Source organism: Sphingomonas degradans, from assembly GCF_053502645.1.
Genome location: NZ_CP177172.1, coordinates 3,787,944 through 3,901,814, shown reverse-complemented (window position 1 = coordinate 3,901,814; position 113,871 = coordinate 3,787,944). Strand labels below are relative to the sequence as shown.

Annotated in this window: 105 protein-coding genes and 3 pseudogenes (2 of these 108 running past the window's edge); 47 read left to right on the top strand and 61 right to left on the bottom strand. The window is 64.9% G+C overall.

The genetic code is table 11. The features are described from left to right. From ACG3SL_RS18000 to ACG3SL_RS17965, 8 genes are all read left to right on the top strand, one after another. Positions 1-651, top strand: the 3' portion of a protein-coding gene (locus ACG3SL_RS18000) for a helix-turn-helix transcriptional regulator (RefSeq protein ID WP_448662539.1). It extends 51 nt beyond the left edge of the window; 651 of the gene's 702 nt are visible here — the last part of the coding sequence; its start codon lies beyond the left edge, outside the window; it ends in the stop codon at positions 649-651. Positions 652-736: 85 nt separating this feature from the next. Further along, positions 737-1,363, top strand: coding sequence for an acyl-homoserine-lactone synthase (locus ACG3SL_RS17995; protein WP_448665163.1), 627 nt, complete (start codon positions 737-739; stop codon positions 1,361-1,363). 9 nt (positions 1,364-1,372) lie between these two features. After that, positions 1,373-2,254, top strand: a complete 882-nt coding sequence (locus tag ACG3SL_RS17990) for a phytanoyl-CoA dioxygenase family protein (protein WP_448662538.1) — start codon at positions 1,373-1,375, stop codon at positions 2,252-2,254. Next, positions 2,251-2,835, top strand: coding sequence for a GntR family transcriptional regulator (locus ACG3SL_RS17985; protein WP_448662537.1), 585 nt, complete (start codon positions 2,251-2,253; stop codon positions 2,833-2,835). The genes ACG3SL_RS17990 and ACG3SL_RS17985 overlap by 4 nt, the downstream gene beginning before the upstream one ends. Before the next feature lie 88 nt (positions 2,836-2,923). Further along, positions 2,924-3,055: a benenodin family lasso peptide gene (locus ACG3SL_RS17980; protein WP_448662536.1), complete on the top strand. Its 132-nt coding sequence runs from the start codon at positions 2,924-2,926 to the stop codon at positions 3,053-3,055. A gap of 301 nt (positions 3,056-3,356) precedes the next feature. Next, entirely contained in the window at positions 3,357-3,488 is a 132-nt protein-coding gene (locus tag ACG3SL_RS17975; RefSeq protein WP_448662535.1) for a benenodin family lasso peptide, read from the top strand. A gap of 64 nt (positions 3,489-3,552) precedes the next feature. Then, positions 3,553-4,203 (top strand): lasso peptide biosynthesis B2 protein, encoded by a 651-nt coding sequence (locus ACG3SL_RS17970; protein ID WP_448662534.1) that lies wholly within the window; start codon positions 3,553-3,555, stop codon positions 4,201-4,203. After that, positions 4,200-5,954: an asparagine synthase-related protein gene (locus ACG3SL_RS17965; protein WP_448662533.1), complete on the top strand. Its 1,755-nt coding sequence runs from the start codon at positions 4,200-4,202 to the stop codon at positions 5,952-5,954. The genes ACG3SL_RS17970 and ACG3SL_RS17965 overlap by 4 nt, the downstream gene beginning before the upstream one ends. Before the next feature lie 181 nt (positions 5,955-6,135). Here ACG3SL_RS17965 and ACG3SL_RS17960 read toward each other — a convergent pair whose 3' ends face one another. Continuing rightward, positions 6,136-6,711, bottom strand: coding sequence for an FMN-dependent NADH-azoreductase (locus tag ACG3SL_RS17960; protein ID WP_448662532.1), 576 nt, complete (start codon positions 6,709-6,711; stop codon positions 6,136-6,138). Positions 6,712-6,803: 92 nt separating this feature from the next. Here ACG3SL_RS17960 and ACG3SL_RS17955 point away from each other — a divergent pair, with 92 nt between their 5' ends. Then, the gene (locus tag ACG3SL_RS17955; protein ID WP_448662531.1) at positions 6,804-7,178 is read left to right on the top strand and encodes a winged helix-turn-helix transcriptional regulator; all 375 of its coding nucleotides are present in this window, start codon (positions 6,804-6,806) and stop codon (positions 7,176-7,178) included. Between the two features lie 46 nt (positions 7,179-7,224). On the opposite strand, the gene ACG3SL_RS17950 is transcribed toward ACG3SL_RS17955, so the two are convergent. Together ACG3SL_RS17950 and ACG3SL_RS17945 are read right to left on the bottom strand one after the other, a co-directional pair. Next, entirely contained in the window at positions 7,225-8,130 is a 906-nt protein-coding gene (locus tag ACG3SL_RS17950) for an endonuclease/exonuclease/phosphatase family protein (RefSeq protein WP_448662530.1), read from the bottom strand. A gap of 702 nt (positions 8,131-8,832) precedes the next feature. Then, positions 8,833-9,795 carry a hypothetical protein gene (locus ACG3SL_RS17945; RefSeq protein WP_448662529.1) on the bottom strand — a complete coding sequence of 321 codons (963 nt, stop codon included), beginning with the start codon at positions 9,793-9,795 and terminating at the stop codon, positions 8,833-8,835. A 298-nt stretch (positions 9,796-10,093) separates the two neighbouring features. On the opposite strand from ACG3SL_RS17945, the gene ACG3SL_RS17940 reads away from it, so the two are divergent. Genes ACG3SL_RS17940 through ACG3SL_RS17925 form a run of 4 tightly spaced genes read left to right on the top strand, consistent with a single transcriptional unit; the run spans position 10,094 to position 15,585 of the window. Then, entirely contained in the window at positions 10,094-11,167 is a 1,074-nt protein-coding gene (locus ACG3SL_RS17940; protein WP_448662528.1) for a ferritin-like domain-containing protein, read from the top strand. Beyond that, positions 11,164-13,032, top strand: a complete 1,869-nt coding sequence (locus ACG3SL_RS17935; RefSeq protein ID WP_448662527.1) for a hypothetical protein — start codon at positions 11,164-11,166, stop codon at positions 13,030-13,032. Before ACG3SL_RS17940 ends, ACG3SL_RS17935 begins: the two co-directional genes overlap by 4 nt. Before the next feature lie 3 nt (positions 13,033-13,035). Further along, positions 13,036-14,886: a TonB-dependent receptor plug domain-containing protein gene (locus ACG3SL_RS17930; RefSeq protein WP_448662526.1), complete on the top strand. Its 1,851-nt coding sequence runs from the start codon at positions 13,036-13,038 to the stop codon at positions 14,884-14,886. A gap of 33 nt (positions 14,887-14,919) precedes the next feature. Continuing rightward, complete coding sequence (locus tag ACG3SL_RS17925; protein ID WP_448662525.1) at positions 14,920-15,585, top strand: hypothetical protein; 666 nt, start codon at positions 14,920-14,922, stop codon at positions 15,583-15,585. A gap of 366 nt (positions 15,586-15,951) precedes the next feature. On the opposite strand, the gene ACG3SL_RS17920 is transcribed toward ACG3SL_RS17925, so the two are convergent. Together ACG3SL_RS17920 and ACG3SL_RS17915 are read right to left on the bottom strand one after the other, a co-directional pair. Then, on the bottom strand, positions 15,952-16,938 hold the full coding sequence (locus ACG3SL_RS17920) for a DNA/RNA non-specific endonuclease (protein ID WP_448662524.1): 987 nt from the start codon (positions 16,936-16,938) through the stop codon (positions 15,952-15,954). After that, positions 16,913-17,143: a DUF3761 domain-containing protein gene (locus ACG3SL_RS17915; protein ID WP_448665162.1), complete on the bottom strand. Its 231-nt coding sequence runs from the start codon at positions 17,141-17,143 to the stop codon at positions 16,913-16,915. Before ACG3SL_RS17915 ends, ACG3SL_RS17920 begins: the two co-directional genes overlap by 26 nt. Before the next feature lie 421 nt (positions 17,144-17,564). On the opposite strand from ACG3SL_RS17915, the gene ACG3SL_RS17910 reads away from it, so the two are divergent. Continuing rightward, positions 17,565-17,741 carry a hypothetical protein gene (locus ACG3SL_RS17910; protein ID WP_448662523.1) on the top strand — a complete coding sequence of 59 codons (177 nt, stop codon included), beginning with the start codon at positions 17,565-17,567 and terminating at the stop codon, positions 17,739-17,741. Here ACG3SL_RS17910 and ACG3SL_RS17905 read toward each other — a convergent pair. The 3 genes from ACG3SL_RS17905 to ACG3SL_RS17895 form a co-directional block, all read right to left on the bottom strand. Next, on the bottom strand, positions 17,728-18,114 hold the full coding sequence (locus ACG3SL_RS17905) for a DUF4440 domain-containing protein (RefSeq protein ID WP_448662522.1): 387 nt from the start codon (positions 18,112-18,114) through the stop codon (positions 17,728-17,730). The genes ACG3SL_RS17910 and ACG3SL_RS17905 overlap by 14 nt on opposite strands. 134 nt (positions 18,115-18,248) lie before the next feature. Continuing rightward, entirely contained in the window at positions 18,249-18,728 is a 480-nt protein-coding gene (locus ACG3SL_RS17900) for a carboxymuconolactone decarboxylase family protein (protein WP_448662521.1), read from the bottom strand. 29 nt (positions 18,729-18,757) lie between these two features. Continuing rightward, positions 18,758-19,213, bottom strand: a complete 456-nt coding sequence (locus ACG3SL_RS17895; RefSeq protein ID WP_448662520.1) for a carboxymuconolactone decarboxylase family protein — start codon at positions 19,211-19,213, stop codon at positions 18,758-18,760. Between the two features lie 160 nt (positions 19,214-19,373). Here ACG3SL_RS17895 and ACG3SL_RS17890 point away from each other — a divergent pair, with 160 nt between their 5' ends. Together ACG3SL_RS17890 and ACG3SL_RS17885 are read left to right on the top strand one after the other, a co-directional pair. Then, positions 19,374-20,315 carry a sigma-70 family RNA polymerase sigma factor gene (locus tag ACG3SL_RS17890; protein WP_448662519.1) on the top strand — a complete coding sequence of 314 codons (942 nt, stop codon included), beginning with the start codon at positions 19,374-19,376 and terminating at the stop codon, positions 20,313-20,315. Between the two features lie 133 nt (positions 20,316-20,448). After that, a complete protein-coding gene (locus tag ACG3SL_RS17885; protein ID WP_448662518.1) occupies positions 20,449-21,093 on the top strand; it encodes an SOS response-associated peptidase in 645 nt (214 codons plus the stop codon). Positions 21,094-21,562: 469 nt separating this feature from the next. On the opposite strand, the gene ACG3SL_RS17880 is transcribed toward ACG3SL_RS17885, so the two are convergent. The 11 genes from ACG3SL_RS17880 to ACG3SL_RS17830 form a co-directional block, all read right to left on the bottom strand. Beyond that, positions 21,563-21,943: a hypothetical protein gene (locus ACG3SL_RS17880; RefSeq protein ID WP_448662517.1), complete on the bottom strand. Its 381-nt coding sequence runs from the start codon at positions 21,941-21,943 to the stop codon at positions 21,563-21,565. Positions 21,944-22,027: 84 nt separating this feature from the next. Beyond that, complete coding sequence (locus ACG3SL_RS17875; protein WP_448662516.1) at positions 22,028-22,240, bottom strand: hypothetical protein; 213 nt, start codon at positions 22,238-22,240, stop codon at positions 22,028-22,030. A gap of 135 nt (positions 22,241-22,375) precedes the next feature. Continuing rightward, positions 22,376-24,487, bottom strand: coding sequence for an Atxe2 family lasso peptide isopeptidase (locus ACG3SL_RS17870; protein ID WP_448662515.1), 2,112 nt, complete (start codon positions 24,485-24,487; stop codon positions 22,376-22,378). Further along, entirely contained in the window at positions 24,481-27,273 is a 2,793-nt protein-coding gene (locus tag ACG3SL_RS17865; RefSeq protein ID WP_448662514.1) for a TonB-dependent receptor, read from the bottom strand. Before ACG3SL_RS17865 ends, ACG3SL_RS17870 begins: the two co-directional genes overlap by 7 nt. Positions 27,274-27,514: 241 nt before the next feature. Beyond that, a complete protein-coding gene (locus ACG3SL_RS17860) occupies positions 27,515-28,510 on the bottom strand; it encodes a FecR family protein (protein ID WP_448662513.1) in 996 nt (331 codons plus the stop codon). Then, positions 28,510-29,070, bottom strand: coding sequence for an RNA polymerase sigma factor (locus tag ACG3SL_RS17855; RefSeq protein WP_448662512.1), 561 nt, complete (start codon positions 29,068-29,070; stop codon positions 28,510-28,512). The genes ACG3SL_RS17860 and ACG3SL_RS17855 overlap by 1 nt, the downstream gene beginning before the upstream one ends. 729 nt (positions 29,071-29,799) lie before the next feature. After that, positions 29,800-30,315, bottom strand: coding sequence for a MarR family transcriptional regulator (locus tag ACG3SL_RS17850; RefSeq protein ID WP_448662511.1), 516 nt, complete (start codon positions 30,313-30,315; stop codon positions 29,800-29,802). Beyond that, positions 30,312-30,803 carry a JAB domain-containing protein gene (locus ACG3SL_RS17845; protein ID WP_448662510.1) on the bottom strand — a complete coding sequence of 164 codons (492 nt, stop codon included), beginning with the start codon at positions 30,801-30,803 and terminating at the stop codon, positions 30,312-30,314. The genes ACG3SL_RS17850 and ACG3SL_RS17845 overlap by 4 nt, the downstream gene beginning before the upstream one ends. 71 nt (positions 30,804-30,874) lie before the next feature. Continuing rightward, positions 30,875-31,432, bottom strand: a complete 558-nt coding sequence (locus tag ACG3SL_RS17840) for a hypothetical protein (RefSeq protein WP_448662509.1) — start codon at positions 31,430-31,432, stop codon at positions 30,875-30,877. A gap of 43 nt (positions 31,433-31,475) precedes the next feature. Continuing rightward, positions 31,476-31,832, bottom strand: coding sequence for a hypothetical protein (locus ACG3SL_RS17835; RefSeq protein ID WP_448662508.1), 357 nt, complete (start codon positions 31,830-31,832; stop codon positions 31,476-31,478). Positions 31,833-31,867: 35 nt separating this feature from the next. Next, a complete protein-coding gene (locus ACG3SL_RS17830; RefSeq protein ID WP_448662507.1) occupies positions 31,868-32,425 on the bottom strand; it encodes a LuxR C-terminal-related transcriptional regulator in 558 nt (185 codons plus the stop codon). A 265-nt stretch (positions 32,426-32,690) separates the two neighbouring features. Between ACG3SL_RS17830 and ACG3SL_RS17825 the strand changes: the two genes are divergently transcribed. Continuing rightward, a complete protein-coding gene (locus tag ACG3SL_RS17825) occupies positions 32,691-33,593 on the top strand; it encodes a LysR family transcriptional regulator (RefSeq protein WP_448662506.1) in 903 nt (300 codons plus the stop codon). A 107-nt stretch (positions 33,594-33,700) separates the two neighbouring features. Here ACG3SL_RS17825 and ACG3SL_RS17820 read toward each other — a convergent pair whose 3' ends face one another. The 31 genes from ACG3SL_RS17820 to ACG3SL_RS17670 form a co-directional block, all read right to left on the bottom strand. After that, positions 33,701-33,937 carry a DUF2274 domain-containing protein gene (locus ACG3SL_RS17820; RefSeq protein WP_448662505.1) on the bottom strand — a complete coding sequence of 79 codons (237 nt, stop codon included), beginning with the start codon at positions 33,935-33,937 and terminating at the stop codon, positions 33,701-33,703. Next, positions 33,937-35,118 (bottom strand): TrbI/VirB10 family protein, encoded by a 1,182-nt coding sequence (locus tag ACG3SL_RS17815; protein WP_448662504.1) that lies wholly within the window; start codon positions 35,116-35,118, stop codon positions 33,937-33,939. The genes ACG3SL_RS17820 and ACG3SL_RS17815 overlap by 1 nt, the downstream gene beginning before the upstream one ends. Further along, positions 35,115-36,089, bottom strand: coding sequence for a P-type conjugative transfer protein TrbG (gene trbG, locus ACG3SL_RS17810; RefSeq protein WP_448662503.1), 975 nt, complete (start codon positions 36,087-36,089; stop codon positions 35,115-35,117). Before trbG ends, ACG3SL_RS17815 begins: the two co-directional genes overlap by 4 nt. After that, positions 36,086-36,769 (bottom strand): conjugal transfer protein TrbF, encoded by a 684-nt coding sequence (gene trbF / locus ACG3SL_RS17805; protein WP_448662502.1) that lies wholly within the window; start codon positions 36,767-36,769, stop codon positions 36,086-36,088. The genes trbG and trbF overlap by 4 nt, the downstream gene beginning before the upstream one ends. Before the next feature lie 4 nt (positions 36,770-36,773). Next, positions 36,774-38,177, bottom strand: a complete 1,404-nt coding sequence (gene trbL / locus ACG3SL_RS17800) for a P-type conjugative transfer protein TrbL (protein ID WP_448662501.1) — start codon at positions 38,175-38,177, stop codon at positions 36,774-36,776. A gap of 1 nt (position 38,178) precedes the next feature. Continuing rightward, positions 38,179-38,454 carry a putative entry exclusion protein TrbK-alt gene (trbK-alt, locus tag ACG3SL_RS17795; RefSeq protein ID WP_448662500.1) on the bottom strand — a complete coding sequence of 92 codons (276 nt, stop codon included), beginning with the start codon at positions 38,452-38,454 and terminating at the stop codon, positions 38,179-38,181. Positions 38,455-38,463: 9 nt separating this feature from the next. Next, on the bottom strand, positions 38,464-39,210 hold the full coding sequence (gene trbJ / locus ACG3SL_RS17790) for a P-type conjugative transfer protein TrbJ (RefSeq protein WP_448662499.1): 747 nt from the start codon (positions 39,208-39,210) through the stop codon (positions 38,464-38,466). Positions 39,211-39,215: 5 nt separating this feature from the next. Next, positions 39,216-41,642, bottom strand: a complete 2,427-nt coding sequence (gene trbE / locus ACG3SL_RS17785; protein WP_448662498.1) for a conjugal transfer protein TrbE — start codon at positions 41,640-41,642, stop codon at positions 39,216-39,218. Between the two features lie 7 nt (positions 41,643-41,649). After that, positions 41,650-41,928, bottom strand: a complete 279-nt coding sequence (locus ACG3SL_RS17780) for a VirB3 family type IV secretion system protein (protein ID WP_448662497.1) — start codon at positions 41,926-41,928, stop codon at positions 41,650-41,652. Further along, entirely contained in the window at positions 41,928-42,254 is a 327-nt protein-coding gene (locus ACG3SL_RS17775; protein WP_448662496.1) for a TrbC/VirB2 family protein, read from the bottom strand. Before ACG3SL_RS17775 ends, ACG3SL_RS17780 begins: the two co-directional genes overlap by 1 nt. Further along, a complete protein-coding gene (gene trbB / locus ACG3SL_RS17770) occupies positions 42,251-43,225 on the bottom strand; it encodes a P-type conjugative transfer ATPase TrbB (protein WP_448662495.1) in 975 nt (324 codons plus the stop codon). Before trbB ends, ACG3SL_RS17775 begins: the two co-directional genes overlap by 4 nt. 271 nt (positions 43,226-43,496) lie before the next feature. After that, complete coding sequence (locus tag ACG3SL_RS17765) at positions 43,497-43,907, bottom strand: CopG family transcriptional regulator (RefSeq protein ID WP_448662494.1); 411 nt, start codon at positions 43,905-43,907, stop codon at positions 43,497-43,499. Beyond that, positions 43,904-45,877, bottom strand: a complete 1,974-nt coding sequence (locus tag ACG3SL_RS17760) for a conjugal transfer protein TraG (RefSeq protein WP_448662493.1) — start codon at positions 45,875-45,877, stop codon at positions 43,904-43,906. The genes ACG3SL_RS17765 and ACG3SL_RS17760 overlap by 4 nt, the downstream gene beginning before the upstream one ends. 10 nt (positions 45,878-45,887) lie before the next feature. Continuing rightward, complete coding sequence (locus tag ACG3SL_RS17755) at positions 45,888-47,615, bottom strand: relaxase/mobilization nuclease domain-containing protein (RefSeq protein WP_448662492.1); 1,728 nt, start codon at positions 47,613-47,615, stop codon at positions 45,888-45,890. Continuing rightward, entirely contained in the window at positions 47,612-47,866 is a 255-nt protein-coding gene (locus tag ACG3SL_RS17750) for a hypothetical protein (protein ID WP_448662491.1), read from the bottom strand. Before ACG3SL_RS17750 ends, ACG3SL_RS17755 begins: the two co-directional genes overlap by 4 nt. Then, positions 47,863-48,570: a lytic transglycosylase domain-containing protein gene (locus ACG3SL_RS17745; RefSeq protein ID WP_448662490.1), complete on the bottom strand. Its 708-nt coding sequence runs from the start codon at positions 48,568-48,570 to the stop codon at positions 47,863-47,865. Before ACG3SL_RS17745 ends, ACG3SL_RS17750 begins: the two co-directional genes overlap by 4 nt. Continuing rightward, positions 48,570-48,914, bottom strand: coding sequence for a DUF736 domain-containing protein (locus ACG3SL_RS17740; RefSeq protein WP_448662489.1), 345 nt, complete (start codon positions 48,912-48,914; stop codon positions 48,570-48,572). The genes ACG3SL_RS17745 and ACG3SL_RS17740 overlap by 1 nt, the downstream gene beginning before the upstream one ends. Further along, the gene (locus ACG3SL_RS17735) at positions 48,911-49,495 is read right to left on the bottom strand and encodes a S26 family signal peptidase (RefSeq protein WP_448662488.1); all 585 of its coding nucleotides are present in this window, start codon (positions 49,493-49,495) and stop codon (positions 48,911-48,913) included. The genes ACG3SL_RS17740 and ACG3SL_RS17735 overlap by 4 nt, the downstream gene beginning before the upstream one ends. Beyond that, positions 49,492-50,022, bottom strand: a complete 531-nt coding sequence (locus tag ACG3SL_RS17730; protein ID WP_448662487.1) for a DUF2840 domain-containing protein — start codon at positions 50,020-50,022, stop codon at positions 49,492-49,494. Before ACG3SL_RS17730 ends, ACG3SL_RS17735 begins: the two co-directional genes overlap by 4 nt. Further along, complete coding sequence (locus tag ACG3SL_RS17725) at positions 50,019-50,294, bottom strand: helix-turn-helix transcriptional regulator (RefSeq protein WP_448662486.1); 276 nt, start codon at positions 50,292-50,294, stop codon at positions 50,019-50,021. Before ACG3SL_RS17725 ends, ACG3SL_RS17730 begins: the two co-directional genes overlap by 4 nt. A gap of 121 nt (positions 50,295-50,415) precedes the next feature. Then, positions 50,416-51,159 carry a DNA -binding domain-containing protein gene (locus ACG3SL_RS17720; RefSeq protein ID WP_448662485.1) on the bottom strand — a complete coding sequence of 248 codons (744 nt, stop codon included), beginning with the start codon at positions 51,157-51,159 and terminating at the stop codon, positions 50,416-50,418. A gap of 191 nt (positions 51,160-51,350) precedes the next feature. Next, complete coding sequence (locus ACG3SL_RS17715; protein ID WP_448662484.1) at positions 51,351-51,674, bottom strand: DUF736 domain-containing protein; 324 nt, start codon at positions 51,672-51,674, stop codon at positions 51,351-51,353. 769 nt (positions 51,675-52,443) lie between these two features. Next, positions 52,444-52,611 carry a hypothetical protein gene (locus ACG3SL_RS17710; RefSeq protein ID WP_448662483.1) on the bottom strand — a complete coding sequence of 56 codons (168 nt, stop codon included), beginning with the start codon at positions 52,609-52,611 and terminating at the stop codon, positions 52,444-52,446. Positions 52,612-54,223: 1,612 nt separating this feature from the next. Next, on the bottom strand, positions 54,224-56,116 hold the full coding sequence (locus ACG3SL_RS17705; RefSeq protein ID WP_448662482.1) for a hypothetical protein: 1,893 nt from the start codon (positions 56,114-56,116) through the stop codon (positions 54,224-54,226). A gap of 7 nt (positions 56,117-56,123) precedes the next feature. Continuing rightward, the gene (locus tag ACG3SL_RS17700; protein WP_448662481.1) at positions 56,124-56,639 is read right to left on the bottom strand and encodes an ABC-three component system middle component 5; all 516 of its coding nucleotides are present in this window, start codon (positions 56,637-56,639) and stop codon (positions 56,124-56,126) included. A 1-nt stretch (position 56,640) separates the two neighbouring features. Then, positions 56,641-57,417 carry an ABC-three component system protein gene (locus ACG3SL_RS17695; protein WP_448662480.1) on the bottom strand — a complete coding sequence of 259 codons (777 nt, stop codon included), beginning with the start codon at positions 57,415-57,417 and terminating at the stop codon, positions 56,641-56,643. After that, complete coding sequence (locus ACG3SL_RS17690) at positions 57,414-57,614, bottom strand: hypothetical protein (RefSeq protein WP_448662479.1); 201 nt, start codon at positions 57,612-57,614, stop codon at positions 57,414-57,416. Before ACG3SL_RS17690 ends, ACG3SL_RS17695 begins: the two co-directional genes overlap by 4 nt. Positions 57,615-58,076: 462 nt before the next feature. Further along, a complete protein-coding gene (locus ACG3SL_RS17685; RefSeq protein ID WP_448662478.1) occupies positions 58,077-59,564 on the bottom strand; it encodes a serine hydrolase in 1,488 nt (495 codons plus the stop codon). A 43-nt stretch (positions 59,565-59,607) separates the two neighbouring features. Then, entirely contained in the window at positions 59,608-60,849 is a 1,242-nt protein-coding gene (locus ACG3SL_RS17680; RefSeq protein ID WP_448662477.1) for a M56 family metallopeptidase, read from the bottom strand. Then, positions 60,846-61,514, bottom strand: coding sequence for a BlaI/MecI/CopY family transcriptional regulator (locus ACG3SL_RS17675; RefSeq protein WP_448662476.1), 669 nt, complete (start codon positions 61,512-61,514; stop codon positions 60,846-60,848). Before ACG3SL_RS17675 ends, ACG3SL_RS17680 begins: the two co-directional genes overlap by 4 nt. Before the next feature lie 288 nt (positions 61,515-61,802). Continuing rightward, positions 61,803-62,663: a LytTR family DNA-binding domain-containing protein gene (locus ACG3SL_RS17670; RefSeq protein ID WP_448662475.1), complete on the bottom strand. Its 861-nt coding sequence runs from the start codon at positions 62,661-62,663 to the stop codon at positions 61,803-61,805. A gap of 136 nt (positions 62,664-62,799) precedes the next feature. Between ACG3SL_RS17670 and ACG3SL_RS17665 the strand changes: the two genes are divergently transcribed. After that, positions 62,800-64,725, top strand: a complete 1,926-nt coding sequence (locus tag ACG3SL_RS17665; RefSeq protein WP_448662474.1) for a TonB-dependent siderophore receptor — start codon at positions 62,800-62,802, stop codon at positions 64,723-64,725. 253 nt (positions 64,726-64,978) lie between these two features. Here ACG3SL_RS17665 and ACG3SL_RS17660 read toward each other — a convergent pair whose 3' ends face one another. Next, positions 64,979-65,662, bottom strand: a complete 684-nt coding sequence (locus tag ACG3SL_RS17660; RefSeq protein ID WP_448662473.1) for a TetR family transcriptional regulator — start codon at positions 65,660-65,662, stop codon at positions 64,979-64,981. Positions 65,663-65,758: 96 nt separating this feature from the next. Here ACG3SL_RS17660 and ACG3SL_RS17655 point away from each other — a divergent pair, with 96 nt between their 5' ends. The 5 genes from ACG3SL_RS17655 to ACG3SL_RS17635 all read left to right on the top strand — a co-directional run bounded on the left by ACG3SL_RS17655 (position 65,759) and on the right by ACG3SL_RS17635 (position 70,477). Further along, positions 65,759-66,421 (top strand): O-methyltransferase, encoded by a 663-nt coding sequence (locus ACG3SL_RS17655; RefSeq protein WP_448662472.1) that lies wholly within the window; start codon positions 65,759-65,761, stop codon positions 66,419-66,421. Next, positions 66,396-67,316 (top strand): NAD(P)H-binding protein, encoded by a 921-nt coding sequence (locus ACG3SL_RS17650; RefSeq protein WP_448662471.1) that lies wholly within the window; start codon positions 66,396-66,398, stop codon positions 67,314-67,316. The genes ACG3SL_RS17655 and ACG3SL_RS17650 overlap by 26 nt, the downstream gene beginning before the upstream one ends. 184 nt (positions 67,317-67,500) lie before the next feature. Continuing rightward, positions 67,501-68,133, top strand: a complete 633-nt coding sequence (locus ACG3SL_RS17645) for a tyrosine-type recombinase/integrase (protein ID WP_448662470.1) — start codon at positions 67,501-67,503, stop codon at positions 68,131-68,133. A 236-nt stretch (positions 68,134-68,369) separates the two neighbouring features. Then, the gene (locus tag ACG3SL_RS17640; RefSeq protein ID WP_448662469.1) at positions 68,370-69,278 is read left to right on the top strand and encodes a tyrosine-type recombinase/integrase; all 909 of its coding nucleotides are present in this window, start codon (positions 68,370-68,372) and stop codon (positions 69,276-69,278) included. Between the two features lie 5 nt (positions 69,279-69,283). Continuing rightward, the gene (locus ACG3SL_RS17635) at positions 69,284-70,477 is read left to right on the top strand and encodes an IS91 family transposase (protein ID WP_448662468.1); all 1,194 of its coding nucleotides are present in this window, start codon (positions 69,284-69,286) and stop codon (positions 70,475-70,477) included. Positions 70,478-70,981: 504 nt separating this feature from the next. Here ACG3SL_RS17635 and ACG3SL_RS17630 read toward each other — a convergent pair. The 8 genes from ACG3SL_RS17630 to ACG3SL_RS17595 all read right to left on the bottom strand — a co-directional run bounded on the left by ACG3SL_RS17630 (position 70,982) and on the right by ACG3SL_RS17595 (position 82,788). Next, positions 70,982-74,710 carry a hypothetical protein gene (locus tag ACG3SL_RS17630; protein WP_448662467.1) on the bottom strand — a complete coding sequence of 1,243 codons (3,729 nt, stop codon included), beginning with the start codon at positions 74,708-74,710 and terminating at the stop codon, positions 70,982-70,984. A 730-nt stretch (positions 74,711-75,440) separates the two neighbouring features. Beyond that, positions 75,441-76,346, bottom strand: coding sequence for a HEPN domain-containing protein (locus tag ACG3SL_RS17625; RefSeq protein ID WP_448662466.1), 906 nt, complete (start codon positions 76,344-76,346; stop codon positions 75,441-75,443). Positions 76,347-76,377: 31 nt separating this feature from the next. Next, the gene (locus ACG3SL_RS17620) at positions 76,378-76,584 is read right to left on the bottom strand and encodes a sigma factor-like helix-turn-helix DNA-binding protein (protein ID WP_448662465.1); all 207 of its coding nucleotides are present in this window, start codon (positions 76,582-76,584) and stop codon (positions 76,378-76,380) included. Positions 76,585-76,786: 202 nt separating this feature from the next. Beyond that, positions 76,787-77,710: a DUF2493 domain-containing protein gene (locus tag ACG3SL_RS17615; RefSeq protein WP_448662464.1), complete on the bottom strand. Its 924-nt coding sequence runs from the start codon at positions 77,708-77,710 to the stop codon at positions 76,787-76,789. A gap of 316 nt (positions 77,711-78,026) precedes the next feature. After that, on the bottom strand, positions 78,027-79,052 hold the full coding sequence (locus tag ACG3SL_RS17610; RefSeq protein WP_448662463.1) for a DUF7146 domain-containing protein: 1,026 nt from the start codon (positions 79,050-79,052) through the stop codon (positions 78,027-78,029). A gap of 13 nt (positions 79,053-79,065) precedes the next feature. Next, on the bottom strand, positions 79,066-79,290 hold the full coding sequence (locus tag ACG3SL_RS17605; RefSeq protein WP_448662462.1) for a DUF6117 family protein: 225 nt from the start codon (positions 79,288-79,290) through the stop codon (positions 79,066-79,068). A gap of 65 nt (positions 79,291-79,355) precedes the next feature. Further along, a complete protein-coding gene (locus ACG3SL_RS17600; protein WP_448662461.1) occupies positions 79,356-81,473 on the bottom strand; it encodes a ParB/RepB/Spo0J family partition protein in 2,118 nt (705 codons plus the stop codon). Positions 81,474-81,591: 118 nt separating this feature from the next. Then, a complete protein-coding gene (locus ACG3SL_RS17595) occupies positions 81,592-82,788 on the bottom strand; it encodes a DUF932 domain-containing protein (RefSeq protein WP_448662460.1) in 1,197 nt (398 codons plus the stop codon). 460 nt (positions 82,789-83,248) lie between these two features. On the opposite strand from ACG3SL_RS17595, the gene ACG3SL_RS17590 reads away from it, so the two are divergent. From ACG3SL_RS17590 to ACG3SL_RS17565, 6 genes are all read left to right on the top strand, one after another. Next, complete coding sequence (locus ACG3SL_RS17590) at positions 83,249-83,446, top strand: DUF6961 family protein (protein ID WP_448662459.1); 198 nt, start codon at positions 83,249-83,251, stop codon at positions 83,444-83,446. 471 nt (positions 83,447-83,917) lie between these two features. Next, positions 83,918-85,162 carry an HlyD family secretion protein gene (locus tag ACG3SL_RS17585; RefSeq protein ID WP_448662458.1) on the top strand — a complete coding sequence of 415 codons (1,245 nt, stop codon included), beginning with the start codon at positions 83,918-83,920 and terminating at the stop codon, positions 85,160-85,162. Then, positions 85,159-87,315, top strand: a complete 2,157-nt coding sequence (locus ACG3SL_RS17580; RefSeq protein ID WP_448662457.1) for a peptidase domain-containing ABC transporter — start codon at positions 85,159-85,161, stop codon at positions 87,313-87,315. The genes ACG3SL_RS17585 and ACG3SL_RS17580 overlap by 4 nt, the downstream gene beginning before the upstream one ends. Next, positions 87,312-88,118 carry a Fic family protein gene (locus ACG3SL_RS17575; RefSeq protein WP_448662456.1) on the top strand — a complete coding sequence of 269 codons (807 nt, stop codon included), beginning with the start codon at positions 87,312-87,314 and terminating at the stop codon, positions 88,116-88,118. Before ACG3SL_RS17580 ends, ACG3SL_RS17575 begins: the two co-directional genes overlap by 4 nt. Before the next feature lie 42 nt (positions 88,119-88,160). After that, complete coding sequence (locus ACG3SL_RS17570; protein ID WP_448662455.1) at positions 88,161-88,952, top strand: hypothetical protein; 792 nt, start codon at positions 88,161-88,163, stop codon at positions 88,950-88,952. Beyond that, the gene (locus ACG3SL_RS17565; RefSeq protein WP_448662454.1) at positions 88,940-89,419 is read left to right on the top strand and encodes a hypothetical protein; all 480 of its coding nucleotides are present in this window, start codon (positions 88,940-88,942) and stop codon (positions 89,417-89,419) included. The genes ACG3SL_RS17570 and ACG3SL_RS17565 overlap by 13 nt, the downstream gene beginning before the upstream one ends. Positions 89,420-89,509: 90 nt before the next feature. Here ACG3SL_RS17565 and ACG3SL_RS17560 read toward each other — a convergent pair. Further along, positions 89,510-90,364, bottom strand: a pseudogene (locus ACG3SL_RS17560) (IS3 family transposase). A gap of 138 nt (positions 90,365-90,502) precedes the next feature. Between ACG3SL_RS17560 and ACG3SL_RS17555 the strand changes: the two are divergent. Both ACG3SL_RS17555 and ACG3SL_RS17550 read left to right on the top strand, forming a co-directional pair. Beyond that, positions 90,503-91,351, top strand: coding sequence for a hypothetical protein (locus tag ACG3SL_RS17555; RefSeq protein WP_448662453.1), 849 nt, complete (start codon positions 90,503-90,505; stop codon positions 91,349-91,351). An 18-nt stretch (positions 91,352-91,369) separates the two neighbouring features. After that, positions 91,370-91,804 carry a hypothetical protein gene (locus ACG3SL_RS17550; protein WP_448662452.1) on the top strand — a complete coding sequence of 145 codons (435 nt, stop codon included), beginning with the start codon at positions 91,370-91,372 and terminating at the stop codon, positions 91,802-91,804. 231 nt (positions 91,805-92,035) lie between these two features. Here the strand turns inward: ACG3SL_RS17550 and ACG3SL_RS17545 are convergent. Next, positions 92,036-92,250: pseudogene (locus ACG3SL_RS17545) on the bottom strand (integrase core domain-containing protein); the annotation flags it as partial. Positions 92,251-92,744: 494 nt separating this feature from the next. On the opposite strand from ACG3SL_RS17545, the gene ACG3SL_RS17540 reads away from it, so the two are divergent. The 16 genes and pseudogenes from ACG3SL_RS17540 to ACG3SL_RS17465 form a co-directional block, all read left to right on the top strand. After that, positions 92,745-92,948: a hypothetical protein gene (locus ACG3SL_RS17540; protein WP_448662451.1), complete on the top strand. Its 204-nt coding sequence runs from the start codon at positions 92,745-92,747 to the stop codon at positions 92,946-92,948. Positions 92,949-93,105: 157 nt separating this feature from the next. After that, entirely contained in the window at positions 93,106-94,752 is a 1,647-nt protein-coding gene (locus ACG3SL_RS17535; RefSeq protein ID WP_448662450.1) for a recombinase family protein, read from the top strand. 681 nt (positions 94,753-95,433) lie between these two features. Next, positions 95,434-96,498, top strand: coding sequence for a sensor histidine kinase (locus ACG3SL_RS17530; RefSeq protein WP_448662449.1), 1,065 nt, complete (start codon positions 95,434-95,436; stop codon positions 96,496-96,498). Next, positions 96,495-97,214 carry a LytR/AlgR family response regulator transcription factor gene (locus ACG3SL_RS17525; protein WP_448662448.1) on the top strand — a complete coding sequence of 240 codons (720 nt, stop codon included), beginning with the start codon at positions 96,495-96,497 and terminating at the stop codon, positions 97,212-97,214. Before ACG3SL_RS17530 ends, ACG3SL_RS17525 begins: the two co-directional genes overlap by 4 nt. Before the next feature lie 81 nt (positions 97,215-97,295). Continuing rightward, on the top strand, positions 97,296-99,218 hold the full coding sequence (locus ACG3SL_RS17520) for an alpha/beta hydrolase-fold protein (protein WP_448662447.1): 1,923 nt from the start codon (positions 97,296-97,298) through the stop codon (positions 99,216-99,218). 548 nt (positions 99,219-99,766) lie between these two features. Continuing rightward, the gene (locus ACG3SL_RS17515; RefSeq protein WP_448662446.1) at positions 99,767-100,351 is read left to right on the top strand and encodes an ANTAR domain-containing response regulator; all 585 of its coding nucleotides are present in this window, start codon (positions 99,767-99,769) and stop codon (positions 100,349-100,351) included. Continuing rightward, positions 100,348-101,562 (top strand): CmpA/NrtA family ABC transporter substrate-binding protein, encoded by a 1,215-nt coding sequence (locus ACG3SL_RS17510; protein ID WP_448662445.1) that lies wholly within the window; start codon positions 100,348-100,350, stop codon positions 101,560-101,562. The genes ACG3SL_RS17515 and ACG3SL_RS17510 overlap by 4 nt, the downstream gene beginning before the upstream one ends. A gap of 228 nt (positions 101,563-101,790) precedes the next feature. Beyond that, complete coding sequence (locus tag ACG3SL_RS17505; protein WP_448662444.1) at positions 101,791-103,038, top strand: nitrate/nitrite transporter; 1,248 nt, start codon at positions 101,791-101,793, stop codon at positions 103,036-103,038. A 55-nt stretch (positions 103,039-103,093) separates the two neighbouring features. Next, entirely contained in the window at positions 103,094-104,299 is a 1,206-nt protein-coding gene (locus tag ACG3SL_RS17500) for a hypothetical protein (protein WP_448662443.1), read from the top strand. A gap of 225 nt (positions 104,300-104,524) precedes the next feature. Further along, positions 104,525-107,023 carry a nitrite reductase large subunit NirB gene (nirB, locus tag ACG3SL_RS17495; RefSeq protein WP_448662442.1) on the top strand — a complete coding sequence of 833 codons (2,499 nt, stop codon included), beginning with the start codon at positions 104,525-104,527 and terminating at the stop codon, positions 107,021-107,023. Between the two features lie 5 nt (positions 107,024-107,028). Then, positions 107,029-107,355, top strand: a complete 327-nt coding sequence (gene nirD / locus ACG3SL_RS17490; protein WP_448662441.1) for a nitrite reductase small subunit NirD — start codon at positions 107,029-107,031, stop codon at positions 107,353-107,355. A gap of 152 nt (positions 107,356-107,507) precedes the next feature. Continuing rightward, complete coding sequence (locus ACG3SL_RS17485; protein ID WP_448662440.1) at positions 107,508-110,084, top strand: molybdopterin-dependent oxidoreductase; 2,577 nt, start codon at positions 107,508-107,510, stop codon at positions 110,082-110,084. Then, positions 110,077-110,901, top strand: coding sequence for a uroporphyrinogen-III C-methyltransferase (cobA, locus tag ACG3SL_RS17480; RefSeq protein WP_448662439.1), 825 nt, complete (start codon positions 110,077-110,079; stop codon positions 110,899-110,901). The genes ACG3SL_RS17485 and cobA overlap by 8 nt, the downstream gene beginning before the upstream one ends. A gap of 441 nt (positions 110,902-111,342) precedes the next feature. Beyond that, a pseudogene (locus ACG3SL_RS17475) lies at positions 111,343-112,124 on the top strand (IS5 family transposase). Between the two features lie 27 nt (positions 112,125-112,151). Then, positions 112,152-112,946, top strand: a complete 795-nt coding sequence (locus tag ACG3SL_RS17470; protein ID WP_448662438.1) for a glycosyltransferase family 2 protein — start codon at positions 112,152-112,154, stop codon at positions 112,944-112,946. A 266-nt stretch (positions 112,947-113,212) separates the two neighbouring features. After that, positions 113,213-113,871 carry the 5' portion of a hypothetical protein gene (locus ACG3SL_RS17465; protein WP_448662437.1) on the top strand. 163 nt of this gene lie beyond the right edge of the window, so only the first 659 of its 822 coding nucleotides appear in the window; its start codon is at positions 113,213-113,215; the stop codon falls past the right edge of the window.

The window sequence follows — 113,871 nt, the reverse complement described above, 5'->3', positions numbered from 1 at the left end:
ATGCGCGTGCCCTATTTCGCGCTGACCCATCATGTTGATTTCCGACGCGAAGCGAATGCGGGCATTCGACTGCACAACTATCCCGAATACTGGGAGGAATGGTTCGATGCGCGCGGCCTTGGACGCTCGGACCCGATCCACCGCGCCAGCCAGCGCGTGAGCATGGGCTTCGCCTGGACCAGCGTGCCAGGAATCATCGCGCTGACCCCGGAAGACCATCTGGTCCTGGAGCACGCAGCGAGAGCGGGCATCGGGGACGGTTATACGGTACCAGCCCATGTGCCCGGCGAGACGCTCGGCTCCTGCTCATTCGCAGTCGAGGTTGGGCGCGCATTTCCGGCGGAGCTCCAACTGCCCTGCCAGCTTATCGGAGGCTTCGCGTTTGAGGCCGCGCGCCGTGTAACCGACCGTCGGGGCGCGGCGTTTGCCCAGGCTCCAATCCTGACCGATCGCCAGCTGGATTGCGTTTTGTGGGCAGCACGGGGGAAGACAGACTGGGAAATCGCCGTCATCCTCGGCATCAGCCACGAGACAGTGATCCAGCACCTCAAACATGCCCGCGAGCGCTATGGTGTGCAGAAGCGTGCGCTGCTTGCCGTGCGGGCTTTGTTCGACGGCCTGATCAGCTTCACGGACATACTCAGGCGGTGACGTCCATCCCCATTTCTGGGGATATCGCGCACACGCCGGGACGCCGATGCTCAACCTCGACAACCTGTTCGAGGGAGGAGAGTCCATGCTGCTGTTACTGGATACTGCCGCCGGGCCGGTCAGCGATATTGCCCTGCGGTCGATGTTTGCGGCCCGCAAGAGCGTCTTTGTCGATCTGCTGAATTGGCAACTACCGGTGCTTGCCGGAAAATATGAGCTCGACCAGTTCGACAATGCGCAGGCGCGCTATCTCATCCTGACCGACGCGCGATACGAGCATCTGGCGTCAGCGCGTCTGCTACCCACGACGCGACCGCACATTCTGGACAGCCTGTTTCCCGCGCTCTGCGCGGACGCGCCGCCACGCGGACGGGACATCTGGGAGATCACGCGCTTCTGTCTCGATCGAACACTTCGCGCACCGGAACGCCGCGCGGCTCGCAACCGGCTCGTCACCGCGATCGTCGAGCACGCGCTTGGGAACGGCATCCGAAAATATACGGGCGTCGCGGAGATCGGCTGGCTGCAGCAGATACTGAGCTTCGGCTGGACCTGCCGCCCGCTTGGCTTGCCTGCTCCGGACGGCCGGACGATGCTCGGCGCGCTTGAGATCGAGATCGACGCCGAGACACCAGGCCTGCTCGCGGCCGGCGGGGTCTGGTGCGCGGACGTGCTTCCTCTTCCTCGCTCGCCGCAGGCGGCAGTCGCGTAGGACATTCTGATGACCGATCCTGTCACCCGGGCCGACCCCATGTCGGCACTCGCAGCGCTCGACGCCCATGGCTGGTGCGTTCTGCCGGGGCTTCTGCCCGAGGAAGCTCGCGCGCTTTCGCGCGACCTCGAACCGGCCTTTGCTGAGACGCCCTTCTGCCAGGGCGATTTCTACGGCGCTCGCACCAAGCGTTTCGGCAGTCTGCTCCGGCGATCACCGCATGCTGCAGCTTTCGCGCAGGAAGAGACCATCCTTGGCCTGTGCCAGGCAGTGCTCGGCCGCTGGTGCGACACGTTCCAGCTCAATCTCATGCAGGGGATCGCGATTCATCCGGGGGCGCCCCGACAGTTCCCGCATAGGGATCAGGATATGTGGCAGGGCGTCAAAGGCGAGGTCGAGTATCTTGTCAACGTGATGTGGCCGCTCACGCATTTTAGCGAAGCCAATGGCGCGACGATCCTTTATCCCGACAGTCACGGCGCGAATGCGCTTTTGGACCAGACTCCGGACCGATCGGTGGTCGCCGAATGCCGGCCCGGCGATGCGATCGTCTTCCTCGGCTCGACGCTGCACGGGGCGGGTGCCAACCGCAGCGGCGAGGTTCGCAAGGCGCTCGTCGTCAGCTACTGCCTGGGCTGGCTCAAGCCCTATGAGAATCAGTGGCTTACCTACCCGCCCGAGATTGCGCGCGGTTTCGACCGCGCGCTTGCAGAGCTTGTCGGCTACCGGCAGCACCGTCCCAATCTCGGCAACTATGAAGGCGTGTGCCCGTCGGTCCTGCTCGGCGACAATCTTCCCGAGCATCTAGGCGCGATCGACGCGCTTCGGCCAGAGCAGGCCGAAGCCGTGCGGCAGCATCGGCTCCTGCAAACCGAAAGAGACGTGCGATGAGCCCGATCCAGGCGCTCGAGCGCAGCTATGCCGCCTTGAAACAGCTGCTCCGCGACGGCGCCTTCGCGCCTGGGTTCAGGCTGGAAGCCAATCGCCTCGCCGACGAGATCGGGGTCAGCATCACACCGGTGCGCGATGCGCTGCACAGGCTGGTTGGTGAGCGCTTGATCGAAGCCAGCGCGGGAGAGGGATTTCACGTGCCGCGCCTGACCGAAGCAGAGCTGCGCGAGCTGTACGAATGGAACTCCGCGCTGCTGGTGATCGCCGTCCGCACGACACCGCAAGCGTCCCCGCACGCACTGCCTCCGGAGAATGCCGGGGGAGTGGCAGACTGCGCTGCCTCGCTCTTCGAGGCGATCGGATCCGCCACGCCGAATCGCGAAATCCGCGTGGCGATCGCCTCGGCGAGCGACCGTTTGCATGCCTTTCGGCGGCTGGAAGCCCATATTCTGGCGGCGACATCGCTCGAACTCGAGGAAATCGCCCAAGGCGGGGCGCACCAACTCCAGGCGATCCGTCGCTTTCATCTCCGCCGCATCCGTGCGGTTCCCGCGCTGCTGCGCGCCCGGTCGGGCGGATAGGCGCGATTATTTCCGCGTTATAAACTTCTTATACCCCGGCGCTCGAGCGAGTCTCGCATTGTCGCATCCCGCGACACGGAGACTGACCATGAACCGCGAAGACAAGGAACCGGTCGACCTGATCGACCTGGGCGTCGCCAGCGCCGAGACCAAGGGGGCGGAGGAAGGCGAGTTCGACATCGTCGGCCTGATCCCCAAGCAGGGCCTCTCGGACGACTGATCCCGTCGGTGCCGGTCCGGCTTCGGCCGGGCCGGCATCCCCAGCCCGCCTGCAGACCAGCCTTCCAGCACTGCCAGGCTATCTTCACGCCTCAGACATGATCCGGTTGCTTGCGGAGTATCCCGGCGATCGGGGATTGAATGAGCATCCTGTAGATCGAAGATACAGGCGCTATCTCCCAATAATTCTCGGATAATACGCCCAAAAAGATGGTTGCAAAATATTCCAATTATAAACTTTCTATTTCGTGCGCTGATGCAGAAATTTTCGGTGTCGCATCCCGCGACTTGGGAGAATGGAGATGGACCGCGAACCGCAAGACACACTCGACCTGCTCGATCTCGGCGCCGCCAGCGTCGAAACGCGAGGCGCCGACGAAGGCGATTTCGACGTGGTCGGAATGATTCCGCGTCAGACATTGTCGCAGGATTGACCGAACTGGCACCGGCCCGGCGACACGCCGGGCCGGCACCCTGCTTCCGAAGGGATCGTCACAGATGTTCTGGCGCATTCTTCCGCATGCCTCTGCCTGCCTGTGCGGTGGTCGGGTCACGATCCTGGACCTGCGTCAGGACCGCTACTTCCAGCTCCCGCGTGCCGCGAGCGCCGACGCCGCGTCCTGGCTCGAGCGTGGCTACAACAGCTCCCCACCTCCTTCCTTCCAGGCGATGCTGCAACGCGCGGGCATTTACCGCGACGGAGATAGAGCGCCGACAAACGGTCTAAGGGACAGCGTATCGCTGCCCGACACGCTTGCCACACCCAAGGCGCTCGCCCCGCGCACGGTCATTCCAACGGCAGCGCAGGTCCTATCATCCTGGGCAAGCCTGAAGACCCTGTCCTTTCGAACTATCCTTGAACGCCGCCAGTCGCGCGCGCCTCTCTCCTTGCCCATCGACCCCGAGCCCGCGCTGGAGATCGCCGCCGGGTTCGACCGCGCCCGTGCGCTGGTCCCGCTCGCCCGCAACTGCCTGCTCGACTCGCTCGCCCTGGACAGCATGCTGGCCACATATGGGATCGGTGCGTACCTCGTGTTCGGGGTCGCGCTGCACCCCTTCGAGGCCCATTGCTGGCTGCAAACCCGGCACGCGATCCTCAACGACAGTTACGACCATGTCTCGCGCTTCACGCCGATCCTCGCGCAGTGAACCGGTCGGCCTATCTCGCCGTCGCCGGGCACCAAGGACCGCCGCCCGAGCGGCTGCGCCCGTTGCTCGACCGTCTGCACCGGGACAATCGCGCAAGGCTCGTTGATGTCCCTGGCCTGCTGGTATTCGGCGATCCGATTGCATCGCATCTGATCCTGCCCAATGCTGGCGGGCTGATCTGGGGCCATCTCTTCGAGGGCCTGGCCAATTCGCGCGTCCTGTCTTCCCGGCACCCAGCTATCGAGGCCGACAGTACGACCTTCCTGTCGCGCCTCTGGGGCGGGTACCTGGCAATCCGGTGCCGCGAAGGCGCCGTCGAGATATTGCGCGATCCGTCGGGAACGGTGTCCTGCTATCATGCTGCGCTCGAGGGCGTTCACATTCTCACCTCCCAGCCAACGCTCCTCTTCGAGACCGGACTGCTCGCCCGGTCGATCGACTGGACGATCCTCGCGCAGACTCTGGTTTATCGCGATCTTCGCCCCGCGCGGACCGCGCTTCGCGGAATCAGCGAAGTCCTGCCTGGCACCCGCCTGATAATCCGGCGCGGCGTGGCCCAAAGCAGCTGCATCTGGTCGCCCTGGGATTTCGCCCGGGCCGATCAGCAGATTGCCGGGATGGCAATCGCGCGCGAGCGGCTGCGCGATACGATTAATGCCACGCTCGGCGCGTGGAGCGGCTGCTTCTCCCATCCATTGCTCGAAATATCGGGAGGCCTCGATTCCTCGATCGTTGCGTCAGGGTTCGCGGGCGCTTCAAGCGCACATTGCCTGACGTTCGGCCCGGGGCCCGACGATTCGGACGAGCGTCCCTGGGCGCGTGAGATCGCAAAGCATCTCGGCCTTCCGCTTACCGAACTGCGCGCCGACGAAACCCGTGTGGACATAACGCGATCGGACGCCAGCGATATTCCACGACCCTGCGCGCGCGTCCTCTCTCAGGCACTCGATCGCCCCATCCAGACCCATGCACAAACACAGCGCACGGATGCGTTCCTGGGCGGGGGCGGCGGCGACAGCATGTTCTGCCTGCTCCATTCCGCGCTCCCGGTTGTCGACCGCTACCGACACGAAGGCCTGAGCGCCGGGCTCTTTGAAACCGCCGCCGACATCGCCCAGATCACACACACCGACATCTGGAGCGTGCTGCGCGCAGCAATTCCACGTGCTCTGCGGCGTCCTTCGCAAATGCCCCGCCCGAGCACCAATCCCTTCGTAAGCGAAGATGCGAGGAACGGCCTTCCCTGGCCGGAAGGCAATCCCTGGCTCGCGGCCCCCGACGGAATTGCGCCAGGCAAGCGTCGTCATGTCTGGTCGATCCTGGCGATCTACAATCACCTCGAAGGCTATGGTCGCGAAGCCATCGCACCCTGCCTCGTCCCCCTGATGTCGCAGCCGATCTTCGAGATCTGCATGGCGATCCCGAGCTGGCTCTGGTGTCAGGGCGGTAACAATCGCGCGGTGACGCGCGAGGCCTTTCGGCAAGCGCTGCCCGCCACCATCATCGATCGGCGGACCAAGGTCTCGTTCAACGGCATCGTCCAGCGCGTCCTCGACGCGCACAAGGACACGATTCGCGAGATGGTGCTGAACGGCGCCCTCGCCAGAGAGGGCATCATCAATCGGGATGCAATCGGCAACTTTCTTGACCATCCGCTGGCCTCTGCCAGGGCTTTGCCGGAGATCATGGCTGTGGTGGACACCGAAGCCTGGCTGTCTTCCCAAACCGCCGGCTCCGGTCCGAACCGGTAAACCGCGTCAAGCGTGGCCTCAATTCGTCGGCCTGTCGATCGTCTATGCCCGGATGCAGGCGGTCGGCATCGTCAACGGCCATGACTGTTTCCGACGGGACGCTGCCGACGCCACATCGTTTACCCCGTCACGGGGGAGGATGTGGCGTCGCACAGTTCGTAGAACGACTCTGTCGTCGCGATCACGCCGGGGCGATGTCGAACTGTATCGCCGCCACCTTATCCAGCGCCGAGGCGACCGCCATCTCCCGCTGGTCTGGCCCGAAGGCGACCCCTTCGGCGATCACGAATTCGGGCTGTGTGATACCGATGAAGCCCAGCATCGCGCGCAGATGCGTTTCAGCATGCTCCATCACCGCAGTGGGGCCCTCGGCATATTGACCGCCGCGGGCCAGCGCGACGAAGACGCGCTTCGTGCCAGCCAGGCCTTCGACGCCGTTCTCGCCATAGCGAAAGGTCTTGCCCGAAACCAGAATGTGGTCGAACCAGCCCTTGAGCTGTGTCGGGATGCCGAAATTGTACATCGCGGCGCCGATCACCACGATATCGGCGGCAAGGAATGCTTCCAGCGTGGCTGTCGCCTCAGGCGTGACGAAGCCGGGCAGCGTGAGGTGGGGCAGCGGCTCTGCGCCGAGATCGCGGTAGGACAGCGCAAGCGCGCTGTGCGACCGGCGCAGCTGTTCGACAATCGCGGCGGACATGGTGCGGCTGACCGAGGCGTCGCCTTGGATCGATGAATCGAGATGAAGTAGGTGCATGGGGCCTGTTCCTGTCTTACGTGGCCTGCACCACGTAAAGTGCCCCTCCGGGGGGCCAAGAACGCATATTTTCGAGACCTAGTCACATGGATATGACTGCTTCCAGCACGCACAATCCCGCCCGTTGCCAGGAAGTGGCACGCCATCTGGGATGGATCGGGGATCGATGGACCTTGCCGGTCGTGGTCATGCTCGCCTCCGGGACGCTTCGCTTCAACGAACTGCGCCGGGCGGTGGCGGGGATATCGCAACAGATGCTCACCCGCACGCTGCGTCGACTGGAGCGCGACGGCATCGTGACCCGGACAGTGCACCCCACGGTTCCGCCGATGGTGGAATATGCGCTCACCCCGCTGGGGCATTCGCTGGCCGCGCTCGGCCAGAATCTGGGCCGGTGGGTGGTGGATCACGAACACGCGATACATGCGAGCCAGGCTGCGTTCGACGCCCGGGACACTCAGGTCTAGGGCCTCCGCGATGGACTCCCCGGACGCGCGCGCCTGTGGTTTTGCGTCACCGCGCGAGCGTCACGGTGATCGGGCAGTGGTCCGAATAGTGCGTCGGGGTCGCATAGGGCGTTTCGGCGAATGATCGCAGGTCTTTCGCGGCGCGGCGGTCAAGCACGACATGGTCGATGAAGTCGCGGTAACGCGGGTCGCATCGGGGCTGGATTCCCTGGTCGGCTAGCGTCAGGTCGGCATTGGGCGGTGTCTGGTCGTCAATCTCTGCCCAGACCGGGTCGCCGGGAGCGGCGAGACGGCGGTTCCAGTCGCCCAGCACGGCGAATCGCGTGGGGCCCGAAGCGGCGCTGTCGATCCAGGCCTCGAGCCTGGGGATCTGCTGCAGCAAGGTGCTGCAGGCCGGGCCCTGGGCGCCGGCGAAGCAGCCCGATTTGAGGTGGATGGCGAGCAGCCGCAGCGGCCGGCCGTTGGTGGGGCGGACAGTGATGTCCACGCCCGAGCGCAGATTGGGGTTGCCGAGCTGGAGGTCGGTAAGGTCGGGGCTGCGGTCGAAGGCCAGGTTCTTGCGGATGGCAAAGCCGACGGCCTGGCGGATGAACGCCTGGTCGGATTGCTTGCCGCCGCAGGTGCCGCTGGGCTGGCCGGGGCGCTCTTCCATCACGAGCGCATATTTGCCGGGATCGAATATGCGGGCCGCAGCCTGCAGGTTCTCGGCTTCCTGGAACGCGATGACATCGGCGTCGAGGCCGTCGGCGATGCTACGCATCGCCTGATAATCGGCGGCGCTGCGCGGCTGGCAACCGGCACCGTCCTTCTCGGCAAGAAATTCGAGGTTCCAGCTCGCAACGCGCAGGCCCTTGGGCACCGACTGTGTCGCGTGCAGCGCTTCAGGTGGCGCGCTCGTGCAGCTCGCCAGCAGGAGTGCGGTGGCAAGGGCGAAGGAGGGGTGGGCTTTCATTGCCGTTGACTAGGCGTTCTCGCCGGCCAGCGGCAAGGGTCAAGCGTTGGGGTGCGCCGTCGCGGACGCGACTGCGTGCCACGGCCCGATCGTCCTTTGGGGAGATGCGCCGCCGAGCCCATGCGGTCTCGCCTGGCCCTCTTGGTACCCAGTGCGCCGACGGAGCCGCTTTGCCTCTACGAGCACTGGGGCACAGGATAGCGAGCGGGCATGGTCCGTGAACGTGCGTCCGGCGCCTTGGGGGGAATAGCTGACTGCCCAGGCGCCGCGCCGTATCGTCGCGAAGCTATCGGCGGGGCTGAGCTGATCGCCAGACTGCATTCAACTGCTTTGTCGCCGCCACGCCGGCACAGGAACCCTACCGTCTGTTGGCGGTCGATCTGCCCCGCAAAGCCGGTCCCGCCCAGGCGAAACCCGGATCTGTCACGCCATCCAGGTATTGGACGGCGGGTTCGATCGGCGGCGGTTAAGCCGCAGGAGCAGGTTGAGACGCAGTCGGGGCAAAGGGCTCCCGGCAGTAACCCGATCTCGCCGTATTGCGTCTCATCCTTCCCATCCTCGCGCATGGCATCGCGTTTACCGGCCAAGGCGATTCTTCGCAGGGTCCGCATCCGATATGGAGCAATTTCTATCGACGTTGTGCGATTCGGATCTGCGTAACCTAAATCGCCTTCCGGCGAGGCTTGGCGCTCGCCACTGGTGTCAGCGCTTCCAGCGTCCGATATCTCCCCAGGTCGGCGCGTGCGCGCCGCTGCCCTCGGTGAGGAGGCCATTTGCAGGCTTGGGCGGATCGAACAGCTGGCAGGCGGGAAGCGTGTCGGGGTCGAGTCCGGCGACTTCCGCCCAAAGCTCCGGACCTGGCTGGGTTGCGCTGAACTTTCTATAATTCTGGCTGACATAGGGCGCGTTGGCCGGTGGCAGCGGATAGCCCGAGAAATAGAAGGATTGCGGCATTACCTCACCCGCTGCGTTGGCACGGAAACCATAGCCGAACAGGATGCCGCCATCCTTGGTCCGGTCGGGTGTCACGCCAACTTGCATCACCTTCCCATCCTCGGCGCTCACCCAGAAGGAATAGCCCTGGCCGCCCGGTCCGATCCGAGCGCTGTCCTGCGCGCTATAGGGCAGGTGCTTGATAAAATCGGGGCGGGGCGGGTGATTGAGCGGTGAGAACAGGCAGATTGGCGGCATCCAGCTGGGCCGCCCCTTGCCGGCTACGAAATAGGCAGTGTTGCCGAGCGAGATAAACTTGCACGAGTAGTCGTTGCGAAGCGGAAAGATGGGCAGACAGAAATTGTCATATCGCTCCATCATCGCCCCTTCGCCCGATTTTCCGCGCCAGGTCGAGTCGTAGAAGGTGGCGCCGGAAGAGGTCTGGTACGTCGCGCCCTTGGGGGGCTTGATGGCGTAGGGGGGCGGATATTTTTCATAATCCGGGCCGTAGACCCGGTACATCGTCCAGGTCGATTGCCACCATTTCGGCCATATCGGGTTCGGTGGCTCGCCTTCCTTGCGTGGATAGATGCAGTCCTGGCTCTGGCAGGGGCTGGCGCCGGGCGGGTTGTGTGCGCCGTAGGTCTGATAGACCTGTGCCGCCGCAGGGGTCGCGAAGAGGCCCCAGGATACAGCGATGGTAAAGATCTTTGCGGTCGTCGATATTGTCACGATTGCCTCCTAAGGTGGTCTTTCGTACACAATAATTTACGAGCTAGGGTATTGTATATACTCGGTCGTATGATTCACTTGTACAATGAGTACGGATGGAATCAATGGGCGAGCTTGATTCAAAAATTACAGTGCGCTATCTAATCCCATTACAAGGGATAGTTGTGTAGTATCCGTTCGCTTAGATACTGGGTGTTTTTAACTCCATATTGGAGCAAACTGCAAATTGATTGATGGTGCTGGATTATTGTTCGGAAGGTCATGTTCAGAACATTGACGCCGGGACAAGGGGGGAAGCATGGAGACGCCCGAGGGACCTGATATCGGCCAAGTGAAGCTATCCTGGATCGAACCCGCCAGCGTTCTCGGCGTGCGCAAGCTGGTACAGGGGGCGATCGACATCGAGTTCGCGACCCTGCCGCCCTATCTCTACGCGTCGATGACGATCCTGCCCGAGACGAACGCAGCGGCGAAGGCGCGGCTGCAGTCGATCCTCATGCAGGAGATGGTTCACATGTGCCTCGCCTGCAACATCATGAATGCGATCGGCGGGACGGTGCGGATCAATGCGCCCACCTATCCGGGGCACCTCCCAGGCGATGTCGGCGGCAAGCTCGTCATTCACCTCTATCCTTTCTCGCTCGCCGCGATGGCACAGGGCATGGCGATCGAGAAGCCGCTCGATCCGGTGCAGCCAAGGTTGCTCAAGTCAGGCGCCAAGTCGACCGTCACGATCGGCGAATATTATGAGCGGCTGAAGGTCGCGTTGCGCAAGCTGCCCGCCTCGGCATGGAAGCCCAACCGCAACCAAGTGAATGACGGTCAATTCTTCCAAGGTCAGGTGTTCGCGGTGAACAATTGCGATGATGCCTGCCGCGCGATCGACGAGATCGTCTCGGAGGGCGAAGGCACGCCCGTCACGCCCGAGAACAAGGGGAGCCCCCTCGATTTTCAGAACGAACTCGCCCATTTCTACCGCTTCTGGGAGATATATCGCAACCAGGTGATCGAGAAGGACGTGGCGGCGGGCCCGGATGATTCGGGTTATAAATGGGGCGGCACGCTCGGAGTCGATTACAACAAGTCCTATCCGGCAATCGCCGATCCCGAGACGTATAATTTCAAGGGTGAGTCCGCAGCGGTGCGCGCTGCGCAGGACAAGTGCAACGCCGCCTATGCGGCGATGATCGCGGCGCTCGCCGCTGCCTTTTCGGGCAAGAACGGTCAGCTCGGCGTGGGGGTGCGGGCGATGTTCGATCTGCGCATGGCCGCGATCCAGGCGCTCAACACTCCGATGAAGAATGGCAAGGTCGCCGGGCCCGCCTTTCTTCCGCCCAAGCGTACCGGCACCACCAAGGGAGCGGCTGCATGAGCATCCTTGAATTCCCGCGCATCTATTTCGGTGGCCACGTCAGTTGGGACCCGATCACAACCAACAACAACACCATGCCGACCTGGGTGGCCGCCTATGACGAGGCCAATGCCGATCCGCAGCTGGGCGGCTCCCCGGTCACCACCGCAAAGGTAGGCGCCTATCGCAAGGCGGCGGTCGCTCAGATCCCGCAGCAGAATTGGGACCCGGACGGCACCCACCGCTCGGTATTCTATAATTGTTGCGTATCGGGGGTGGACCTTGGCAACGGCCTCGACACCAAGGACCCCTTCGTCAAGGCGCCCGTCAATCTGGCAGGCATGCTCGTCGACGCCGAACCTTACGGGCCCTATTCGTCGCAGCTCTTTTTCGACGCACTGGGCCTCGGCATAGACGGCGGTTGTCGCATCCTCGGCGTGCCGGTGCGGCGCTCGAGCGACCGGTACATCAATTTCTTCGCCAATCGATCGAACAACATGATTGCCGGCGTCGCCTCGGTACTTTGGCAGAGCTGCTACCAGTGGGACGGGGGGGCGGATGCCGACCGTCCGACGCTGCGCATCGATCCCTATGACTCGCCTGTCTTGCAGGCGCTCAAAAGCCAGATGGGGAAGCCCGGGGTTAAGGGCGTAATGGTCCGCTTCGTTACCTACGACACGGTCTATTATAACGACCCGGCACTGTCCAACAGCTCACCCGACGTCGCCAAACACGCAGCCGATCTTTTGGCGAAGTTCGCAGCCGGAGGCTTCCAGCCCAACCCTGCGCGCAGCCCGATGGTGGGGACCGTGGGCATCTGGCGCGAAGATGATCCGATGCACGAGCCCGGCGACCGTGCGCTGCTCACGAGCCAAATCCCCGTGCCGGTAGGCGGCGGCGCTCCGCCCGTACCATTTGGGAGCGGCTGGGCGAGGGTCGATCTGGAGCGTAAACGTATAGCGCTCGATCTCGGCAACTGCGTCCCCTGGATCAACCGCACGCCGGACAAGGCCGATGTCGGCCAGATATATCTGGAGGCCGGGGGAAAGACGCTCGCCGCGCTGTCTCCCGCACAATACGCGCAGGTCAGCTATGACGCGACAGCGGGGATCGTCGATATTCCGATACCGCCGGCATCGCTGTCCCTGCTCGACGGCGACCTCTCGCTCGTCGCCAAGATCGATGGAAAGCCGGTGACGTTACTGAAAGAGAAGGCCCTGCGCGCGATCCCGCTCGAGCCCAATCTCTACGTCGACCAAGATGACTCCGCCACTGCCGAAGTGCAGGTCTATGATCGCGGCAGGCCGGCCGGAAAGGGCATCACCGTCACCATGTCCGAGGTCGGCTCGCTTGAGAATGATCCGCTGGTCGCAGTGACCGACGCCGATGGCATTGCGCGATTCCCGCTCAAGACAAGCGTGCCGACCGTGACTCAATTGGTGTTCCAGCCCGGGCCCGACCCGGTGCTGCCGGTCACCTCGAGCAATTTCAACCCGCAGATATTTACCTACATGTATCTGCGCGTGCTGCCGGCGGACGACGATGTCGCTGCGCTGCCGCCGACATGGGCGAACGTCCATGAGAAAGTGCTTTCCTACTGGGAGGCGCTGGCGCCGTGCATGGACAATTGGCTCCCCCTCGGTGACGAGAAGCAGGTGCGCGCCTATGCTGCTGTGTTGCGCAAACTAACCGCAACGGACTATTTCGAGCGCTTCCGCTACATGCCCGTGACGCGCGACCTGACCCGGGGGCAGCGCGCCTTGCTCTACAAATTTCTCGACACTCCGGTGGCCCCGCCGCCGCCCGACAAGGCCAAGCTGAGCACGCACGGGCCTGAAGCGGGGGACACAACAGACTTCGGCAAGCTCGCGCGCGCGATGCGCTGAACATTGCGCGCACGTCTTTCCCTGGCGGCGCTCGCCGGCGCCCTGGCCGCTGCTCCCCATGCTCGGGCCCAGGCCGCAGACGATGGCACCATTGTCGTCACGGCGTCGCGCACCGCTGCAGACTCGCAGGTAATTGTGGCGGACCGAGACGCAATCGCGCGCCGTCAGCCCACCTCGCTGCTGGAGATACTCGACACATTGCCTGGCGTCCGCGCTTTCCCAACGGGTGGCCCCGCAGGGGGCAGCTTTCTCTCGATCCGCGGCGGCGAACCCAATTTTACGGCAGTGATGCTCGACGGGGTCCGGCTCAACGACCCTACCAACAGCGCTGGCGGCGCATTCGACTTCGCGCTGCTCGATCCGCTGGTCGTCGAGCGTGTTGAGGTGTCGCGCGTCGCCGCCTCTCCCATCCACGGCTCGGACGCGCTGTCGGGAGTGGTCCAGATCGTCACCCGCGATCTCGCCCGTCCCGGCTTTCGGGTGGGCGGCCAAGGCTGGCTGGACAGCCGCTATGGCGGAGCGGTCTCGGCAAGCCTTTCGGGCGGTTGGGAAGGCGGAGGGGTGTCCGTCGCCGGCGCCGGGTATCGCAGCGGCGATGGCGACCCTGCGGGGACGCTCGATCGCACCCAGGCCTTTGCGCGTGCGCGCCAGTCGATCGGCGGTTTCCGGCTGTCCGCGCTGGGGCTGCACGCCGAGACGAGCGGCGCTGGTTTCCCCGAGGACAGCGGCGGCCCGCTGCTCGCTTCGATCCGCACCCGCGAAGCCCGCAAGGGCCGCCTCTCGCTTGCAGCGCTCTCGCTGACGCGTGAGCCGGGGGCGGCAGTCCGGCCGAGTCTGTCGCTCGCCTGGTCGCGCCAGCATGCCGACAGTAGTGCACCCGCGATCGCGCCTGGCGTGCTCGACGGCGTCCCCGCCTCCACTTCCGACACGCGGTTCACGCGGCTTGAGGCAATCGGCTCGCTCGCCGCGGATCTCGGCCCGCTTACCCTTTCCGCGGGCGGTACGGTGCTGCGCGAGGAAGGGCGGAGCCGGGGCACGCTCGATTTCGGATTTCCAATGCCCGTGGCCTTTGCGCTCAGGCGCGTGACCTATAGCGGGTTCGGTGAAGGAACACTTCGGATCGCAGGTGGCGTCACACTGACCGGCGCGGCACGCTACGACAAGCTCGACGGAGGTAGCGGCAACTGGACCGGCGGCGGGCATTTGCGATGGGAGGTGGTTCCCGGCGGGCCGCGGCTGTTCGCGCACGTCGCCAGCGGGTATAAACGCCCCAGCCTCTACGCGCTCAGCCATCCTCTGATCGGCAATCCCGCCCTTTCGTCCGAGACCGGCCGAAGCATCGATGTTGGCATCGAGCTGCCGCTTCCCGGAGGTCAGGCGAGCTTCGCCCTGTTTGATAATCGTTTCCGTAATCTGATCGATTTCGACCCCGTCCAGTTCCGCCTCGTCAACCGTGACAATGTCGGCGCGCGTGGAGTGGAAGGGGCGCTGCGCCTCGAGCTTGGCGGCGGCTGGTCGGGCGGGGGGGCGATCACATACCTGGCGCTCGACAGCGCGACGCCGCTGCGGGGGCGCCCGCGCTGGAACGGAAATTTGCAACTCGCCTGGGAGAAGGGGTCGTGGCGCGCTGAGACGGCGCTGCGGGGCAACAGCGCTTTTGACGACAGCGCGATTCCTACCGGCGCGCGGATCACTGCGGGTCATGTGGAGGCCGATGCCGGGTTGCGCTACAGGCTGCGCGACCGCCTCGCGATTCGACTGACGCTGCGTAATCTGGGAGACAATCGCAGTTGGTACGCGGTAGGCACGCTGCGGCCGGGGCGCAGTCTGCGCCTGTCATTGGTGCTCGATTGAAGGCCGGTCTGGCGGTGGCGATGCGGACCGTCGATGCCCGAAGATGCGTCCGTGCCGGCTAGACTGAAGTCCGCGCTCCGAATTGCCGCCGCCATCCTGTTTCTGGCGATGCTTGTCCTTGTGCCCTTTTTCCTGTTCGCCCCGACGATCGAGGCGCGGATGGCGGGCAACATTGGCGTGCCGGGGGTGGTAACCGCCATTGTGGGGGGCACGCTGCTCGCCCTCGACATCGTCCTGCCGGTCCCGTCGAGTCTGGTCGCCACAGCGATGGGGGCTGCGCTCGGGAGCTTGACCGGGGCGTTTGTCAACACGCTCGGACTGACGGCCGGGTGCTTGCTGGGGCTGGTGATCGGGCGCTCGGGGGCGCCGCTTGCCGCGCGTATCCTGGGGCCGGCCCTCTATCCGCAATTCGTCCTCTGGACGGAGCGAAACGGAGTGGCTGCGGTGCTGCTGTGCAGGGCGGTGCCTGTGCTCGCCGAAGCGTCGATCGTCGCTGCCGGCGCCGCGAAGGGCAGGACAGGTCCGCTGATGGCGGCCGCAGGCTTCGCCGATCTTTGCCTTGGCGTTCTCTATGCGGTCGCCGGCGCCGCCCAGGGGCCGGCGGCTGCACCCTCTGCACCGGCCTTTGCGGCGGCGGTCGGCATTCCGGCTCTCGCTGCACTTGTCTCGTTGCTGGTGATGAAGTGGCCCGGCTCGTGATCGACGGATGGTCATTGGGATTGAGGACAAGTTGAAGGTTCAACGGTTGCAGGCGTCGAATGCAAATACTTGCGCGAGCGGCTGGATATGGACGAGACCAGCGGCAGGCTGGCGGTATTCGGGTACGAACCATTGCCAGATCTTGCGTATGCAGTTGCGCAAACGGCAGGGGGCGGGGCGCGATTTTCCGAGGTGGGACGGGTCAAGCCTAGGCACTATGGGGCGGCGAACGTCCGATCTCTGCGCCAGCCTGCGAGAACTGCCAGCGTGCTTCCGGCGCAGCGCCTGCCATTGCCCTCACCCAGCTTTACCGAGGCGTGACCGCCTGGGCATTCTCTGACACGCTTGGGAAGTTTCGTGATATCGCTAAGCGCCGCTTGGCAAATTACACAGAGACCGCGGCTGGTTGCCCTCGAACGCCCAGAACGCAGAACTTTCGTTAACGTTCGCGGCGTCAGGAAAGAGGTCATATCCGGTCAGCGCCTCGAGCGTGGCGATAGTAGTGACATGGGCTCGCAAATACGCGAGCGCGTCCGGACCATTCGGATTTGCAGTCGTGTGCGGTAGCAGCACGCTTAGTGTCTCGATTCTGCCATTGGGCCTTTCGACCGCGATGATTTTGTAAAAGGCGGAAGGTATGGCCACGCGCGCCTGCTTGTTCCTGGAAAGCATGCGCGGGGCCGCTGCATCCGGATCGCGTCGACCGTCACCGTCGCGATCGAACACACTGCCGCTAAGAACATAGACCACCTTATTCTTACGGGCCCAAAGCCTAGTGATACCTTCCAAGATCTGCCAAATTCCCCTATTTAACTGGCAATTTTGCGGCGCCATGTTCGACATGACGTACGTATTGACGGCCGAGCGCACCGTTTTGTCCTGGTCGGCGTCCGGCGTCATATGCCCCTGATCGTAAATCGGTTCGTCAAAATCGCTTGGCAGCGACGCCTGTTCTGGAGGCAACCTGGGGTCCTTGCGGAAGCAGTTCACCCGGCCATCAACCTTGCCGATCTCTGAATAGGTAAGCCGCTCAGCCGACCATAATGGCACGCGCAGGCTCGTGCTGTACAAATTCACATAGTCTCGTTGCACGAGCAGGCGGTCGCCCTCGGCATTGCTGGCCGGGATTCCCCAGGGCAGATGCGACTTGATCGATAGCGCCTGGTCCTTGGCGTTCAGCCAGAGCCACCGGTCGCCATCGGCTTTCTCGACCGCGGTACAGTTCCGGTTGGCCGCTGCCGAGGGCGTGGCAATGCCGGCCGAGCAAGCGGCCAGCGCAAATACAAACCATAATGATACGCGCATAATGAGCATTCCCCCCGATGTATCAAAGCCAGTCGGCAACGCCGCCATGGCGGCTGCAGGTGCCGCGGCGGCTTTGGCTGAAGCTGTATGTTCCATCTCGGCATTTGGCGCTGGCGCCGGCGGGAGGGCGATTTGATCGGCGGGGACGCGGAACGCAGGTGCCGCGCGAACTGCGATAATAGTCGGGCCCGCAAGAGTTGAGCGATGAGTAGGCGAATGGCAATTCTGTCGATGGGAGCAAGGACGAGGACATTGTTGGAGACGAAATCAGCGCCGACAAAGCAAGCAGCGACAGAAATTTTATATTTCGCATTGTATTGAGCCCCCTCACGGCCCTGGCAGGGTTATAAGGATTGCACGCAAACTTTATTTCCGGAAAGCCGAATTGGGGCCGATGTGGATACACATGGACGCCAGCGGCTCGGTCGTTAGCCGTTCTGCGCGTACTTCTTTCCGAAAGGAGCGGCAGAGGGACCGACCGCCTTGATTGGCCGCCAGCATTGAAGGGATGAAAACGGGGGGCAAAAGCTGGGACCGGCTGGGCCAGCTTTTGCGTAGGCCCTCTCCAGACGCCACCACCGGCGCGGGCCTAGGCGGCGCTAGACGCCGGCGCAGGTCATGCCGCGCTTGATCTGGGTTGTGGTCCGGGCAAGCGCGCGGCGCTTGTCTATGGCGTGGATGCGTCGGAGACGCTGATCGCCGCTGCACGCCGCACCAACTGCACGGCAATAGCCCAGGGTCGCATGGCGCTGACCCTCGGGCGGTTCGAGATTCCGCTGCTGGATGCCAATGACGTGCATTTATGGAGCGACAAGGCGGCGGTGGTCGGTGACGGTTTCAAGATAGCGTAATGTAGATCTCGGCCTCGATGCACCAGCTGGTGCTGATATATCGCCATTTGGCTGTATAGATGCCGCCCGTTTGACGGATGCCGCTGGACGAGGTCCCGGTCCAGTCACCCTGCTCGAATGCAATCGGTTCCACCGGGGAGACAGTCACCGTTTGCGGAGTTCTAACATAGATCCAGCGATCCTGTGCAGCAAACTCCCGCTTCCAAGCCGCGAGTTGGGCGTTGCGTCCTGATAGAAGCGCGCTGTCGGTGCCGGCGACCAAGATGACGGTCGGCGAAAGGAACGGCCCAATCGCAGACAGGTCGCCGGCTGCCAGCGCCCGGTTGAAGGCGGCTCGCCGCAAACGGATTTCCAGCTCGGCTCCAGTATGCATAGGGATGAGCTACTACAGAGCCGTTAAACCGCAAGCCATCAGAGCATAGATTCCTCGGCGGTCTGGAGGAGGCGACGGAGAGTGCCCGCCGCCAGACATGCCCTCGACTGAGCAATCAGAACCGAAGTTCTCGATCAAGATAGGCCCGCTTTTTCCAGCCCGAACATATTGTCCTGGGAGCCGAGCACCGATTGGAACGCGATTGAAGCACGGTTCCAGGCGTTAATCACCATCACCATGTAGGTGAGGTAAACCAACTCGTCTTCCGAGAACTGGGCACGCACTTCCGCGTAGAGGTTTTCCGGTACACCCTCGGGCAAGATCCGGGTGAGCGCTTCGGTCCACGTCAGTGCCGCACGCTCACGATCGCTGAAGAGGGTCGATTCACGCCAGATCGCGACGTGGTGGAGGCGCAGCTCGCGCTCGCCGTGAAGCTTGGCCTGTTTGATGTGCATGTCGAGACAGAAGGCACAGCCATTCAACTGTGACGCACGTATCTCGACCAGGCTCAGGATGGCCTGCTCGACTGTCCCCTTCTTGAGTGCGAGAGTAAGCTCGGTCAGCTTCTGCGTCAGCGCCGGCACTTGGCGCATATGATTTAGTCGTTCGGTCATGGTCTGGAGATCCAATACGTCGGAGAGTGTCAAGGCTTGGCTTTGGTCGGCAGGCGGAACGGCGCGCCAAGTCGATTGAAGGCATTCATCGCCGCGATCGCGATCGTCAGGTCGACCAGGTCGCGTGGCTCGAACACTGCCGCGGCGGCGGCATAAGCCTCGTCCGAGGCGTGGGTCTCGCTAACCCGCGTAACTTCTTCGGCCCAGGCGAGCGCCGCGCGATATCGCGGATCGAACAGGTGCGGCACCTCAGGCCAGACCGGCAGCAGCACCACTTTGTCGAGCGGCATCGACTTGAGGAGATCCCGCGTATGCAAGTCGATGCAGTGCGCGCAGCCATTGATCTGCGACACGCGTAGGAACACGAGGTGGATCATCTCTTCGGGTAAATTGGTTGCTGTCGTGACGTAATGGTGCACGCCGAACAGTGCCTGGGCGCCCTTCGGCGCCACCTCATGCCACACCAGCCTCTTGATCTCGTTCATGCCGTCGTTCCTTGCAGCAACGTCCAATCGACGCTCGCTGCACTGACGAGGCGGGTTTTGACGGTGTGACATCGCCAAAGGATTTTTGGTTCTGCCGCGAGCATGTCACGTTGCGCCGGACTGGCTCGTCACATCGGAGAAACCATTGGAGCGACGCAAGATGACGAGGGGCGACAGCGTGGAGGTGCCGACAAAGGCGATCGAACCGGGCTCTCGCCTGGCTGACTTTCAGCGCGAGCGGAAGCGGCTTGTCCGCCTGGCCTATCGAATGCTCGGCTCGTTCAGCGAAGCCGAAGACGTCGTCCAGGATAGCTGGTTGAGATGGGAGCAGGTCGAAGGAGGGATCGATTCGCCTGCCGCCTATCTGACGCGCGTGGTCACACGGCTATGCCTCGATCGCCTGAAATCCGCTCGCGCGCGCCGCGAAACCTATATCGGCCCATGGCTGCCCGACCCCCTGGTGGCCGCGGCCGACCCCGACGAAATGATCGCCGACGACATCACGGTCACGCTGATGCTCGCGATGGAGCGCCTGTCCCCGCTGGAACGCGCGGCTTTCCTGCTGCACGACATATTCGACGTGGCCTTGAGCGATATTGCCGTGGCACTTGATCGCGAGCCAGCGGCGGTCCGCCAATTGGCGTCTCGGGCGCGCAAGCATGTCCAAGCGGCTCGGCCGCGTTTCAGCGTTGAGGCGGCGGAGGCAGACCGGATCACGCAGGGATTCTTCGTTGCCGCGCGCGATGGGGATATTGCTTCGCTAGCCTCGCTGCTTGCACAGGAGGTCGAGATCCATTCGGACGGCGGCGGCAAGGTCCTGGCGTTCCGCAACGTGCTTCGAGGCCTCGATCGCGCGCTGCGCCTATTCGCTGGACTGCGGCGCAAGAATGCGCCGACCTCCGAGCTGCTGCGCATGGTCGAGATCGACGGGCTGCCTGGCTATATCAGCGTCGACCGCGGCCTCGTGCAGACCACGGCGCTCGATATACGCGACGGCAAGATCGCGGCGATCTACATCGTTCGCAACCCCGACAAGTTGCAGCACCTGATAGGCGACGTGAACCGCTTCTGTTTCGCGGGCCAGTCGCTCTCGAGCGCATGATCGTCCGGCGTAAGGATGCTGCCTGGCGCGGCGGCGGCCCGCCGCCGACTTGGAGTAGGTCGGTTTGCTCTGATCCATTCGGCAGCAAGCGAGATGCGTTGCGGCTTGCTGCCCTGCGGAATAGGCTCGTACGATGTGCAACCTCTACCAGCTGCGCAAGAGCGCTGCCGAAGTGGCGGCACACTTCGGCGTTGAGAACCCGGTGGTCTCCAATGCCGGGGAGGAAGTGTATCCGGGCTACCCGGGCATGGTGGTTCGAGAACTGACGGGCACGCGCGTGCTTCAGTCGATGGTATGGGGCTTTCCGTTGCGGCTGAAGACGATGCGCCCCACCGCCAAGCCCAAACCGGTCAACAATATCGCGGATCTGCGCAAGGGGATGTGGGTCGGACTTGCGCGCAAGCCCGAATGGCGATGCCTCATCCCGCTTTCGGGTTTTGCGGAAGCGGAGGGAGCCAAGGGCGCGAAGACGCGGACGTGGTTCGGCGTCAGGGATGAGCCCCTCTTCGCCTGGGCGGGATTATGGCGAGAGAGTGCCGAGTGGGGCCCGGTTTATTCCGGCGTAACGACCGACTGCAACGAAGCGATCCGACCGGTCCACGACCGCATGCCGGTGCTGCTACACCGCAGCGAGTATGATCGATGGCTGCGCGGCAGCTTTGATGAAATTCTGGGGTTTCAGGACCGCTGTTTCCCTGATGATCTGATCGTGATGGAGCGAACGGACCAGCCGTGGGTGAAACGCAAGGGTGGGGTCGAGCAGGTTTCGCTACTCTAACCGAAAAGGGGGAGTTGCCGCGATACCCCCGATCGGCGGACGCCATGCCGATTATGGCTGTCCCGGCGATCCCACCGAGCCGTTGCATGCGAAAAGGCGCGACGGCAAGAATATGGCGGCAACCTTGTCCGGACGGGGAATTTGCAGCGCGCCCTTCACGCCCGAAACCTGCTGACTGCACGCCGCCATTCCGCGTCAGTTGGAAGCGGTAGGCTGGTGACCGTTGGCGGGTCTCGGGTGAGTTCTATTGCTGTACCGCGTCGCCCACAGCATCTGCAGCGCAGGCGCGCACCGACCTGTGCTAGCAACTCCGACCAATGCTTCCGCTGGAACAGCCACCACAGCGCGGCGGCATGAAAGCTGGCGGTATGTCCGCACCGACTGCAGGTCGCATTGACCGTTCGATGAAACGCGGCTGCCTCGAAAAGCGTCCTTGGGACCTGCCCGCCATCGCTATCATAGCGCGCCATTATCTAACCAGCCGAAGCCGGGGGCCTGCCGCGTCGGGCGCGCGCTGGAGCCCGAGCAACGGCACCTGCGCTTTTGGGACGACGCGCAGCAAGGCGCCGGGCCAGTCGGGAAACATCGCCCGGACCTTGGCGGACAGCAATGTCGCCGCCGGCTCGTCGCCCAGCACGGTCACATCGTATCCGCACCACAACTCCGGCGGGATTCGGCCGAGTCTGTATCGGCCCGCTACGACCAGAACCGCCGGCGGGTGGAGCTCACGGCGCCCCGCGACGAAGCGCGCGAGGCATATCGGTAGCTGAGCTGCCTTCCACGCCTCATAGGCTTCGCGCGAGTTTGCCTGTCCCAGCCGGTAGCCTTCGACTCTGCCGACGTGGATCAACCAGCCGCCATAGGTGTATGTCTCAAGCTTGATTGGCCATCTATGGGCCAGCCAATTGGTTCGCTCGATCGCATCCATCCGAAGTCAGGCGTGTGCCTGCTCAATAAACAGCTGCGGTTGTATCGCCCGATCGCCCAAAACCGCGCGCGCTTGCTGCGCCGCGCCGACGGCCTGTCGATAGTGGATGGTCTTGAACCGCTCCGCCTCCTCGAAGCCGACCGGTGCCCATTCCTCGCTCGGATAGCAGGCCTCATAGATCGCGCGCGCAGCCGCGCGAAGCTGGAGGTCATGCTCCATGCCCATGCTCCTCTTTTGTCGAATCACAGTATCGACGGCGGAATGGAGTTAGAACATAAAGTGAACATTGCGCAAGCCGGCTCGTGCCTCTGCGCCCATTGACTGATGCGCCGCAGCCTATGGCATGGCGTGGGTCTAGTTTCCCGCCCGATGGACCTGGCGCAACTTTGTCCATCGCTCGATCTCCCGTGCCGCCTCAGGGGCCGGCGACACCCGGTCGCGCAGCCAGAAATCGAGCCAGGCAAGATTGCGCGCGTAAATGGTAAGTCGATGCGCCGGATGCATCTTGGTGTGCCATTCGTCGGGGTAGACGAACATCTCCACGGGAACGCCGTGGCTCCTGAGCGCCGAATAGCCCTCGGCGGCCATTCGGAACTCGTTGTCGGCAAGCTGCATGAGGATCGGTACGTCCAGGCGCCCTGCATTGAGCGCCAGCGACTGCGGTCGCCAGAAAGCGCGGCCATCCTCGCCGGCGGCCGGATAGTTCCACTGCGCGACGGTTGCGCCGTAGCTCGGCCCGACGATGTAGATCGCGCTGGGATCCTCGCAGCAGCTGCTCATAATGGCGGCCTTGAATCGCGAGGAGTTGTTGAGGGCGAACTGTACCGTACTTGCCCCGTCGCTCATCCCGGTGATTGCGATCGCATCCGGCTCGATCACGCCGCGTGCTACCGCGGCGTCGATGCCGGCATCCAGTGCCTGAAAAATTCGACGTCGTCCCGCCCAATTGCGCACCTTGATTGCCTGCGCGGCCATGGCGTCGGGCGCGGCGGCTGCGGCCTCATCCTCCGAAGGCATCTGGAAGCTCAACACGGCATATCCCTGCTGGGCAAACAGCTGGATCGGATATTCGTCGCCGATCCCGCCGCGCAGAAATCCGCGGGAGAAATACTGGACGACAACCAGCGGGTGGCGCTGGCCGATTTTGTGGTCCGGAGGAAGCACCAGGTCGCCATAGGTCGACACGCCGTCACGATCGCTCCAGCGCATGCGTTCGGCACGTCCGAGGCGAAAGGAGGCGAATTCAGGATTGGGGTCGAACACAGTGGTTCGCGCGCCTGTCCGAAGGTCAATTCGTACGATCACGCGCGGGCGGACCAGCGTCTCCTGCGCGCAGTAAAGCGCTGGGCCAGCCTTTTCACATCCGAGCAGCAGGTCCTCGGTTTCGAACAACCGCACCGGCGCCGTGCGCGAGCCGGTCTGCCACCGATAAAGCGCGGTTCGCCCGCCATTTTCAGGCGTGGCCGCACGCAGAAAGAACAACGCGCCGGCATCTCCCCACCACAGTCCGGCGATCCCTTGACCGCACGCCTCGAGCGCGCAGGTCATGCGACTGTGCCCGATCTCCACGTGCAAAAGCGTGGGTCCCCTGGGGCGGTCGTCGCGCGCGTTGCCGACCCAGGCAACAGCACCTGATGCCGACCGTGCGGAGCGAACGGCGCCAGGGCGATCGGCAGGACTTTTCCGAAGCCGGGCCGCCTCTGCTGCACCGATCGCACGCACCGAGCCGGTGGACACGTCTACGAGATTGACTTCGGTTGGAATCGTCGCGCTCGGATGCGGCTGCGCATCGGCAATCGTCCAGAAGCGCTCGTCATAGAGGTACCCGCGCTTCCCCTCTTCGTCGATGGCTGCGCGGGCACGATCGACACCCTCGCGGGTCGTGACGAGCAGCGAACGACCATCGTCGGACCACGCTATCCGCAGCGGCTCGGTTTCCATCCGGGTGAGCCGCTTGGCGGGGCCGCCATCCACGGCGACGACCCACACCTGGGTAACGCCAGCGTCGCGGCGAAGAAATGCAATGGCCCTTCCGTCGGGCGACCAGGCCGGCGGCGCGGAATGAATCAGCCCACTGGGGATCGCGGCGATACCATGCACGTCGTTGCGGCTGGGAATCGCCTGGCCGCCGACGTCAAGCAGGCGCGGTCGCGATCGGCCGACGAGCGGCACGAGCACGATGCCGACACAGTAGCTGTCGGCGACGGTATCGGCGCGTCGCAGCGTCAGCGCTGCGAACCTTCCGTCGGGCGACAGAGCGAAAGGCTCGCGGCCCGCAGGGGCGGTCACCTGCCCGAAGTCGCGCAATTCGATCAGATCACGGGCCGTCAGCGGGATTTCGCCTGTTGCCGCCCGCGAGGAAGACGACAACAGGCGCTCCGAACAGGTCGCGGGCGTAGCGTGCGCACCGGCGATCCCGCTGAAGAAGAACATGGCAATCGAAGCCAAAGGGCGGACGGTCACCATGTCTTGGTGACCTGGAATGCTACGAACCGACCCAAGGGGCTCGCATTCTCGGCATCGAAGCCGGTGGTCAGCGTGCCGACGATATAGCTGACATAGGGCGGATCGCGATCGAACAGGTTGCTGGCATTAAGGCTGATCCGAGCCCCCTTGAGCACACCGCCGGCATTCGGAAACCGATAGCTGAGATTGAGGTCGAAAGTCGTCCAGGACGCGACTCTCTCGGGCGTCGCGGTGGTCCCGTTGAGGTAGCTGTCGGCGTAATTGGCAAACAGCATCGCACCGAATCCGCCGCTGCTCCAGCCGGCACGGGCGCGCACGCGAAGATCGAGCGGATTGCCCACCGTGCCGACCACATCGACCGGGACCGACGTGGCGGTTACCTGCTGCTCGATTTTTGCGATGTAGGTCGCAACCGCGCCCAGCTCGGCCCGCCCGCCGGCAAGGCCGAATGCATAGCTAAGATCGACATCAAGCCCTGCCTGATGGACGATCGACAGGTTCCGGGTGCGCGCGTCCGCGATGGCACGGATCGGCGCAGTGCGCGGGAGGCCGCCTAGATCGCTGTAGTAAGGGGAGGCGTAGAGCGCGGCGACGCGCGAGGGCGCCGGGTCGAAGGTCAGGATAGGGTCGTAAATGTCCCGCCGGACCAGAAAGCTGGTCAGGCCCGAGGCCACCGACGCGATCCGGTCGCGGTAATCGATATCGAACCAGGTGACGCTGAGACGCAAGTCGGGAACGACTGCGGGCCGGAGGTCGGCGCCGAGCGTCCAGGTCGTCGCGCGCTCGGGACGGAGTTCCGGATCGTTGCCCCGCAGGACCATCAGATTGGAGGTCCCCGTTGGCGATTGCGGGTCGGCAACCGGATAGGCGAAATAGGTGATCGCACCGGGATCCTGGCGGAGCTCGGTGAACCCCGGCGCGCGGAAGGACTTGCCGTAACTCCCGCGAACGGTCAGTCCGCCCAACGGCTCCCAGCTGACGCTGAACTTGGGGTTCGTCGTCCGCCCGAAATCGCTATAGTCCTCGGTGCGTAGCGCGGCGGACAGATCGAGACGGCGAAACAGCGGAATGCGAGCCCCCTCGCCGAATATCGGGACGAGAAGCTCGCCATAGAGTCCTTTGACGATCCGCACGCCCGGGAGCGGCGTGCCAGCATTCGCGACCGGAGCCAGTGTCGAGGTGTAAGTGAGATTGATGCCGTCGCGGTAGCGGTCCTCGCGATATTCGCCACCGAGCGCGATCCTTGCCGAACCTGCCGGAAGGGCGACAAGCGGGCCGTCGGCCCGCAGCGTCGCGGACCAGACGCTCCCCTCCCAGCCGCGCTTGGTATAGCCGCGGATCGCTTCGATCGTCGCGGGATTGGTCGAGGGGCCGTCGCCGAACAGGTTGTATGCCGTCGCGGGATTGGTATCGGCCAGCGCCAGGGCAAGCCGCGCGCTGTTGACGCGGTTCAGATAATCATATCGCTCGACCTGGCGTCCCCCGGTCGCGTGCACGTCGATCGTCCAGGGCCCGACCCGGGCTTCGAGGCCGGCGGTGGCGCCATAGGCGCGGACCTCGCCGCGATAGCGCTCGTTACCGAGGTCCCGCGAGAAGCTGTAGTTCACGCCGACCGGCTGGCGCGTGCCGATCGGATCGACATAAAAGGGATTGGTGACCGGAACGGTCCTCCTGCTGTCCGCTCCGGTCCGGACGGCCTGGTCGAACCGGCGCCAGGTCGAGAGCCCCCGCGCATAGAAGCGGAGCGTTTCACTCAATTCCTGGTCGAGCGACAGGAAAAGCGAGTGCCGCTGTTGCTCGGGAAGGATATCGACGCCTGCCCAACCGTCGCCGCGATTGGTCGCGCCGCGCGTGAGCTGGCCCGGCGTCAGCCCGACGCCGTTCTGGTTCGCCGGAATCGCGAAGTTGATGCCGCCCGCGACGATCGTGCCCGGGCTCGCATAGTTACCGCGGCGGTCGGTGCCGCCATATGCGCGAAGGTCTTCGGTGATGTATGCGCGATCGCCGGCAGCGAGGCGATCGCGCTTGTAATATTCATAGGCGGCGACCGCATGGCCGCCCTGCCAGCGCACGCCGACCAGCTGGCTGAACTGATATTCCTGGGCATCGCCGTCGGCGGTGCCGAACCGGAAGCTCGTCTCGGCGCCGCGAAAGCGATCGCGGGTGACGACGTTGACGACGCCGGCGACGGCATCGGACCCATAGATGGCGGAGGAGCCGTCGGGGACGACCTCGACACGCTCGACAATCGAAGCCGGGACGATGGACAGGTCGGCAAAGGTACCGAAAGCGCCGCCGAGCGGCGGGCGATCGCCGTTGATCAGGAGCAGTGTCGAGTTCTGCCCGAGCCCGCGCAGATTGACGCCCGAACCGCGTGCAGTATTGCCGTTCCCGGCAGCGGTAAGCAGCCCACTGGTCCCTTCATTGGCACCACCCCCATAATTTTGCGGGATCGACTGGACCAGCTGCTGGGTCGTCGCGAACCCGCCCTCTTCCATCGTCTCGCGGTCGAGCGTGATAACGCTGACGCCGACGGGCGCCTGGCCGCGTATCCGGGTCCCAGTCACGACAATCGCACCGGCGCGGTCGTCGTTCTGAACAGAATCGTCACCTGCTTTGCTGATCGGTCGAACGACCAGCGTTTCGCCGACGCGCACCCATTGAAGGCCGCTGCCGCGCAGCAGCGCGTCGACTGCCTGCTCCGGCTGATAGCTGCCCTTGAGGGGAGGCGCCTGGAGCCCTGACACGAGATCGCCGGACGCGATGATGTCACGTCCGGTTTGCAACGCGACTTGTCTCAGCGATAGGCTCAGATCCTGCGCCGGAAGGTCGAAAGACCGCCCGTCAGCAACTTGTGCGCATGCCGGCGCTACCACGGTGGTCATTGCTGTTCCCGCCAATGCGAGCGCAGCCTTCTTCCCCGAAATCATCGAATTCGTCCCCTTTGCTGGGCGCCGCTGTCGCGGCTGCGGGGGACTTGACGACGATCGCGGGCACTACCTCCCAAAAAAGTTCGGAAGACGACGATCAGCCTTTTCGGCGCAGGATCCAGCCCTCCGGCGCGCGCTCGGCGCGCAATCCGAATGCCTCCGCCAGGGCGGCAGCGAGCGCATCAACGGGAAGCGGCCGGAAGGCCCCCGTCACGGGCAGCATGGCCAGGTCTTGCGATGCGAGACGGATCTTGGTCGAGGAATAGCGATTGGTCTCGGCAATCACCTCCGCCAGCGGAACGCGATCGAAACTCAGCATGCCGGATACCCATTGCGTCGCGCCCGCCGCGAAGGGGCGGACGGAGCCCTGCGCTCCGAAACTGGTCAGGCATTGCCCCGCCATAAGCCGGACGCTCTGTCCGTTCCGGTCGGTTCCCTGCGCGCTGTCGATACGGGCGGTCCCGCGCAATATGCTTATTCGACCGCCCGGCGGAGCAAGGTTCACATCGAACGTCGTATCCGAGGCGGAGATCATGCGCCCGTCCGCCTCGACGCGAAGCGACTTCGCGGAGGACCGCACGTCGAAGCGGGCTCTGCCGCGCAAAAGGCGCAGTGTCTGCAAATCGCCGATCCGGCCGATTTCGACGGCGCTGTCGGTGTCGAGAGTTATCGCCGAGCCGTCGGAAAGCCGCACAGAGCGCATCTCCCCGACTGCGGTCGCCAGCACGGGTGCCACGCGTGCCGCAACGACGGGCTCTGCTACCGGGGCGGCAAGCAAGGTATAGGCGAGCCCTGCCACGGCAAGCGCGGCAAGTCCCGCAAGCGCAGGTCGGGCAAAGGGGATCGACAGGAGCGGTGCCCGCCGCGCGGGGAGTTGCCGGGCGCGCCCGATCTTCGTGTGGGCAAGCCCGCCCGCCCGCCGCCACATTGCTTCGACCTCTGCATAGGCGGCGGCGTGCATTGGGTCCGCGGCCCGCCAGGCCTCAAAATCCGGTCGCAGTCGTTCTCCGTCGGGCCCGCGCAACCGCGCGAACCAGGACGCCGCCTCGTCCCGTGTCTTTGCGCTTGGGGACGTTTCTTCGTACGGTGCCATCAGAGCGTTTCCGAAAGGCGCGCGAGTTGCGCAATGGCGCGGATCATCTGCTTCTCAACGCCGCTGACCGACATGCCCGTCGCCTCCGCGATCTCAGCATAACTCAGACCGTCCAGTCGGTGCGCCAAGAAAATCTCCCGCGTTTTGGGCTTCATACGCGCCAATACCGCTTCAAGCCGGGCGAGGCCATCGCGTGCCTCCAACCTTTGCATCTCGTTTGCCGCGGGAATAGCCTCCTCGTCGAGCGGTGCATGGAGGGGCTCGGAATGCCGCAACGCCGTCTTTGCGCGGTCGCGCAGCAGGTTTTTCGCGATCTGGCGGAGATAGGCCTGAGGGCGAAGCAGCCCGCGGGTCGCCGATTCGCTGCGCGCCATGCGGAGAAAGGCTTCCTGGGCGAGGTCGCTGGCATCGTCCGGATCGGCGCGGTGACGCGTAAAAAACCGGACGAGCAAATGGCGCTGGTCGCGGTACAGCATCTCCAGCGAGACGCCCGGCTCCGGCGTGGCCGCGCGGGGCAGGGTCTCGGGCTCCGCCGTTCGCTTCGGCGGGGGACCGCTCACTGTCCGGTCCCCCTCTCGGGGGCATTTCCGCGCGATGATCGTACGACCCCAGCCATGGTCCCGCCTCTTTCCGGGAGGCGGGCCAGCAGGATGCCGGGTGTTGAGAACAAACTTGTGGGTTTGCGATGACGCCTTTGGCCGCGAACGGCTTGGACATGCGCGCCAACCACCCGGCAACCAAGGCTGCCAGCATAATTCTCCACAAGGAGGTTCTCACGCCTCCGCGCTTAGTATCAAGCGCAACTAACTGTAGAATTGAAACCGGATTGAAGGCAAGCATTTAGAAATGTTCTTTAAAATCGGCGCATCCTGATTGCATCGGGCTTGCTCCTTGCGCGCTTGCGCAACGGTCGTCCGGCCAACTTGTCATTCGGAAACCCTGTGTCCATAGTCGGACTCCAACGTGGCATTTCGCCGACCAGGACAGGGGAATGGCTCAGCAAACGTGCCGCGCGAGGCGACCGGATGCGCTTCGATCGGGATTTCTTTACAGGGCCTGCACGACTGCAAGCTAAGGCCCTGTATGTTTCAAGCGGACGTTCTGCGACCATGTGCAACTCGTCGCAGTCGTCTGCCGCAGCTTCAACAACAACTCTCAATCCTTCGAGCAAGGAACGGAACCGAGTGAATGCTTCCGACCCGGGACCAGCTTCGCCTCATCAATCTTCTGGAGGATGCGCTTGAGATCGCCGACCAACTCAAAATAAACATTGCCGTCTGCCATATCGATCACGCGCTTGCCACGGTCGAAGCGCGCTGCGGCCTGGAGCGCGCGGTCACCGAAGAAAGCGAACAATCGCGGACATAGCGCTCCATCTGGTAATAGGCGTTCTCGACAAGGCTGAGCCAGGTCCTGCGGCGATCTGCGGGATCCGACTCGCGCCTTAGGATACCCTCCTGCTCGAGATGCGCGATCCAGCGAAGAGCGGTCGTCGGCGGCACATCCGCTGCAATCGCAGCACTCGAGACCGAAACGCGGCGCCCTTCGCTCCGCGCGATGTACAGATCCAGCATAAGGTCCCATGCGGGCTCGGTGAAGGCAGTTGCCACTTCGCCGAAATAGCGGCCGCGCTGCCTGCGCGCTTGATAGAGCGCCTTCGCCATCTCGACGAGATGCGGTTCGGTCCCCGTACCGGCGGGCAGCGTATTTCCCGCCCGCACAGTGTCCTTCTCACGCATCCTTACCAGCGCAAGCGCTGCCTCGAGAAGATGTGCAAGTTCCGCATCGCTCGGGGTAAGGGTCATTCGAGATCTCCGCGCGCTCTCAAGCTGGTGCAGTGGCTCCCCGCTACGATCAGATGGTCGTGCACGTGGATGCCGATGTGAGAAAAGAGACCAATCATCCGTCGCGTGAAGGCGACGTCTTGGGTGCTGGGGAGAAGTCCGCCGCCCGGATGATTGTGCGCAAAGACCAGTGCCGATGCTTCAAGCTCGAGCGCGCGATTTACGATAGCCCTTGCCGACACCAACAGCCGGCCGGGCTCACCCTCGCCGACCTGCTCGTCTGCGATCAGCCGGTTCCCGCGATCGAGATACAAAGCAAGCAGCCGCTCGGTGGGACAATCGCCAAGCGTCGCTACAAGAAAGCGTGCCAGATCCTCGCCGACCATCGCTGTTCGACCGTCTAACAGCCGGTCTCGCAGGCTGTGCGCGAGAAGCGCATGATGTGCCTCGATCAGTTGCGCGAAATCACGATCGGAAACGCGCTCAAGCTTCGCGCGATCGAGCGACATCACTGCTCCCAGCGATCCGAAACGGTCCACCAGCACCTGTGCACGACGCTGCGCTTGCCTTCCGAGCGGGGCTAGAAGCTGCTCCAGGATCGCCGCATCGCGCCGCCGGCGGTCAGACGCTGATGGACACGCGTCGCTAGGATCAGGCCGATTACGATCCCGTACGACCACATCGCCTGCATCAAACCATAGACGACCGGGTGGATGGTCAGATCCATCGCCTTGGCGAGATGCGCGGCCAGCGCCAGCAGCTGAAACGCGCTCAGCCATATCGGCCAGAACCGATTGGCGCGAAGCGCGATTGCGAAAAGGGCGATAAAGCGCGTGATGTCGATAAGCACGTGCGTCGGATCGACGGCCCAAAATCGCAGGGCAAAAGACAGGTGCAGGATCGGGTCGGCTGCCATCGTCGACAGCACAAGGATGCCCACAATGCGCTCCGGATGTCCGCCGCATCGAATCGCATAAGTACCGCCACCGAGCGCCAAGCCGATGTAGAGCGCGCTTCGAAGGATGGCGCCGTAGACATAGGTTTGCCCATAAATTGCCGTCCGGGGTGCCGTCGTCACCGCGAAGATCGCGATCGCAACGAAGAAACACAGGGTGCCGATTGCAACTGCGACGCGCATGCTCCGACAGGGCCACCATCGGAGCACACGGTCAAGTGCTGGCTCAGCCGACCAAGGTCAGCGGCTCGGTGCGACGGCGCCGGAGGCCATTTGCCTGACCTCGCACAGCATCCTCCGATAGCGGATGAATATCGTCGCTTGCCAGAACGCGATATTGGTCCTCAAGCTTGCCGTGGACGCGCAGCACCGTGCTGCCGCCTTCGATAGCCTGGCTGAGCGCGCGATGAAGCATCAGGACCGTCGGTTGCGCAGCCGCAGGCATGATGCCGGCCTGGCGACGCTTAGCGACCGCACCAGCCATCAGATTGGCGATGGCGACCACAGCGTCTTCCATTGCGACCTCAGCGGCATGGATAAGAGGCGACACTTCAGCAGCTAGTTCGTGGATATCGTTCGACATGACATTCCCCCTGCACGGCGCAGAGGGCGCCGCAGCTATTTCGAGTTTTGGTAGGCTGGAAGGACCCTGCTTGCCCATTTGCTGCCTTGCTCGCCTGCCGTGATCAGCGTGAACACGATTGCGACGATGAGAAAGGCGGCAGCGGGAATCAGCAAAGCACGAACGATCGGGCTCAAGTCATCCGGTCTACCCCAAGGAACCCGGGCTGACCCCCCGCTCAGGTCGAGACGAGGCGGAACATAGGCGGCGTGCGCCTCTGCCAACTCGAATGCGTCCTGAGGCGCTGGCCCCTCCGGCGAGAACGGGTCTGCCTCGGTTTCACGGTGTTCGGCAACGCTCGGCAATTCATATATCAATTGCTCATATGGTCCCGGCGCGAAGCGCATGACGAGTTCGGCGGCCTCTATGCGGCTCGTCACCCCCAGCCTTTGCTTGGCGCGCTCGATCTGGGCGTCGATCGCATAGGGGGTGACCCCCGCCAGCTTGGCGATCTCTTTCGATGTTTTGCGGTGGTAGGTCAGCCTCAGGCTATTCCGCTGCTTCTCGGAAAGGCTCGCGACCCGCTCGGCATCGTCTTGGCGGACTGCGCTCATATCGACCGTCCCTTTGCTGACTCCGGAATGATCTCCAACGCCTATTTGGTCCCACTCGATTCGCGCGTCCAGCCGCGTCTGGCCACCGCGCGTCCCTGGCAGTCGTCGATGCATAGCCGTCCTGCGTGTCGCTCCAGCGACATCCTCAGCTGCAGGCCCGCAGGAATATTTGCACCCGGCCCCCATTTCTCGGCATAGCGCGTGGCAGCAATGGGCACGATACGCGTCTGCGACGCCGTTTCAGATACGGCGCCGGAGAGCCGGGATGATCGAGACACCGCTTCTGCGCTACGCACTCGCTGCGGCCGACACGGGGAGCCTGAGCCAGGCTGCTGCGCGTTTCGGTCTCAAGCAGTCGACGCTCAGCAAACACATCCACCATCTCGAAGACCAGCTGGGCCTGAGGCTGTTCAACCGGTCGGCGCGAGGCGTCGAACCAACGCGGGTCGGCAAGGGCTTCCTACGCAAGGCCCGGCAGATCGTCGCGGACACCGACAGGCTCGGCGCAGAGTGCGCGGCGCTATCGGCCGAGCCTTCGCGCGCCTTCCGTTTCGGGTTTCAGGGTTCGCTTGGGTGCGGCGCACTGGCGTCGGTCTTCCGAGCGTTCCGCAGCGCGTTCCCCGATATTGCGGTGACGGCGCTCGAACGCGGACGTTTGCGCCTGCTGCGTGCGCTGGAGCGTGAGGAACTCGATCTCGCGATCATCGGCGGCGTGTGCGACACTTCAGGGCTTTCCTCCGCACCGCTCTGGTTCGATCCGGTGCTGCTGTGTGTCGAGCAAGGCCACCGCCTGACGGAGTGCGATCGGCTCTATTGGACAGATCTCGGCAAGAACCGGTTCATCACGACGGCGGAGGATCCGGGATCCGACCTTCGCGACCTCGTCCTGTCGCGCCTCTCGGCGCCTGGGCATGTGCCTGCGGTTGCTGTCCAGAAGGTGCACCGCGATAACCTCCCGGCGCTGGTCTCGAACGGGATTGTGGGACTTCTGGCCGGGCAGGCGCCATCCAATGCGACCCGGCGTCATGCCTTTCGATCCGTCCATGATGCATTCGGCCCCACGGTCCTTGAGTACCGGGCCTATTGGCGTCCCGACAATGTCGGCGCACCGCTCGCGGGATTTCTTGAACTGCTGGCCGAGCGATGCGGGACGAGCGCCATCCGCTGAGCATGAAGGGCCGCCGCGCCGGGGGCAAGCGCGGGCGGCCCTTCCCACCCCGGCGCGCCCGGAGGGCGAGGCGGCAGGGGCGGATCTGGGGAAGGGGGAGCATGGCGTCAGCCGCCAGGCGGTGTGCCGAGGCGGCTCCGTCGCAGCTTCGCAAAGCCGCGATCGGTGGCCATGAACTGAACGAGCATGGGTACGGCCAGCTTCCCCGGCGGAAATGCTGTCTGCCCTGTCGCCTCGGCATGGGCTTCGGCATAGGCGACCAGATCGCGGTAGACGTCCGCCGGCAAGTCGAGCGTGAGCCTGACCGGCTTGTCATCGGCGATGATACCGAGCTTGAGAGCCATCACCTTTCTCCTGCATCGGTTAGGATCAGGTCCCGCGTGACGATTACCCGGAACTGGAAGCCGGGGCGGATGGTGAGCGTCGGCTGGACATTCATCTGCTTCCGGACCAGATCCTGGCCTGCTCGTCCGATCGATTCAGAGCCGCCCCGGCGGACCGCGCGGAGCAGGGCGTCATCGCCTGCTCCGCCGAGCTCGGTGCCGATGCCGAGCAATGTCGAGACCAGAGCGGCGCGCAGCATCCCGCCCCAATGCTGCTCCACGCGGTCTTCGAGCCCGGCATTGCCGCCGAGGTCGCCCGCAGGCAGCCGGTCGAGCTGGAGCGAGCGTCCATCGGGGAGGATCAGGCGGTTCCAGGCGAGCAGCACCCGGCTTTGACCGAACGAAACCTGTGAATCATACTCGCCGACCAGCCTGCTGCCCTGCGGGATGAGGAGATGCCTGCCCGTTGCGCTGTCATAGACATTCTGGGTGACCTGGGCAGTGATCACGCCGGGCAGGTCCGAGCGGATGCCGGTAATCAGCGCTGCCGGGATGATGCTACCCGCCTGGAGCAGTAAGTCGGAGCCTTGTGCCTCGAGCCGGTGGCGGCTCGCGACCGGTGCTGCCGCTTTCGGGCCCAGGAAGTCCTGCTTTCCTGCATGGGCTGGCATCGACTGGCCTTCTTCCGAACCTCGGGTCAGGCGTGCGTCCGGTGGCATCGGCGGCGTGGCCGGGGCGGCGCCCGCGCGCGCCTCCCCGCCAAGGAACAGCCTGCTGGTGCGCGCGGCGTCACGCTCCTGGCTGGCGCGTGTTCTGGCGGGATCGACCGGCGCGACACGCGGCGGCGGGGTTGGCGCGGGGGAAGCGAGCGGCCGCGGCGCCGCATCGGTCCCGCGCTGCTGTGCCGACAGGATCGGCCTTCCAAGGTCGCCCGGCAGCGGCGGCCCCAGCCTGGGAACGGTCGCATAGTCCTTGGGCGCGGCGGACAGGTCGGCGGCCGTTCGCGTAGCGGGCTCGTGGAGTTCGACGGGCACCGGGTGCGCGGCGTGCCGAAGCCCATAAACAACGGCCCCGCCGGTAGCAGAGGCAAGGATCAGCCCGCCAGCCACCAAGGTCTTGCGCGACAGGCGCATCACCGGCGGCGGATCGCCGCGCAGGCGCAGGTCGACGGGGGCCGGCATAGGGTCAGCCTCCGCGCTCATTTTGCCGCCTCCTCAGCGAGGATGCGCACCCGCTTCTCCGCCTTGCCCGAGGCGAGCCGCATCTCGGCCGCCGCAAACAGCCGGTCGACGACGAGATAGCGCCCGCGCAGGCGATAGTTGACCAGCTCGCCTGCACCCTTCGCGCCCAGCACGAACAAGGGCGGCAAGTCTCCCTGACCAACGCTGGGCGGGAGCTCGACAAACACCTGGCGGCCGTCGTCGAAGGCGCGCACCGGGCGCCAGGACGCGCGGTCGCCCTCGATCCGGTAGCGGAAGTTGAGTGCATCGATGTCGATGCCCGGTACGGCCTCGGCGGGGGCCGCAGCACGGCGCGCCGCGTGCAGTGCCAGCAGGGCATCCTGTGGGTAGGTCCAGGACACCGAGGCCATATAGGTGGTGGCGGTCGAGCGCAGCTCGACATGATAGGTACGCCGGTCCGTATTGATCACGAGATTGGTGGCGAGCCCGGCGCGGGTCGGCTTGACCAGGATATGGACGCGCTGCGCGGGCCCCGCGCCGCTCAGCGTATCGCCGATGATCCAGCGCACGGTGTCGCCGGCCGCGACCGGTCCGGGCCCGACCAGTTGCTCGCCTTCCTGGAGTGCGATGTCGGTCACCTGCCCCGGGGCGGCATAGAGCTGGTAGAGCGCGCCTTCGCTCCAGGGATATTGCTGGATGGCATTGAGGAACCCGTCGCGCGCGGGCTCGACGCGCGCCGCCGCATTGGCGCTACCGATCCGCTTGTCCGGGTCGTCTGCAGCCTTGGCCGCGCGAGGCAAGGCCTTCAGCTGGCCGGGAAGCGGCAGCGGCTCAGGAACGCGAACGACCACGATGTCCCTCGGTGCGGCAGGTTCGGGCGTCGCAGGCAACGCCGCGGCGAGGGAATCTGCGGCGGTCTGGGCGCAGGCGCTGCCGGCGGCGAGCAGGGGGGCGACCGCTACGGTCAGCATGCGGCGGCATTGCGCGGTCATTGCGAGAGCTCCTTCGACCAGTTGAGGGCATGGACGAACACGCCGAGCGGGTTCTTGCGCAGCGCGTCGGCGGTGCGCGGCTGACGGATCGTGGTGGTGACGATGGCGGACCAGCGTTCGGTCGCGGTAAGGCTCCCTTCCTGGTAACGGCGCTCGGTCCAGGCGATCCGGAAGCTGTCGTCGGAGGCGCGGATGACACTCGACACATCGACCGCCACCTGGATTTTGCCGACCTCGGCGAACGGGTCGCTCGTGCGGGCAAAGTCGCTCAGCGCCTGGGCGCCCTTCGCCGTCGTGAAGTCATAGGCGCGCAGCCAGTTCTGGCGCAGCACCACCGGGTCGGCGGGCAGGCTGCGCACATTCTCGATGAAGCGCGCAAGGTGATAGGCGATCTGGGGATCGGTGGGCCTGAAGCCGCTTTGCGCGGGTGCTACCGTGCGTGCCTCGCCGAGCTTGTCGACTTCGACGACCCAGGGCGTGATCGTGCCGCGCGCGGCCTGCCAGATAAGGCCCGCCGCAAGCAATGTCGAAAGCCCGAGCGCGCCGAAACAGGCCAGTCGCCAGCTTCTTGCCTGGACCGTCGCGGACCCGATCCGCGCGTCCCAGGCCTGGCCGGCGCGCTGATAAGGCGTCTCGGGTTCGGGAGAGGTGCCGTACCGTACCGAAGGTCGATGGAACATGGTGTCACTCCTTGTCGGTCATGGGGACGGAGGCGCCGGCGCCGTGGCTGTCGCCGCCCTGAAGCGTGTGCGCGGCGACGCTCGCTGCGTGGACGACCGCCTGGTTGCGCCGCATCGCGCTCGCCCATGCCGGGGCGGCATGCGGTTCCGGGCGCGCATCCCCCTCGGTATCCGCTCCCGGCGTCGCATCGCCCGGCGCGGGCGATGCCGTGCCTGCCTCCTCAGCCTTCGCGGCGGCTGCGGTCCGGGGCCTGGGGACGCCACCGGTATCGCGCTCGATGGCAGCTGCCGGTGTGGCGTCGCCGGCCGGCGCTGGGGCGTGCGCTACGTTCGTCTGCGCCGCCGGGGTACGGTTGGGTCGCAGCGGCGAGGTGGCGCGGTCGGCTGCTGCGCGTCCGACGCTCTCGAGCCCTGCCGCGACTCCGGCCAGGCCGGACTTGCCTTGCGCACCGGCACGATAGGCCTGCGCGGCGGTGCTTACCGTGCGCCCGGTTGCGGCCAGCGCGCTTGCGCCACCGCCGATCGCTGCGCCGCCGACTGCGGCCCCCGCCGCGATCGCCCCGCCTGCGGTCAGCATGGTGCCCGCTGCTGCGCCCGCACCAAGCTGGGGTCCGCCCGAGACGATGCCGCTTGCGATGCCGGGGCCGAAAATCCCGAGGCCCAGCAGGCAGAGCGATCCCAGCACGATCGCCATCGCATCCTCGATGGTCGGCTGGACTTCGCCGATCGCCCCGGTGAACTCGGAAAAAAGCGTCGAGCCGATGCCGACGATCACTGCGAGCACCAGCACCTTGATGCCTGAGGAAATCACATTGCCGAGGACGCGCTCGGCCATGAAGGCGGTCTTGCCGAACAGGCCGAAGGGAATGAGCACGAAGCCGCACAGCACCGTCAGCTTGAACTCGATCAGCGTGATGAACAGCTGAACCGCGAGCACGAAGAACGCGAGCAGCACCACCACCCAGGCAAAGAGCAGGACGACGATCTGGATGAAGTTCTCGAAGAAGCTGACATAGCCCATCAGCCCCGCGATCGATTCGAGGATCGGCCGGCCGGCATCGAGACCGACCTGCGCGACGCGGCCCGGCTGGAGCAGCTCGGCAGCGGTAAACCCCGTGCCCGATGCCTTGAGCCCAAGACCCGCGAAACTCTCGAAGACGATCCGCGCCAGCGTGTTCCAGTTGCCGATGATATAGGCAAAGGCGCCGACAAACAGCGTCTTGCGGATCAGCCGGGCGAGGAGGTCGTCGCCTTGCCCGAAGCTCCAGAACAATGCCGCGAGGGTGACATCGATGACGATCAGCGTGGTTGCGACGAACGCGACTTCGCCCTGGAGAAGCCCGAAGCCCGAATCGATATAGGAGGTGAATACCTCGAGGAACCGGTCGATGACCCCTGTGCCGCCCATGTCACTGCTCCTCGCGCCGGGACTGACGCTCGCCGAAGAAGCGGCGGCGATTTGCTTCCCATGCAGCCAGGCAGTCCCGATCGGACGCCGCAGCCTCTCCGACCGCACGGCAGGCCGCGAGGCGCGCGCGTAGCGGATCGGATTGCTGGGGCATGCGAACCTCGGCCATGCGATCGGTGACGGCAGCCGGTGGTGTGCGAAGTGCCGCCGCCGCCATCCCGAGTGCGATGCCGAGGCAGGCGAAGGCGGCGATGCGCGCAAGAGGGGGTATCCGCACGGCGACCTCCTACCGGTGGAACATCTGGACGGTGCCGGCCCGATATCCGGCGCCCGGCGCGAGAAAGCGCCGGAGCTGCTCGCGTGCCTGATCCTGTGCGGCGGCGCGCTGTGCGGCATCGAGCGCCTGCGCTCTGCCCTGGCCTGCGAGCAGCGCGGTAAGGTCGGCGAGCTGCTGGGCCTGGAGTCCTAGCAGCTGGTTGCCGGCCTGGGCCGCCTGGAGCGCGCCCGAAGCCGACTGGCTGGCACCCACCAGCCGGTTCATTGTCGTGCGCGCGCCGTCGATATTGCCGACCACTCCGGCCTGGATGCGCAGCGCGTCTTCGAACGCGGCGACACTATCCTCCCAGCGCGCACGGGCATTTCGGACAAGGGTTGCCTCAGGCACCGAGAGGTCGTTCGCTCGGTAGCGCGCGGCGAACGCCTGGTCGATCGACTGTACCGAGAAGGCAATGCGCTGGGCGTTGCCGAGCAGCTGCTGAGTCGCGCGGACCTGCGCCTGGAGCTCGGCGAGCGAAGACACCGGAAGCGATGCGAGGTTCCTTGCATCGTTGATCAGGCCCTCTGCCTCGTTCTGCAGCGAGCGGATCTGGTTGTTGATCTGCTCGAGCGTGCGCGCCGCGGTGAGCACATTCTGCGAATAGTTGGTCGGGTCGTAGACGATGCCGCCGAACTGGGCATGCGCCGGGACGGCGAAGCCGATGACGAGCGCGGCGGAACCGGCGCAAAAGGCGCGGCGTAACAAAGGCAAACGCATGGCATTCACTCCTGGTCTGGGCGGGAAAGAAGTTCTGCGGCCCAATCGAGGCCGCGGGCACGCAGCCACGCCGGCGCAAAGCCGTGCCGGCCATGGGCGTCGACAAGTGCGGTGATGCGGCGCTGATCGGCAGGCGAGGACGCGGCGGTAAAGGCGAGCGCCACTTCGCCGAGCCCGAGATCGAACAGCCGGTTGCCGCGTCGCGACTGGCAATAATAATCGCGCTTCGGAGTCGCGCGCGCGAGGATCTCGATCTGGCGGTCGTTGAGCCCGAACCGGCGGTAGATCCCGGCGATCTGCGGCTCGAACGCGCGTTCGTTCGGCAGGAAGATCCGGGTCGGGCAGCTCTCGACGATCGCCGGGGCGATCGCCGAGGTCTCGATGTCGGCGAGGCTTTGCGTGGCAAACACCACACTCGCATTCTTCTTGCGAAGCGTCTTCAGCCACGCGCGGAGCTGCGCGGCGAACGCGGGGCTGTCGAGTACCAGCCAGCCCTCGTCGATGAGGATAAGCGTCGGCGACCCATCGAGCCGCGCTTCGATGCGGTGGAAGAGATAGGCAAGCACCGGCGGTGCTGCCGCGCTCCCGACCAGGCCCTCGGTTTCGAACGCCTGCACGGACGCGTCGCCAAGCTGCTCGGTCTCGGCGTCGAGCAGCAGCCCGTGTGCGCCGCCCATGCAATAGGGAGCGAGCGCCTGTTTGAGCGGCTGCGACTGGAGGAGCACGGCGAGCCCGGTCAGGGTGCGCTCGATGACCGGCGCCGAGGCCAGCGAGGTGAGTGCTGCCCAGAGCTGCTCCTTGGCGGGCGGATCGAGCGGCACGCGTTCGGCAGCGAAGATCGCCGCCAGCCATTCGGTTGCCCAGGCCCGCTCGGCGGGATCGTCGATCCGCGCAAGAGGCTGGATGCGGACGCCGGCTTCCCCTTCCGCGTCCTGGCCATGCCCGAGGTCCTGCCAGTCGCCGCCCATGGCGAGCGCTGCCGCCCGGATCGATCCGCCAAAGTCGAACGCGAACACCCGGGCCCGTTCGTAGCGGCGAAACTGCATCGCCATCAGCGCCAGGAGGACCGACTTGCCCGCCCCGGTCGGCCCGACGATCAGCACATGGCCGACATCGCCGACATGGAGCGCGAAGCGGAACGGCGTCGATCCTTCGGTGCGCGCGAAGAACAGCGGCGGCGCTCCGAGATGCGCGTCCTCGGTGGGACCTGCCCATACTGCCGACAATGGCAGCATATGGGCAAGGTTGAGCGTCGATACCGGTGGCTGCCGGACATTGGCATAGACATGGCCCGGAAGGCTGCCGAGCCAGGCTTCGACGGCGTTCACGCTTTCCGGGATGGCCGTGAAGTCGCGGCCCTGGATCAGCTTCTCGACCAGGCGAAGCTTCTCGGCGGCACGTGCGGCGTCGCTATCCCACACGCTGACCGTCGCGGTGGCATAGGCATGGCCGACCTGATCGCTGCCCAGTTCCTGCAGCGCGAGATCGGCATCGGCCGCCTTGTTCGAGGCGTCGCTGTCGATCAGCACCGCGGCCTCGTTGGTCATCACTTCCTTGAGGATCGCAGCGACAGACTTGCGCTTGGCGAACCATTGCCGGCGGATCCGGGACAGCAGCCTGGTCGCATCGGTCTTGTCGAGCGTGATCGCGCGGGTGACCCAGCGATAGGGAAACGCCAGGCGGTTGAGGTCGTCGAGCAGGCCGGGAAAGGTCATGCTCGGAAAGCCGGTGACGGTGAGCGTGCGGAGATAGTGCTGCCCGAGCCTGGGCTCGAGCCCGCCGACGAGCGGCGCATCGGCGAGGAGCGCGTCGAGATACATCGGGATTTCGGGGACGCGTACGCGCTGTCGGGTGGGCGAGACCGTCGAGTGGAGATACGTCAGTGTCTCGCCGTCGCTCAGCCAGCGCGCCTCGGGAAGAAACCCTTCGAGCAGCTGGAGCAGGCGCCCGCTGCGGTCGATAAAGGCGGCGAGACCTTGTGCGGCGGCACCGGCGGTTCGCGCCCGGCCTTCATAGAGAAGGGTTTCGGCGCGCGCCGCGTCTTCGGACGGCGGCATCCATTGCAGCGTGAAATAATAGACGCTCTCGAAATGCGCGCCGTGCTCGGCGAACTGTGCGGCGCGCTCGCGATCGACCAGTTCCGAGGCGGGATCGGGAAAGCGGGATGCGGGATACGCGTTCGCGGGCAGGCGCTGGGCCTCGACGAACAGCGCCCAGCCCGAACCCAGCCGGCGGAGCGCGCTGTTGAGGCGCGCGGCGGTTGCGACCAGCTCGGAAGGCGTCGCCGAATCGAGGTCGGGTCCGCGGATTGCGGCGGTGCGCTGGAACGACCCGTCCTTGTTGAGGACCACGCCCGGCGCGACGAGCGCGGCCCAGGGCAGATAGTCGGCGAGTGCCGCGCCCTGTCGGCGATATTCGCGGAGCCCCATCATCGCCGCCTCACGCCCGCAGATAGGCGGGATAGCGGACATGCCGCCGCCCGACCTCGAGGAACTGGGGGTCGCGGCGTGCTGCCCAGAGCGCCGCGAGATGGCCGAGCGCGCCGAGCACGAGCCCTGCCACCCACAGGCGCAGGCCGAGGCCTACCGCACCGGCGAGCGTGGCATTGACGATCGCGACCGAGCGCGGCGCGCCGCCGAGCAGGATCGGCTCGACGAGCGCGCGGTGGACGGGCGCGAAATAGCCGGGGAGGGCGGCGCCGGGATCGAGCGTGTCCATCAGACCAGCGCCCCGCCGCCGAAGCTGAAGAAGCTTAGGAAGAAGGAGCTGGCGGCAAAAGCGATGCTGAGCCCGAACACGATCTGGATCAGCCGCCGGAACCCGCCCGAGGTCTCGCCAAAGGCGAGCGACAGCCCGGTGACGATGATGATGATCACTGCGACGATCTTGGCGACCGGCCCTTCGATGCTCTCGAGGATCGACTGGAGCGGTGCTTCCCAGGGCATGGACGAGCCCGAGGCGCGGGCGGGAAGTGCCGCAAGCATCGATATCGCTATGCCGGCCAGGGCCGCAGCGCGGCGCGGAAACAAACGGGGCAAGGTCATTGGGTGTCTCCTTCAGTGAGAATGCGAAGCCGGTAGGCGCCGGCCGCATCGAGCCCTTCGACGCGGGCGAGCTCCGCGAGCCGGCGCCCGCCGGGCGCGCGCACCAGCACTGCGATGAGGCCGATCGTCTCGGCGATGAGCGGACGCGGCACAGTGACGACCGCCTCCTGGATGAGCTGTTCGAGGCGGCGGAGCGCACCGAGCGCAGAGCCGGCATGGAGAGTCCCGAAGCCGCCCGGGTGACCGGTGCTCCAGGCCTTGAGCAGGTCGAGCGCCTCGGGCCCCCGCACTTCGCCGATCGGGATACGGTCGGGGCGCAGCCGCAGTGCCGAGCGCACCAGTTCGGCGAGCGATGCGACACCGTCGCGGGTGCGCATCGCCACCAGATTGGGGGCGGTGCATTGCAGCTCGCGGGTATCCTCGATCAGCACGACCCGGTCGCCGCTCTCTGCGATCTCGGCGAGCAGCGCATTGGCGAGCGTGGTCTTGCCGGTGCCGGTACCGCCCGCGACGAGAATGTTGTCGCGTGCGGCGACGCCGCCGCGCAGCACCGCGCACTGCCAGGGCGCGAGGATGCCTGCCGCGACATACTCGTCGAGCGTGAACACCGCGACCGCAGGCTTGCGGATCGCAAAGGTGGGGGCGGCGACGACCGGCGGCAGCAGCCCTTCGAAGCGCTCCCCGGTCCCGGGCAGCTCGGCCGAAACCCGCGGCGCGCCGGCATGCACGTCGGAGGCGACATGGTGCGCGACGACGCGGATGATTCGTTCGCCGTCGGCGGGCGGCAGCGACAGGTCGGTCGCGGCGAGCCCGGTGCCCAGTCGCTCGATCCATAGCCGGCCATCGGGGTTGAGCATGATCTCGACGATTTCGGGATCGTCGAGCCAGCCCGCGATGCCGGCGCCGAGCGCGGTGCGCAGCATCCTCGCGCCGCGACGCTGGGCTTCGGAACGAAGGGGTTGCTCGGTCACCTGGGGATCACCCTGATTTGGACCGGAGCGACAGTGCCCCGGCTGCAGGGATGACTAAGGAGGCGCGAAATTCGGCAATCGCAACAACAAGTTGCGCGCGTCGCAGGCTATCGTAGGATTGGAAAGTCGCGGCGGTTCGGCGTCCGCCGATCGGCCCCGCAAAGGCAGCCGACCGACCGGCCGCGCCGCGAATCGGGCAGGCCGGCCCGGCGCAGTGCCGGAGCCCGAGCGCAGTCAGAGAGGCCTGGCCCTGCGGGCCGCAGCGCGTGCGTCATGATCGATCTTGCGAGATCTCGTTTTGGAAGCGCGGCCCGAATTCCATGCGGCGATTGAGCGCCTCGACGAAGCGCTCCCAGCGCTCCTTGCCCATCGCCTGGGCGGCTGGAAGCGCGGTGTCGGGCAAAGGCGGATTGTTGACCAGCCAGAAGCGGACGAACAGCGCGAGCGTCTCGTTGCCGAGCTCGACATGCCAGGCGAGCTTTTCGGACTGGCGGGTGATCCGGTCGAGGCGCCGGCCGAGCGCGGCCTCGAGATGCTCGGCACCGTCCTCCGACAGAAACGACGACAAGGCGGTCTCGACCACCAGCGCCTGCGAGACACGCTTGCGCGCCGCGTAGTCGGCGAGCTGCGCGGAAAGCGTCGGCGGCAAGCGGAAGGTATGTTTGATGCGCAGCGCGGTCATAATTGCACTCCGTCGTCGGGATCCATCGATGCCTGGCGTGCGGCGCGGCGCAGCCGCTCCTGCACGCGGGCGGCATGAAGCGCATCGTTGCTGCTGCCCTGCCCGAACTCGAACTCGTTGGTCGGGCGTGGCGGCGGCGGCGGCACGATTTCCTGCTCGGCGCCAAGCTCGGGCTCGCGGCGGACGCCGCCATTGGCCGGGTCCTCGGGCGTAACCTGCACGGGCGGTGCGGGCGGGCGCGGCGTTTCCCCAGAGGGGGGCCAGTCGCCGGCGCGCGCCGCACCTTGCGGAGTCGAGGAGGGCGGCGCGAGGATACGCTCCGCGAGCCGGCGATCGGCATAATAGCGGACCTTCTCGGCGCGGATCGGCGGCACGCCCGCGACCATCACGATCTCGTCTCCGGCCGGCAATTGCATGATCTCGCCCGGGGTAAGCAGCGCCCGCGCGGTCTCTGTGCGCGATACCATCAGATGGCCGAGCCAGGGCGAGAGCCGGTGCCCGGCATAATTCTTCATCGCCCGCATCTCGGTCGCCGTTCCCAGCGCGTCGGAGATGCGCTTGGCGGTGCGCTCGTCATTGGTCGCGAAGCTGACCCGGACATGGCAATTGTCGAGGATCGCGTTGTTCGCGCCGTACGCCTTTTCGATCTGGTTGAGCGACTGGGCGATGAGAAAGGCCTTGAGGCCATAGCCCGCCATGAAGGCGAGTGCCGATTCGAAGAAATCGAGCCGCCCCAGCGCCGGAAACTCGTCGAGCATGAAGAGAACGCGGCGCCGGCTATCGCCGGCATTCAGCGTCTCGGTCAGGCGCCGGCCGATCTGGTTGAGCAGCAGGCGGATGAGCGGCTTGGTCCGGCTGATGTCGGAAGGCGGCACGACCAGGTAAAGGGTGACGGGCTGTTCGGCATCGACGAGGTCGGCGATCCGCCAGGTGGACCGGCTGGTCACCGCCGCCACCACCGGATCGCGGTAGAGGCCGAGGAACGACATGGCGGTAGAAAGCACGCCCGAGCGCTCATTGTCCGACTTGTTCGAGAGCTCGCGCGCCACCGAGGCGACGATCGGGTGAACGCCCGCCTTGCCGAGATGCGGAGTCGCGAGCATCGCCGCGAGCGTCTGGTCGATGGTTCGCGCAGGGTCGGAGAGGAACGCGGCGACACCGGCCAGCGTCTTGTCGGGCTCGGCATAAAGGACATGCAGGATCGCGCCCACCAGCAGCGCGTGGCTGGTCTTTTCCCAATGATTGCGCCGCTCGAGCGCGCCGTCGGGATCGACCAGCACGTCGGCGATGTTCTGGGCGTCGCGAACCTCGCAGTCGCCGCGCCGCACCTCGAGCAGGGGATTATAGGGCGCGGAAGCGGGATTGGTGGGGTCGAACAGCAGCACGCGGCCGAGCCGTGCCCGGAAGCCCGCGGTCAGCGTCCAGTTCTCGCCCTTGATGTCGTGGACGATCGCCGAACCGCCCCAGGTGAGAAGCGTGGGCACGACCAGCCCGACGCCCTTGCCCGAGCGGGTGGGCGCGAAGCACAGGACATGCTCGGGGCCGTCATGGCGCAGATAGGTGCGGCCAAGCCGCCCCAGGACCACGCCGGCGTCTTCGGTCAGCCCGGCGGCGTCCACTTCCTGCCGGCTCGCCCAGCGCGCCGAGCCATAGGTTTCGGCAGCGTGACGCTCGCGGGCGCGCCACACCGACATGGCGATCGCGGCGACGACGGCGAGGACGCCGCCCGAGGCGGCGATATACGCCCCGCGCACGAAGATCGCCGGCGCATAGGCGTCATAGCTGAACCACCACCAGAAAAAGGCCGGGGGCGGATATACGGGGTAGCCGCCGAGCAGGAACCAGGGAGGACCGAGTTCGGGCTGATGGCCAAGCGCTGCGGCGGTCCACTGCGTCGCTCCCCAGCTGGTGCCCAGGATGATCAGCAGAACAGTGATGACCTGGCCCCACAAGATCCGGGTCGATTGCATGTCGCGTCTCCTAAAGTGAAAGGCCCCGGCTGCGGCCGATCGTCCAGTCGATCCCGCCGCTCGCGCGCACCCGGCCGGTGACCGCGAGGCCGAGCCCGTCGTCGAGTGCGGGGCGCCAGGGAACGAGCTGGAAGCCGAGGCCATCGTCGATCATTGCGAAGCGCCCCGAGGCGAGAGTCACGCGCTCGCGGTACGTGCCGGCGATCACGGCGCCGTCGCGCGCCACCATCGGCGTGCGCCCGGTGCGGGCGGCAATGGCAGCGGTCGCCTCGCGGAGCTCGGCGTCGCGCAAGGTGTCGAGGAGTCCGGGCACGAGTACCGCGCGACCGGCACGGCGCTGTGCCAAGCCTTGGCCGATCAGATGCTCCCCGCGCGCGTGCAGCGCGGCGAGGACCTCGCCGCCAAAGCCGCGCGCCGTCATCGCCGGATCGCGGCCAAGGAGCTGGCGATCGAGCCAGGTCGCCCCGCGCGCGGATATCTGCTCGGCGATCGGCAGGTCGCTGCGCACGGCCAGCGCCTGGCGCGGTGCGCCGCGCGGATCCTGCCAATGACGCAGCTCGACCACCGCGCCGGGGAGGGCGTCGCCGGTCTGGGCAAGGTCGTCGAAGCGCAGATGATGGTGGCGACCGTCGATACCGTCGACGATCGCATAGGCCGTTCCGGCAAGCTCGTCCTGCAGGCCCCGCTCGACCAGGCGCCCGATGACGGCATCGGGCGCACCCGGCGCGTGGATTGCGAGCTGGCCATCGGGGACCGCGCGCCCGCCGAGCGCGCGGTGCACCGCCTTGATGATGTCGCCGCGCTCGCCCAGCGCGCGCAGCGTCGCCTCGGCATCCGGCTGGAGGACCCAGCGTCCGGCATCGGCGGCTCGAGCCAGGCCGAGCCGCTCGAGCGTGCCGGCGCGCCGCGCGAGAAGCAGCGCGCGCCGATCGGGCGGCACCAGGCGATCGGGTCGCAGATCCACCAGCCCGTCCGCGTCGGAGCGCGCGACCAGCGCGCGGTCGAGGCTGGTCCAGCGATCGGCTTCGACTTCGCGCGCCAGGCTCTGCTCGATTTCCCGTTCGGAGCGTGGTCCGAGCTCGAGGGTGACACGCGCCTCGGCGCGGTGGCGGAGACCCTGCGCGATATAGCCGCGGTCGATCACGAGGTCGGACCCGTCGTCCGCGACGCCGCGGACCAGGACATGCACGTGCGGATTGCCGGTGTTCCAGTGATCGGCCGCGACCCAGTCGAGCGAGGTGCCGAGATCGCGAGCGGCATCGTCCATCAGCTCACGCGTGAAGCCGCGCAGATCGGCCATCGCACCGCCGTCCTCGGGTGCGACGATGAAGCGGAAATGGTGGCGGTCGTCTTCGCAGCGCGCGGCGAACGCCGGCCCGTCGCTGCAATCGGACCCCGCATCGAACAGCGCGGCCGGGCTGCCGTCACGGGTAACCCCGTCGCGCTCGAGATAGGCGATATGGCGCGCGAGCGGTGCTGCGCGCCGGTGGGTTCCGCCATGCCGGACGACACGCGCCTTGACGATGACACGCCTTGTCCCGGGCGCGCGTTTGCCGCGAAGCGCCGCACTTCGACCCCGACCCGCCCGCCCGGTGCCGCCACCCAGCCGCAAGGCGCGAGCCACAGCGCCCGAGCGCGCCGCGACACGTCGGACCTGCGCGGCAAGGCTCGGCAGGCGCCGGCCGCCACCGCCGCGGCCCTTGCCGGGGCGAACCTGGAAGCGGTCCTCATCGCTCACAGCGGGCACTCCCGGGCAGCTGCCAGCGCGCGAGATATTGAAAACATTGCAGAAAATCGCGCACCCGCCGGCACGCCCTTTCGGGCGGCGGCGCATTTTCGCCAATCTTTACAACCATTTGCATGCCCGGAGACGGCGGTGCTTTTATCTTGCCATCCCTTCTGCCCCTCCCGGATGCCCTTCTTGCCCGCCACCACCGACCCGATCGCCCAGGCAACCCCCGGCATTGCAGAGGCGAGCAGCCCGGTCATTTCGGCACTCCGGTGCGCGGCACGAAGAGGCTTTCGGGCAGAGGGCCGGGAGCAGGCCGAACGTCTGGAACCGCCTGCGATTGCTGCAATCCGGAGAGGTTTGCAGCGCCTCTTCCACGCTCCTGCGACGCCTCCGGATCCGGCGCGTGAACGAACAGTCGCGCCGCGCGCCAGGGATCGCGATCGGTGCCCATCTGCGCTGCTTGTGGTGCCACCCGATCGGCCCTGCGCGCCTGTACCTGGGCGACATAGGCAAGCGTTTCTGCAGGCAGCGGACGGCCGGAACGATAGGCTTCATAGCGCCCGGGGCCGGCATGATAGGCGGCGAGAAAGCCGGGGTCACCGTAGCGATCGTGGAGCTCGCGGAGATAGGCAGCGCCGGCAAGGATGTTGTCGCAAGGGTCGAACGGATCGGTTCCGAACGCATGTTTGACACGCAGCGCCTGCCAGGTGCCGGGCATCAGCTGCATGAGCCCCATCGCACCCTTGGGCGACACCGCGAGCACCATGAAATTGCTCTCGACAGCGATCACTGCACGCAGAATCGCCTCGGAAATGCCGAACCGCGCTGCCGCCTGGGCGATGGGGACCTCGAGCGAAATCGCAGACGGGCATGCCGCCCGCGAAACCGACGGGGAGACCAGGGCCACCGCGAACAAGGCGCCCGCAACCGGCTGCCAGGGGCGCGCCAGCGGGCTGGGCATCACTGCGCCTCGGGCGCGTGGCGGCGCGGTGCGCGCTGCCAGACGAGAAGGTGCGGCTGGCCCGCGATCGTCGGCCGAAAGAGATTGGCGCGTATCGGACGGGCGAACTGCGGGTCATCGATGACGATCGCGAGATAGGCGCCGGCGCGTTCGCCGGTGCGCTTCCAGCCCGCACCGATCTCGGGGCCCTCGGCGCCGTCGCCGAAATGGAGACGGTAGTCGGGCGCGTTCCGAACGCCGCCCGGACCCGCCGGAACGATGGTCAGCGCCGCGCTGAGGCCAAGGGTTTCCAGGCGTCCGCGAAACCCGTCGCCGTCCGCGAAAAATGCTCCGATGGTGATCATTTGCGTGCTCCTTCAAGGTTGCAGGGCTGAGAAAATTCGCGCCGTTCGGGCGCACTCCGGGGGGCAGCTGCGCCGCGGCCGGGAAGCCAGAGCGGCGCGAGCAATGCGATGACCCGCCGCGCCGGTACGGGCCCGAAATAGCGCCCGTCGAAGCTGTCGGCGGCGCGCGCATTGAGCAGCAACACCTCACCCGGCGCGAGCGTCCGGCAGCCGCGCCAGCGCGGGAGCGGACGCCCGAGACGATCGCGTGCGCGCGCCTCGGCGACGCGGCGCCCATCGACCGTCAAGGTCATGCCGGTCCGGCAGATACGCTGTCCGCCAAGCGCGGCGACATGCTTGAGGAGAGGCACGCCGCGCGGCAGATAGCCGCGCTCGGCGGCAAGGGCAGCGACAGATGCCGGCGCCTCGGCCGCAACCAGGTCGCCGACGCGCAGGCGGCTGGGCACGCGCGCCGCATAGAGCCCGACCGGGATGCTCGCGCTGGCGTTCCAGACCAGTCGCGGCACCGGGCGATGCACGGCCGGGGCGACCAGCGCACCGATCGCGCAGGCGCCGACAAGGAAGAGCCCGGCGCGGGTCATGCGCCGAGTTCCCGACGCAGCAACCAGGCGCGGTGGCGCGCCGGCGCATAGGCACGGGGGCGCAACCCGACGACCAGCCGGTTATGTACGTGCCGCCAATAATCGGGTGCGACGTCGCACGGATCGATGCCGCTTGCCTCGACCGCATCGATGATGGCGAGCGCCTGGCGTACCTTCGGCCAGCCACCGAGGTGCAGGAGCAGCTCGCCGCCGGGAGACACACAGGGCAGGGTCGAATAGCCTTCGCCCGGCCCCACCGCCCGAACAATGTCGAGGCGGGACAGCTGCGTTCCATAGTCGTTCGACGCCCAGCGGACGAAGGCAAACACGCTGCCGCATGCGAACGAGAGCACGCACCGCCGGCGATCGAGAATCTGCTCGCGGACGGGCGCGCCGAAGCGGATCCAGCGCTCGGTCGCCTGCTCGATCCAGGTCAGTTCGACGCTGGTTGTCCCCGCCAGCCGAGACCCTTGTCCGCGCAAACGGATAGCCGATGCCGGACAGGCACGAGGGGGAGCATCGTTCATCGCCGCACCGGGCCGCTGCGGTCGAGCACGCTCGGGTCGATGCGTTTTGCCGGATGCACGGTGCCGGTGCCGCGATCCGACGTCGAGCGGCGTGCGCCCTGGTCGGCCCAGTGCAGCAGGTCCTCGACTGCATAGACGATGCGGCCGCCGAGCTTCCGGTACACGGGACCGGTGCCATAGCAGCGATGCTTTTCGAGCGTGCGAGCCGACAGGCCGAGCAACAGTGCAGCATCGGGAGTACGCAGCAAGCGTCGCGGTGGATCGAGTGTCATTCGATGGTCTCCGGCAGGGGCCCGGCCAGTGCAGCGGGGCCGTTCCAATCACCGGCCTCCAATGGCGCGCGGGCGGCGGTGCGGGGGAGCGGCGGGAACGACCTACGACAGAATGTCGCCCCTATCCGTGCAGCAGCGCGCGGTAACCCGACGCGGCAAGATGCCTCGCCTCGGCGAGCAGCCGCTGCACACGGCGGCGCTCGCTCGACGCCTTCCAGGCGGCAGCGCCGATATCGGTGATCCAGGGGTAGACGATGCGCGTCCCGATCGCGCGATTGCCGGCCCCTGCGCTGGCGGCATCAAGGACGGCGAGCAGCAACACCAGACGCCGGCGTTGGACAGGGCTCGGGCGAAGCGCGGAACGGGGCTCGGCGATACGCTGGCCTGCGAGCATCCGCCGCGCGGCATCGCAGGCGGCGACGCGAAGCGGATCGCCGAGCGGGGCGAGCAGGATGGCAAGCGGCGCGTCGCACATCCCACCGACGACATGCAGGCGGTGCCGGACGCCGCCATGTTCCACGACAAGATCGCGCGAGGTCGGTGAGGCGAGATCGGCGATCGGCGCGACCTCGCCGAGCGGCGCGGCCCCCGGAAGCGATTGCGGCGCCGGTGCGAGCGATACGACCTGCGAGGCGCATTCGGGGCGCCAGATCGCAGGCGCGGCGTGCACCGGGGCGGCGGGATCGAACAGCCGGACCAGGCCCCAGCGCGCCGCTTCGGCGCGCGCAGTGTCTGCTGCACCGGCCGTCACCTTCGCCTCGCCAAGCGTATCCCAGGCGGCGCGATAGGCGCGGTTCCGCCGCAGGAATTCCTGCGCGAAATCGGCACGATCGTGCTGCGCGAACGGGTCGGCACGAGCCTGCAAAGGCGAGCGACTGGCGACGGCGGCTGCTCCGGATCGGGGACCATTCCCGCACCGGACCTTGTCCTTTCGCCTGCTCCCGCGAAGACCCGCAGAGGGGCGAGCGCTCTCCCGCCGCGCGGACACCCCCACACAGAAACCGAGCAAGGAAAATGGCGCCCCGCCGCATCGCGGCGGGGCGCCTTTGGCTTCGATCAGTCGTTGCTGGCGCGACGCGGCCGCGACCAGATCAGGCTGTGGGTGTCGCTGCCTTCGTCGTCGAAGAGGTTCGCGAAGATGGGCTGGGTGAAGCTCGGATCGTCGAGCTTGACCGAGAGATAGTCGCGGCCTTCTGCAGAGACCTTGGCCCAGGCGGCACCGATCTCGGCGCGGCCGACATAGACGCGGTGGGTGGGGGCATTGTCGTTCGGGCGATTGTCTTCCGGTGCAATCCGGACGCCCTTGGCCTGGACGCTGAGGGTCACGATCGAACCCTGATATTCCTCGCCGACCTTCTTGAAGCTGCCGATGTTCGCCATGTCACGTACTCCGATGTTCGGGACCGCCCTGTGCGGCCTCGATGGCGTCCAGAGGCCGGATGCGCCGGGTGCCGCAGCATGTGCCCGAAGCGAAGCGGAGGACCGCGCCGCCAGGCTTTCTTGCCTCGCGAGGAATGGGCGCACGCCCAGGGGAAGAAAGCCGGGGGGCGCGGTTGCGGCCAGTCCGGCGAGGCGAAGCCGTCCTCCGGCCAGACAGCCATTGACGAGGCCCAAGGGGCGGCCCGGCACCGATACCGGCCAGGCGAACCACAGCCCAAGTCGCTCAGGCAGAGCAAAGGCATCGAGCGCCCGCCCCAGCTTTGGGCACACGTTCCCATGCCCCGCGAACACCGCCCGTCACGGCCCCCCGCACCCTTGGCAACTGCCATCCGCGCAAGAACCGCCGCCCCGCCGGGGTCAGCGAAGCGCCACGATCGACGCAAGCCGACCCGCGGCGCCACCAGGCCAGTCCCGCACCGCTACCCCTTGAAGGCAGCACCGCCCAGCCCGGGCGCGACCGCCCAAACCCTCACCGACCGAAGCCAAAGGCGCCATGCCACGAAGCGGCGGCGGCTCCCGCGTTCACGAAGAGACGCACGCTTCACCCCGCCATCAATGCAGGACCCCAGAGCCCCGAATGCCACCCAGCCACCCGCCCGCAACGGCACCAGCAGACCGAGGCTTCCGGACATCATCCTGCCAGACGCAGTCAAAGCATGCGGAACGCCATGCGTGAGCCCGCTCGGAAAGACACCCGATCCAAGCGCGGTCAGCGCGCGAACGGGTCATATTCGCGGACGATCCAGGCGGGATCGCCGTCGAATTCCTGGGCCTCGAGGACACCGAACTCGTGCTCGCCGATCCGGACCACAACGACAATTGTCATGAGGGTTCGGGCCAGGCTCCAGGCGTTCTTCTGTGCGAGCGTGAGCGGCATCTCCAGGGCTCCTGTCGGGGAGCGGGGACCGCCCCCGCTCGACAGGCGCCCGAAGCGACCGGCGCGCGGCCGCAATCACCGCGCCGCCGACGGCAAGCGGCCGCATGCAAGGCATAGCGGACCCTTTACGGGTTGATGGCGTCAGGCCGCGCGCCGGGCCAAGGAAGTGCCTCAAAGAGCGGGAGGGTGCCCGCACCCCGCGCCGTGCAGAGCCCGCGAAACCGTCAGACCATTGCGCCAAGCCGCCTCACACACCCTCAAAGCGTCGCCAGCTTCGAGCCGTCGCCCGCAGCAAACAGGCATCCTGCAGCCCCTCTCGGCCAGGCTGAACATCGCGGCGCCTTCGCGCACTTCGACGAACATTCACCGCCGCCTCGCGGCACAAAGGGTCTGCCCTCTCGCAGAAGACCGCGCAGCGGTGCGGCGTGCGCGCAGGCCTGTGGGCCAGCCGCCGCATCGCCCCCGGTCTTGCGAGCGGGCCATGCGGTCCACACAACGCGCGGACCCTGGCGGCTCCGAAGGAGCGCCAGTGCACGCACTGCTGGAGCCCGCATTCCAGACTCTCGCCCGCGGACAAGCGCGTCTATCTGCGCGTCGGAGCCGTGTGCCTCATTCAACCGGTACCCGACCACCTTTGGCCCGAACGACGCGCATCTCCGGTTGGCTACTGACGCCAAGAGCTGTCTGTCTGGTCATAGGGCGGCGGGAGCCGTCCGGTATGCGGAGACAGATAGCAGAGATCTGCTAATCGGTAGCTGCCCAGGGGCAGTCGTCCATATCAGCCTCGGTTAACTTCCGGTTCTGGTGGTAGCTGTCGGTCAGCGTTGCGCCCCAATCTCCGACATTCGCCGGACCTTCGCACGTTCCTGGAAGCGGACGTGGTAGGGCTGGACCTTTAAATAAACTTCAGGCGCATCGCCGAAAGTGGAAAGTAGCTTTTCATCAATCTTACGAAGTTCCGGAAGAACATCGTTTATCCGAGTGGGCAGTAGCCGTTGGACGCGCTCGATATCGACGATAAACAGCTCTTGGATCTTCGGGAGGTAAGTGCGCCGAGAGACGCGCTTATGGATAGCTTTCCAGTCCGTCAGCCGAAGTCGCGGCTGACCGTCCTGAATATTTCTCTCTAGCTGAGACCGGTCAGAGCCGACATAGTCCTGACGTATCCGCCATGGTTCCCAGTCGTTAGCGTGACCCCAGCCAGCGGGATCGATCGCTCTAGGAACCTTGGAGAAGTAGCTATCCAGTCCGTTCAAGCTGTCGATACGAGCAAAGATATCGCCGGAGCTGCCTATCTTCGCCAGTGTAAAACGAGGGTTTGCATAGTAGTACCGGTATGCCTCATGAAGGCTAGGTGACCATGCTATGTAACAACCGTCGACTATCGCCCTGTAACTCATAAATCCGTCCCGAGAATACGGTACTATCTTGATTTCTCTACCTTAAGGAAGCGTTGCTGCTTTTAGGGCGTCGTAACCACATTCTGAGGCAGCTAAGCGCGCCAATCTCAGCCGTTCGAGCTTCATCGACATGATCTCGAAAGTTGCCATCCGGTCAAGCCAAATCTTTGGGCAAGGGTAGTGGAAAGCAGCTCGTGCGCGACCAACTATATTCAGAGCAACTTGAGAGACGGCGCATCCCGCGTATAGTGTCGCCCAACGGTGTATTCTGGTCTATCCAGTTCAGGCGTTAACATCGCAGTGGCAAAAATGATCTGATGCTCCACCACGGCAGCCGATGACACCCGCAGGATCTGCTTCTGGAAATTCTGACTGCGTATCGCCTCTACACCCATGTTTTCCAAGGTATCAATCATGCAAAAACGCGGATCACGCATGAAGGCAAGTTTGGTTGAGGCAGAGAGCAATGCTAAAGCAAAACTGCTTTTCAAAATGGCACGAGAGCTGGCCGAGAAGTAACGTTGTTCATTGATGCTAATTGAGTTGTCGCGGAAATTGAAGTTAACGCGCTGTGGGTTCTCAAAAATATCCTGTCGGCGTAGATCGTTGATTAGCAGCTCGCGTATTTCATCTGAAACCACGGTGCTCGCTCTGGCGATCCGTTCCGCCTGCTGGCGATGCAGAGCTTCGTTGTCACCTTGCAAAGCGGCAATACGTCCTTGCAGCTTTGCGCGACGTTCGCTGAGCTCGCGAAGCTTGGCCGCCAGCTGTTCCATGCGGGCGAGATCTTCAAGCGAGCGCTGGATGTAGCCCGCCTGTCGGTTGAGATCGCGTACACGCAGTTGCTGTTCGGTAGTCGCAACCCGGCGGAGGCTATCGAGACGTTGCCGAGCTTTTTCCCAGCGCTCGCGCAAATCTCGGACCCGGAGGTCGAGTTCGGCCGCCTTAAGCTGCCGGTTACGCTGAAGATGCTTCGACTGATCAAGTTGCAGTGCCGTTTCGTTGATCAACGCGGTGATACGGCCGCGCTCATGCCCGTCGTCGTATGGAGATTTGCACAGATAACACGCATGCTCGTTGCCGCTCTCAGCAGTGGGCGCATGACAGGCCGGACAATCGTTATACCGCACATCGCCGATCGCCGCCGCCACGGTTGAGGAGTCTCGCAGTGCACGCAGCTTGAATTGGAGGCTGTTGATGAAGCGATCTGAGTCCACAATTTTCAGCGTGAGGTTGTCGCGTTCCGCCTGCGCCTCTCCTAGCTCGGCCTGCAGCGTGACCACTTCATCATAGGCAGCTTCTTGGCCGCGCAAGGTGGTTGTGGTCTGGTCAGGTGCATCGCGCATCTGACGCTCGGCATCAGTAAGGGCCGTAGTGATCGCTGCGGCATCCTGCTCCAGCCGGTGGCGTTGAGCACTAATCCATTCGTGCGTAAAACCTTGCTCAGCTTCGCCAGCCACCGCGAGCAGGCTGCGATACGCGCCAGTGGCCTCGTCCAGTTCCTTGTTGAGCCGTTTGATTTCCTGTTCGTTCTCATAAAACTGCGCACTATGGGCGCCAAAGAGAAGCCGACCTACTGCATCTCGCAAACCGGCGTCATCGAATGCGCCTTGGCTTTTAAAGAGGCTGTTCACTGGGCTCAGCTGGTCGGCATATAGCAAGCGCAGAAGCTGATTAATTGTGATGTTGCCAGAAGTCTCGTTTGCAACCTCCGGCATATCTAGCAGCCGAAAGATGACCTGCGAGAAGCTCTCGCGCTTGTCGGAGCGGATATAGCCCAGCCGCAGCCATCGAGCGGCGGGCGCTGTGAGTGCTTCATCGATCTCGCCGGCAAAGAGGTCCATTGCTGGGCGCGGCCGGTCAGTGACGTCGCGCGCCAGGGTTGCGACGTTGCCATTGAAGCGCACCTGCAGATATACTCGCGTGCAGCGCAGGGCTGCTTCGCTCCAGTCCTGCAGGTCACCGCCAAGTCCGTAGTAGATGAAGTTAAGGACGGTCGACTTGCCTGAAGAATTATCACCACGGATAACATTGACGCCGACATGGAATCGCTCATCGTACGCCGACTCCCCATCCTTATGCACGAGCATGCGCTCGACGATCATGGTGGGATCATGCCGCATCGTATTTGTACTCCATCAGGCCACTGCGGCGCTTCAGCCCGTCACTGCCAAGCAGCGCATAGTCGCACGCCAGTGTTCTGATCGCCTCGAACAGAGCGGCGTTGTCAGAAATATAGGTAGCAATCGCTTCGCTGAGGGCATCGGGGGTCTTAGCGTCCCCGGCCATGATAACGCCCCGCTGATACGCGTCCGGATCGATTAAGGCGTGAGCCGCCAACGTGTCGAGTGCCAGCGCCTGCACCGGGGCCATGCGCAGGAATAGGGTCGCGTCATCGGGTATGCCCCCATAGGGCTGGGTCAATCGATAGGACTTACCCACCTTTTTCAGAGAAGCATGCGCCTTTTTGAAGCTAAATGTCTCCAAGCGGAACGGAAATGCCAAAAAGAAGTCGAGGAGGCGCAGCTTGTCGACCTCGATCGGCAGACACGTCGAGAGCTCGCGGACAAGGGCCATCAGCCTGAAGATCGTATGATACCGATCCAAAGCAGGTTGGTAGCTGATCACGTCAGTGCCACCTGATGAAGCATTGCTCGGCTAGCCAGTAAAGCATGCCCATAGCGCTTACGTGGTCGATTTGCAGAACGCTTACGGCACACTCATCGACGATCGGATCGACGATATCACGATTGATCTGCCGATTGATTTGGCTGATCGTAGAAGTCGCGATCTCGGGAATGACCTCGGTTGTGAAAACATTCTCAGCCCTTGCGAGAAGATAGACAAAGATCTCCTGTGCAGAATGGTATAGCGACCAAGTCTCCAGTAACTTTGCAAACTCCTCTTTCTGCTCGAGTGCGACGTCGATCTGAGCTTCTCGGCCGCTGTGGCGGAGTTTGGCGATCAACCCTTTGATGTCGTCGTGGGCTACCCCGCCATGATAGCGCTGGAGACGAACAATCGTGTCGTTATACTGAATGTTCTGCTCCACCTCATGCTGCAGTTTGTGTAGCAGCTTTTCAACGACCGATGCCGACCGGGGCAGCTGAATGTTGTATTGAGCGGCTATCTTGACGGCGTTGCCGGCAAGAACGTCACCGGTAAACTTAGGACCGTCGATCTTATCCCCTGCCACTTGATCGCCGCCCACCTTGGAGCGCGATTGATCTATCGAAGAGGTGGGCGTCGGCTCTGGCATGGCCACAGGATGCGTGTCCGGCGAGGCATTCTGCATCAACTCGCCGATCCGGCGCAACACGAGGCTGCCTGCGCCAGGAAGCTGGGCAGCGATCTCTTTCTTGCTTGAAACCGGGACCAGGCTAGTCCCGGGCTTCCTATCACTCATCGATGAGTCTTGTTTCCGCCTGTCTGATCGCCGCTCACTCGGGAGCCGCTCTGATCGACAACTCGGCCATAACCACTGATCGTAGTCGACTTCATTCGCTTGTAGGTAATGAATGAGCCTCCAACCGCCCCGGCGATCGCGCCGACAATCCCTGACACGATCTCCGGCGTGTGTGCACCAAGCAAATTCTCGAGCATCAAAAATTCCTATTCTAACACTGCATCATGCGCCACAGGTCGTATTGAAAGCAAGCGGAGATGGCCTCGGATCGGTTGTACTTCTAAGCTCAGGTGTCGATAGGCAAGCGCTCGGTACGTCGCCAGCCCGCGTGATGCTGACGCTGTGTTGATCAGCGTGACCGCGTGCCGATGGGCGCTGTGCTATTTCCGCCTCGACCGACAGGTGGACGGACGCGCCAGTTTCAAATAGCTGCTACGGCGATGTGAATGACCAATTTGAAACTCAGCACCCAGATCGCCAACTAAACGAAGGTCTGTTTAGGCTGCTACATCGCCCGAGACCGGCCATTCTGCAACCGGCCCATGAGCAGCCAGGCCGCTATTGAATAACGGTCGGTCGGGAATGCGCCCCATACTCGGCCATTCCAAGACCCGCTTTCAGATCCTGAAAGCTGCCGCCTGCTCACCCCGACACTTGGCTCATCCGCCGGCGAACTCGGCAAGGTGCCGCTTCGCCGATTCATTGGCCGGATCAAGCTCCAGCACGCGCCGGTATTCGCGCGCCGAAGCGGCGATATTTCCGACGACGTGATAGGCCTGCGCCAGGCTGTCGTGCGCGTTGACGCTTTTGGGATATTCGGCGGCGATGAAGGCGAACAACGGCACCGCATCCTGAGCGCGCCCGGTACTGAGCAGACGATAGCCCCAATCATTCAGTTCCTGCTCGGGCCATACCAGTCCGGGGTCCTTCGCCTTGATCGCTGCGGCCGCCGCCGTCGCCCGGGCGTACCCCTGTTCCTCGAGCGCGATCCGCAGCGCTGGCACGCCGGCGAGCGGCAGGCCGGGCGCGTAGAGGGACGCGATCTTGTCGACCATGTCTTCGGGAAATGCGCCCGCAAGATTGGTGAGGATGACGACCCCGACACGGTCCTCGGGATAGTAGAACGCCGCCGCGCGTCCACCCCCGGTCATTCCCGCCGCACGATGGCTGCCGCGCGCGAAGACCTGCCACCCCATGCCCCATTGCCCGGCTGTTCCGTCAGTGAAGGAAATGGGCGTCCACATCGTTTCCCGCGCCTGCGCGCTGAGCAACGAACCCTGCCCGACAGCAATCAGCCAGTTCGCCATGTCGATCGCGGTGCTGTTCAGCCCCGATGAAGCGCGCCGGAACGGCAGGAACCGCTCCGACGCTTCTTTTATCGTACGCGGCGCGTCGGACGCGGCTCCGCTATATCCGTTCACGAATGGCCCAGGCAGCGACCAGTGATAGGTCGGCACCTTGTTCGGCACCATGTCATACGCATCGCCATAATAGGTATGCGCCATGCCAATGAGCCGCATCTGCTCCTCGGCAAGCGGCGCGTCGAGCGCGCGGCCTTCGATCGTGTTGAGCACGCGCTGGATGAGCGTGTAGTTGGTCTGGCAATAGTTGAAATGATCCCCCGGCGCGAAGCGGATCGGTTGTTCCTGCACCCATTGCCATGCGGCTGCGGCGTCGGTTTCGACACCAGGTGCGCGCATCACGTCGGGCAGGCCGGATTGATGGCTGAGCAACTGGCGGATCGTAACGCCGCGCCATGCTGGGGGCAGGTCTTTCAGATAATGCCCCACGGGTGCGGAGAGATCGAGTTTGCCCTCGTCAACCAGCCGCATCGCTGCGACTCCGGTGAACGCCTTGGTGATAGAGTTGATCGCGAAGACCGTGTCGTCGCGCGCGGGCAGGCCGAATTCGACGCTGCCGGTGCCATAGCCGCGCGAAAGGACAATCCTGCCGTCCTTTATCACCGCGACCGCCAGGCCGGGTATCTGCAGCTTGGCCATCTGCGCGCTGAGATAGCGATCGGCGGCGATCGCCGGATCGGTCGCCACGCTTTGCGCCGATGCGGATATCGGCAGGATGGCGAGAAACAGCAGGGCTCCGCCACGGGCGAGGCTCCGTCGGCAGCCGGACCAAAGGGTCGGGGTCATATCAGTCTCCAGCGATGTTTTGCGGTGGATGGTGCGACGCGCGTCAGTCGGACGGACGCGGCTCCGGGATCGGCCGTCCGCGCGCCGCTGCCGCTGCCGCCGGCGAGGCATAGCGCGCCTGCGAGCGGGCGAGCCCTGCCTCGGCGCGGCGGCTGAGGTAATCGGGGTCGTCGACGGGCCGACCCCGGGCGGCGGCCAGCATTTGCGGCGACGGCAGCGGTATCGGCAGCGCCAATGATCTGCCCGTTGCGACATCCGCACCCACGGCGGGTGTTGGCTTATGCGTCGGTTGCGTGCGTCCGGTGGTTGGGCGGGACGCTTTGCCTGCCCCTGCGTCTGCCCGTGGCCGGGGACGCTCCGCCTGCGGGGAAGCGCCCGCGACAGATGAGGTCCGCAACGCGGGCGTGGTCGAGCTCGCATGCGTCGCGGCACTGAGCAAAAGCGCTGCACCACCAAGCGCAGGCACCAGAACCGTCACATGCCAGTACCGGCGCTGTGGCGATTGAAGCGCCAGGCCGCGCAGCCGGTGCTTCAGCAGCGCCGCCTCGCTGAGGCGGCACAGCGCGGCAGGCCCGCCTGCCGTGGCCTTCAACAAGGTACGCGCATATGTTTCGGCCTGGGCTCTTCCCAGCGTCCGCAACACATCGGCATCGCACGCGAGTTCCTGATCCGCACGGAACAGCCGGTACGCCCGGTGCGCGATCGGATTGAACCAGTGCAGCGCCAGCACCGTAATCGCCGCCATATTGGCGAGCAGGTCGTATCGCCGGTGGTGCATCGCTTCATGCGCCAGCGCGCATTGCCCTTCCTGCGGATCGAAACGCGCTTCAAAATCGAGCGGGACGTAAATCTGGCGCCGCAATATGCCGACCGCCACCGGGCCGTCGACTCCGCCGCTCAAATGGACGGGAATGCCGGCAACCGGCGTCACGGTTGCCACGCAATCGAGCCGGGCCGATCGCAGGAATCGCCAATATCCCGCCCATTGCCATGCGAGCCACAGTAATGCGCCGGTCAGCCAGAGGATGACGAGCAAGAGGATGAGATCCGGCCCTGAAACCTCCCGGGTCGGCGCGTTAGCGAGCACGATCGGCATGACATACTCAGGTCGAGCTTCTGCCTTGAGCAGCGGCAACGTCGGCATCACCATCCGCAAGGCGGGCAACAGCCAGAGCGCATAGATGAAGCGGGGGGGCACCCGGCTGCGCAGCAGCGGGCGGAGAGCCGCGACGCCGACCATCAGAAGGGTCGATGCGACCAGGGTCTGGACGATCCAGCCGGTCATGGCTTGATCGCCCGCAACAGAGCCTCGATCTCGGCTATGTCATCCGATGTGAGTGCGTCGCTGCGCGCCAGATGTGCAACGAGCGGAGCAGCGCGTCCTCCGAACAAAGTGTCGATCAGATGCCGCGACTGGCGCGTCGCGAACTGCTCCCGCGACAGCGCCGCACGATAGAAGAAGCGGCGTCCATCCGCCTCGTGGACGACTGCGTCCTTCGCAACAAGGCGCGCCAGCAACGTCTTTACGGTGCTCAGGCTCCAACCCCGTTCGCGCTCCATCGCAGTGCCAAGTTCGGCGGCGGTCAGGGGTTGCCCGTCCCATAACGCTCGCAAAATCGCCTGCTCGCTTTCGGTAATGCGTTCCATATCATCCGCCTCGTCTACATTTGTAGATGTAGCGTCTACAAGTGTAGATGCAAGAGGGAATCCGTATCGGATGCCTCGCCTCTTCTCCATGCCGGAATCCGAACGGCGCAGGCTCCACCGCACACCGGCCAAGCGCTGTGCGCTGGCGACGCGTTCACCGCCAAGCCGCTCGACCGAAGGCGGATAGACAATGGCCGCGCCTCGGAAGCGGCTGTTCCGCTCTCGGCCCATGAGCCGTCTGTCCGCAATTACGAAAACCAGCCAGTCGGCAAAGCGCCCCAATAGCGGCAGTTCCTCGATCACGCGATCGATCCCGGAACCTGCCGGTCGTTCATTTTAGCGCGAATCGACGGGACAATGGAGGGCCAGGGACCAAATGGCGTGCGGGCTAAGGCAGTCCGCCCAGCTGAACCAGGACCGCATCGCGCGTCGGTCGACTGAAGCGTTAAAGGCCGAAATGGCGGTACGACCGATGCAGCGCGCCAGGTCGTTCACGACAGCTTCGGCGCGATCCAATCGGGCATCTGGCCCCCCGGTCGCGACCTAGGGGCAAAGGGACACAGCGACGATCCGCCCATCCGGCGTCCCTGTTCAACTGGAGTTGGTGCTGGATGGCGGCGCTAGCACCACCTTAGCATAGCTGCGGCCGAGCGGCACCGAAACGCCGCACAATAACTGGATCGTGCCGCGGCCGCCTTGTGTCTTGCGGATCTGGCGCACCTGCCGGCTGTTCACGACCGTTTGACGGTGGACGCGGACAAAGCCCAGCGGCGCCAGTCGGTGCGCCAGATCCGTTAACGTTATGCGCACCATATGCGCGCGACCATGTGCAACAATCTCGCTGTAATTGCCTGCAGAGCGGACCAGCACGATGTCAGCGATGCGCAGTCGAAGCAGCGGCGCTTCGGCCAGGTCTAGCCACTCCCCGTCGAGAGCGGGTGCTGCCGGCTCCGGGCAGGCGATGATCGGTTCGAGGTTCGCGGCCTCGGCAGCGGCGCGACGAGCAAGATGCTTGCCCCACGCCAGCATGGCGAGCAGCACGGCGGTCCCGAGGATCGCCCCGCGAGGAAGAAAGTGCGCATATGTCGGCAGCGGCACCGCGCCCGGGGCGCAAGTTGGATACCCTGAGATGCCCACCGCGAACCTCGAGGCGAGCATATCGGCCGCGATCACGGGAATGAAGGCGAGCGCAAGCAGCACCAAAGGTGAGGCACGGCGTGCAAGCAGTGCCGCTACAGGCTGACGACACCCACAGCCGATTGCCAGCGCAAGGCTCCAAATCAGCAGCTTGGCGAGCGGCGTCTCGGCCGGATGCTCGGAAGCAAATGGATTGAGTTGAAGCGCGGTGCCGCCCGCGTGATAGCCCAGCACGAACCCAAACAGGGCAAGCAGCGCTCCAGCCGCAAGCGGGATTTGCTGATCCCAGAAGACCCGTTGGGCGATGCTCCGCATGGGTCCTGAGTAGCGCAGGCGAGCGCGCGCGCGAAGCGTCGTTCATCCCATTGGCGTGTCGTTCGGCACAAGCCGCTCGCACGAGGCTTGCCCACGCCCCCAACTCAGCCCCGATACCCGCAAGGAGGCTGTTCGAATGCGTTGCTCCATTCTTTTCTCGCTGCTTGTCGCGCCCGCCGCCGCATCCGGTCAGACGGTACTGTCGCCCGTGCAGGCGCGCGATGTACTGCGCGAAGCCGACGACGCGTTCGGGCGCCGGATCGGGATCGAGGATGTCGGGCTCTATAGCGAGAGCGAAGTGCGCGGCTTCGACCTGCAGAGTGCAGGCAACTACCGAATCGAGGATCATTATTTCGTTCGCGCCGCCGGCCTTCTACAGCCCGTGACCGAGGGCGTTGCGATCCGGGTCGGTGCGAATGGACTACGCACCGATTTCGCCGCCCCCTCAGGCGTCGTGCAGTACGACCTGCCGGACGGAGTGCGCGGTCTGAGTGCGACGACGGAAGCGGGCTGGTGGGGCGGTTCGGGACCTGTCGCTCTGACCCGATTCGCGGCGGCAAATGGAGATGAAAGCCTGAGCGCTGCTGGCGGCCTTCAGCTCAGTCCGGTTCAACGCTACACCGACGGCACTCGCGGCACCTTCGTCGCCTTCGGAGTCGTGCCGCGGTGGCGGCCGGCACGCGGCGTTCGCGTGACCGCCATCTGGAGCCGGAACGTCTTCACCCGGGGCGCATCCACTTCCTACTCGATCGTCGGTACACCGCCCGCCCGAATCCGGCGCGGCATCGATCGCACGCAGCCGTGGATGGAGGCACGAAACACCAGCGAACTCGCCGGGATCATGGTCGATCTCGAGGCGAGCGGTGGCTGGATGATCGGCGCCTCCGCCTTCCGTTCGGTCCTGCCGTATCAGCGCAACATCTTCAGCCTCATTCGCCTGTCACCCGGCGCACCGGCGCAGGCGAGCGGCTTGTTGTTCGGCGCTGAGACGCGCAGTGCCGTTTCGAGCGAAATCACCGCGACCAGGCACTTCGGCAACGCGACACTTCAGCATCGCGTCGTCGCAATGATCCGCCGCCGCGACAGCATGGCGCTGAGCGACCCAGGTGCGCCGTTCGATCTTGGTGAATATCCCGACCTGGACCATCCGCCAGCGCGCGCCCTCCCGGAAGTCACGCCCGACCCAAGGCGGCTGCGCGACGATGTCAGCCAATGGACTGCCGGGCTCGGCTACCGCCTGTCGATCGGGGCTGCTGCCGAGATCCGTGCCGACATCCAGCACGTTTTTTATTCAAAGCGAGCGCAAGCGCTGGACGGGGTGGTCACGCGCCAGACCAGCCAGCCTTTGCTGTATGGCGGCGCGCTGTCAGTAGCGCTGGCGCGCACGGTGACCGCCTATGCGAGCTTCGCGCGTGGACTGGAGGAATCGGGTGTTGCTCCTGCCAACGCGCTAAACCGTGGGGAGGTGCTGCCCGCCGCGATTTCGCGCCAGGCGGAGTTGGGATTGAAGGCCGCGTTCGCGGGTGGGCCGACTTTGATTGCGGGGGTATTTGACCTCGCCAAGCCGTTGCTCGGCGTCGATCCGCGTGGCGCCTTCGACTTTGTGGGCACGGTGCGGCATCGCGGCGTGGAACTATCGCTCGCTGGACCGCTCACGCCGCGGCTGAGCATCGTCCTGGGCACGACCTATCTCGACGCTCGCACGAGCGGCGAGCTGGTGGACCAAGGCATCTATGGCGTCCGGCCGATCAATCGACCTGCATTCTCGGCGCTCGCAAACGCCACCTGGCGAGTGCCCGGTGTGGACGGACTGTCCGTCGACGGGGGCGTCAGCTTCCGCTCCGATCGATTTGCTGACCGCTCCAACCACATCTCCTTGCCTGCCTATGCGGTGTTGAATGTCGGGGCCCGTCTACGCTTCCAAATGGACACGCGCCCGTTCACGGTGCGCGCTCGGCTGGCCAACCTCAACGATCGCTTCGCGTGGAATGCCAGCAATAGCGGCTTGTTGAACCCGATCGCTCCTCGGACGGTCATGTTAACCCTGACGAGCGAATGGTAGCCACGCGGCGAGGCCGCACTCGCAAATCAGAGCTACCACCGCTGCTATTCGGCACACGGGCCATTTTCGCACCTTGCCGACCAAGACCAGGCCCTGACAATCCCCAACGTATTGAATCTACAGACCATGACCGAACGACTGGACCATATGCGCCAAGTGCCGGCGCTCACGCAAAAGCTGAGCGAGCTTACTCTCGCACTCAAGAAGGGGGCGATCGCGCAGACCATCCTGAGCTTGGTCGAGATATTGCGCCCTACTCCCGGTCGTTCATCGCGCCGTCCCGCGCTCCTGCAAGCGACCGTTCAGCGCGTTTCGCCAGCGCTTGCAGATAGGCGACAAACATTTCCGCCATCGCCGCCGCATATGTCTCGATTTCGTGATCCGTGCGAGGCGTCTCGGAAAAATTGCTGCCGACCTGCGTCAATGTGGTCTCGATGAGGCTGGCAACCGAATCGGTCGCCTCGCAATCAAGGCCGGGCAAGGTCTCTCGAATGAAGGCGCGGATCACCTGCGAGCCCGCCGCCTGTGCTTCCTCCACCTCGGGGGCGTCGCGGTAGAGCGGCGCTGCGTCCGCAAGCGCTGTCCTGACTTCTGCTTCCTCGCATTCGGAACGCAGAAAGGCGTGGGTCAGCAATCGTACCCGCTCAAAAGCCGGGTGATCCCGGTCGCTAAGGATGTCGATGAGCAACTGGCCTGTTCGACGCCATTCGTCGCTTTGCAAGCGAAACAGAATCGCCGCCTTGTTCGGGAAATATTGGTAGACCGATCCGACGCTGACCCCGGCACGCTCGGCAACGCGCGCCGTCGTGAATCGAGCTGACCCCTCGGTGCGCAAAACCTGAATAGCGGCGTCCAGCACGGCGGCGACGAGATCGTTCGCGCGCGCCTGCTTCGGCTGTTTGCGCGAGGAAATCTGCGGATTTCGACGCTCCGTCACTGCAACCTTTCCGAACGCGATTAGTAAACGTGACGAACTAGTCGTATTTTCGCGGCGAGGGCAAGCAATTCGCAACGCCCGCCGGAGAAACTTTCAATGATCACGATTTCCAACGCGCCGGTTGCGCCGCTTCTCGACCGACTGTTCACCGAAGCCGAGGCGGCGTCGCCGCTTGCGAGCCCCGCGTTCGAAGCGCTTTCGGCGGACGACCGACTCCGCCTGATGCAGAGCAAGGACGATTATCTCGCGCTATATTCCAGCCTCAAGGACTTTGCGCTCCCGGTCTCTCGTGAGACGGGGAAGCTGCTCTACATTCTGGCACGGGCGATCCGAGCGCAGTCGATCGTCGAATTCGGCACCTCTTTCGGTCTTTCGACCGTGCACCTCGCGGCAGCGTTGCGCGATAATGGCGGGGGTCGCGTGATCACGAGTGAATTCGAACCCTCGAAGGTAGCCACGGCCAGGGCCAACATCGCCGCCGCTGGGCTGTCCGATCTCGTCGAGTTGCGTGAGGGTGATGCGCTCGAGACATTCAAGCGCGATCTGCCGGGCACGATCGACCTCCTGCTGCTCGACGGTGCCAAGTCGCTCTACAGTGACGTGCTGGGACTGGTCGAAGACCGGCTGCGCCCCGGCGCCGTGATCGTGGCCGACAATGCGGATTATTGCCCTGACTATCTAGAGCGCGTGAGCGCTGTCGCCCGCGGCTACTATACCATGAGCTTTACCGACGATGTCGAACTCTCCATCCGGCTCTGAACCAGGGAAACCCATGATGATCGTCATTACCGCGCCGACCAGCCAAATCGGCAGACAGCTCCTCGCCGACCTCCTTGCCGCCGACGCGCACGTTCGCGTCATCGTGCGGGATCCCGCCAAATTATCCGAAGACGTTCGTCGCCGGGTCGAGGTGATCGAGGGATCGCATGGCGACCCGGACGTGGTCGACGGTGCGTTCGCCAGCGCCGATGCGCTGTTCTGGCTCGCCCCGCCCGCGTGGCGGCAGACGCTGGAGGAAGCCTATCTCGACTTCACCCGCCCCGCGGCGGCGGCGATCGCTCGCCATGGCGTGGCGCGGGTGGTGTCGATCACCGCGCTCGGCCGCGGAACGCCGTGGCAAGGGCGCGCCGGTCCCGTGACGGCTTCGATCGCGATGGACGACATGCTGATGGCCAGCGGGGCCGCCTTTCGCGGTCTTGCCACGCCTTCGTTCATGGAGAATAGCGCACGGCAGGTCGGCACGATGAAGGACCAGGGGCTGTTCTTCGGTCCCATCCATCCCGGTAAGAAGCTGCCGTTTACCGCGACGCGCGACATGGCGACCGCCGCGGCGAGATTGCTCACGGACGACAGCTGGACCGGGCAGGAAGAGATTTCCGTCCTTGGGCCGGAAGATCTGTCGTTCAACGACCAAGCAGCGATTATATCGGAAGTCTGCGGTCGCTCGGTGCGATATCAGCAGATCGGCTACGACGAGTTCAAGCGGCAGTTCCTGGATCGCGGCGCCAGCGGATCCGTGGCCCAGGGCTATGTCGATATGTACCGATCGAAGGACGAGGGCATCGACAATGTCGCGATCCGTCGACCCGAAAGCACCGGGGTGACGCGTTTTCGCGATTTCTGCAGGAGCGTGATCGCGCCCGCGATGCGATGAGACGCGTCTGCAGGTGAGCGGACATCGCGTTGCCTTTCGCCCAGGTTCCAATGTTCAGGGGCGGCGTAATGGCAACGGCATCTCCTGCTGGTGGACCTCCGGGAGCTGCCAGGCAGGTTACGGCCCAGAAGCCGGCGGCAAATTGCGTTCTTTGGTCGGCCAATTTTGGCCGAGGAGAACGACAATGGGCTACTCACAATATGATCCTCCGCTGCAAACCCGTGCTGCATGGAATGCAGGCAAGACCGTCGGCACGAAGCGGCCTCTGACGCAGAAGCAAATCTGGGCAATCCGCTTCTTCCTGGATCGTGAAGGTCGCCTGCGCGATCGTGCGCTGTTTGATTTGGCGATCGATAGTAAGCTTCGCGGCTGCGATCTCGTTCGATTGTCCATCGGCGATGTGGTCGCCGGCTCGGACATCCGCACACGAGCCATAGTAGTGCAGAAGAAGACGGGCCGTCCCGTGCAGTTCGAATTGACGGCCGATGTTCGTGCCAGTTTGCTGGCCTGGCTCGAGCGGCGGGGTGGGACCGTGGCTGACTACGTGTTCCCCAGCCGGGTCGATCACACCACCCATATGAGCACGCGACAGTATGCTCGATTGGTTGACGAGTGGGTGACCGCCATTGGGCTGCGGCGGGCCGAGTATGGCACGCATTCGCTCCGGCGTACCAAGGCAGCGATGATATACAGGGCCACTGGCAACATCCGCGCGATCCAAATCCTGCTGGGGCACACGAAGATCGAGAACACTGTGCGCTATCTCGGCGTCGATATCGAGGATGCGCTTCTGCTGGCCGAGCGGACTGAGATTTGACGACGAAGCGGTCGTTCGACGTCGTGAGAACGACCGCTTTTCGTTTGCGGTAGTCAGCCTGCCAGGCCTTGCTTTGATAATAGCAAACAGGCCGCTCATGGGCCGTAGCACGAACCCGCTGCGCGGGAGTGGTGCCCGTTGTGAGCTATCCGTGACAACGAGAACGTTCCGCCTGGATTGAGCGGTGCCCGTGACGGGCAGACCATTTCGGCTCCTTCAACCTGAGGAGTCGAACGATGTACGATCTTGTTCCGGTCGGTCCGATCAGCCCGCTGCGCCAGCGGCTGATCGACGATATGACCCTGCGCCGGTTCAGCCACGAGACGCAGCGCAACTATCTGCGCGACGTCGGCCGGTTCGCGACCTGGCTGGGGCGCTCGCCGCACACCGCGACCGCTGAGGACGTCCGCCGTTTCCAGATCGAGCAGCAGGAGGCCGGCGTTCCGGCGCCGACCATGAACAGCATCGTCGCGGCGCTCCGGTTCTTCTTCACCCACGCGATCGACCGGCCCGAGCTGGCCCGCAAGCTGGTCCGCACCGCACATATGCGCAAGATCCCGGTGGTGCTGACGCTCGGCGAGGTGAAGCGGCTGCTCGACGCCACTACTTGCCTCAAGCACCAGGCGGCGCTCTCGGTCGCTTATGGTGCGGGCCTTCGCGTCGGCGAGGTGTCAGCGCTCAAGGTGAGCGATGTCGACAGCAAGCGGATGGTGCTGCGGATCGAACGCGGCAAGGGCGGACGGTATCGCAACGCCATACTGCCCGAGGGGCTGCTACTGTTGCTGCGGGACTGGTGGCGCGCGGGGCGGCAACAGGGCGTCATGCTCCCCGATGGCTGGCTGTTCCCCGGCCGGAACGCGACCGTGCCGATCAGCACGCGGCAGCTCTATCGCGTCGTCGTCGAAGCGGCGGAAGCGGCCGATATCGCCAAGCGGGTCGGGCCGCACACCCTGCGGCACAGCTTCGCCACCCACCTGCTCGAGGATGGCGTCGATATCCGCGTCATCCAGGCGCTGCTCGGCCACGCCAAGCTCAACACCACCGCATTTTACACGCAGGTGGCGACCCGCACGATGCGCGCGGTCGTGAGCCCGCTCGACCGGCTGGCGCTGATCCCACCCGACGAAGGAGCGTCCGACGGCTAAGCGGCATGCGCACCTCGATCGAGGTCGCCGACGTGTTCCGTGCTGCCGGGCCTGCCTATCGTGCCAGGCATGCCGGGCACCTGAGCCTGCACCAGCTCAAGATCATGTCGGCGGTCGAGCAGTGTCGCACCGCTGCATTGGGCGGCCACGTCGAGGCCTGTACCGACTGCGGCCATTGGCGGATCGCCTATAACAGCTGTCGCAACCGGCACTGCCCCAAGTGCCAGGGTGTTGCCGCGCGCACCTGGCTCGCCGAGCGCGAGGCCGACCTGCTGCCGGTCGGCTACTTCCACGTCGTGTTCACGCTTCCCGCCGAGGTCGCCGCCATCGCGTTCCAGAACAAGGCGCTGGTCTATGATCTGCTGTTCCGCACCGCCTCGGAGACGATGCAGATCATCGCCGCCGATCCGAAGCACCTCGGTGCGCGGATTGGCATCACCGCCGTGCTGCATAGCTGGGGCTCGGCACTCACTCACCATCCCCATATCCACATGATCGTGCCCGGCGGCGGCATCTCGCTTGATGGCGAGCGCTGGGTCTCCGCACGCCCTGCGTTCCTACTTCCGGTGCGGGTGCTCGGCGCGCTGTTCCGCCGCCTGTTCCTGACCCGCCTGCTTGCCCTACACGATACCGACCAGCTCGGCTTCTTCGGCAGCATGACGCATCTTGCCGATCGGCGGGCGTTCCTGCGGCACCTGTCGCCGGTCCGCAAGAAGCGCTGGGTGGTCTATGCCAAGCCTCCGTTCGCCGGCCCGCAGGCCGTGCTCGCCTATCTGTCGCGCTACACCCACCGGGTCGCCATCTCGAACAGCCGTCTCCTCCGGTTCGAGGAGGACGGGGTCACGTTCCGCTACAAGGATTATCGCCGCGGCGGTGCCGACCGGCAGCAGGTAATGACGCTCGCCGCCGACGAGTTCATCCGCCGGTTCTTGCTGCACGCCCTGCCGCGCGGATTCCACCGCATCCGTCACTATGGTCTGCTCGCCAGCGGCACCCGACGGACCAGCCTCGAACGCGCCCGTCAGCTGCTCGCGGTCGCACCGCCCGCGACCGATGACGCGCCCTCCGAACAGGCCGATGCCCGGCCACCATGCCCGTGCTGTGGCGGGCGCATGATCATCATCGAGACCTTCGAGCGTCGATATCAGCCCCGCGCACCGCCATCCCCGGCCGTCGCATCCGGGAGCTCAGGGTCGTGACCCGGCACGACATATCGTCGATCACCCGCGCGGCACCTCTGTCGCGGGGAACGTCAGACCCTGCGTCTAGCCTCCGCAAAAGCGGACTCACCTCTGCCAAAATCGGACGGTCCGCTTTTACGCGCCCACATCGCCGCCCGAAAAGCAGCCGGTCCGCTCTTGGATCCGTCCGCATTTCGTTAGCACCTGGCACCGCCAAGAGCCGCCGAACATACAAATCCCCATAGACCACCGCCCCGGGGCCCGCGGGTTCGGGCACCGCCGACTTTCCGACGCCTCACGGCGTCCGAAACTCTAAACGAGTTCTGTCAGTCCGCTTACAGATGGCACGCTCAAAAACCGGACGATCAAAGCTGGCGCAGCTTCTTCGTAGGCAAAGTCAAATCACGCGAACGGGTGGCGCCGAGCCGCATCGCCGCGACAGGCTCGTTGCACGAGCGACTGCAGTTCTTGGAGATCGTCGTCGCCCGCCCGGCGCGTCCAGAGATCGCCCATCAGCGGCTGTCAACCGTGCGGCGCGAAATTATCGTCCATGCCTTCGAAATCCGACACGATGTCGAAATAGGCATCCGCCTCGCGCTGGAACTGCATCGGAACGAGTGCGGACGTCACGAGGCAGCACTTCAGTCCGATCGACCCTTCGGCAATCCCAGTGGTCTTCGATACCTGCGAGAGGTTCGCCTTCAGGAACTCGAAGCGATCGAGGTGACGTCTTGTTGGCCCCCGTCTGCCGCCGCGCTCAACATGGTTTGGACCGAATTCGACCAGGCGTTCGGCGATCTCACCGACCGTCTTGTCGGCGAGCAGGCGCTTGCACTCGATGACATAGACGGCGCCGGTCGATTCGTTCCAGGCCAGCACGTCCACGTCTCCGCCCTCCTTGGTTCCGCCCAGCCGCGTCATCAGATAGTCGGCTTCGGTCTCAAGCCCAAGCTCCTTGAGCCGCGCCGCGACGCGGCGATTAAACTGATGACCCAGACGGTCGACGGCGGCGCCAATCCAGCGCTTCATCTCCTCGGTCCGGAAATAGGATTCCGGGAGACGAGCGTTGTAGGCCCTCAACGCGTACTCCGAGGCGTGCTCCGCGATCACCGGCGATACGATGCAGATCGGATCCTCGTCGTCGTTTAGCTGGACGATAGGCCTGGAGAGCAGGCTAAGTCGCCGAGCGAACCGCCATGGAAACCAGTCCTTCGCACTCGCGCCGACGGGCTTCATGTCATTCCATTTCGCGCGGGGAACGAGCGTCCACGATTCCAGCAGCCTATCGGCCGCCGCGTCGTCCACGCCGTCCATCGCGACGAGATCGGCCTTCAGTTCCGAGCGGCGAACGGTCACCCGGCCGTTGCCCGATGCGACGGCACGATCACCGAGACGGGAGACGAAGTCGACCATGCGGATCGGCGTCACGCCGTACTCGACCGCGAACGCCGCATCGAATTCCTTGTTGGTTTGGCGTTCGTATTCCTCGTCATCGATCTGCTCTGGCACCTCGTAGAAGGTGTCGTAACCCTGCGCCGCCGCGTCGAACTGGTCCCGCGACAGGGCGACCATGAAGGGCCGGTGGATCTGTTCCGCGAACTCGTCCTCGAACCTGAGGACGCCGCTCGGCTTGATCTCGATGCGCTCCGCGAACCCGTGATGGATTTCGTCACTGCGCGACGCGACACCGCAGAGGAGCGAAACGTGCGCAAGGAGGAAGTCGAGATCGTCCAGCGAACAGGTGCGTCCCCCGGTTACCGGCGAGGTGCACACCGCCATCTCGATTACGACGCGGCAGCTCAGTCCCACCTCCGACCGCGCGCTCTCGCGCTCGACCGCGGCGCGCATCACCTCCTCGCGTGGATGGAGATGGAGGATGGCGGCGGCGGTGTGACGCCAGGTCGCACGGTCCCGGTCGATCGCATTGTGGTTGTCGATGCACGCCTCGATAACCGACGTCCGATCGATCAGCTCAAGCCGCGCGCGTATCTCCTCCCAGAGGATCTCGACGGATTTCTGCAGCAGCTTGCCGGCTTCGGCCTTGTCCTCGACTACCCGGGCGTCCCCCTGAGCCACGCCGCCTCGCTGCGCGAGCCCGATGTCCGCCCAGGCCCGTACCTCGGGCTGTATCATCCGCGCGCCCGGCAGCTCCGCCGTCGCCAAGATGAAGTCTCCAGCGGTCTTCGGGGTCAGCACATGGAGATGCCGTGACGATCTGTCCTTTACGATCGAGGACGCGATCTGCTCGGCCAGATCGTTCTCAGTCGATCCGCCGAGGTCGAGCGCAGCCTGTACGACCGTCTCGACCATCCAGCGGTCGCCCACATTGTCGGGACGTCCGAAGGCTCTGAGGTAATCCACCGGGCAATCGATGCGGATGGCCTCGCCGACGATATTGAGAACCGGCTTTGCGGAATCTGCGTCATCCGCGACCGTCGCCGCATCGAGATCGGCCCCTTCCGGGAAGGCCAGCTCGATGCTGATGAATTGGGGCAACGGATCGGCAACCCCGGCCAGCGCCGGCGCGATCATGACCACCCAATTCCTGAGCATATCCCAGACGCGGTAAGACAGCGACCTCGACGGCGTCGGGGCGGTGCTCGCGATCGTGATCCACCACGTCCTTCCGTCCACCTCGATGGCGGCAGCGGGCCGCCCTTCCATCGCGTCGGCGACGCTCACGTAGCTGGGTTTGGTCTGGAGATCGGCGAAATACATCTCGGTCGAGGGTCTACGAACCTCGACGAACGCGTTGCGCGGATCGACCCGCACCGCGTGCTTGTCGAGCGCGCGACGGATCCGCACCCGGACCGCCGTGAGGTAGTCGGTCCCGAGTTGGATCAGCGTGCGGCCGCGCTCGGCGTCCTCGGGAAGGATTTCGAAGTCGTGGCCCTCCACGAAGCCGTAGAGATTGAGGAAACCGTTGGGGTTCACGAGCTGGCTTCCCGTCCGGCGAAGCTGCCGCTCCTGATCGAGGATGCGGTACATCTGCAGCGCTGACGTGTTTGAGTCGTCGGCGAAGAGCTCCAGATCCTCGGCACCGAGCCCGACGAAGGGCCATTCGGGCGGGACGCGTCCCGGGTCGGCCATGAAGCCCCTGCCCAAACCGCCGAATGCGAGGATCGTCATCCCAATTCGGAAATCGGGCATCGCCTTGATCGTGGAGATGCCGGCGTCGACGAGGCGCCGCACATCGGCGGACACGTCCTTGACGGAACGAAAGCCTTCGTCCGCGACCTCCTCGACGTCGTCCTGCACGAAGATGACGTGCGCATAGGCGCCGACGTCGAACGTGCAGATCATCTCGACAGCGCCGGACTGCGCGTCGGTGTCGGGCCCCGTGATACGGTCCAAACCAAGGCCAATGCGGGCGCTCATGACGCTGTTGCCGAACTGGTAGTCCGTCAGCTTGTCCCGAAGGCGTTCGCCTTCGTCGTTGTTCAACGCCATCTCGAGGGCGCGCCGCCTGATCGCGGCACCGATCGCGGTCGGCAGCGCGACGACGAAGTCGTCGCCATCCATCAGGATCGGCCGAGCCTCGAGCGAGGTCCAGCTGATTGTCTCGCTACGCAGGACTGCACTGTGGGCGGGATCGAAGACGAACGGGCGCAGGTCGAACGGCTCGATGTCGAGCTCCGCAAGGTCCGCGAGCGTGAAGCGGAGGCGCGCCGACAGTTCCTCGATCCGCCTCGTCGGGAACTGGACACGGGCAAGCCGTCGCCCGCCGCCGGTGACGTTGCGAGAAAGTACACTGCGTTCCGCAATGGCGGTGCTCAGCTCGAGGAGCGCCGACGCCTGTCGCAGACAGTGCGGAGCCCATGTGCTTCCTTCGCGCGCGCACGCAGTGACCGCGTAGAGCACGGCCTGCACGTAGGCCGCGTTGGCCTCCCAGATGCCCTCGAACAGCAGCGAGTTGCCCGTCCCGGACACGACGTTGGCCACGAACACGTCCTCGGGTGGATCCTCCTGGTGCCCGACCCGGTCCTCGCCGAGGATATCGTTCAGCCACTCGCGGAGCTGGGAAGCTGTCGGTCGCAGTGTTCCGTTCGCGCGGAGCGCGACGAGGTGGATCAGCACCTCGAACCTCACGGCGTTCGCGTGCAGATCGGGATCGGTCAGGAGACCGCCGAGCATCGCGAGAGTCGCGGCCTTGTCGAACTTCTCCAGCCGCGCCGCGAGCTTGCCCAGGCGCTCCTCCATCGGCCCGATTGCCATCGCGTCGGTTGCCGCCATCATTGCGTCGAGCATCATTCCTTCACTTGGCACCATTCAACACTCCTCGGTTGAGGGTGCCTATTGGTTACAACGCCCGCACGGTGAGATGAATCCGAAATGGTGGCTGCGCACGTTCGATCCAAGTGTTTTTCGGTCGGCCGATTCTAGGCTCGCCCGCGCTGCCCCTTCAGGGGGACCAATCCCGTGTGCAACGCTCGCCTTCGAGTATCAACTCACCGATCGGATCCTCGATTCCAGTCAGTCCGTTGGGTGCGTGCCGAGATGACGCGACGACAATGGCATCGTTGAACCGAACTGCGACGATATCAGCGCTCGGTCGCGGCCACCATACTCCCATCAACCTCGCGAGCTCGCCTTCGAGCTGATGTTCTTCAGCATCAATCGGCAGAAGCGAGGCGAAACTGGCGTTGCCCAGTTAGCAATGACTCGCGTTGCCGTCCCTCATAGGTTTCAGCGCTTATGTTTGTTTTTTGCGATCCGCTGCCCCGAAACGGGCAGACAGAAAAGTCCCCAATGTCGGTCGTTCGCGTCGCCGAGCCGCAACTTGAACGAACGGCGGCTTTCGGGATCATCGACCGGCGGGTCGAACGGCGGAGTTTGGGGCGCTAAGCCGACCTGACCGCGCCGCGCTCGACCGTAACCGCTCAAAGCGGCCGAGACCCTCAAGGACCCGGTTCGCGCAGCGGCGTAGCGCGAAGTCGCGCCGCAGGCGCGTAGCGCCCAAGTCCGGGCACTTCCGAATCGATCAGACGCTTGCTTCGGACCGCAAATGTTCCAGATGCTCTGCACATAGCTGCTCCACAATCGCGCTAAGCCGCTTTACCGACCCCGCCAACGCGTCGAGATCTTCGACCCCAATCTCATAGCTCGGGGAATAGCGCGCCTCGACATAGGCGCGTTTGAGCAACTCAAATCGACGGCGGTCGGCCCGCGTAGCCCGCGGCCAGGCCTCGACCAACCGCGGCTCCTTGTCCTCGGCGAGCGACCGCAGAAACTTGATGTTGTGCGAGCGCGGGAAATAGAGCGTCCGAACCAACAGGAAACAGGCGTATGCTCGTTCGGTTGCCTGATGCAGGGTGAAGGCAGCTAAGTTCCTATCACCCAGCTTTTGGTAGAATTCGGCACCCGCCAGCAGATTGCCGACCCCTACGTACCAATGTTCAAAGTACTCCTGCGCCATCGCCAGCGCATCCCGCGCGGTCAGCGGCTTCGGCGCGGCCAAGGCATGCTGCGGCAGCTCGCAGAGCACCACGCCGTCGCGCACGATATCCACCCAGAAATACTCCCCGCGCTGGAGCGCCTTGTTCACTTCGTCGAGGGTGTGGACGATGATGTTGACCGGGCGGCGCACCGCGGGATCGTGGAGGATCTTGTCCTCGGCGATGTACCAATAGGCGGCGATATCGGTGAGGTCCTCGTGGTTGACGATGACCAGCAGGTCGAAATCGGACTGGTAGCCGTTTTCGGGTTCGTCGACCCAGTCGTCGCGCGCATAGCTGCCGAACAGGATGATCTTGAGGATCCTGCCGTTCTTCTTCCATGGCTGGGTGGCAGACGCGATCGCCTGGGCGAACTCGGCGATCAGCAGGTCGCGGACGCGGGCGAGCTCGGCCTGTTGGACGTCGGGCAAGTGATCGAGATCGACACGCATAGAGATTTCCTAGCGGCGGTGGCGCGTTTCCTCAATGTTCGCGGTGGTCGGACGGAAACCGCATCAAGTGAAGGATGGCGCAGGCGAGGCGCCGCTCGACTTCCGCGACGCTCATGTCGAGGTCGGCGGCAATGCTGGCGAAATCGATCCCGCCAAAGCGCACCTGTTCGAACACCTGTCGCTCGAGCGCGGGCATGGTGTCGAGGGCGCGGCGGAGCCGGCGAAGCTCGGGGTTCATGGTCGGTCTCCTTGCGTTGGCTGGCGGCGCCGGACGACGGGCGGGCGGGGAGCGTCCGCACTGAAAAGACGGGGGCGTTCGCCTGGGGGCAGGGCATTGTGGTGGCGAAGGCGGGCCGCGAGCGGGCGCCGCTACCCCGCCGATGGGGCCATGCGGCTCGGATCGAGCGATCCCGGCCCTTGCCGCACTGCGAAGGCGGCGCTCATCGCCGCCGGTGGTCGAGGACGGCGATGCCGGCCATCCGCGCCTTGTCGAACAGATTGTCCTGGATGCCGCCCCCGGGAAAAAGGATGATGCCGCGCGGCAGACAGGCGAGCACCCGGTCGTTGCGCTTGAACGGGGCGGCCGCCCGGCTGTATTTGACGAAGTCCGGCGCGAAGCTGACCTGCGGCACCTTGCGCTCGCGCGCCCACAAAGCGGCAATGTGTTCGGCACCGGTACGCGAGGCACCGTGGAGCAGCACCATCTGCGGATGCCGGCCATGGACTGCATCGAGCACCTGCCAGATCTTGCGGTGATCGGCATAGTCGGCACCGCCGCTGACATAGATGCGCTCGCCCGGGGGCAGCAGCAGCTTTGCATCGGCGTAGCGGCGATCGTTGACGAACTCGCGGCTCTCGATCACCGCGGCGGTCATCGCGCGGCGATTGAGCATCGACCCGCTCCTGGGCAGCCAGGGCTTGCGGAACAGGTGGCGGAACTGCTCGGCAAAGGCCTCGCGATAGGCTTCCATCGCGTCGCGGCGCTCGATCATGCTGCGGCCTTCGGCAATCAGCGTCTCGAGTTCGACCGATTTGACTTCGGAGCCGTCCTGCTCGCGCTGCGCGCGCTTCTGGGCAAGCTCGTTCGCATCGAGCTGGCGGTCGGCACGCTCGGTTGCGCGGTGGAAGACATTGGTGAACCCCCAGATCAGCTCCTCGAGCTCGGGCTCGAGCCGGGTATCGACCAGGCTGGCGGCCAGGGCATCGCAGCTATCGGCGGCTGCGCCTTCGACCAGTCGCCCTTCGGGCAGGGGCCTTGGATCGAGTTCGTCCTCGAACGGCCTTGTCGCGTAGAGCTCGAGTTCCTCGAGCAGATGGGCGAGGTGCGAGCCTCCCGTGCCTGTCGTGTCGTGGATGTCGTCCATGTCGCGTACTCCTCTGGCGAATGCCGCGCCGCTCGCGGCCTTCCTGGCGACAAAAGGCGGCGGCGCACGCGGGCGCGCACGGCCGAGCGCAGCGACCGGCACCGCCGGCGGCCGCCGGAGCGGCAGCGCAGGACCCGGGAGCACGGCTATTTTGCTTCGCGGTGCAAAGCGGGGCTGACCGGCCCCGCGGCGGAAAATAGCCGTGCGGACGGGTTGCACGCCCGCGCGCGCTGTCGACCCGTCGCCCCCTGGAAGGCGCGTGGCGCGGCGTCTCCCAATGGAGATCCCGACATGCGACGTCGCGGCGCCGCGACGATCAGGGCCGGTCCTCGGGCTGCATCTGTGCCAGGATGCGGGCGCGCAGCGCATCGAGACCGATCGCCAGGAGATCGGCATTGAGGTCGCCGAACCGGGCGTCGAGGGGGCGGACATCGATGCCGTGCCGCGCGGCACGGCGCGCCAGCCGGTCGGACGCCGCGTGTCCTGCGGAGTCGCTTTCGCGAGCGACATAGAGTCGGCGAAGCCCAGGCGGCAGGTCGAGCGCCCCCAGATGCGCGGCGGACAGCGCCGCGATGGCGGGCAGTGTCGGCACGGCGGCGCGCAGAGACAGGACGGTCTCAATTCCCTCGCCGGCGGCCATGAGGGAACCTGCGCGACCGAACCGCGCACCGTTGCCAAGGAGATGCCCCATTGCCCGGCGCGGACTGGCCACGCTCGCCTTGGCCGAGCCGTCGCGCGCGAGCCAGGTGCGGTGCGCCCCCGTCACGACTCCCGCACAATCGGTGACGGCCGCGATCAGTGCGGGCATCGTGCGAGGTGTAGCGGTGGGGTCGCCGACGCCAGGGCGATACCAGCAGCGCGGATGAAAGCGCAGCGCATCCAGTCCCTCCATGTGCGGAATGCCGCGTGCTGCCAGATAGGCTTGTGCAGCCGTTCCGGCGATCGGGGAAGCAAGCGCCAGCAATCGACGGGCGGCAGCGGGCGAGCCCGACCGGTTACTGCGTGGCAGGGCAGGGGATACGGCGGGCGCTGGATCGGCAAGACACAGGTAGCGCCGGGCTTCGACCATGGCATCGGCGAGGGTGCCGGTAGCGGTGGCGGCGCGCAGGATGTCGAGAAGGTCGCCATGTTCGCCCGACTGGGCGTCGGTCCATTTGCCTGCGCGGGCGCTGCCATCGGGAGCATCGCGCAGCCGCACATAGAGGCTGTGGCCGGGGGTGTTGCGGACGTCGCCGACCCGCCAGTAATTGCCCTCGCGGCGGCCATTGGAGAGATAGTGCCGGCACAGGCGCTCGGCCTGGCCGGCAAGCTCGCGGGCGATTGCTCGTGCGGGATGCTCCACTGCTCCCTCCCGATCAATCGCCGCCTTCCGGCGGGCGGTAAAGATCGAAGGGATTGCCGTCGGCGAGATGGCCGAAGGGCGTCATAGTGTAGGTCGATCCGTCAAAGGCGACTGCGCAGAGCACGAAGCGCGGCGCGCGGGTTAGCGTATCGGTGCATTCGACGAGCGCGAGATTGCCGTCGGCGGCGGCACGCAGCAGCGTCTCGAAATTGGTGCGGTGGGCATCGGGGATGGCCATCGGGAACCTCCTCAAACCAGCGGGATGGAGAGGAGCGGGGCGCCTGCGCGCCCCGCTCGCATCGGTCATTCGGCGGCGAGCGCCATATCCTCGGTGTCGGCGGCAGTGCCCGGTTCCGCGAGACGTGCCGGAAGCGCTGCGTCCGGCGCGGGCGCGGGTTCGAGCGCGCCGGGTCCGGCAAGGGGCTCGGGCGTGCGCAACGGTTCGGGCAGCCAGCCGCTATCCGCCATCAGCCGTTCGGCCTCGCGGGCCATGTCGGGCTTCCTGAGTGCCGCGATCCGCGCCGCGACGTCGCCGCCCCGGGCTTCGGTCACGGCTTCGAGTATCCGCGCCTTGGTGACCTTGCCGAAATAATTGTCGGCAGTGGGTTTCCAGCCGGTCGCGACCAGGTCGAGCCCGACCGCCCGGGCGAGGACATCGCTATGCGCCAGCCGCCGCTCGACGCCATGCGCGCTGGTGCGGCCATTGTCGTATCGGGGCGCGACCTCGTAGAGTGCATTGACCGAACAGGCGGCGCAGTGCGCGAACAGCTCGGCCTGTTCGGTGCCATCCAACTGTTCGAGCGCCTCCCAGAGTTCGCGATCCGATTGGGGCAGCCGCTCCTTCCATTGTGCGTGCCGCGCCTCGATCGCAACTGCCGGCATGCTGTGGCTCATTCCCGCCGGCTGGACGCCGAACCCGACCCTGGAGAGCGTGAGCGCGAGGCAGGTCTCGGTGTGCCCCCAGTAGAAGCAGGCGAGCACGAAATTGTGGAGCACGGCGCGGAACGCGACCCCGGGATTGCCGGCGACTGCGTCCTGGAGCGCGATCGTGCGCTCCGCGCTGAGCTCCGCGAGCAGCCGGTCGGACAGCGGCTTCAGCCCTTCTTCCTCGTCCTCGCTCTCGGTGCCCCCTCCTGGTGCGGACACGGGCACGGCGGGGCTGTCGGTGCGGGCCGACCCGGCTTCGTCGGTTTCGCAGTCCGGATCGGCATCCTCCGGCTCCGGCTCGACCACCGGTTCGTCTTCGGCGCGCACCCAGCCGGGTTCGACCTCGAGCGCCCCGCTGCGGCCGATCGTGACGAACACCCCGGCGATCGCCATGTCCGCAGGGTCATAATGCCAGCTTCCTCCGGCGAGGCTGCCGATGCGCTCATCGAGCGCGGTCAGCTTCGCATCGATCGCGTCGGGAATCGTATCGGCGTCGCCCCATTCGGCCTCGAGGGCGTCGGCCTCGGCCTGGAGCAGTGCGATCTCGGCAATGTCCGCCTCGGTCGCAGGCGAGTGGATCGGCGCGATCTGCCGCAGGCCGTGCGCGAACCCGTAAGGAAGGTCGATCGCAGCCTCGACCCATTTCCAGCCTTCGGCGCGGATGCGCTCGGCCTCGGTGCCCAGCTTATCGAGCACCAGCCGATCGAGCAGCGCTGTATCCTCGAGCCAGCCGCCACGATCCTCGTCGAACAGGTCCCGGAGTACAGCTCCCCCCGCCGCGACATAGGTGTCGATGCCGACGAACAAGGCGCGCGGGTCGTGCGCCGCGATGCTGGTCTCGGTGAGGCGCGCGCGGATAAAATGCGCCGACTGGTTGTAGTGGTTCCGGACCAGTTCCCAGACCTGCTCCTGGCGCGCGGTGTCTTCGGAGACACTGAACGCCATCAGCTGCTCGAGCGTCATGTCGCCTGCGGCATAGACATCGTGCAACAGCGGCGACACGCCGGCGAGCCTGAGCCGCTGGCGGACCACCGCCGGGGTCACGCGGAACCGTGCGGCCACGGTCTCGATATCTGCACCCTGGTCGACGAGAAGCTTCATGCCGCGGAACTCGTCGAGCGGATGGAGCGCTTCGCGGAACACATTCTCGGCATAGCTGTCTTCTTCCGCCGAGACCGGGTCGTCGGCCGCCTTCACGACGCAGGGCACCTCGGCGTCGCGCGCGAGCCGCTTGCGCTTGACGAGGATCTCGAGTGCGCGGAACCGCCGGCCTCCGGCGGGAACCTCGAACATTCCGGTCTCGCGGCCCTCGGCATCGAGCGCCGGCCGAACGCTGAGCCCGCTCAGCAGGCCACGGCGTTCGATGTCGGCGGCAAGGTCGTTGATCGTGACGCCGTCCTTGATCCGGCGGACATTGGCCTGGGATAGGACCAGCCGGTGGAACGGAATCGCGCGCGCGGGCGCGAGGACGAGCTTGGGTTGGGCTTTCGCCATGGGTCTTCTCCAACTGGCGGGGACCGGAAGACTCTCTCCCGACCTTCACTCCGCCAAAGGAGAGGCGCAGCCCTCTTCCTCTGGAGAGGAGGGCCGCGCCGTGAAGCGATGGAGGAAATCAGCGGGCGGCCGCCAGCAGCCGCGACGCCCGCGCCTCGAGCTCGATCCTGCTGTCCTGGTGCGGCCGCGCGCGGGCGAGCGCCGTGATCCCTTGCACGAAGTCGAAGACCGACGCGGGGGGATGCCCCTCTTCGTCGAGCACGGTTGCGATGATCCTGCCCGCTTCGACCTTCGAGAATCCGCGTTTGCGCAGAAAATCCTGCCGGTCTTCCTCGGTGCGCGCGACGATCCGCTGCCGCGCTGCCTGGATCCCGGACAGGAACGGCTGGGGCGAGGAGGTCGCGAACGTCTCGAGCGCCGGCGCCGCCTCATGGGCGAAGCGGTTCGCGGCAAACTTCGAATGCCGGATGCTGATCTGTTCGAACCCCTCGGCGCCCCAGATATTGCGGTTCATGCAGACGGCGCGGAGATAGAAGCTGGCCATCCCCAGCGTCTTCGCGCCGACCTCGCTGTTCCAGCAGTAGAAGCCCCGGAAGAACAGGTCCGGCTCGCCATTGGCAAGTTTGCCGGCCTCGATCGGATGGGCGTCGTCGACGAGGAACAGGAACACGTCGCGGTCGCTGGCATAAAGCGTCGTGGTGTCCCGGGTCACCTCGACATGCGGGTTGTGCGTCATGGTCGACCAGTCGAGCAGGCCCGGGACCTTCCAGCGGGTGTCGCCGGTGCCGTCGCCGGCGATCTTCATCACCGCCGCGACGAGCTCGTGGTCCCAGATGCGACCGTAATCGGGGCCCGTGACCGCGCGCAGTTCGGTCCGGCCGTCTTCGGTTTCGAGCGTCTTGATCAGCTCGGCACGGTGGCTGAGCAGGCCATGCTGGAGATTGATGGCGGCGAGCGGCGCAGGCAGCGTGCGCAGATAGGCGGAAGGCGCGCCGACCAGGCCGCACAGCTGGCCGAATGACCAATGAGTCGGCGCGACCGGCGCGCTGCTGCCGGGTATGACCAGCGCCAGCCGCTCGGGGTTGTCGCGGCGCGCTTCGACGCGCACTGCGCGCGTCTCGACAGTGCGCGCGGTGGCGCGGCGCGCCCGCGCTTCCACTGCGGCATGGAGGGCGCCGAGCGAGAGATAACGCTCGTCGTCGGGGCGCGTGAACCATTCGGACGCGACGCGACCGATTCGCGATCCGCGGCTGATATCGACCTTGTAGGCGCCCGGATGCGGGGGCGGCGCGGATGCAGGGTTGAGGACAGTCATGACAAGTCTCCGCGACGGGCGCCGGAAGACTCTCTCCCGGCCCTGACCCGTCACGGCCGAACCGGCCGCCCTTTTCCTCTTGCCTGTCCCGCCGCTGCGGGTCCGGCCTCCCCTTGAGAGAGCCCAACCCCCTCCGCCGCCATCCGCGAACCTCCTGCCCCGCATGACCGGTCGCGGCATGCCGTCGAAGCTCGCACAGGGACCCGGCGCGGATCTATCGAGAGCCCCCGGAATGCGGCCGCAGGGCTGCGCTCTCGCCGTCGCCACCGCTAGAGCGTTTTCACCTTCGGCGAAGGCGCTCTGGTGTTTGATCGCCGCATTTCCCGAGTCGTTGACCGTAAACGGTCAACTCGAAAACGCTCTAGGCTTGCGATCACGGCCAGGACGTTCCGACCGCAGGCTCGCCGGTCGGTTAACGTGGGTGGTTACGATTGGCACCGGAAGCGGTTAGCAAACCGGCATGGTCGACGAACATGCGCTCTGGGCATGCGCGAACCAGCTGATCCGGCAATACGGCGCCGGGGCCTCGGCGTTTGCCAGTATGCGCGCCGAAGACCTGCTCCGGATCGGCGATCACAAGGGAAACGCAGTCTTTCTGGCGATAGCCACGCGGATCGACCAGCTTGAACGCCTCGCCGCTCCAGGCACACCGCACTGAGCCTGGGACATGGCGAGGGGACGGGGCACCGCCTTCGGGATTCTGAAGGACGCGCTGCAGTCCCATCCTGGAAATGGCTGATGGTAGCGTCTCCTCGTCCGACCGCATGCCGGTTAGGCAAAGGACTCTGCGCCAAGTCTCCCGGTTACGCCAATTCGGTTCGATGGGAAGTCGAAGCGGGCCCGCATGCAGTGCTTTCGCGCTGCTGCAAGCGGCCATTTATCTGCACCGGCCTCCTTTCGCCCCAGCGACATGCATTCACGCTATGCTGCAATGGTATAACGGCCGGAGGTGCGCGTAGCATCCAAAATGCTAAGCACCAAATCTTTCAAAGCCGATTGACCGATATCGTCTTTCTGCTCATGATGGCGATAATGCAGCTATTTGCCATAGTTTTCCAATTGTTTTGAAAAGGGTGGCTTACGACGTGGTAAGGTCCTTCGGACGCCATTAGTCGTCGCTTCTGGCCGAATGAAGCTATTTAGAGACGAGGTTATCCAGCATCGACAACAACGTCTCTATGGCGAGGTCGTGTTGTCGCAGCCGGTTTCGACCAGGCTTGTCGTAATGGGGCTGGCGTGCTCTGTTGCGATTCTAGTGGCGTGGCTTTTGCTGAGCACGTATACTCGCATCGAGGCGGTGCGAGGCATATTGGTCACCGACCGGCCGTCCGCGAAGGTGCTTGCGCCTGTTCCTGGAGTCGTGGCGCAATTGAGAGTCCGAGAAGGGACTCTAGTGCGAAAGGGCGATCCCCTTGCCGTTATCAGCATTGATCGTCAAGCTGCCTCCGGCCACGAAGTCGTTGCCGACAGCTTGGGCACAATCGAGGTACGCCGATCTCTCGCCGACGAGCAGATCGAGCTCGCATACGCTAAGGAAGTTTCGGATCGTGCGGCACTGGCTGAGAACATTAAGGTCGCCGCCGTAGAGTTAGCCAGCCTTCGTTCTCAACTTGCCCTCCAAAAAGAAATGGTCGCTTCGAATCAACGGCTTTTCGACCAATCGACGATTCTGGTTGAGCGAGCTGTAATTTCTCGCGTGGATTATGAAAGGAAGCGACAAGCGCTAATAGCGTCGAGGCAGCAGTTGGAAAGCTTGGATCAGCAGGCCGTGTCAAAAGCTGCAGAACATCGACAGTTGAGCTCGCAGCTTAAAGGTATTACGAACGAAGTTCGTCGCCAGATTGTAGATCTGAAAGTAGGTCGAGAAGCATTGGCGCAACAAAAGGCGCAACTTGAGGGGCAGCAGGCCTATATCGTCACAGCTCCCGTCAGCGGAAGAGTGACCGCGCTGCAAGCGGCTGAAGGGCGGATCGCGTCTTCGAATTCACCGATGATGGTGATTCTTCCGGAAGGCGCCAAGCTCAAAGCCGAGCTATACGCGCCAAGTCGCGCCGTCGGCTTCGTGCGTCCAGGGCAGGAGACTCGCCTTTTATACGATGCCTTCCCCTACCAGCGATTTGGCTCCTATGCTGGCAGAGTCCAGTCCATCTCGGGCACCATCATCGATCCACGCGAAACTGATGTACCTCTGAAGCTGGAAGAACCGGCCTACAGAGTTCTGGTTTCTCTCGACGATGAGCCGGCGGGAAACGGGGGCGCCTCACTCACCCTGCAGCCTGGCATGACGCTCCAGGCCAATATTGTACTCGAGCGGCAGAGCTTCTTGCAGTGGCTCCTGCGCCCACTGCATGCGATCAGAAACCGTTCCGGATGACTCAATTGCTGAATTTTCGCGGCGCGCGAAAAACGCCATACATTGCGCAAACCGAAGCAAGCGAGTGTGCACTCGCTTGCCTGGCGATGGTGGCAGGTCATCATGGGTTGCGGACGGACCTGGTTTCGCTGCGCCAACGCTTCGGGTTTTCCCTAAAAGGGGCTACGCTAAAACAGGTCATCGAAGTCGCAGAAACCATTGGCTTCAACGCTCGTCCATTGCGCGGTGAGATTGAGGATCTCGCGCATTTATCGCTTCCAGCGATTCTACATTGGAATCTCAATCATTTTGTCGTGCTGGTTGAGGTTGCGAGAGGGTTTGGCGGGACCCGTTACTGTATTCATGATCCCGCGCGGGGCGTTCGCCATCTCACACGCGAAGAAGTTTCGCAAAGTTTCACTGGAGTTGCTCTCGATCTTTTGAAATCAGAGACATTTCGTCCACGTGTAGAGCAGGTAAAATTGGGAATAACCCAGTTGTGGTCTTCCATGTCCGGCTTCTGGCAAACAATGCGACAGGTTTTTTTACTAACGCTAGTCCTGCAATTCGCGTCACTAGCAAGTCCATTTCTTCTGCAAACATCGATTGATACAGTTTTTCCCAGCTTTGATCGAGACCTCCTATTTATGCTCGCGGTTGGTTTCGGCGGCCTCGCGATCATCAATATGCTAGCGAGCTGGATGCGCGCACTCATCCTGGTCACGCTCAATAATTCCCTCTCCTACCAAGTTGTGATAAACCTATTCAGGCACTTGGTGCGCCTGCCTTTGCCGTGGTTCGAAAAACGCCACGTCGGAGACGTGATATCTCGCTTCGGCTCGACTCAGCCTATCACCCAGCTGCTGAGCCAAGGCATGATCGCCGCCTTCATCGACGGCGCGATGGTGCTCATCACATTGGCGATGATGTTCGTTTACTCTGGGATCCTGGCAGGCATCACAGTTACCGCTCTCGCTATTTACGGAGCAATTCGAGTTATCTTCATTCACTCGCTGCGCTTTCACAATATCGATGCGATAACCAGCTCTGCGCGCGAGAGCAGTACATTCATCGAGACCGTCCGAGGCATCTCAGCGATTAAGGCATTCGGACAAGAGGGCAATCGGCAGCGCATCTGGCAGAAGGCCAAGGCCGACGCCACGAACTCGCAAATCCGCTTAGGCCGCTTGAACGCCGGATTTGATGCGATTGCACAATTCGTCATCGCGGTCGAGCGGGTCCTGTTTGTTTACGTCGCTGTAAGCCTCGCGCTCGACGCACGGCTCAGCATCGGCATGCTCTTCGCTTTCCAAGCCTACAAGCAGCAATTTTTGGATGCGAGCATGCGGCTCGTCGACCAGGCTATTAATTTTAACATCATCAAGGTCCATTTGAGCCGCATAGCAGACATCGCGCTTAGCGCCCCGGAGGAAGGTGTCGATGCCAGCGCGTCTGATCGGCCAGACTTCTCTCAGACAATCGAACTCCGTCAGATCGTCTATCGCTACGGCGTCGGTGAACCCGACGTCTTGAAAGGCATATCCTTCACGATAGAGCCGGGCGAGATGATTGCTCTAATCGGCCCCAGCGGTGGCGGCAAGACCACGCTTATGAAGGTGATGATGGGCCTTTTCGATCCCGTCTATGGGCAAGTGTTGATCGGAGGGCGCCCGGTCACATCCTTCGGCAAGCGCGCGTTGCGTCAAAGCATTGGTTCGATAGCTCAGGACGACGTCCTCTACGCGGGCACGTTGGCGGAGAATATCGCGTTCTTCGATCCGGAAATCGACATGTTACGCATAGAGGAGGTTGCCCGGCTCGCTGCCATTCACGATGAGATCGATAGGCTTCCCCTGCGCTACGATACTTTGATCGGCGATATGGGGTCAGTCCTTTCGGGCGGTCAGAAGCAACGGGTCCTCCTTGCGCGCGCCCTGTACTCCCGCCCCAAACTGCTGTTCATGGACGAAGGAACCGCACACCTCGATCCAGTCAATGAGGCGAAGGTGCTTGGCGCGCTATCCGCGCTTAAAATCACGCGGGTCGTCATCGCGCACCGATCACAATCGGTGTTAGCTGCTGATCGAGTGATCACGATCGTGGATGGGAACTTGCTTGAGAGCGTCACCCGGACTTCTCCACCTGACCGTTTGCCGCACCCGAGTTTAGCATGACCCCACACCTGAGAGGTCGGGCCACCGCTGTACCGCATCGGCTGTTGATCGGTGCTCCCAATACCTCATTGGACCTCGTTATCGCCGACAGGGCCGTGATTGAGGGGTTCCGCGGAAGCTGCACGTCGACCGCGCGCTCGATTGAGCGGGCGATCGCGGCAGACTGGCACGAGCAATCGCTCTTGCGTGCGCACTATCCAGGGCTTTTTGATGAACTCAGCGCCTTCGCGCAACTGAGTGAGCCTTTTGAACCGGAGAGTCTTCTCGCCAAGACGCTATGGGAATTGGATGTCGTACAGAAGCTTGAGAAAGTGGGGCTCGGGCAAGGGTTGAGCGACCCGAATGCGTTCGTTGACCTGCTTCTCGGAGTGCATCGAGGCATCGGCGGCGGCATTAGTTCTTTTCGTAAGACTTCGGTCGTCATCCGACCGGATGACGCAGGCAACGTAACCGTCTTCCCTCCATGGCAACTTTGCCGGCCACTTGTTGAGGATCTTGGGACATTTCTCTGTCGGTATGCGCAGCGCTTCCCCGGGCTTTGCGCGGTTGTTGCTTACGCAGGAATCATCCATGCCCATCCTTTTCGGGATGGTAACGGGCGGACCGCGCGCGTCGTGCTCAACTTAGTGCTACGGACCAGCACCGGAACGCCACATTTCCTTCCATTATCGAAGCTCGCGCATCTTAGTGACCGTGGATTTCTTATAAAGCTCCGCCGCGCTCTTTATGGAGGCGAGTGGGAACCGCTCATGGCTTTCACGCGCGATGCAGTTCGCCTCTCAAAAAGAATACAATGTGAATAAGACCGTTAAATTAAATTAGAGCTGGTGGTAAATATGAGGCTTTTGACCGAATACGAGATAACTCTTGTTGCGGGTGGAACCGGATCGACAGATGATTCGCAACTCAACGGCAACGATGACTATGAAGGCTCATGGTACGGCGCGGGCAACAGCGGCGGAGGGGGCAATTCCAATAATACGAGTTCGGGCGGCGGATTTTGGACTTGGTTCCCCCCTACCAGCTACCTGGAGGGTTATGCGCCTGGCGGCAACGGCACTTGGGGCTGGGTGCAAACGAGCGTCAATTCCAGCGGTGGCGGAACCGGCGGGGGTGCTCCCGGCGCTCCTTCGCAAAGTAGTCCGCCAAGCGTGACCCTTAAGGACGTTGACTGCTACAAGGAAGAGCAAGGCTTCAGCAGCGCTCTCAACACCCTGCGAGCCGCTTCGCCTACAGCATCAGCGCTGATCGATAGGGTGCTGGCCGGGCCACTTCCGTGGACTGTAACGCTGGTAGATGATGGCAATGATGGGACCCAGATCGGCCTGACCAATATTAACTGGGATCCGTTCTCCGGACTGGAGTTTAAGGACGCTGATGGAAACGCCGTTCATCAGTCGGCGATGGTCGGTCTCGCACACGAGCTTGGGCATGCTGAATATTGGAATAGGTCCAATGCCGAGCAATATGCGCATGCCATGGATATGGAGGCCAAGGTTGCGGCCGAGCTAAATGCCTATTTCCACAATAGTGCCGAGACGGCTCGCTCGGCTCACAATGTCGGAACGCCTTATGTCACGGCGAGTTCAACGACGACTGCGGCAGCAACGGAAGGACGTCCGGTATGTATGCCCTAGCATTAGGTCTGGCTGCTATCGCCCCAATGATCGGGCCAGGGAAGCGGCCTCAGTTTAGCGCCATGAGCGCTACGACTGTGCCTGCGCTTTGCCAAACGGGAGATCCCGATGACGATATTGAGATCAGACAGGTACGTCCGGCCGAGACCCCCAGGGTTGCGCTAAAAGCCGGAGATATTGTTCAGCGTGGCGAGGGCTATCGAGTAAAGCGGAGTTCGCCGATATGGAAACGTTTCGCTGAGAAAATTTGCGGTCAAACTGGAAACGTGGCTTCGTCGGTGGAGTCGTTGACTGACCCACGAATTGTGATTTTTCTTCGGAATGATATCTCTGGTGCAGCGGTTATTGAATTTCCGCGAGAGGATTTTGGTTATTTAAATGTGAAATATTATTTTGAAGGTTCGACAGGATTCATTGCGGCGCGCGATATACGACGCTTATTGGATTACGCCGTCCGAGTTGAATAGCCATGTCCCCGAAAGGGAAAATTCCCAATATACTTACCCGCGCTGATCAGAAATATACTGACGTTGACGTGCTCCCCTGATTGTTACCAGTCAGAGATAGAGTCCTGCTCCTTCATGATGGTTGGTTGACGTGATGGCAAAGTATCTGGAGGCATGCCCCCAGATACTTTGGTCGGCGATCTCGGCGGGGGTCTTCCCGCCGAGTTTCGAGTGTGGCCTGACGTGGTTGTAGTCGTGCCGTCAGGCGTCGAGCACGAAGCGGGCATGAGCCAGCGACGTGAACAGCGTCTCGTTGAAGCATTCGTCCCGCAGGCGCCCGTTGAAGCTCTCGACGAAGCCGTTCTGCATCGGCTTGCCGGGTGCGATGTAGTGCCACTCGACCCGCCGCTCCTACGACCAGCGCAGGATGGCTGACGAGGTCAGCTCGGTCCCGTTATCGCTGACCACCTTGTCCAGCTTGCCACGCAGCCCGATCAGCCGCGTCAGCTCCCGAGCGGCCCGCACGCCCGAAAGCGAAGTGTCGGCCATCAGCGCCAGACATTCCCGCGTGTAATTGTCGACCGCGCACAGGAGGCGGAACCGACGGCTGCAGGTCAGGGTGTCTGAGGCGAAGTCGATCGACCAGCGCTGGTTCGGTCTGTCCGGCAGCACCATGGGCGCCCTGGTGCCCAGAACCCGCTTGCGGCAACCACGGCGGCGAACCCGCAGGTTCTCCTCGCGATATATGCGCAGCAGCTTCTTGTGGTTGGGTGTCATGCCCTCGCGCACCAGCAGATAGTCTAGACTAGCCCCGGATACCTCCAGGCCGCCGAACTTGGCCTTGTAATTGTAGAAGGTCGCTCCGCTGAGCCAGTGACGGCGGCATGCCTCAGCCGTCGCCATCCCGGCCTCGTGCTCCTTCAAAATCGCGATGATCTGCTCTTCGCTGAACCTGCTGCGCTTCATTCCCGTCCGACTCCTTTGCGTCGGACTCTACTTGAAATCGGCCACATTTAAGGGGAACGCGCCACGAGTAGAATAAATTTGATTTTTATAAAATATATCCCCTAGTGTATCTGCAGTTGATGAAAATGCGGGGAGAATATGCGGCTACTCACGTCATATGAGCTTGATTTGGTGGCCGGGGGAACAGGCTCAACCGATGATTCGCAGCTCAACGGAAACGACGACTATAATGGTTCTTGGTATGGTGCCGGTAACAGCGGAGGTGGTGGCAACGGAGGTCACGGCGGCGGCTTTTGGCTTTTTGTACCAGTGGCGACGGCTGTTAACTGGTTTGAGTATGGAAGCACGTCTGGTTGGACTGGAAGCTGGGTGTATCAGCCATATGGCACCGGCGGCGGCCCGTCCGCCGGCATGGGCGCTCCCGCGCCCGGAGAGCCCAACAATCCGCCTGCAGAGCCACCCAAGATCAAGCTGGCAGGGTTTGAAAACTGCCCTGTCGATCAAAAGGCCGCTCAAGACGCTTTGTCTCTTCTTTATAGCGGCTCAGCGACGATGCGCGGGCTGATGGATTCGGCCGCAGCGAAGGGCGTTGGAATCGACATGATTAAGTATAATCCTAGCCAAGTTGGGGGCCAGTCTGGAGACAGGTTCATCTGGCAGGGAGATGGGCCTCACAACATCGAGTGGGATCCTTTCTTAGCCATTGAAGGAACTAATTCCAACGGTTCACACTACTCATTAAGCCCAGTTGAAGCGTTGGCGCATGAATTTGTGCATGCAGCCCATCTTGGAGAAGCAGATTGGCAGGGTGACGCCTCCGAGGCCAAAGTTATGGCGCTCGTTAATGCCATATCTGCTGAGCTTAATACTAATACCAGTAGTAATTTCAACACTAACCGAGACAATCATATCGGAAATCCATTTTGGGTTTCTACAATAACCCAAAGCACATTTGCTGCTACTCAGCGCCCAGACTGCCCAAATTGACCGTTAGGAATAGATCTGATGTTGAGTGAGTTTTTTTTACTTATCGCAGTCCAGACCGCGCCGGTAGGCTCAACGGGGGTGTGCCTTAAGGATGTCGGCGCAATCGCTACGGCAGAGCGCCTAGCGCAGCTACCTTCGGAGATTCAAGAAGACCTGAAGCTCATATCCCACAATAGCATGGGTGATAGCGATGGCCCCCTATTAAACACAGACTCCCCAAGTGATCGTGAAAGTAAATTTCCGACCGCCCGGTTTTTATTGGGCGTTCAGGTTAAAGATAAATGGTATATTCAGTTTGAGCAGGCGATGTCAGGAGTTAGAACGATTGGATATCGTCGCGACAATATGGGTAAATTCTATCGTGCGCCTTGGCAATATTTAGGTGGACCGGCGTGTGAGACCCTTAGGGCCATGGTAAGTGGCGTCCTTGGATTCGGCAACGTTAGCTTCTGAATTGAAACTATAAGTTTTATTTCGGAGGGTTTGAGTCTAAGATTCGATTGAATTATAGTTCCGGACGAAAGGGCGAGCGCGCAAATGGCGATGCGTTTTTCGCGTTTGACTGTGAACTCGTAGGCCGCCCGTGGCCAGGCGCTGCTCTGCTAGCTGAAAACTGGATCGTTTTCAGCTAGAGGGTACGGTTTCAGAGAGCCGCTTCCCGTTCTTGGGCCACCCAGCCGGGTGTCATCCAGCTTCTTCCGGCAGCGGCGGCCCATGTGCCGTTGACCGGTTCACCCGCGATATCGGCACCTTGGCGCCGGTCGCGCTGTGTGGCCTCACTCATTATAGTCTCTACGCCAAGCCGCGCATTTTCGGACCGCGTCGTCGGGGCTAATGAACCAGTGCTCGTTCAGGCACACTGCCCGGAACTTGCCGTTGAACGATTCGATGAACGCATTGGCGGACACCGAAGCTAACTTATCGGCGGCCTGAAAGCGGGGAGCAGGTCAAAAACGGTCCAAGAGACGGGCAGCACCTCAAGCGGCACGGGTATCGGCGCCCGACCGACACGAACGGGTTTGCGACCCCGGACACGAGCGCGCCACGCGGCAACAACAGGCAATGCGACCTCTGGCGTCGCGCCCGAGCGCGCGCCAGTGTGCGCTCCGCCGATCGCCCGCGTTCCGCTGCAGCCGGCACGTGCCGGCGCGCGTCAGCCGATCGTCATCCGAACGGACCGAGCCGCCGCAGAGCGACTCGGCGCCGCGCAGCGGTGTAGAGCGCGGTCACGCCGCAGGCGTGAGACGCCAGGGACCGCACAAAGCGCTAATCCGACCTTGCCGGCAGCTTGTTTCTGCACGCCAGCGTGCGCCAATCGAATGGCGCCGCTTGCACCCATGCCGCGCGGCTGATCCTGCTGCGAACAGACACAGGCAGCGCGAAGGATCGATGCATGTCCAACCGTCCGGAGCATGTGATCCGCCGCAAGGCGATGCGCACCCGTACCTGCCCCGGCCGCAGCATTCCTTTCGACCGCATTGCGGACAGCAGCCTCGCGAAAGCATCCCGTCGGCCACGCGATATATGCTCGCGGAAGACCGGCCTGGCCGAGCGCGCGATACCTTCGCTGCCGATGTTCCCGCCTCTGGCGGTCTGAGCCGATGTCTCGCGCACTCCAGCGCTTCTGTCGGTGCCGCTGATGGCGCCCCCAAGAACCTGCTCCGATCCGGACCTGATTGCGTTCGCCGAGGCCCTAGCGCGGGCTAATGTTTCCAGAGACATAGCCGCATTTCGCGCCAAAAAGGAGGGTTTCGGTGCGGACCGTCATCTACGCCCGCTTCAGCAGCGATAACCAGAATCCTCGCTCGGCCGAGGACCAGATTGCTGCCTGCCGCGCGCGCGCCGATCGCGAAGGCTGGCCGGTCATCGCCGTCTTCCAGGACGTCGCGACCTCGGGTGCCGCCGGCATCGGCGAGGATCAGCGCCCCGGCCTCAATTCCCTGCTGCGCCTGGTCGAAGGGGGCGGCATCGACCAGGTGCTCGCCGAATCCACCGATCGCGTCTCGCGCCATGTTGCCGATGCGCACATGATCCGCGAACGGCTGGAATTCGCCGGCGCCCGGCTGTTCACGCTGTTCGACGGCACGGTCACGCCGATCATCGGCCTGATCAAGGGCTTCACCGACTCCCAGTTCCGCACCGACCTCGCCGCGCGCAGCCGGCGCGGCCATATCGCCAACATCAACCGGGGCCGGGCATCCAGCGGCGTCGCCTATGGCTACCGCATCGCCAATCGGCTCGACGAGCGCGGCCAGCTCGTCGCCGGGCTTCGCGAAATCGATGCGGAGAGCGCCGAAGTGGTACGCAGGATCTTCCGCGCCTACGCAGCCGGTATCAGCCCGCGCGCCATCGCTACGTCTCTCAATGCAGAGGGGGTGCGCCCGCCCCGCGGCGGCGCGATCTGGCAGACGAGCACGATCCTCGGCCACAACAAGACCGGCTTCGGCATCCTTCGCAACCGCGTCTATCTCGGCAAGCTGGTCTATGGCCGCTCCAAATCGGCAATGCACCCGATGACGCGGCGCAAGCTGATGCGGCCCAATCCGGACCGGACGGCGATCGTCGAGCACGACGTGCCCGACCTGCGCATTATCGACGACGCGCTGTGGCAGCGGGTTCAGGATCGCATCGAAGCCAACCGGGGCATTCCCGCCGATCGGCAGCGTCGACCGAAGCACCTGCTGTCCGGTCTGGGCGAATGCGGCATCTGCGGCGGACCGTGGATCAAGATCAGCAGCCTCAACTGGGGATGCAGCCGCCACCGCCTGGGCAATGCCTGCACCAACAACCGCAGCATCGCGACGCGCCAATATGAGCGCCGCGTCCTCGCCGACCTCAAGGCCAACATGCTCGCCCCCGATGTGGTCGCCGCCTATGTCCGCGAATATCATCGCGACTTCGCACGCCAGTCCGCGACCCTTGCCCGCGATCGCGCGCACATTGCGCGCCAGCTCGGCGAGGCACAGCGCAAGGTGAAGCGCATGCTCGACGCCTTTGCGGATGGCGGCAGCGAGTTTGTCGAGATACGCGGCATGCTGGCTGCGGCGAAGGCGGATGCGGAACGGTTGACCCGCGCGCTTGCCAGCATCGACGCGATCCCGACGGTGCTGACCTTTCACCCGAGGCTGGACGAACAATATCGCCGGCAGGTCGAAGCGCTCGAGTCCGCACTGACGGAGCCGCATGCGGCCATTGAAGCGGTTCCGCAGGCCCGCCGTATGATCTCGCGGATCATCGTCACGCCAGCGGAGAAGCGGGGCGTGCAGTTGGAAGTGGTCCGCCAGGTCGACCAAGTGCTGGCGATCACGATGCAAGACTCCCATCAAATGCCGGGACCAAACAGCTATGGAGATGGTGGAAGTCTGGATGCCCCGATTGCATCGGCCGACGCCGCTCGTTGACGCGCTCCCCTCGGCCGGGAGAGCGGTGAAGGCTGGCGAGCCCGGCTATGCTCGACACCTGATCGTGATGGCGACGGAGTCGGGTGCGAGTGGCGGGGCGTGCGCGCTCGGCGACTTGGCCAGCTACGTGCTGCGTCGCCTTCGCCATACAAACCTCTTCCGCTCCTCGGCACGCTTGGTTGGCTTGCCGCGGGGAATCGGCGCTAGGCCCAGGAAGCCTGAGGCTGAACGTTCTAACCCGGAACGGTCCGGCATTTTGGTGGCAAAGCCACTCCAGCCCAGAATGAGAGGCTTAATAGCCCAACCGAGCTGAGGCGAGCCAACAGCGTACGCGTGGTCGCCCGAGCGGCGCCGGCTGGTGCATTTCCAGGCGTATCACGCTCCGACGACGATAGCTGCGGTTGATGGTCGCCGAAGCCGGCGGCCGTTCCCGGCCAAATCAAGCCGTTCCAACACTACGCCGGGCACGGCCGCTTACATCCGAACCGGTCATCGAGGTTCATTAGCCCTCGGGCAGCGGCTGGCCCAATCTCGGTAATGGCGGGCTTGGCGACGAGCACGCAAAAGTTGGCGATGATCAGGCTGCAGCTATGGCAGTCGCGCGGTTGCGTTACGTTCATTTGTCAGGGTCGGCCTTTGGGACAGCCCTGTTCAAGGTCGGATGATTATGCATGATTGGCCATGACCGCAGCGCATCGGCAAGGCCTTCTTCGCTATCTGGGCATTTGGACCGCGTGGCTGGCGGTCGCGGTGGTGACTGCGTTGCAGACCTATGCCGCGGGTTTTGCGGGCGGGCCCAAGCTCGCGCTGGGGCAGGCATTGGTCAATGGGCTGATCTGGTATTCGGCCTGGGCGGCACTGACGCCTGGGGTCGTGGGCGTGGCGCGCGCGTTCGCCGGCGAGCGGCGGCTGGGCAGGCTGCTTGCCATCCATCTGGCCTTCGGGCTCTTCTTCGCGGTGCTGCACGTGGTGGTCTACAGCGCCATCAACGCGATGCTCTATTTCCGCGCGCCCTGGGCGCCGTGGAGCAACGGGCTGCTGATCACGAAGCTCGCGACCAGCATCCACGTCCATCTGATGATCTACGCGCTTCTGGTCGCGATCGTGCTTGGCGCGCGCGCCTATAGGACGATGCGCGATCGCGAAGTAGCGGCGGCGCGGCTGGAGGCGCGGCTGGCGGAGGCGGAAACCGCGGCACTGCGTGCGCAGTTGCAGCCGCACTTCCTGTTCAACACGCTCAACGCCATCTCGGCACTGGTGCCCGACGATCCGATCGTGGCGCAGCGGCTGATCGCGCGGCTGGGCGATCTGCTGCGGCTGTCGATCGACCAGCACAGGGCGCAGCAGAGCGCGCTCGCCGATGAACTCGACTTCACCGACACCTATCTGGCGATCGAGGAAGCGCGCTTGGGCGAGCGGCTGCGCATCGTCCGCGACATCGCGCCCGAAATGCTGGACGTGCAGGTGCCTGCGCTGCTGCTCCAGCCCCTGGTGGAGAATGCGGTTCGCCACGGGATCGCACCGTCTGTCGAGGGCGGCACGCTGACGATCCAGGCCATTCCGATCGGCGACATGCTGGGGATCAGCATCGCCGACAACGGCAAGGGCGCGGGCGCGATTCGCGAGGGTGTCGGGCTCGGCAACGCACGGCTGCGGTTGCGCCAACTCTACGGCGAACGCCAGTCGCTCGAGATCGAGACAGCGCCGAGCGAAGGCTTTCGGGTCACCATCCTGGTGCCGCAGTGATCCGGACCCTGATCGTCGATGACGAGCCGCTCGCGCGCCGCGCAGTGCGCCAGTCGCTCGCCGCGTTCGGCGAGTTCAACGTGGTCGGCGAGGCGGAGCACGGGGCGGAAGCGGTGGCGGCAATCGACACGCTGCGACCCGAGCTGGTGTTCCTCGACGTGCAAATGCCCGAGATGGGCGGCTTCGGCGTGATCGAGGCGATCGGCGTGGATGCGATGCCGCTGGTCGTGTTCGTGACGGCGTTTGACGCCTATGCCGTGCGCGCATTCGAGGCGGAGGCGCTCGATTACCTGCTCAAGCCGTTCGATGACCAGCGCTTTGCCCGCGTAATCGCGCGGGTGCGGCGACAGATCGGCACGGGCGATCAGCATCGCCGCCTGCTCGGCGCGCAGGCCCGCCTGGTGGTGCGGGGCAATGGCGGCGCCCGGCTGATCCGGCTCGACGAGATCGACTGGATCGGCGCAGCGGGCGACTATGCCGAGGTCCATAGCCGGGGACGCGCGATGCTGCTCGATGAATCCCTGGCATCGCTCGAGGCGCGATTGCCAGGTGCGGAGTTCGCGCGCATCCATCGCTCGGCCATCGTCCGGCTTGATCGGCTCGCTGAAATTCTGCCCGGCACGCACGGCGACGGCATCGTGCGGCTGACGTGCGGTGCGGAACTGCGGTTCAGCCGGCGATACCGCAAGCCGATCGGCCTGTTCCTCGGGCGCTGATCCCGCTCGGCGACGTGCCGGTCCCGCCCGGCGAAACCCTGTTGCCTCGCCCCGCCCGACGGGCCTCCCTTCCCCCGCACCATGCGGGAGGACTGGCCGATGCGGTGGGGTTACAGATTGATAGCGGTGTTGCTCGCCATCATCCTCGGCGCGCCGGCGCAGGCACAAGGCAGGCTGGAGACCGGGCAGATCCGTTCGGAGAGCCTCGCCGTGAGCAAGATCGGCATTTCGCCGGTGCGCGATATCTCCATCTATCTGCCACCCGGCTACCGCGAGGCGGGCAAGCGATTCCCGGTCGTATATTTCCTCAACTATTTCTTCGAGGATCACCGTGAACCCTTCGCCGGCCACGGCGCCAAGACGTTGCTGGACAAGGCGATAGCGCAGGGTCTGATCGGCGACGTCATCGTCGTGACCGCCGACTTCACGACCCCGGCGGGCAGCGCGTGGTATGTGAACTCGCCGGTGACGGGCAATTGGGAAGATTTCATGGTGCGCGAGCTGGTGCCGCACATCGATGCAACCTACCGCACGCTCGCCACCCGGGATTCGCGTGGGATCGCTGGGGACGGCCCGGGGGGGTATGGCGCGATCCGCTTTGGCATGCGCCATCCCGAGGTTTTTGGCGCGGTCTACGGCATGCAGCCGGTGGCGACCGGTCCCGGTGCCCAGCCTACGCACAGCCGCCCGAACTTCGAGCGCATGGCGCGCGCGACATCGCTCGACGATCTGCGGGACGACGGCTTCTCGCTGATCTTCACGTCGATCTATCAGGCCTTTTCGCCGAATCCGAACCGGCCGCCGCTGTTCTTCGATCCACCGGCGCGGCGCTTGGACGGGCGCCTCGTGGTGGACAGCGACAAGATGGCGCGCTTTCAACAGGGTTTCGCGCTGACGGCCTTGCTGCCCGCCTATGCCGACAATCTCAAATCGCTGCGGGGCCTCAAGTTCGACTGGGGGCGTCAGGACACGCTGGTCGATCATGTATATGGCGCGCAGGCCTTCTCCAATCTCCTAACCGAATATGGCGTTCCGCACGAAGCCGAGGAGCATGGCGGCGGCTTTCGCGACCGGCATTGGGGCGAACAGGGGCGTTTCTACACCGATCTTCTCCCTTTCTTCGCGCGAACCCTGCTGTTCGGGCCGCCTGTGACGCCAAGCGAACGCGTCAACGCCGTGCACGCAAAGCTGCGCGAGGCGATACTCTCCAACGATGCCGCTGCGCGTGCCGGTCTCTACCGCGCCGACGCGTTGAGCATGCCCGAATATCAACCGGTGCTGCAGGGCACCCGCCAGATTGCCGCGTATCATCGCGTGATGCGCGAAAGGCGGCGGGTGCTCAGTTATGTGCCGGTCACAAGCGAAGTCTTCGACCTGGGCAACGCACTGGTTGAGATCGGAACCTTCACGATCAGCTGGTCCGATCGCCCCGACGAGGAGCGGGGAAAATACGCGCATGTCTGGGGCGTCGAGCGGGACGGCAGCCTCAGGCTGAAGGCCGACAGCTGGGGGTATTTCCGCCCACTGGCCGATCCCGCGGGCTTCTTCACCGCGATACCGGAGGCGCCGTCCTCGCCTGTCCCACCCGTCGCAGCGGACCGGCCTCTGAGCGAATTCCTGCGAGCACGTAACGACCGCGACGCCGAGGCGGTGCGTACCAAGGATGCAGAGGCGAAGCTCGTGGATTACACCGACGACGCCATTTTCATGCCCTTCGCCGATACGCCCAAACGAGGAATGGCCGAGATACGCCCCTATCTGATCGCCTATACCGCAGCAGGAAGCGGCGCGACCTTTCGCGACGTGCGGGTGTGGACCCTGGCGTTCGAGAATCACGGTCGGTGGGTAATCGAATATCCTAAATTCCGCGTCGAATGGACCGCGGCCGGCCAGTCGGGCATCGTCAAGGGGGGCGGCATCCGGCTATGGCAGCGCCAGGCCGACGGCGCGCTCAAGCTGCATCGCCAGATCGGAACACACGACTATGTCGCCCCTTCCCGCTGAGGCGGCGTCGCGGTCTTCTTGGTCAGCAATTGGCTTGGAGCAGGCATTTCGCTTTCAGACCGGGTTCGCTCGATCCAGAGGTCGAAGCCGCAAAAACCCGAAAAGGCTGCTCCCGCAAGAGGCTGAGATTGGGCGACGAGGTAGTGAGCGACGCCCCTTCCTACCAACGACCGGCAGCAGTCGACCAGAGCCGGTCGTTCGAACTCGCCGGATGAACGTCAGGTCTTGCCAAAAGCGGTCCCTCGCAGTCCGACGTTAACGTTGGCAAAGCGCCTGCCGTCACTCATTCAAGGCTTCCCAAGGAGTTCCGAAAGCCCGCATTTTGTTGGTAGAAGCAGGGCCGCATCTTCAACGCCACATTTGGCACTCTAGCGGCCGGCCTAGCCGTGCGCCGCCGCCAGCAGTTGCGCGGAGGCTTGGGTATCAAGTTTCCGTTTTTAGCGGCCTAATTCGGTATCGAGGTTGACGTCGCCTGCACTCGGTCGGTGCCCATTTGACGGACCTGCGCTTTGCTGCCAATTCATTTCGCAACTGCGAAAGGCGCTGGGGTGCGGATCGTCATTGTCGATGACAGCGGAGCCCGCGCATCGGTTCTCGAAGAGGGCCTGCGCGAGGCGGGTTATGACGACATCCATTTCGTGCCGCCGCGCGGGGCGTTTGTAGCCCGGATCGAGCGCATGGCGCCCGACGTCGTCCTGATGGATCTGGGCAGCCCGAGCCGCGATACCCTGGAGGAAATGCTGCTCGTTAGCCGAGCGCTGGCCAAGCCGATCGCGATGTTCGTGGACCAGTCCGACGACACGATGATCGGCGCGGCGATCGATGCGGGCGTCTCCGCCTATGTCGTGGACGGGTTGCGCAAGGATCGGGTGAAGCCGATCCTGGAGTTGGCGGTGCGGCGGTTCACGGCCTTTTCCCGCATGCAGAGCGAACTGGACGAGGCACGCACGGCGCTCGCCAACCGTAAGACGATCGATAAGGCGAAGGCGATTCTGATGGCACAGCGCGGACTGAACGAAGCCGATGCCTATGCGCTGCTGCGCTCGACGGCGATGAACCAGGGGCGGCGACTGGTCGACGTGGCGGAGGCACTGATTACGGCGAGCGCCATGCTCGGCGGAGGCGGGGCATGACGCCGATCCGCGCCGCCTTTCTGCCGCTCACCGACAGCGCCGTGCTGGTCGCCGCGCACGAAAAGGGGTTCGCCGAGGCGCGGGGCATCGATCTGGAACTGGTGCGGACGACCAGCTGGGCGACCCTGCGCGACCGGCTGGTCTATGGCCAGGTGCAGGCAGCGCAGATGCTGGCCCCGCTCGCCGTGGCGGTGACGCTCGGGTTGAGCCAGCAGCCGGCGGCCCTTTCCGCCCCGTTCAAGCTCAACAGCAACGGCAACATGCTGGTGATGTCGCAGGAATTCGCCGCCGCGCTGGAGCCGAACCTGCCCGCGCGGCTGGCCGATCCGCTGGGCACGGGGCATGACTTCGCCAGCGCGATCGGGCTGTTTCGCCGCAAGCCGATCATCGGTGTCGTCCACCGCTTTTCTGGCCATGCGCTGATGCTGCGATACTGGCTGGGCAGCGTCGGGATCGATCCGGACCGCGACGTGGTGCTGCGCGTGCTGCCGCCTTCGCTGACCGTCGAGGCGATGCGGCTGGGCGAGATTGACGGTTTCATCGCCGGCGATCCCTGGCCGGCGGCGGCGATCGCGCATGGGCTGGCCGAGGCGGTGGCGATCGGTGCGCGCATCTGGCAGCGCGGGGTAGAGAAGGTGCTGGCGCTGCGCACCGACTGGATGGAAGCGAACGCCGAGACGGTGGATCGACTGCTCGTCGCGCTGACCGAAGCCGCGCGGTGGTGCGAGGATCCGGCGAATCGCGAGGAATTGGCGGGGTTGCTGGCGCGCCCCGCCTATACCGGCGAGCCGATCGAGTTGATCGAGGCGGGGCTGGCGGGACACGTGATTCCGCGCGCCCAAGCTCCGGCAGTCGAGCAACCCGATTTTCTGCTGTTTCACCGCGAGGCAACCGGGTTTCCTTGGCGTAGCCAGGCGCTGTGGATTTATTCGCAGCTCGTCCGCTGGAAGCAGGCGGAGCCGAGCCCAGAGGCAGAGGCGGCGGCCGGCGCGGTGTTCCGGCCAGACATTTATCGCCGCGCGCTGGGCGCCAGTGGCGAAGCGATGCCGGGGGCGAGCATGAAGCTTGAAGGCGCGGTGACGGCGCCGATCGGCGTCGGTGCGCACCGCGGGGCACTCACGCTTGGGCCCGATCGGTTCTTCGACGGCCGTGTTTTCGATCCCGAGCGCCTGGACGCATATGTGGCGGGGTTCGTCGCAACGCGCGGCTGACGCGCGAGGGTATTTACCCATCTCAACTTCGCGCTTGCAGCAAATCTCGTTTCGGGCAATGATCCGGCGTCGCGCAAAGATGCGCGCCCATCGGGAGGGCACCCCAACGCCGGGGCAACCCTTCCCCTCTGAACGCAGCAAAGCCGCTGACCGGATTTCGCGCCACCGCGAACGTCCGGCGAGCGGCTTTTTTCTTGTCCTTTTCAGATCGGCATTGGGGAAGTCATCATGGCAACGGCATTTCTGGATCGACGCATGCACGAGTCCGTCAGCACGACAAACGACGGCAGTTTCTGGCGCAGCGGGCATTGGCCGACGCTGGTCGCCGCGTTCCTCTATTTCGACCTCGCCTTCATGGTCTGGGTGCTGCTCGGGCCGCTCGCACCCGACATCGCGAAGGCGCTGCATCTCACCGCCGCGCAAAAGGGGCTGATGGTGGCTACGCCGACGCTCGCTGGCGCCTTGCTGCGAGTCGTCAACGGGCTGCTGGTCGATCGCATCGGACCCAAGCGCTCGGGCGCGATCAGTCAGATCATCGTGATTGCGGGCCTGCTCGCGGCCTATCTTCTCGGCGTGAACAGCTTTGGCGGCACGCTGGCACTGGGCGTCATCCTGGGCTTTGCGGGCGCGAGCTTCGCGATCGCGCTGCCGCTCGCCAGCCGCTGGTATCCGCCCGAGCATCAGGGCAAGGCGATGGGGCTGGCCGGCATGGGCAATTCGGGCACCGTGCTCGCCGCGTTGTTCGCGCCCGCGCTGGCCAAGCTGTTCGGCTGGAACGCGGTGCTGGGGCTGGCGTGCATCCCGCTGGCAATCGTGTTCGTGCTCTACATGGCGATGGCAAAGGACGCGCCGAACGCGCCCGCGCCGAAATCGCTCGTCGAATATCTGCATCCGTTGAAGTCGGCAGACGCCTGGTGGCTGATGGGATTCTACGCCGTCACCTTCGGTGGGTTCGTCGGGCTGGCGGCGTCGCTTCCGATCTATTTCACCGACCAGTTCAAGCTGACCACTATCGTCGCGGGCTATTGCACCGCTGCGTGCGTATTCGCGGGATCGCTGGTGCGGCCGCTGGGCGGCGCACTTGCGGATCGGATCGGCGGCGTGAAGGCGCTGACGGGCGTGTTTCTGGTAGCCGCTGCCGCGCTGGCGGGGGTGAGCGTCGCGCCGACGCTGCCGGTTGCGCTTGGCTGTTTCGTCGTCGCGATGCTGGCGCTGGGTACCGGCAACGGTTCGGTGTTCCAGCTGGTGCCGCAGCGCTTCCAGGCCGAGATCGGTGTGATGACCGGTCTGGTCGGCATGGCCGGCGGCATCGGCGGGTTTTACCTCGCTTCCTCGCTGGGTGTTGCCAAGCAGCTTTCGGGGAGCTTTGCGCCGGGCTTCCTGATCTTTGCCGGGCTGGCGCTGCTCGCGCTGCTTGGCCTGATGCTGGTCAAGGCGTCGTGGCGCGCCCGCTGGACGAGCGGCGCGCGCATCTGATCGGAGAGCAGGGCGGCGCGACACGAATTGCGCCGCCCTAATTGGGGGGATTTTCATGCGAACGATCTGCATCACGGTGGCCGCGCTGGCCGCCGCAGGGCCGGCCTGTGCCCAGGACATTGCGATGAAGCCGCTGATAGAGGCCCGCAGCCGCTATGAGCATGTCGATCAGGATGGGCTCGCCCAGACGGCCGATGCGTGGACGTTGCGCGTGCGCGCCGGTGCCGAGCTGCACCGCGGCCCATGGGCCGTGTTGGGCGAGGCACAGGGCAATCTGGCGCTGCTCGGCGACTATTATGACGGGCTGCACGGCGCCGCGACCCGGCCGCTGGTGGCCGATCCGCAGGATGTCGCGATCTACCGCGCGCAACTGCAATACCGCACCAAGCTGCTGACCGTCACCGCCGGGCGCCAGCGGATCGGGCTGGACGACGAGCGCTTCGTCGGCAATGTCGGCTTTCGCAACAACGCCCAGACCTTCGATGCGGTGCGCGCGGAGCTGGCGCCGCTGAAGGGTGTGAAGCTCGACATTGCCTACGCCTGGGACGTCCGCACGATATGGGGCACCGACGGGCGTGGCGCGCGGCAGCGGGGCGTGGGCGGCGACAATGTGTTCGCCAATCTCGCCGCCGCGACCCCGATCGGCACGCTGACCGGTTTCGCCTATCTGGTCGACCAGGACGAGCCCGAAGTGCAGGGCTATCGTCTCGCCAGCCAGACCTATGGCGGGCGTCTGGCGGGCAGCCGCGCCCTGGGGCCTAAGGTGCAGCTGAGCTACCAGCTCAGCTGGGCGACGCAGTCGGACTATCACCGCAACCCCAACCGCTACACCGCTGACTATTGGCTGGCGGGCGCGACGCTGGACGTGCGCGGCTGGAAGCTGAACGGCGGCTATGAAGTGCTGGGCGCAGACAAGGGTATGGCGCTGACCAGCTTCCAGACGCCGCTTGGCACCAACTTCAAGTTCCAGGGCTGGGCCGACAAGTTCCTTACCACCCCGCCGGACGGCGTGCGCGACTTCTATGCCGGGGGCGGCTATGGCTGGAAGAAGCTGGGCAGAGTGGATGCGCTGACGCTGCAGGCGACGTGGCACCGATTTCAAAGCGATCGGCTTGACCGGCATTATGGAGACGAGATCGATATTCTCGCATCCGTGAAGGTGAAGAAGACGCTGCTCTCTGCGCGCTATGCCCGGTACCAGGCCGATCGGCTTGCGACCGATACCAGCAAGTTCTGGCTGCAGCTCGACTGGAGTTATTGAACCGTTCCTGCCCGGTTCGGGCAGGAACCTTCGCGGAATCGCTTGAGCGATCTCGAGAATCGATCTATGTTGCAATGCGAAGGGCAAGGCTGTCCTTCCCCACATAGCCATGCCAGCCCGCCGATGGGCAAAACATGGTCCTGTTGATGGCAAAGCCGCCATCCGGCGCTCGGTTCACAAGACCGGGCGCCGGATGGCGGCTTTTTTCGTTTTGGAGCGAAGCGGATGGAGTTTCTCGACCCCGGCACCACCCTGGCCGATGATCGCCCCGCAAAGGCGGTGGCATCGGCGGAGGCGCGCGAACATCTCGTCGTGATCGGCAACGGCATGGCCGGGTGTCGCGCGGTGGAGGAACTGCTGGCACGCGACGGCACGCGCTTCCGCGTCACCATCTTCGGCGCCGAACCGCATGTGAACTACAACCGCATCATGCTCTCCCCGGTGCTCGCCGGCGAGAAGACGTTCCAGGAAATCGTGATCAACGATCATGCCTGGTACGCGCAGCACGGCATCGAGCTGGTCGCCGGGGATCCGGTGGTCGCGATCGACCGCGCCGCGCGGACCGTCACGGCGAAGTCGGGGCGCGTCACCGGCTATGACAAGCTGCTGATCGCCACCGGCTCCGATCCGTTCATCATCCCGGTGCCGGGGCACGACTTGCCCGGCGTGATCAGCTTCCGCGACATGGCGGATGTCGATCGGATGCTGGCGGCAGCGGCCGAGGGCGGCGAGGCGGTGGTGATTGGCGGTGGCCTGCTCGGGCTGGAGGCGGCGCACGGCCTTACGCTGCGCGGCATGAAGGTCACTGTGCTCCACCTGATGCCGACGTTGATGGAGCGCCAGCTCGACGAGGCGGCCGGCTGGCTGCTCAAGTCGGCGCTGGAGGCGCGCGGTCAGACGATCCTCACCGGCGCCGACACCGCCGCGATCCTCGGCGACGGCAAGGTCGAGGGGGTGCAGCTGAAGGACGGGCGGATCCTGCCGGCGAGTCTGGTGGTGATGGCGGTGGGCATCCGTCCCTCGGTCAAGCTCGCCCGCGAGGCCGGGCTGGCGGTGGGGCGCGGCATCCAGGTCGACGACCATATGGTGACCAGCGACGTCAATGTGCTCGCCGTCGGCGAATGCGTCGAGCATGACGGGCAATGCTATGGTCTGGTCGCGCCGCTGTGGGACATGTGCCGCAGTCTGGCCGACGGGCTGGTTGCGCGTGCCAATCCCTATCGCGGATCGGTGACCTCGACCAAGCTGAAGGTCGCCGGGCTCGACGTATTCTCGGCGGGCGATTTCTCCGGCGGCGAAGGTTGCGAGGACATCGTGCTGCGCGACGCGGCGCGCGGCATCTACAAGCGGGTCGTGCTCAAGGATGATCGCATCATTGGCGCGGTGCTGTTCGGCGATACCGGCGACGGCGGCTGGTATTTCGACCTGCTCAAGAAGGGCGAGGACGTCGCGCCCATCCGCGACGTGCTGATCTACGGCCAGGCCTTCGCCTCGGGAGGGGGGCTGGCGGACCCTAAGGCGGCCGTTGCGGCGCTCTCGGACGATACCGAGATCTGCGGCTGCAACGGCGTTTCCAAGGGGCAGGTTGTCGCCACCATCAATGGCGGCGCGTGCAGCCTCGATGCGGTGCGGGCCAAGTGCAAGGCATCCGCCAGCTGTGGATCGTGTACCGGCCTCGTCGAGAATCTGCTCGCGCTGACCTTGGGCGATCAGGTTCAGGCCGGGCCGAAAACGATGTGCAAATGCACGACCTATGGCCATGACGAGGTGCGTCGCGCGATCGTCGAACAGGGCATGAAAGCCATCCCGGAAGTGATGCAGACGCTGCACTGGTCAACGCCCGATGGCTGTTCCTCGTGCCGGCCCGCGCTCAACTATTACCTGCTCTGCGCGCTTCCGGGCGAATATGCCGACGACCAGCAGAGCCGCTTCGTCAACGAACGCCTTCACGCCAACATCCAGAAGGACGGCACCTATTCGGTGGTCCCGCGCATGTGGGGCGGCATCACCAACCCGCGCGAACTGCGTGCGATCGCCGACGTGGTGGAGAAATACGAGGCGCCGATGGTGAAGGTTACCGGCGGCCAGCGACTCGACATCTTCGGCATCCGCAAGGAGGATCTGCCTGCCGTCTGGGCCGATCTGAACGCGGCGGGGATGGTCTCCGGCCACGCCTATGCCAAGGCGTTGCGCACGGTGAAGACCTGTGTCGGCTCCGAATGGTGCCGCTTCGGTACGCAGGATTCGACCGGGCTGGGCGTGAAGCTGGAGCGCGGCTTCTGGGGCAGCTGGATGCCGCACAAGTTCAAGATGGCGGTCTCCGGCTGCCCGCGGAACTGCGCGGAGGCGACGATCAAGGATTTCGGCGTGGTATGCGTCGACTCCGGCTACGAGCTGCATGTCGGCGGCAATGGCGGCATCCATGTCCGCGCGACCGACCTGCTGGTGAAGGTGACGAGCGAGGAGGAGGCGATCCACTATGCCGCCGCCTTCGTGCAGCTCTACCGCGAGGAGGCGCGCTATCTGGAGCGCACCGCGCCTTGGATCGAGCGGGTCGGCCTCGCTTATGTGAAGGCGCGGGTGGTGGAAGAAGAAGCCGGTCGCGACGCCCTCGCGGCCCGTTTCTGGCATTCGCAGTCCTTCAGCCAGGACGATCCCTGGGCCGAACGCGTCGCGGGCGCCGACGCCGGCCTGCACCAGCCCCTTCTCGTCGCTGCGGAGTGATCCTGATGACCGACTGGACCGATATCGGCACGCTGGCCGACCTGCCGCTCAGGGGCAGCCGCACGCTGACGCTGGGCGAGGAGCCGGTTGCGGTGTTCCGCACCCATGACGACCAGGTGTTCGCGCTGGTAGACCGGTGCCCGCACAAGGGCGGGCCGCTGAGCGCGGGCATCGTGCACGGCCATGCGGTGGCGTGCCCCCTGCACAATATGCGCATTTCGCTCGTGACCGGCATTGCCATGGGAGAGGATGCCGGCTGCACGCCGGTGGTGCCGGTGCGGGTGGAGGGCGAGCGGATCCTGATCGCCCTCCCGGTGAAGGCGGCGGCGTGAGGGGCGAGCGGCAGATCCTCCCCGGAACGGGGAGGGGGACCGCCGCCGAAGGCGGTGGTGGAGGGGCTTCTCCGCCAGCGATGCCCCATGTGGAGGCCCCCCTCCACCAGCCTGCGGCTGGTCCCCCTCCCCGTGCCGGGGAGGATCGGTAGATGGTCCGCACCACCTGCGCCTATTGCGGCGTCGGCTGCGGCATCCGCGCGACCGTTACCGGCGAGCGCGCCGTTCGGATCGAGGGCGATCCCGATCACCCCGCAAATCGCGGCCGGCTCTGCTCCAAGGGCACGCATCTGGGTGAGACGGTGGGTCTGGAGGGGCGGCTGCTCCACCCGATGATCGGCAAGCGCCGCGCGAGCTGGGACAAGGCGCTCGACCTTGTCGCCCGGCGCTTTCGCGAGACCATCGCAGAGCATGGCCCGGACAGCGTGGCCTTTTATGTCTCGGGCCAGCTGCTCACCGAGGACTATTACGTCGCCAACAAGCTGATGAAGGGCTTTATCGGATCGGCGAATATCGACACCAATTCACGGCTCTGCATGTCGAGCGCGGTCGCGGGCCATATGCGTGCGTTCGGCGAGGATGTGGTGTCGGGCAGCTATGCCGATCTGGACGCCGCCGATCTGATCGTGCTGGTGGGATCGAACACCGCCTGGTGCCATCCCGTGATCTATCAGCGGATTATGGCCGCGCGCGCCGAGCGGGGCACGAAGCTGGTGGTGATCGATCCGCGCCGTACCGAGACGGCGGAGGAAGCGGACCTCCATCTGCCGCTGCGTCCCGGCAGCGACGTGGCGCTGTTCAACGGCCTGCTCGCCTATTGCCGTGCCGAAGGACTGGCCCAGGCCGCGAACCTCGATATCCCCGAAGGCTTTTGGGAAGCGCTGGAGCAGGGTCATGATCTGTGGTCCACTGCCCAGACCTGCGACGTCGCGCCCGCCGATCTCCAGCGCTTCTACCAGCTGTTCGCCGCGCATCCGAGCACCGTCACGCTGTTCAGCCAGGGCATCAACCAGTCGATCCGCGGCACCGATCAGGTGAATGCGATCCTGAACCTCCACCTCGCTACCGGCCGGATCGGCACGCCCGGCGCGGCGCCCTTCTCGATCACCGGCCAGCCCAACGCGATGGGCGGGCGCGAAGTGGGCGGGCTGGCCTCGACATTGGCCGCACATAGGGGCTTTGCGGCAGAGGACATCGCGGAGGTCGGCCGCTTCTGGGCTGCCGAGCGCATGGCGAGCAGGCCGGGCCTGAAGGCGGTCGACCTGTTCCGCGCGGTGGGCGAGGGGCGGATCAAGGCGCTGTGGATCATGGCGACCAACCCCGCCGTGTCGATGCCCGATGCCGGTCGCGTGCGCGAGGCGCTGGCCGCCTGCCCGTTCGTCGTCGTGTCCGATGTGATCGCGGAGACCGACACGAGCCTCCACGCGCATGTCCGCCTGCCGGCCGCCGCCTGGGGAGAGAAGGACGGCACTGTCACCAATTCCGAGCGCACGATCAGCCGCCAGCGTGGCTTTCTGCCGCTGCCGGGCGAGGCGAAGCCCGACTGGTGGATCGTCAGCGAGGTGGCCGGGCGGATGGGATTTCGCACCGCTTTCGCCTATGATCGCCCCGCCGATATTTGGCGAGAACATGCCCGGCTGACCGCCTATCGCAACGGCGGTGCGCGAATGCTCGACCTGCGTGCGCAGGCGGCGATCGGCAACCACGCCTATGATGCGATGACGCCGTTCCAGTGGCGCGCATCGCCCTTCGCCGATGGTCGCTACCCGACGCCCAGCGGGCGTGCCCGGCTGGTGCCGGTGGCGCAGCGGCCGCTGGAGGCGCCGCTACGTGGCTGGCCGATGACGCTCAACACCGGCCGCTACCGTGACCAGTGGCATACGATGACGCGTACCGGGCTATCGCCCAAGCTCGCCCGCCATCGCGAGGAGCCGCTGGTCGAAATCCATCCGGAGGATGCGGCCGCGCTGGGGCTGATCGATGGCGGACTGGGTCGGGTGGCGACGCCGCAGGGCGAAAGCCTGTTCCGCGTCGCCCATAGCCCCTGCCAGCGGCGGGGCGAATTGTTCACGCCGATCCACTGGACCGATCTGCAGTCGAATGGTGGCCGCACCGGGCTGCTCCCGCGCGATCTGGTCGATCCGCATTCGGGGCAGCCGGGTTTCAAGCTGTCGCCGGCGCGGATCGAGGCCGTGGCGGTCGATTGGCGCGGCTTCCTGATCGCCCATGGGGATGCACCGTCGCTCGAATGCCTGTGGGCGACGCGCGTGACGGTGCCTGGCGGGGCGCTGTATGAACTTGCCGGCATCGGCGATCCCGCAGCGCTCGATCGTGCGCTGCCGTCGGGCGAGCGTATCGAGGCGATCGACCCCGCGCGCGGCACGCGCCGGATCGCGATATTGCGCGAAGGGCGGCTGGCGGCGGTGCTGTTCGTCACCCGCAGCGGCGAACTGCCGAGCCGCGACTGGCTGATCGAGCAACTCGCCCGGCCGCAGGGCTTGCAGGTTCTCGCCGGTCGCGCGCCGGGGGCGCAGGCGGATCGCGGGCCGGTCGTCTGCGCCTGTTTCGACGTTGGGCTCCACACCATCACCGCCGCCATCCGCGACCAGCAGCTTGCCGATGTCGCGGCGGTCGGCGCGGCGTTGCAGGCCGGCACCAATTGCGGATCGTGCCGCCCGGCACTCGCCCGCATTCTTTCCGATTTGTCCAGGGAGGCCGCACATGGCTGAAGAATTTCCTGTCGGCACCGTCTGGCTGGTCGGCGCCGGCCCCGGCGATCCGGACCTGTTGACTCGCAAGGCCGAGCGGCTGCTGCGTGGTGCGAGCGTGGTCTTCTACGACGCCCTGGTGGGGCAGGGGGTGTTGGACCTGATCCCGGCGGGCGTACGCAAAGTGCCGGTGGGCAAACGGGCCGGCCGGCATTCGAAGGACCAGGAGTCGATCAACGATCTGCTCGTTGCCGCGGCGTTGGCCGGCGACCGCGTGGTGAGGCTGAAGGGCGGCGACCCCTCGATCTTCGGGCGATCGATGGAGGAGTGCTCGGCGCTTGCCCAAGCCGGTGTGCCGGTGCGGATTTGTCCGGGCATCACCGCCGCCAGCGCGGCGGCGGCTTCCGCTGGCGTCTCGCTCTCGCTGCGCGGGCTGGCGCGGCGCGTGCAGTTCGCCACCGCGCACAAGCGCGGCGATGCCCCGCTCGATCTGGACTGGGCAGCGCTGGCGGACCCGCATTGCACCACCGTATTCTATATGGGCCGAAGTGCGGCTGCAGAGATCTCCCGCAATCTCACAGCTGCGGGGCTTTCGGGCGAGACGCCGGTGCTTGTCGCGTGCGATGTGAGTCTTGCCAGCGAGCGGCTCCTGCACACTCGCCTCGATCTGCTCCATATCGCAATATCGGCCTTCTCCAGTGATCAGCCGACCCTCATTTTGGTCGGCGAAGCACTTGCGGTGGGGGGCAGGAGGCAAATGGTCGGGTCCGGGACGATCTCCCTCCGCGAAGGGCCACCCCAAAGCACGATTCCGCTACGTAAACTGGATATGCGTTAAACCGTTTTCGCATCAAAACCACTCTAGTGGCTTGACCTTACCTCGTTTGCGATACGGATCGGGCGGACATTGGAACGACGGCTCCTGAGCGAAGCTGCCGTTCCGCATATCACCTGCGAACGGCAGGTAAGTCCCGATTGTGTTGAAAAACTCTTGGTGGGCCGATCACAGTGGTCAGCACTGAAATATAGATGCTGTAAAGCCTTGCCAGTTGAGTATTAATAACTCGTTGCCCAATCTATGCGAGCTTATGTTGCGCTCCATCGCTGTCGGTCAGCCGATGACAGAGTTTTTCAACACAATCTCCCAGAGTCGGTCGTTGCCGATCCCGGGAACAGGCAAGCCGCCGTGGGAGAGCTGTCTCGACTAGGCCATGTTGACAAAGTTGATTCCCAAACGGCCTGATCTCTGATTCAAGGCTGCTCTTTGCGGGGAGCGGCAATGGCGCGAGGCGATCTGACGGACGAAGAATGGTCGGTGCTAGAAGGGCTGCTGCCTTCCGAGCGCGGCCGAAAGGCGCGGCCCTCCCATGACAACCGGCGATTTCTGAACGGCATGCTGCATGTGCTGCGGGTCGGTTGCCCCTGGCGCGACATGCACGAGCGCTACGGCAAGTGGAACTCGGTCTATGTGCGGTTCCGGCGCTGGGCGGAACAAGGCGTCTGGGATGCGATGCTGGCCACGCTGGTCGATTTCGGGCTGACCGACGACTGGCAGCACATGATCGACAGCACCACGGTTCGCGGCCATGTTTCGGCAGCGGGCGCTAAAGGGGGACTCATAAGGAGGCTTTTGGTCGATCACGCGGCGGCTTTACGTGCAAAGTCCACGCCCGCTGTGACAATCAAGGGCGCCCTCTTGGCTTCATCCTGACGGGCGGCGAAGCGTCGGACTACGGGGCGGTCGACGACCTCATGGCGCTGCCGGTCAACAAGCCCAAGGCGCTGCTGGCCGACAAAGGCTATGACGGCGATGCGGTCCGGGCAAACCTGTTGATCTGCGGTATCCTGCCGATCATCCCGCCAAAGGCCAACCGGCGCGAACCCATCGCCTGCGACTTCCGTCGATACCGAGACCGGAACCGCATCGAGCGCATGTTCGGGCACCTCAAGCATCAACGCCGCATTGCTACCCGATACGACAAGACCGCACTTTCGTTCGCCAGCTTCCTCAATCTCGCCGCCATCCGCCGGTGGCTGCCTAACTTTGTCAACAGGACCTAGTATACGGCTGCGTTAGGTCGTTCGGGGTTGGAAAGGCAGTGCTTTGCTGACGCGCAAAGCGCGGAGGCGCATGCCAAGCAGTTGCTGGTCCGCCAGGCGCTGGGCGCCGGGCTGCCGCTGGCGGGGGTGGGGTGCGCGATCGCGCGCGACATGCTGGCGCGGATCGCCGCGCGGCGCGGCGGGCTGCCGTTCGACGCCACCAGCCTGACCGAGGACTACGAGCTGGGCCTGACCATCGCGGCGATGGGCGGCCGGGGCAGGCTGGTCCGCGTGCCGGAGGTGCCGGGCGGACGCCCGGTTTCGGTCCGCGCCTATTTCCCCGACACGCTGGCCGGGGCGGTGCGCCAGAAGGCGCGCTGGCTGACCGGGATCGCGCTGGCCGGATGGGACCGCATCGGATGGAGCGCGGTGCACCATCTGGGCGATCATTGGATGCGGATGCGCGACCGCCGCGTCACGCTGGCGATGCCGGTGCTGGCGATTGCCTATGGCGCGCTGGTGCTGTGGGGCGCGGCGCTGCTCGGGCATGGGCTGGCAGGATCGGCGCCCGCCGCGCTTTCGCAGGGGATGCATGTGCTGCTCCAGGCCAATCTGGCATTGCTCGGCTGGCGGCTGGTGGTGCGGGCGGGGTTCGTCGGGCGCGCCTATGGCTGGCGCGAGGCGCTGTGGTCGGTGCCGCGCGTGTTCGTCGCCAATTATATCGGCCTGCTCGCGGCGCGGCGGGCGCTGGGGCTCTACCTCGCGCTGCTGCGGGGCGGCGCGCCGAAATGGGAAAAGACCGCGCATGAGTTTCCCGAGGAGCCGGTCCGGACCGGGGCATGAGCGGGCGCGGGCGGCCCCTGCGATTCGTCGCCGGCGTCGCTGCGGGATGGGTTGGGGTGCGCGCGGTGCTGCTCTGGCCGCATGCGGAGCCTGTGCCGGTGGCGCCGGGCGGCGCTATCGCCTGTACCCAATGTTCGGAGGCGGCGAATCGTCTCGACAGGGTTGTGGCCCGTGCGCCTGCGCTGGCAGGAGCCCAGGGTGGTGAAGGGCAGAGCGGCCCTGGACCCCTGCTTTCGCAGGGGCACGGCGGGTCGGCACCTGCCCGGGTGTATCGGGCAACGCTGGCGCGCGCCGATGGCCAGCCCGTGCCGCCCCTTGTGGACCCGCTGCGCGTCGAGATGGCGTTGTTCGGCCTGCTTCAGTTCGGGACCTCGCCCGCACTGCCGCCGGCGGCGCCGTCGCGGCCGCAAACCGCACCTTGGCCTGGCGTGACGGCAACGGCGGCGCAAGGCACGCCGCACGATCGCTGGTCCGCGAGCGGCTGGCTGGTGGCGCGGGGTGGACAGGGGCTGGGGGCGGCGCCCGGCGCGAGCCAGCTCGGCGGCGGGCAGGCGGGGCTGCGCATTGCCTATCAACTGGTGCCGCGTGCGCGCATCGCCGGCTTCGCCCGCGTGACCACGCCGCTGGCAGGCGCGGGGCGCGAGGCGGCGCTGGGCGTGGAGTGGCAACCGCTGCGCGCCCCGATCCGGCTGGTGGCCGAGCGCCGCTTCGCGCTCGACGGCGGGCGCGGCGGGCCGGGGCTCGGCATTGTCGCGGGGCTGGACCGCGCGGTCCCCGCCGGCTTCCGCATCGAGGCCTATGGCCAGGCCGGCGCGATCCGCCGCGACCGGATCGAGCGCTATGCCGATGGCGCCGCGCGCCTGGCGCGTCCGGTGATCGCGCGCGGCGGGGCCTCGCTGGCCCTCGGTGCCGGGGCGTGGGGCGC

Excerpts from the sequence above, each read along its gene's own strand:
- ACG3SL_RS17875 (WP_448662516.1), bottom strand. The coding sequence starts at position 22,240 with ATGGAGCATGACCTCCAGCTTCGCGCGGCTGCGCGCGCGATCTATGAG.
- ACG3SL_RS17935 (WP_448662527.1), top strand. The coding sequence starts at position 11,164 with ATGAGCATCCTTGAATTCCCGCGCATCTATTTCGGTGGCCACGTCAGT.
- ACG3SL_RS17815 (WP_448662504.1), bottom strand. The coding sequence starts at position 35,118 with ATGAGCGCGGAGGCTGACCCTATGCCGGCCCCCGTCGACCTGCGCCTG.
- ACG3SL_RS17640 (WP_448662469.1), top strand. The coding sequence starts at position 68,370 with ATGTACGATCTTGTTCCGGTCGGTCCGATCAGCCCGCTGCGCCAGCGG.
- trbF (WP_448662502.1), bottom strand. The coding sequence starts at position 36,769 with ATGTTCCATCGACCTTCGGTACGGTACGGCACCTCTCCCGAACCCGAG.
- trbE (WP_448662498.1), bottom strand. The coding sequence starts at position 41,642 with ATGATGGGGCTCCGCGAATATCGCCGACAGGGCGCGGCACTCGCCGAC.
- ACG3SL_RS17620 (WP_448662465.1), bottom strand. The coding sequence starts at position 76,584 with ATGAACCCCGAGCTTCGCCGGCTCCGCCGCGCCCTCGACACCATGCCC.
- ACG3SL_RS17600 (WP_448662461.1), bottom strand. The coding sequence starts at position 81,473 with ATGGCGAAAGCCCAACCCAAGCTCGTCCTCGCGCCCGCGCGCGCGATT.
- ACG3SL_RS17725 (WP_448662486.1), bottom strand. The coding sequence starts at position 50,294 with ATGACACTCGATCCACCGCGACGCTTGCTGCGTACTCCCGATGCTGCA.
- trbL (WP_448662501.1), bottom strand. The coding sequence starts at position 38,177 with ATGGGCGGCACAGGGGTCATCGACCGGTTCCTCGAGGTATTCACCTCC.
- ACG3SL_RS17615 (WP_448662464.1), bottom strand. The coding sequence starts at position 77,710 with ATGGACGACATCCACGACACGACAGGCACGGGAGGCTCGCACCTCGCC.
- ACG3SL_RS17885 (WP_448662518.1), top strand. The coding sequence starts at position 20,449 with ATGTGCAACCTCTACCAGCTGCGCAAGAGCGCTGCCGAAGTGGCGGCA.
- ACG3SL_RS17820 (WP_448662505.1), bottom strand. The coding sequence starts at position 33,937 with ATGGCTCTCAAGCTCGGTATCATCGCCGATGACAAGCCGGTCAGGCTC.
- ACG3SL_RS17900 (WP_448662521.1), bottom strand. The coding sequence starts at position 18,728 with ATGACCGAACGACTAAATCATATGCGCCAAGTGCCGGCGCTGACGCAG.
- nirB (WP_448662442.1), top strand. The coding sequence starts at position 104,525 with ATGGAGTTTCTCGACCCCGGCACCACCCTGGCCGATGATCGCCCCGCA.
- ACG3SL_RS17520 (WP_448662447.1), top strand. The coding sequence starts at position 97,296 with ATGCGGGAGGACTGGCCGATGCGGTGGGGTTACAGATTGATAGCGGTG.
- ACG3SL_RS17990 (WP_448662538.1), top strand. The coding sequence starts at position 1,373 with ATGACCGATCCTGTCACCCGGGCCGACCCCATGTCGGCACTCGCAGCG.
- ACG3SL_RS17780 (WP_448662497.1), bottom strand. The coding sequence starts at position 41,928 with ATGGACACGCTCGATCCCGGCGCCGCCCTCCCCGGCTATTTCGCGCCC.
- ACG3SL_RS17580 (WP_448662457.1), top strand. The coding sequence starts at position 85,159 with ATGACTCAATTGCTGAATTTTCGCGGCGCGCGAAAAACGCCATACATT.
- ACG3SL_RS17745 (WP_448662490.1), bottom strand. The coding sequence starts at position 48,570 with ATGCCCAGCCCGCTGGCGCGCCCCTGGCAGCCGGTTGCGGGCGCCTTG.
- ACG3SL_RS17680 (WP_448662477.1), bottom strand. The coding sequence starts at position 60,849 with ATGACCGGCTGGATCGTCCAGACCCTGGTCGCATCGACCCTTCTGATG.
- ACG3SL_RS17630 (WP_448662467.1), bottom strand. The coding sequence starts at position 74,710 with ATGATGCTCGACGCAATGATGGCGGCAACCGACGCGATGGCAATCGGG.
- cobA (WP_448662439.1), top strand. The coding sequence starts at position 110,077 with ATGGCTGAAGAATTTCCTGTCGGCACCGTCTGGCTGGTCGGCGCCGGC.
- ACG3SL_RS17955 (WP_448662531.1), top strand. The coding sequence starts at position 6,804 with ATGACTGCTTCCAGCACGCACAATCCCGCCCGTTGCCAGGAAGTGGCA.
- ACG3SL_RS17860 (WP_448662513.1), bottom strand. The coding sequence starts at position 28,510 with ATGGCACCGTACGAAGAAACGTCCCCAAGCGCAAAGACACGGGACGAG.
- ACG3SL_RS17690 (WP_448662479.1), bottom strand. The coding sequence starts at position 57,614 with ATGCTCGAGAATTTGCTTGGTGCACACACGCCGGAGATCGTGTCAGGG.
- ACG3SL_RS17730 (WP_448662487.1), bottom strand. The coding sequence starts at position 50,022 with ATGAACGATGCTCCCCCTCGTGCCTGTCCGGCATCGGCTATCCGTTTG.
- ACG3SL_RS17590 (WP_448662459.1), top strand. The coding sequence starts at position 83,249 with ATGGTCGACGAACATGCGCTCTGGGCATGCGCGAACCAGCTGATCCGG.
- ACG3SL_RS17950 (WP_448662530.1), bottom strand. The coding sequence starts at position 8,130 with ATGAAAGCCCACCCCTCCTTCGCCCTTGCCACCGCACTCCTGCTGGCG.
- ACG3SL_RS17575 (WP_448662456.1), top strand. The coding sequence starts at position 87,312 with ATGACCCCACACCTGAGAGGTCGGGCCACCGCTGTACCGCATCGGCTG.
- trbJ (WP_448662499.1), bottom strand. The coding sequence starts at position 39,210 with ATGCGTTTGCCTTTGTTACGCCGCGCCTTTTGCGCCGGTTCCGCCGCG.
- ACG3SL_RS17915 (WP_448665162.1), bottom strand. The coding sequence starts at position 17,143 with ATGTCCTCGTCCTTGCTCCCATCGACAGAATTGCCATTCGCCTACTCA.
- ACG3SL_RS17685 (WP_448662478.1), bottom strand. The coding sequence starts at position 59,564 with ATGACCCCGACCCTTTGGTCCGGCTGCCGACGGAGCCTCGCCCGTGGC.
- ACG3SL_RS17870 (WP_448662515.1), bottom strand. The coding sequence starts at position 24,487 with ATGGTGACCGTCCGCCCTTTGGCTTCGATTGCCATGTTCTTCTTCAGC.
- ACG3SL_RS17485 (WP_448662440.1), top strand. The coding sequence starts at position 107,508 with ATGGTCCGCACCACCTGCGCCTATTGCGGCGTCGGCTGCGGCATCCGC.
- ACG3SL_RS17775 (WP_448662496.1), bottom strand. The coding sequence starts at position 42,254 with ATGACCTTGCCCCGTTTGTTTCCGCGCCGCGCTGCGGCCCTGGCCGGC.
- ACG3SL_RS17555 (WP_448662453.1), top strand. The coding sequence starts at position 90,503 with ATGCGGCTACTCACGTCATATGAGCTTGATTTGGTGGCCGGGGGAACA.
- ACG3SL_RS17705 (WP_448662482.1), bottom strand. The coding sequence starts at position 56,116 with ATGATCGTCGAGCGCATGCTCGTGCATAAGGATGGGGAGTCGGCGTAC.
- ACG3SL_RS17760 (WP_448662493.1), bottom strand. The coding sequence starts at position 45,877 with ATGCAATCGACCCGGATCTTGTGGGGCCAGGTCATCACTGTTCTGCTG.
- ACG3SL_RS17585 (WP_448662458.1), top strand. The coding sequence starts at position 83,918 with ATGAAGCTATTTAGAGACGAGGTTATCCAGCATCGACAACAACGTCTC.
- ACG3SL_RS17550 (WP_448662452.1), top strand. The coding sequence starts at position 91,370 with ATGTTGAGTGAGTTTTTTTTACTTATCGCAGTCCAGACCGCGCCGGTA.
- ACG3SL_RS17845 (WP_448662510.1), bottom strand. The coding sequence starts at position 30,803 with ATGTCGCTCGATCGCGCGAAGCTTGAGCGCGTTTCCGATCGTGATTTC.
- ACG3SL_RS17750 (WP_448662491.1), bottom strand. The coding sequence starts at position 47,866 with ATGACCGGGCTGCTCGCCTCTGCAATGCCGGGGGTTGCCTGGGCGATC.
- ACG3SL_RS17765 (WP_448662494.1), bottom strand. The coding sequence starts at position 43,907 with ATGACCGCGCTGCGCATCAAACATACCTTCCGCTTGCCGCCGACGCTT.
- ACG3SL_RS17980 (WP_448662536.1), top strand. The coding sequence starts at position 2,924 with ATGAACCGCGAAGACAAGGAACCGGTCGACCTGATCGACCTGGGCGTC.
- ACG3SL_RS17540 (WP_448662451.1), top strand. The coding sequence starts at position 92,745 with ATGTCCAACCGTCCGGAGCATGTGATCCGCCGCAAGGCGATGCGCACC.
- ACG3SL_RS17895 (WP_448662520.1), bottom strand. The coding sequence starts at position 19,213 with ATGAACGAGATCAAGAGGCTGGTGTGGCATGAGGTGGCGCCGAAGGGC.
- ACG3SL_RS17635 (WP_448662468.1), top strand. The coding sequence starts at position 69,284 with ATGCGCACCTCGATCGAGGTCGCCGACGTGTTCCGTGCTGCCGGGCCT.
- ACG3SL_RS17505 (WP_448662444.1), top strand. The coding sequence starts at position 101,791 with ATGGCAACGGCATTTCTGGATCGACGCATGCACGAGTCCGTCAGCACG.
- ACG3SL_RS17565 (WP_448662454.1), top strand. The coding sequence starts at position 88,940 with ATGTATGCCCTAGCATTAGGTCTGGCTGCTATCGCCCCAATGATCGGG.
- ACG3SL_RS17825 (WP_448662506.1), top strand. The coding sequence starts at position 32,691 with ATGATCGAGACACCGCTTCTGCGCTACGCACTCGCTGCGGCCGACACG.
- trbG (WP_448662503.1), bottom strand. The coding sequence starts at position 36,089 with ATGACCGCGCAATGCCGCCGCATGCTGACCGTAGCGGTCGCCCCCCTG.
- ACG3SL_RS17975 (WP_448662535.1), top strand. The coding sequence starts at position 3,357 with ATGGACCGCGAACCGCAAGACACACTCGACCTGCTCGATCTCGGCGCC.
- ACG3SL_RS17905 (WP_448662522.1), bottom strand. The coding sequence starts at position 18,114 with ATGCATACTGGAGCCGAGCTGGAAATCCGTTTGCGGCGAGCCGCCTTC.
- ACG3SL_RS17510 (WP_448662445.1), top strand. The coding sequence starts at position 100,348 with ATGACGCCGATCCGCGCCGCCTTTCTGCCGCTCACCGACAGCGCCGTG.
- ACG3SL_RS17665 (WP_448662474.1), top strand. The coding sequence starts at position 62,800 with ATGCGTTGCTCCATTCTTTTCTCGCTGCTTGTCGCGCCCGCCGCCGCA.
- ACG3SL_RS17715 (WP_448662484.1), bottom strand. The coding sequence starts at position 51,674 with ATGGCGAACATCGGCAGCTTCAAGAAGGTCGGCGAGGAATATCAGGGT.
- ACG3SL_RS17925 (WP_448662525.1), top strand. The coding sequence starts at position 14,920 with ATGCCCGAAGATGCGTCCGTGCCGGCTAGACTGAAGTCCGCGCTCCGA.
- ACG3SL_RS17655 (WP_448662472.1), top strand. The coding sequence starts at position 65,759 with ATGATCACGATTTCCAACGCGCCGGTTGCGCCGCTTCTCGACCGACTG.
- ACG3SL_RS17995 (WP_448665163.1), top strand. The coding sequence starts at position 737 with ATGCTGCTGTTACTGGATACTGCCGCCGGGCCGGTCAGCGATATTGCC.
- ACG3SL_RS17940 (WP_448662528.1), top strand. The coding sequence starts at position 10,094 with ATGGAGACGCCCGAGGGACCTGATATCGGCCAAGTGAAGCTATCCTGG.
- ACG3SL_RS17605 (WP_448662462.1), bottom strand. The coding sequence starts at position 79,290 with ATGGCCATCCCCGATGCCCACCGCACCAATTTCGAGACGCTGCTGCGT.
- ACG3SL_RS17850 (WP_448662511.1), bottom strand. The coding sequence starts at position 30,315 with ATGACCCTTACCCCGAGCGATGCGGAACTTGCACATCTTCTCGAGGCA.
- ACG3SL_RS17595 (WP_448662460.1), bottom strand. The coding sequence starts at position 82,788 with ATGACTGTCCTCAACCCTGCATCCGCGCCGCCCCCGCATCCGGGCGCC.
- ACG3SL_RS17650 (WP_448662471.1), top strand. The coding sequence starts at position 66,396 with ATGTCGAACTCTCCATCCGGCTCTGAACCAGGGAAACCCATGATGATC.
- ACG3SL_RS17740 (WP_448662489.1), bottom strand. The coding sequence starts at position 48,914 with ATGATCACCATCGGAGCATTTTTCGCGGACGGCGACGGGTTTCGCGGA.
- ACG3SL_RS17695 (WP_448662480.1), bottom strand. The coding sequence starts at position 57,417 with ATGAGTGATAGGAAGCCCGGGACTAGCCTGGTCCCGGTTTCAAGCAAG.
- ACG3SL_RS17670 (WP_448662475.1), bottom strand. The coding sequence starts at position 62,663 with ATGCGGAGCATCGCCCAACGGGTCTTCTGGGATCAGCAAATCCCGCTT.
- ACG3SL_RS17500 (WP_448662443.1), top strand. The coding sequence starts at position 103,094 with ATGCGAACGATCTGCATCACGGTGGCCGCGCTGGCCGCCGCAGGGCCG.
- nirD (WP_448662441.1), top strand. The coding sequence starts at position 107,029 with ATGACCGACTGGACCGATATCGGCACGCTGGCCGACCTGCCGCTCAGG.
- ACG3SL_RS17985 (WP_448662537.1), top strand. The coding sequence starts at position 2,251 with ATGAGCCCGATCCAGGCGCTCGAGCGCAGCTATGCCGCCTTGAAACAG.
- ACG3SL_RS17530 (WP_448662449.1), top strand. The coding sequence starts at position 95,434 with ATGACCGCAGCGCATCGGCAAGGCCTTCTTCGCTATCTGGGCATTTGG.
- ACG3SL_RS17835 (WP_448662508.1), bottom strand. The coding sequence starts at position 31,832 with ATGTCGAACGATATCCACGAACTAGCTGCTGAAGTGTCGCCTCTTATC.
- ACG3SL_RS17970 (WP_448662534.1), top strand. The coding sequence starts at position 3,553 with ATGTTCTGGCGCATTCTTCCGCATGCCTCTGCCTGCCTGTGCGGTGGT.
- ACG3SL_RS17960 (WP_448662532.1), bottom strand. The coding sequence starts at position 6,711 with ATGCACCTACTTCATCTCGATTCATCGATCCAAGGCGACGCCTCGGTC.
- ACG3SL_RS17840 (WP_448662509.1), bottom strand. The coding sequence starts at position 31,432 with ATGCGCGTCGCAGTTGCAATCGGCACCCTGTGTTTCTTCGTTGCGATC.
- ACG3SL_RS17645 (WP_448662470.1), top strand. The coding sequence starts at position 67,501 with ATGGGCTACTCACAATATGATCCTCCGCTGCAAACCCGTGCTGCATGG.
- ACG3SL_RS17890 (WP_448662519.1), top strand. The coding sequence starts at position 19,374 with ATGACGAGGGGCGACAGCGTGGAGGTGCCGACAAAGGCGATCGAACCG.
- ACG3SL_RS17830 (WP_448662507.1), bottom strand. The coding sequence starts at position 32,425 with ATGAGCGCAGTCCGCCAAGACGATGCCGAGCGGGTCGCGAGCCTTTCC.
- ACG3SL_RS17735 (WP_448662488.1), bottom strand. The coding sequence starts at position 49,495 with ATGACCCGCGCCGGGCTCTTCCTTGTCGGCGCCTGCGCGATCGGTGCG.
- ACG3SL_RS17710 (WP_448662483.1), bottom strand. The coding sequence starts at position 52,611 with ATGCCGCTCACGCTCGCACAGAAGAACGCCTGGAGCCTGGCCCGAACC.
- ACG3SL_RS17920 (WP_448662524.1), bottom strand. The coding sequence starts at position 16,938 with ATGGCGGCGTTGCCGACTGGCTTTGATACATCGGGGGGAATGCTCATT.
- ACG3SL_RS17625 (WP_448662466.1), bottom strand. The coding sequence starts at position 76,346 with ATGCGTGTCGATCTCGATCACTTGCCCGACGTCCAACAGGCCGAGCTC.